The sequence below is a fragment of the Pseudomonas salicis genome, from assembly GCF_057128705.1.
On record NZ_JBSKHU010000002.1, the window covers coordinates 561,581 to 676,923 of the forward strand.

Genomic DNA, 115,343 nt, shown 5'->3' on the forward strand with positions numbered 1-115,343 from the left:
CTCGACTCATAGGGCTGGCTGCCACCCTGTCCCGGCCTCATTACTCCTCAGGACTTCGCCATGTCAGACGAGATTCACTTCTACGAACCCGCGAACGGCCACGGCCTGCGCCACGACCCGTTCAATGCCATTGTCGGTCCGCGCCCTATCGGCTGGATCTCGTCGCAAGACGCAGCAGGCAAACTCAACCTCGCCCCCTACAGTTTTTTCAACGCGTTCAATTACGTGCCGCCGATCGTTGGTTTCTGCAGCATCGGTCGCAAGGACAGCCTGAACAACATCGAACAGACCGGCGAATTCGTCTGGAACCTGGCGACTCGCCCGCTCGCCGAGCAGATGAATCAGAGCTGCGCGCCGGTGCCGTCAGACGTCAACGAATTCGAATTGGCAAACCTGACCGCCGAGCCTTCGCGCATTGTTTCGGTGCCTCGCGTGAAAGAGACGCCGGTGGCGTTCGAATGCAAAGTGACGCAGATCATCCAGCTGCAGCGGGCCGACAAGGAAGTGGTGCCGAGCTGGTTGATTCTGGGAGAGGTGGTGGCGATTCACATCGCCAAGCGACTGCTGAAAGACGGTGTGTACGACACGCTGGCCGGGGAGCCGATCTTGCGTGGGGGTGGCCCTGCGGATTATTTCCAGCTGGGCCCGGAGTCGCTGTTCAAGATGTACCGGCCAAAAGCCTGATCAATCCTGCGCGAACATCAGTTCGCCTTCGGACGTCACGTCGATCAGCCGCTCCAGTTCTTCGACAGCGGCTTGATCGGCAGCCAGTGCGGTCTTGAATTTCTGCTCGTCCAACACGCGATGAAACGTCGGTGCACCGCCCGCGCCCAATCCCTTCACCGCAATCGCGGCGCTATAGCCACCCTCGCCCGGAACGGCGGCTGAAACGGCTTCGTGATGCTGAAATTCTTTGCGTGCCATGGGAGGAAAGTCCTGCCTTGAAAAGGGAAAGGCGAGGATTTTAAACGTTTGGATTGGAATCTGCGCAGGGCAAATGGGGAGCGGTGATCACCCCGCCATCCTCACGCTCGGCGACACATAGGCCGCCTGGGCCTGGGCCGCAGTCACGCTGGCGAAGGTCTGAAAATCGAGACTACGGACCAACCGTTCAACCATGAGATCAGAGAAGATTTTCAGCTCCGGCGCCGAAAACCAGTCATTCATCGCCGACCTGTCCACCCAAGTGCCACTGAGCACCCAGATGTCAGGTTCGGTCATGGAATGTTGCAGGGTGAAACTCAGGCAGCCTGCGGTGCGGGAGGTGGGGCCGATCAATGCGCTCAGACGTGCGCCCAGTTGCGCACTGTTTCCGGCACTGGCGCGCAGGGATACAAGATGGCTCACGACGGAAGTGCTGTGCATGGTCTGTGCTCCTTTGGAACAGCCGCGATCGGAATAGACGTAGCGGCTGGAAGTGAAGATTAGTGGGCACAGCGCAGTAGCCGTTAGCCAATTACTGCCCGGTTATTGCCTGATTCTGCGCGGATGTACGTATAAGGAGGCGCCGGGAGGCCACAATCACACGCGCCTGAGAACGGACTTTCAAGCAATTCGCCCCGATGAACAGGGCCCTTCGTCGCACAACGGATGAAGCCACGGCAGAATCAGGCAATCATCCGACAGAATCCGCCTAACGCTCGCGCTTGCACAAAAATAAGCTGTGCTGCATCGACGCTTCGCCAGAGGACTTTCCCATGCTGCCCACTGCCGCCATTCCTGGATTGCCGGACCGCCTGCCTGAAGCCCGACCTGCGCCTGAATTGAGCACGCAGATGGAGCAACAGCGTGCCGAGTTGGCGGAACTGATCCGTCGTCACGCGCCCCGTGATGGCAGCTTTCAGACGGTGATCAAATCGCTGTTCATGGTGCGTCACGACCAGCCCACGCAGTCGGTACCGGGGCTGGTGCAGCCCGCGTTGTGCATCATGGCTCAAGGCCGGAAAGACGTGACCCTCGGTGGCGAACTGTTCACCTACGACCCTTTGAACTATCTGGTGCTTTCCGTTGCGCTGCCGATCAGTGGCAAGGTCATTTATGCCACGCCGGAAGAGCCGCACCTGGCGATGCGTCTGGACATCGACCCGGCCGACATCAACGCCTTGATCGCCGAGGCCGGTCCGATGAGCGTGCCGACCCGTCCCAGCGGTCGTGGGATGTACGTGGAGCGCATCGATTCATCGTTGCTGGACGCCGTGATTCGCCTGATTCGCCTGCTGGACACCCCAAAGGACATCCCGATGCTGGCGCCGCTGATCACGCGGGAGATTCTTTACCGCTTGCTGCGTGGGAGCGAAGGCTATCGGCTGTACGAAATCGCGATTTCCAACTGTCAGACCCATCGCGTCTCTCAGGCCATCACCTGGTTGAATGCTCATTTTCATCAGCCGTTGCGCATTGAAGAACTGGCGCGAGAGGTCAACCTCAGCGTTTCAACCTTGCACCACCGCTTCAAGGCCGTGACCGCCATGAGCCCGTTGCAGTATCAAAAGCAATTGAGGTTGCAGGAAGCCCGCCGCCTGATGCTGGCGGACGGGCTGGAAGCGTCGGCGGCGGGTTATCGGGTGGGCTATGAAAGCCCGTCCCAATTCAGCCGCGAGTACAGCCGTCTGTTTGGCGCGCCCCCGTTGCGGGATTTGGCGCGCCTGCGCAAAACGGTGTGATCAAACCGCCCGCACAACGTGTTTGATCTCCTGAAACGCCTGCATGCCCCACGGCCCCAATTCGCGCCCCAGACTGCTCTGCTTGTAGCCGCCCCACGACGTCTGCGGGAAGATCACCTGCGGCGCGTTGATCCAGACCATACCGGCGTGCAATGCGTTAGCCACGCGGTCGGCGGTTTCGCTGTTGCCACTGACCACGCTGGCGACCAGTCCGAATTCGCTGTCGTTTGCCAGGGCGATGGCTTCAGCTTCCGAGCTGAAACCTCGTACGCACAACACAGGGCCGAATATCTCGTCGCGCCACAGCGCGCTGTCCAGCGGCACGTCCGTGAACACCGCAGGCTCCAGGAAATAACCGCGCGTCAGGTCGGCGGGACGCTGGCCGCCGCACAGCAGACGAGCCCCTGACACTTTGCCCGCCTCGATGTGATTGAGCACCCGCCGGTATTGCGCCTGATTCACCAGTGGCCCCATCTCCGTGCCGTCGTCCTGCGGACCGCCGACTTTGATCGACCGTGCCTTGGCGACGATGCGTTCCAGAAACGGCGTCAGAAGTTCTTGCGCCACCAACACCCGACTGGTGGCCGAACACATCTGACCGGCATTGAAATAACCGCCTCCGCTGGCCAGTTCGACAGCCAGGTCCAGATCCGCGTCCGCCATGACCAGCAACGAAGATTTGCCGCCCAACTCCAGGCTGACGCCCTTGATGGTCTCTGCCGCCCGCTGCATCACCTGAACGCCCACTGCATTGCTCCCTGTGAACGAGACTTTGGCGATGCCGGGATGCACGGACATTGGCGCGCCGACGGACAGCCCGGTGCCGCAGACCACGTTGAACACGCCCATTGGCAGGCCGCCGTCAGCGATGATTTGCGCCAGCTCCAGCTCGGCAAGTGGGGTGACTTCCGACGGTTTCAGCACGACGCAGCAGCCAGCGGCGAGCGCCGGGGCGAGTTTCCACGCGGTGGTGACCATCGGGAAATTCCACGGCACGATCAAGCCCACCACGCCGCACGGCTCACGGCGCAAACGTGCTGTGAAATCGTCGGAGGGCAGCTCGACCGAACGGTTTTGCTGACCGTCAGAGGCCTCGGCCAGATCGGCGTAATAGCTGAAGGTGGCGATCACGTCGTCCACATCAATGGCGGCTTCGAAGCCCGGTTTGCCGTTGTTGCTCGATTGCAATTGCATCAATCGTTCGCGACGAGCCGTCACCCCGTTGGCGATCTTGCGCAGAATCATCGCCCGCGCCGCGCCGGTGGTTTTCGACCAGGCTCCGAACGCTGCCCGAGCGGCCTGCACCGCTTGGTTCACGGCATCGGCGTCGCCGCCCGTGACGATTGCCAACCGCTCTTCATTCGACGGATTGATCACCGTCAGTTGTTCGCCACCCGAACGCCATGTGCCATCGATGTACAGACCTGCCAAAACCGGATTCAACACAGTCGCCTCACTCATGATGCTTTCAACCCATTCATCCAGCCGCGCTGGTCGATTTCGATGACGGTCGGCCCCTGACGGTCGTTCGCCGCGAGCAATGCCGCTTTCAAGGATTCCACGTCGTTCACCGCTTCGGCCGCGCAGCCCAAAGCCTTGGCGACCCCAATGAAATCGGGGGTGTAGATGTCCACGCCGACCGGCTCGATGGCCCGGTTGACCATGTATTTCTTGATCTCTTCGTAGCCCTGGTTATTCCACAGCAGGACGATGATCGGCGTGCGCGCTTCGACCGCGCTGGCCAGTTCCGACAGGGTGAACTGCAAACCGCCGTCGCCAATCAGACAGGCCACCGGGTTGCGCTCGCCAGCGTCCTGACTGCCCAGCCAGGCGCCCACCGCTGCGGGCAGGGCGTAGCCGAGGGTGCCGTAGCCCGTGGACGAGTTGAACCAGCGGCGCGGTTTGTCCAGGTCCAGGGTCAGGTTGCCGGTGTAGACCGGTTGAGTGGAGTCGCCGACGATGACGACCTCAGGCAGCACCTCAAGCACCGTATTCAGGAACAGCGTCTGCCCCCGGGTCGCCTCGTCCCACGACGCATCGAGCGTGGCCTTCAAGGCTGCGGCGCGTTTATGGCCCCAATCGCTGGCGCGTTCGGTCAACGGTTCTTGGGCGATTGCGGCCACCAAGGCTTCTGCGGCGGTCTGCGCGTCGGACACCAGCGCGACCTTCGGCGGAAAATTGCGCACGGTCTGGTCAGGGTCGATGTCGATGCGCAGCAACGTGCCAGGGATCTTGAAGTGCCCTTGAAAGGTGATGTCGTAGTCGGTTTCAGCCAGCTCAGTGCCGATGGCCAGCACGACCTCGGCGCCTTCGATGATTTCGCGGGTCGGGTCGAGGGATTGCGTCGAGCCGATCAGCAGCGGGTGGTTCGACGGCAGCATGCCTTTGGCATTGATGGTCAAGGCCACCGGCGCGTCGAGGGTTTCCGCCAGTTGAATCAGCGCAGCGGCCCCGTCGATGGCACCGCCACCGGCCAGAATCAATGGGCGCCTGGCATTGGCCAGCAGAGTCGCCATCTGCTTGATCGCGGCGGGCGCCGGACCCGCGCGGGTGATCGACACTGGCTGGCTGTCAAGCAGGTGATCGGCGTTCTCCACCAGCACGTCCAGTGGGATTTCGATGTGCACCGGACGCGGTCGTCCCGCCTGAAACAGCGCAAAGGCGCGCGCCAGCACCGACGGCAGCTCGGACGCTGACATCAGGGTGTGCGAGAACGCGGCAACGCCTGCGACCAACGCGCCCTGGGCTGGCAACTCATGCAGCTTGCCACGGCCGCCGCCCAACTGGCTGCGGGACTGAACGCTGGAAATGACCAGCATCGGGATCGAATCGGCGTAGGCCTGCCCCATCGCCGTGGTGATGTTGGTCATGCCGGGGCCCGTGATAATGAAGCACACGCCCGGTTTGCCGCTCGTGCGTGCATAACCGTCAGCCATGAACCCGGCGCCCTGCTCGTGGCGCGGCGTGACGTGGTTGATCGAAGAGCTGGCCAGACCGCGATACAACTCCACGGTATGAACGCCGGGAATGCCGAACACCTGCTCGACCCCGTAGCCCTCCAGTAACTTGACCAATACCTCGCCGCACGTCGCCATGTGTCAGGACCTTTTTTCGTTGTTGGACATCGTCGTGAAGCGGCCCACAAGGCTTACGCCGAGGGCCGCACAGAAGCGCCATTGGACCGTGAGGCCATATCGGTGACAACGCAAAAAATGTCATGCTTAGCCATGTTCTCAGATCATGGCTGCACTGACTCATGAAACGTTTGCCGCCCCTGCCCGCGCTTCACACCTTTCTCATCACGGCGCGTTGCTGCAATTTCACGCGGGCCGCTGAAGCGCTGCACATCACTCAAGGTGCCGTCAGTCGGCAAATTTCCGGGCTGGAGAGCCATTTGGGGCATCGCCTGTTTCATCGCGAGGCGCGAGGGTTGAGTCTGACGACGGAGGGCCGAGCTTTCTTGCCCCGTATCGAGCAGGTGTTCGGGTTGATCGAAGCGGCAGTGGACGAACTTGGGACCGAACAACGCCCCCTGCAATTGAAAGCTCCGACCTGTATCACCCGCTGGCTGCTGCCCCGACTGATGCAATGGCAAAAGGAACGGCCCGATGCCCCTGTGGAACTGACCACGACGATTGCCCACGGCGTGGATTTTCGCCGGGAACGCTTTGATGCGGCGGTCGTTTACGGTGGGCATCCCGACGATTCGATGCACATTCATCCGCTGTTCGACGAACAACTCACGCCGGTCTGCGCGCCGTCGCTTTTGAAAGGGTCCTATCCCTTGAAGCAGTTCACCGATCTGGAACAGCACATGCTGCTGCACCCGACACTGGATGAGCAGGACTGGGGGCAATGGCTGAAAGCAGCGGGCACGCGCCTGAGCAACGTGAGCAAGGGGCAGCATTTCGATACGATGGACCTGGCGATGACGGTCGCGTCTCAAGGCTCGGGCGTGGCGATGGGCGACTGGTCACTTATCGGCGAGGACCTGAGTGCCGGGCGGCTCGTGACACCGTTCGATCTCAAGGTTAAAACCGGGGCGTCGTACTTTTTCGTCTACCCGAAACGCACCGAGCCCACGCCGCCGATGCGCGAACTGCTGGATTGGCTTCAGGCCCAGGCCTTGGCGCGATAGAAAGTTCCATAATCATATGGCCACTACGGAAGTGCGCCCGATAAAAACATACAATCCCCGTTGAGTGCACCGCACGGCTCAGAGCGGCCTACACTCACCTTGTCCGACAAAAATAATTTTTATCCGGATCGAGGTACGCGTCATGAAAACCACGCTGAAGAGACAATGCGTTTATGTCGTCGCTGTCGCCACCGTTCTGAGCATTTATGCCGCAGGCGCGTACCGAATCGAACAACTGAGGCAATCCCCGCGCATGGCGGTGGTTTGCACCTTCGGTCATTGCGTACCGACGGATGCGAGCTTCAGCGCCCTTCGCTGAATCCCCAAATCTCAGGCTTGAGTGAATCGATTAAGCCAACTATCGATTAGCAAGCTAACGGATTAGACTGGACGCACTTTTCCCGCCGAGCCTTCGGCGGGTCAACCTGCCAGTTCGAGTCTCTTTCCGTGACCAGCCTCAATCAGACCCGCCCGGACATTCGCAGCATTCTCTTCGCGCTGATGATGGCTGTGTTTCTCAGCGCCCTCGATCAGACCATCGTGGCGGTCTCGATGCCCGCCATCTCTGCCCAATTCAAGGATTTTGACCTGCTCGCCTGGGTCATTTCGGCCTACATGGTCGCGTTGACCGTTGCGGTGCCCATCTACGGCAAGCTCGGTGACCTCTACGGCCGTCGTCGCCTGATGCTGTTCGGGTTGGGGTTGTTTACGCTGGCCTCGCTGTTCTGCGCGATGGCACAAAGCATGGAGCAACTGGTGTTGGCGCGGGTGCTTCAGGGTATTGGTGCCGGCGGGATGGTGTCGGTAAGTCAGGCGATCATCGGCGACATCGTGCCCCCACGCGAGCGGGGTCGCTATCAAGGTTACTTCAGCGGCATGTACGCCGCCGCCAGCGTCGCCGGTCCTGTGCTGGGCGGGTTCATGACCGAGTACCTGTCATGGCGCTGGGTGTTCATCATCAACCTGCCGCTGGGTTTTCTCGCCTGGTGGGTCGCACGCCAGACACTGGTGGGGCTGCCGGTCCCGCAACGCAAACCCGTCATTGATTATCTGGGCACGATCCTGATGATCGTCGGCCTGACCGCGCTGTTGCTCGGCATCACGGAAATCGGCCCAGGTCACAGTTGGCGCGATCAGCAGGTGCTGGCGCAATTGGGCGTGGCGTTGCTGGCGCTGGTGATTTTCGTGACGTACGAACGCCGCACCCGTGAGCCGCTGCTGCCGATGCACCTGTTCGCCAACCGCAGCGCGGTGCTCTGCTGGTGCACGATTTTCTTCACCAGTTTTCAGGCGATTTCGCTGATCGTGCTGCTGCCACTGCGCTTTCAGACCGTCACGGGAGGCGGTGCGGACAGCGCGGCCCTTCACTTGATGCCGCTGGCCATCGGCATGCCCATGGGCGCTTATTTCGGCGGGCGTCGCACCTCGCTGACCGGGCGCTACAAGCCAATGATTCTGGCGGGAGCCTTGCTGATGCCGCTGGCCATTCTCGGCATCGCGTTCACGCCACCGCAATCGGCGATCTTGACCGGCCTGTTCATGGTGCTGACCGGGATCGCCAGCGGTCTGCAATTCCCGACGTCATTGGTCGGCACGCAGAACTCAGTGGAGATGAAAGACATGGGCGTCGCGACCAGCACCACTAACCTGTTCCGCTCTCTCGGCGGTGCCGTGGGCGTGGCCAGCATGTCGGCGCTGCTGCTGGCCATGTTGACGGGCTCGGGGCTGGGCGGGATCGACGGCGGTTCACTGGCCTCAGAAGGTGGCTCGGGCAACCTGTTGATGGACAGCCTGCACGCGGTCAGCGGCCCGGCACTGGAGCTGTTGCGTGGGCAACTGTCGATGACCTTCCAGCATCTGTTGATGGCCAGCGCAGGAGTGTCGGTCCTGGGACTCGCTGCCGCGCTGGCGATGCCGAACAACCTGCTGCGCGGGCGCGAAGATAAGGATCGGTGAGGCGCGATCGCCAACACGCCACAAACCCTGTGGGTTTCGCGACTCACTCAACCGCTGTAATACCCCACCGCCACCAGAAAATCCCCCACTTTGCGCGTGTACGCGTGCTTGTGCTCGATCTTCCCGGTCACCGGGTTGCGCCAGCGGTATTCGTACTCGCCCTCGGGCTGCTTCTTGAGCATCTCCAGCATCGGCCGCCCGACGGGTTTACCTTCTGGATCTTTGATCTTGCTGAAATCGGTATTGACCAGCCGCAGGTTGGTGCCATGGGCGACGTAGCGCTTGGTGTCTACATTCACCACGAAGACGTAAAGATCATCCTGCAAGAACCCGCCCTTGAGGCTGTTGATGGCCTGAACAGTCCCGTCCTGGTCCTGCTCCAACGCCTTGGAGGCCTTGTCCAGTAACGCCCTGGCTTGTTCCGGCGCGGCGCGGGGCAGGTAATAACCCACCGCCAGAATGCGATTGCCGACCCGCTGGAAATACACGCGCTTGCGCTCGACCTTGCCGTCGCGCCAGTTCTGCCAGCGGTATTCGGCTTGCTGGATGCCCGCGCTCTCAGGCGTCTGCAGCACCTCCTTGAAGCCTTTTTGCAGGTCAGGGTCCAGCATTGAAGAAATGTCACGACCGATCAACACCACGGAAGGACCGCCGCTGGCGAGCATCACCCCGTTGGTGTCCGTCACGAAGACGTACCGCTCACCGTCGACGAATTCGCCCTGTCGGCTGAATTCGGCCAAGGCCTTGTCGCCGACTTGCCGATAGTGCGTCACGGCCTTCTCCAGCAAAGCTTTGGCAGACGCCGCTTCCTGCTCATCATTCGCCGCCATGGCCTGACTCATCCCGATGCAGGCAAACGCCGCGAAAAGGAGTGTTTTCCACGTTCTACGTTTAGAAACGACTGGCATCGTGCGCATCCCGTTCTTGTTGGTTTGCGAGCAAGCTTAGTCGGGAGATGGCAATAGGAAAGCATTCGTCCGCTGGATCGGATCAGGCTGTCGTTAAGCTGAATGCGCACAGGGATTTACGTAAAGGCTGGGTAAACCACCTGTTCAACCTTCATGAAGAAATGTATAGATGCAGGCTAAGCGCCACACGGTTATAGTCACTGGCCGGAGCCCACGGCCAGCGTGCCCTGCACGAATTCCGGCGTTTGCGTCTTTCAGTCCTGCCCTGAGGCAAGCGCGGGAACGGCGTCCCGCAAGGCAGGGCTGTAGCGGAGCATGTCCAGAACGGTATCGACCAGACGCTCGGCGTCCTGAAACAGCGGAAAGCTGTCCGGCACCAGTAACCACTGGCCCAGAATGCCGTGGATATAAGCATGCAGACAGATGGCCCCTCGGCGGGGGTTGAGATCGGCGGGCAATTGCCCCTTGCGGGAGGCGTTGCTCAGCGCGAGCGCGATACGTTCGTTGGCATCGAGCCAGACGAATTGGCGCTGACGCCGCATGTCACACATTTCATCGGTGAATTCGAATTTATGAAACAGAATTTCATTGATGCGGCGGGTTTTCGGGTCTTTGGCAACTTGCTGAAACAAATGAACCAGAAGCTTTCGCGTCCAGCCCAATGGGTCCATTTCGTCAGCGCTTTCGCTGGCGCGGGCCATTTCCTCCAGCGGTTCATGCAGGCTGTCGAGCATCGCCTGCACCAGATCCGCCTTGTTGCTGAAGTGCCAGTAAATTGCCCCGCGAGTCACGCCAGCCAGCGCTGCAATGTCCGCCAAGGTCGTGCGCGCAACGCCTCGCTCGAAAAACGCCTGCTCGGCCGCTTCCAGAATCTGCCTGCGCGTTTCCTGAGCTTCTTCTTTCGTGCGACGAACCATGGCAGTAAAACCTCAATGAAAATGCTTCAGCCTCTTCGATGGAGCGCCTTGATCAGCACGCCGAGCGGCCTTTGTATTGTTTTTCAATCCGGCAACAAAGCGACCGATTCGCAAGAAACCGGCAATCTTCGGGCAAAAAAGCCTTGGCAGCATCGCCAGCACTTCCGGTCGTCCCGGACCTACAATCGATCCCCTTGGTGCGTTTATCAGTCGCAGCCACGGGTGTTTACAAACAACCGTGAACGTAAGTATATTCATTAGCTTGCTACTTATCCAGCCGGAAACTTTCTATACGCCCTTTCCACTTCTCATGAGCCCAGGCTCCTGACCCGAGGATCTTCATGCAATTCAAGCCAGCTGTTACCGTACTGGTCACTGCCGCCGCCCTGGCATCGCTGCTCAGCGGATGTAGTAAAAAGGAAGAAGCGGCTGCGGCTGCACCACCGCCTCCTCAGGTCGGCGTAGTGACCATTCAAGCCCAGCCTTACACGCTGGTTTCCGACTTGCCCGGACGCACCACCGCCTATCGCGTGGCTGAAGTCCGTCCTCAGGTCAACGGCATCATTCTCAAGCGGCAGTTCACTGAAGGCACAGACGTCAAAGCCGGTCAGCAGCTGTATCAAATCGACCCTGCGGTGTACGAAGCCAACCTGAACAGCGCGAAGGCGACCTATGACGCCACCAGCTCTCTGGCAGGCCGCTATAAACAGTTGATCAACGAGCAAGCCGTCAGCCGTCAGGAATACGACACTGCCGTGGGCAATGCGCGCGAAGCGCAAGCCGCTGTGCAGACCGCCGAAATCAACCTGCGCTACACGAAAGTGTACGCGCCGATTTCTGGCCGTATCGGCCGTTCGCTGGTGACGGAAGGCGCACTGGTCAGCAACGGCCAGGCCGACGCGATGGCGACCATTCAACAGCTCGATCCGATCTACGTAGACGTCATTCAGTCTTCGTCCGAGATGCTGCGCCTGCGTCGCGAACTGGAAAGCGGCAAGCTGCAGAAAGCCGGTGACAACGCCGCCAAGGTCAAGCTGACCCTGGAAGACAACAGCCAGTATCCGGCTGACGGCAAGCTGGAATTCTCCGAAGTGTCGGTCGACCAGACCACGGGTTCCGTGACCCTGCGCGCCGTGTTCCCGAACCCGAATCACACCCTGCTGCCTGGTATGTTCGTGCATGCACGTCTGCAATCCGGTGTGAATGAGCAGGCGATTCTGGTGCCGCAACAAGGCATCACTCGCGACCTGAAAGGCACGCCGACCGCACTGATCGTGAATCAGGACAACAAGGTCGAACTGCGCACCCTTGTGGCCAGCCGCACCAGCGGCGCCGACTGGGTGGTCGACAAGGGCCTGAGCCCTGGCGATCGCGTCATCACCGAAGGCCTGCAGTACGTCAAGCCGGGCGCCCAAGTCACCGTAGCGGACGCGACCAACGTCAAGCCAGCTGCCGCCCCGGCTCCCGCTCAAGGGAGTAAATGATTCATGTCGAAGTTTTTCATCGACCGACCGATTTTCGCGTGGGTAATTGCCCTCGTGATCATGCTGGTCGGGGCTTTATCGATCCTCAACTTGCCGATCAACCAGTACCCGGCCATTGCGCCACCGGCCATTGCGATTCAGGTGACCTACCCAGGCGCGTCCGCACAAACCGTGCAGGACACCGTGGTTCAGGTTATCGAACAGCAGATGAACGGCATCGACAACCTGCGCTATATCTCGTCGGAAAGTAACTCAGATGGCAGCATGACCATCACGGTGACCTTCAACCAGGGCACCAACCCCGACATCGCGCAGGTTCAGGTTCAGAACAAGCTCAACCTCGCCACCCCGCTGTTGCCGCAAGAAGTGCAACAACAGGGTCTGCGTGTGACCAAGGCTGTGAAGAACTTCCTGTTGGTGATCGGTCTGGTGTCGGAAGACGGCAGCATGGGCAAGGAAGACTTGTCCAACTACATTGTTTCCAACATTCAGGACCAGATTGCCCGTACACCGGGCGTGGGTGACTTCCAGGTCTTCGGTGCCCAGTACGCGATGCGCATCTGGCTCGACCCGGACAAGCTGAACAATTACCAGCTGACCCCGGTTGACGTGAAAACCGCCATCACGGCGCAAAACGTTCAGGTGTCTTCCGGTCAGATCGGTGGTTTGCCAGCCGTCAAAGGCCAACAACTCAACGCCACCATCATCGGCAAAACGCGCCTGCAGACCGCTGAGCAATTCGGCAACATTTTGCTCAAGGTCAATCAGGACGGTTCGCAAGTTCGCCTGAAAGACGTTGCCAGCATCGGTCTGGGCGGCGAGAACTACAGCGTCGACGCACAGTTCAACGGTAAACCTGCATCGGGTCTGGCGATCAAGCTCGCCACCGGCGCCAACGCGCTGGACACGTCCAAGGCGATCCGCGACACCATCGGCCGTCTGGAGCCGTTCTTCCCGCCAGGCATGAAAGCGGTTTACCCGTACGACACGACGCCAGTGGTCAAGGAATCCATTACCGGTGTGGTCCACACGCTGGGTGAAGCGATCATCCTTGTGTTCCTGGTGATGTACCTGTTCCTGCAAAACTTCCGCGCCACCATCATCACCACGTTGACGGTGCCGGTCGTATTGCTCGGAACCTTCGGCATTCTTGCGGCAGCCGGTTTCACCATCAACACCCTGACCATGTTCGGCATGGTGTTGGCCATCGGCTTGCTCGTGGACGACGCCATCGTTGTGGTGGAAAACGTCGAGCGGGTAATGGCCGAGGAGCATATGTCGCCTCGGGACGCCACGCGCAAATCGATGGAGCAGATCCAGGGCGCCCTGGTGGGTATTGCGATGGTGCTGTCGGCGGTTCTGCTGCCAATGGCGTTCTTTGGCGGTTCCACTGGTGTGATCTATCGGCAGTTCTCGATTACCGTCGTGTCTGCGATGGCGCTCTCGGTATTGGTGGCGCTGGTCTTCACCCCTGCCCTCTGCGCCACCCTGCTCAAGCCGATCGACGCCGACAAACACGGTCAGCCGCGCAAAGGCTTCTTCGGCTGGTTCAACCGTACGTTCGACCGTGGCGTTCTCAGCTACGAGCGCGGTGTCGGTAACATCATTCGCCACAAAATCCCGGCGTTCCTGGTCTACCTGGCGATCTTCGCGGGCATGATCTGGATGTTCACCCGCATCCCGACCGCGTTCCTGCCGGAAGAAGACCAGGGTGTGATCTTCGCTCAGGTGCAGACGCCTCCGGGCTCGACAGCCGAGCGGACACAGAACACGCTGGACAAGATGCGCGAGTTCTTGCTGACCGACCCGGGCGTGAAATCCGTGTTCTCCGTCAACGGCTTCAACTTCGCAGGCCGTGGTCAGAGTTCGGGTCTGGCGTTCGTGTTGCTCAAGCCGTGGGAAGAGCGTGACTCGTCCAACAGCGTGTTCGAGGTGGCCAAGCGCGCTCAAGGACACTTCTTCGGCTTCCGCGATGCAATGTCCTTTGCCGTCGTTCCACCTGCGGTACTGGAGCTGGGTAACGCCACCGGTTTCGACCTCTATTTGCAGGATCAGGCAGGTCTGGGCCATGACAAGCTCATGCAAGCGCGTAACCAGCTGCTGGGGCTGGCTTCGCAAAGCAAGATTCTCGCAGGCGTACGCCCCAACGGCCTGACTGACGAACCGCAGTACCAACTGGTCATCGATGACGAGAAAGCTCGCGCCCTGGGCGTGACGCAAACCGACATCAACACCACCCTGTCGGTGGCGATGGGCGGTAACTACGTCAACGACTTCATCGACCGTGGTCGGGTCAAAAAGGTGTACATCATGGGTAATCCGAAATCCCGGATGAGCCCTGAAGACTTGAAGAAGTGGTACGTGCGTAACGCCAGCGGCACCATGGTTCCGTTCGACGCCTTTGCCGGTGGCGAGTGGGTCTTCGGTTCGCCAAAACTGTCGCGTTACAACGGTGTTCCCGCCGAAGAGATTCTGGGTACACCGGCGCCTGGCTACAGTACTGGTCAGGCGATGGCGGAAATCGAGAAACTCGCGCAGCAACTGCCACAAGGCATCGGGTATTCCTGGACCGGTCTGTCGTTCGAAGAACGGCTCTCCGGTTCGCAGGCCCCGGCGCTGTATGCGATCTCGGTCCTCGTGGTCTTCCTGTGTCTGGCAGCGCTGTACGAGAGCTGGTCGATTCCAATCGCTGTTCTGCTCGTCGTTCCGCTGGGTGTCATCGGTGCGCTGATGGCCACCAGTCTGCGCGGTCTGTCGAACGACGTGTTCTTCCAGGTCGGTCTCTTGGTCACGGTGGGTCTGGCGGCGAAGAACGCCATCCTCATCGTGGAATTCGCCAAGGAACTGCATGAGCAAGGCAAATCCCTTGCGGATGCAGCGATCGAAGCCTGCCGGATGCGTCTGCGTCCGATCGTGATGACGTCCATGGCGTTCATCCTCGGCGTCGTGCCGCTGACGATCTCTACCGGCGCGGGCTCGGGCAGCCAGCACTCGATCGGTACAGGCGTGATTGGCGGTATGATTACCGCCACCATTCTGGCGATCTTCTGGGTACCGCTGTTCTTCGTATCGGTATCCGGTTTGTTCAAGAGTAAACAGAAACACATCCCACACGATGAGGCTGGCCAATGAGCAAGTCCCTGATCTCTCTGGCAGTCACCGCGTTCGTGCTGAGCGGCTGCTCGTTGATCCCCGATTACAAGCAGCCTGCAGCACCGGTGGCCGCCCAGTATCCGCAAGGCCCGGCGTATTCGCCGGCCGACGCGGCCAACCAGGCGGCCGCCGAACAGGGCTGGCGCCAGTTCTTCCACGATCCGGCACTGCAACAGCTGATCCAGACGTCGCTGAGCAACAACCGCGACCTGCGTGTCGCGGCGTTGAACATCGACGCCTACCGGGCGCAGTACCGCATCCAGCGTGCGGATCTGTTCCCGGCCGTAGCCGCCGACGCCTCTGGCACCCGCCAGCGTGTGCCCGGCGACCTGTCGCAAAGTGGTCAGGCAGGGATCACCAGCCAGTATTCGGTGGGCCTGGGCGTCAGTGCCTATGAACTCGATCTGTTCGGCCGTGTTCGCAGCCTGAGCGAGCAAGCGCTGGAAACCTACTTCGCCAGCGAAGAGGCCCGTCGCAGCACACAAATCAGTCTGGTGGCCAACGTCGCCAACGCGTATCTGACCTGGCAGGCCGACAAGGAGCTGCTGAAGCTGACCCAGGACACCCTCGGTGCCTTCGAAGAAAGCTTCCGCCTGACCTCGCGCAGCAACGAAGTCGGTGTCGCATCGGCGCTGGACCTGGCGCAGTCGCGGACCTCGGTGGAAAGCGCTCGCGTGAAATTGGCGCAGTATCAGCGTCTGGTCGCGCAGGACGAGAACAACCTCGTTCTGCTGCTGGGCACCGGTCTGCCAGCCAACCTGCCTGCATCGCAACCGTTGAGCGCTGACATGCTCAACGAGATGCCAGCCGGTCTGCCTTCTGAGCTGCTGCAACGCCGCCCGGACATTCTCCAGGCAGAACACCAACTGAAAGCGGCCAACGCCAACATCGGTGCCGCACGCGCGGCGTTCTTCCCGAGCATCAGCCTGACGGCCAGTGCCGGGACTGCGAGTGGTGATCTGAGCGGCCTATTCAAGGGCGGCTCAGGCACTTGGCTGTTCCAGCCGCAGATCAACCTGCCGATCTTCAACGCCGGCAGCCTGCGGGCAAGCCTGGACTACTCGAAGATTCAGAAGGACATCGGCGTCGCCAACTACGAGAAGGCGATTCAGACAGGCTTTCAGGAAGTCTCCGATGGTTTGGCGGCACGCAAGACCTTCACCGATCAGCTGAAGGCGCAGAACGATTTCGTCAACGCCAACCAGGACTACTACCGTCTGGCAGAGCGTCGTTATCGCATCGGGATCGACAGCAACCTGACCTTCCTCGACGCTCAGCGTCAGTTGTTCAGCGCGCAGCAATCGTTGATCACCGACCGTCTGTCCCAGCTCAGCAGCGAGGTCAACCTGTACCGCGCGTTGGGTGGCGGCTGGTACGAACAGACCCCGACCGGTCAGAAACAGCCGACCTCGGGCGACGTGCCGGAAATGCGGATGTTCTGATTCAACGCTCAATAAAAAACCCACCGTACGGCTATCGTCCGGTGGGTTTTTTTATGCCTGTCAGGCGACTGATGGGTCGCCGATTCACCGCCTTCGCCAGCAAACCGGCTCCTACAGGAATCGTATCAGGCATCGGGGTGTCAAACGCCGCTCTCGGTCAGCTCAGCAAAAACTCGGTCACTCGTAACGTAAACGTCTGGCCCAGCTCAACGCTGGAAAGATGCGCCGCGTAGTAATCCGACAGTTGCGAACCGGGAATATGGTTCTGCAGAAAATGCCCGTCAGCGACCGTTGTCACCGGGTCATGGCTGCCGCAGATGATCAGCGTACTGACCGTGATCGATCCCAACTGCTTGCGAAAATCCGCATCACGCACTGCTGCACAGCAGGCTGCATACCCGACTGGCGACGTCGCCGCCAGCACGTTTGTCACTGCCGTCACCTTATCCGCGTGATCACGGGCGAAATCCGGGGTAAACCAACGCTCTACCGCGCCAGCGCCCAGCTCTTTCATCGCCGCTTCACCGCCCTTCTCGACCGTTTCGATACGGGGCCCCCACGTCTCGGGTCCACCAATCTTTGCCGCCGTGTTGCACAGCACCAGCTTAAGCAACCGCTCACTGGCGTGAATGCCCAGCCACTGACCGATCAGCCCGCCCATCGACAGGCCACAGAAATGCGCACGCTCGATCTTCAAGGCATCGAGCAGGTCGAGCACATCACGGCCCAATTGCTCGATCGAGTAAGGCCCGTGGCTCACCACGGACTGACCATGGCCTCGCGTGTCGTAACGCAGAACCCGAAACGATTTGCTGAAGGAAGCGACCTGCGCATCCCACATATGCAGGTCAGTTCCCAGCGAATTGGACAGGACAAGGACCGGCGCACCTGCGGGTCCCTCGATCTCGTAATGCACCTGACCGCTTTGAAGTTGTACCACTGCCATGACAGCTCCTTAATCGAGCACTTCGCGAGAAAGTCGTTGAAAGAGTATGGACAACGCGCGCCCGCTGAGAGGCGCGCGCAATCCGATCAATGGTCTTCGTGCAAATAATCAGGCTTCTTAGGTAGACGCAGGCTGAACAGGAACGCGATGGCCATCATCCCTGTCACGTACCAGTAGAAGATGTTTTCCGAGCCCATGTTCTTGAAGCTCAGCGCCACGAACTCGGCCGAACCACCGAAGATGGCGTTGGCCACCGCGTAGGCCAGACCCACGCCCAAGGCGCGAACGTGGACCGGGAACATCTCGGCTTTCACCAGGCCGCTGATCGAGGTGTAGAAGCTAACGATGGCCAGCGCGAGGGTGATCAGCACGAAGGCCACGACCGGGCTGGTGGTTGTCTTCAGGGTCATCAGAATCGGTACGGTGCAGATCGTGCCGAGTGCACCGAACCACATCATCGATGCGCGACGACCGATCTTATCGGCCAGCATGCCGAACAGCGGTTGCATGCACATGTAGAAGAACAGCGCGCACGTCATGATGTAACTGGCCGTCTTGGCGTCCATGTGCATCGTGTTCACCAGGTATTTCTGCATGTACGTGGTGAAGGTGTAGAAAATCAGCGAGCCGCCAGCGGTGTAGCCCAGCACGGTAATGAAAGCGCGGGTGTGGTTGCGGAACAGCGCGCTCATGCTGCCAGCGTCCTTGTCCTGACGCACTTCAGCGGTCGTGGTTTCTTTCAACGAACGACGCAGCAGCAGCGAGATCACGGCAGCGATGGCGCCGACCACGAACGGAATCCGCCAGCCGTAGGCTTTCAGCTCATCGGCATTGAGGAATTGCTGCAGGATGACCACAGTCAGCACCGCCAGCAGTTGACCGCCAATCAGGGTCACGTACTGGAACGAGCCGAAGAAACCCCGTTGCCCCCGCAACGCGACTTCACTCATGTAGGTCGCCGTGGTGCCGTATTCGCCACCCACCGACAGGCCCTGAAACAGGCGTGCGACCAGCAGCAGGAACGGCGCCCAGGCACCAATGGCGGCATACGTCGGCAGGCAGGCGATGACCAGCGAGCCACCGCACATCATCAGTACGGAAATCATCATCGAGTTTTTGCGGCCGTGTTTATCGGCGACTCGGCCAAACAGCCAGCCCCCGATAGGACGCATCAGGAAGCCTGCGGCAAATACGCCAGCAGTGTTCAACAGTTGCACGGTGGGATCGTCGGACGGGAAGAAAGCCGGTGCGAAGTAGATCGCGCAGAAGGCGTAGACGTAGAAGTCGAACCATTCAACGAGGTTGCCCGAAGAGGCACCCACGATCGCGAAAATCCGCTTGCTCCTTTCTTCTCCGGTGTAGTGAGTCGTTGTCATTATTGTTTCCCCAATTTTTATAAAGACCAGCCACAAAGCAGGATTCTACGACATAACCTGAAACACTAAGACTTAAGCAGTAACACTTAGACATCACAAGGACAACCGCCCAAGCCGTCGTTTGCCTTTAGTAAAGGCAAACAACGGCTCGGGCGATGGGTTTCAGGCGTGTGTCGCTTATCGTTCTATTGCCAGGGCGAGGCCCTGTCCTACGCCGACGCACATCGTTGCCAGTCCTTTGCTGCCGCCGGTTTTTTCCAATTGATGCAACGCTGTCAGCACCAGACGCGCCCCGCTCATGCCCAACGGATGGCCAAGGGAGATGGCGCCGCCGTTCGGGTTGACCTTGGGTGAGTCGTCTGCAATGCCCAACTCACGCATGACCGCCAAGCCTTGGCTGGCGAACGCCTCGTTGAGTTCGATCACATCGAAATCCGACACCGCCAGCCCCAGACGCTCGACCAGCTTACGCACCGCTGGCACCGGGCCAATGCCCATCACGCGAGGTTCCACGCCCGCGCTGGCCATGCCCAGGACACGCGCCCGCGGTGTCAGGCCGTGCTTCTTGACCGCATCGGCCGAGGCGAGAATCAGTGCCACCGCGCCGTCGTTCAGCCCTGCCGCATTACCCGCTGTGACGGTTTTGCCAGCGCCATTGACGGGCTTGAGTTTGCTCAACGCGTCGAGATTGGTGTCGGCGCGAGGATGTTCGTCTTTGTCGACGACGGTTTCGCCCTTTTTGTGAGCAATGCGTACCGGCACGATTTCTTCGGCAAAAAAACCGCTGGCCTGCGCGGCTGCGGCACGTTGCTGACTGCGCAGCGCAAAGGCGTCCTGATCTTCGCGAGAGACGTTGAAGTCCTCCGCGACGTTGTCACCGGTCTGCGGCATCGTCTCAACGCCGTACTGATCTTTCATTTGCGGGTTGACGAAGCGCCAGCCGAGGGTCGTGTCTTCAAGCTTCTGCCCGCGACCGAATGCTGTTTCAGCCTTGCCCATCACGAACGGCGCGCGCGACATGGACTCAACGCCGCCTGCAATGGCCAGCTCCATTTCGCCGCACGCGATAGCCCGAAACGCCGAACCCACTGCATCCAGCCCCGACGCACACAGACGATTCAACGTGACGCCAGGCACCGAAACCGGCAGGCCCGCCAGTAACGCCGCCATGCGGGCCACATTGCGGTTGTCTTCACCGGCCTGGTTGGCGCAACCGAGGAAAACCTCGTCCAGCGCGTTCCAGTCCACAGAGGGGTTGCGTTCCATCAAGGCTTTGATCGGCAATGCTGCCAGATCGTCGGCGCGGACCGTCGCCAACGCGCCGCCGAAACGGCCAATCGGGGTACGTATCGCGTCGCAGATAAATACGTCACGCATCAGGTTTCTCCACATGCGTCATGATCGGCGCGCAGAGAGGCGCGCAAGTGACGGTCAGGTTATGCCTGAGCATGGAGAAGGGGCAATTCGGTAATCGACTAACCGTTCGATAATCGAACAGTTAAAAGCGGTGCCGAGATCAGGTAAACAGCTGTGTACTCAAATTCCGGCTGGCGTCGAGCATGATGGGGAGGAATTTCTGCTCAAGTTCGTTACGGGTGACCCGCCCGGCGCTGGTACTGACGTTGAGCGCTGCCAGCACTTGACCCGAAGCGTCATAGACAGGCACCGCAATCGAGCGCAAACCCTGCTCCAGCTCTTGATCGACAATGCACCAGCCTTGCTGACGCACTTGTTGAAGACATTCAAGCAACGCTTCAGGGGTGTGCAGCGTGCGGCTGGTCTTGGGCTGAAGGTCCGCGTGATCGAGGTATTCCTGCAGCGAAACGTCGTCCAGCGCGGCCAACAGAATCCTGCCCATTGAGGTGCAATAGGCAGGCAGACGCCCTCCCACGGCCAAGTCCACGGAGATGAGACGCTGGGTCGTCGCCGAACGCGCGATATAGAGAATGTCATCACCTTCAAGGGTCGCCATGTTGCAGGCCTCATGCAACTGGCTGCTCATCTTGTCGAGATACGGCTGCGAAGAGACAGCCAGCGGCGTAGAGGATAGATAGGCATGACCCAGGGTCAACACCTTTGGCAGCAGCGAATAGGTTCGGCCATCGGTGGTTGCGTATCCCAACTTGATCAGCGTGTGCAAACAGCGCCTGACGGCAGCACGGGGAATCTCGGTGCGATGACTGATCTGGGCTATCGTCAGGTGGCGTTTGCGCTCTTGAAAGGCATGAATCACAGCCAGCCCACGGGCCAGCGAGGTCATGAAATCCGGATCACCTGTGAAGGCCTGAATGCGCTTGGCCGGTGACGCCACGATTGGCGGGGCCAGCGAAGCAAAGGAATTGCGCAGTTGATCGTTCATCTTCACACCGTTCGTCGTGGCCTTGCAGGCCTTCTATAGCGCCACTCTCGCCTCTTTTGTGTGCAACGGCAAGGGCGGTTTGGGCGATTATCGAACGACTGACCGATAATCGCAATTGACCACTGGCCCCGTTGCTTATACCTTTCACACGCCACCATGTGGCTTCTTGGAAATACTGGTCAGGTACCCACTGAGAAGTCCCAGGCACGGCCTTGCTACCCGCAAGGCCGTTTTTATCTTCGCCCTGTCCCTCTCGCGTTCAATTGTAAGCATCCGAATACAATTGCTTTTATCGGCGCCTGCGCATTGTCATGGAATTACGTCGTCAGAATTCTGTCTCAAGCGTTCGCTTTTATGCTTAGCAAAGTTACCCATACATTTGCTGGCAAGAACTTCGGAACCTTCGTACGCAAAAACAGTATTTATCCTCTCTTATTGAATTACAGCGCCCTCCACCGTTGACTCTTGTGATCTTCTTGGAGATAGTAACGGCAATTGACGTGCTATAACGCCAAGGCGTGGGTGACGTCCGCAGCCCCATCGGGCGTGGATCCAATCAACACGCCGCTCGCACTACCCGAGTGCAGCGCCGGCGATAGACAGGCCAGAAGCCTGGTCAATTCGCCAGCCGACTGGCACCACCCAAAAATGAATGTCGCTACGACAGTTTTTCGTTCTGGTGTGCGTAGCCGCAGGTGGCGGAAGTGCTTAATACTTTCGTTGAAAGCTGATCGCGACCGTTTGCCCGTCACCGATCGGCCCATGACGTTCAACACTTCCGGACACTGCGTTAACGCCAGAATCAAACTTGACACCCTCAGGTAATAACGTGACCAAAGATGAACTGCGCGCAGAACTAGAGCGCCAGGAACAACGTTACAAGGAAGTATACGGTGGTGAAGTGACCACTTACGCCGCCCAACCCGAGCCGGAACGCAAGCCATGGCGCAAGCGCGCCAGCTTGCTTGATCAGGCGTTCAAGCAAGAACTTCAGAAGATGGAAAGCGAGCTCAAGGAAGAACCTTGAACCGTTCCTTTGGGCACGCTTCTTGACGAGGTGATGCCTGATCACCCAGTTGATGGTTCCCCGTTTGGGCTTAGGTTGTAGCGAGTGCCGTGCATCTCGCTTCCTGACAGGAAGTCAACGGGGGTGGCTGGACAGAATTTTCGTTGCAGGTTGCTACCAGTTGGCAGCGCGCCTATCGATATGTTTTTTTTCTGTCATAATCCCGCCCCCTTAATACCGGGTCAGAAAACCTTCCATGATCGATTTATTCAGCGGACTGGATGCCTGGGTGATTGTGAGCCTGCTGCTCGCTCTGGCGTTTGTCCTCACCTTCGAGTTCATCAATGGCTTTCACGACACCGCCAACGCGGTGGCGACAGTCATTTACACGAAGGCCATGCCGCCTCATCTGGCCGTGTTCTTCTCGGGTGTATTCAACTTTCTCGGAGTCCTTCTGGGCGGCGTCGGCGTGGCTTATGCCATCGTCCACCTGCTCCCGGTTGAGTTGCTGATCAACGTCAACACCGGCCATGGCCTGGCCATGGTGTTTTCGCTGCTGGCAGCGGCGATTACCTGGAACCTCGGAACCTGGTATTTCGGTATTCCTGCATCCAGCTCCCACACGCTGATCGGCTCGATTCTCGGCGTGGGTCTGGCCAACGCGCTGATCAACCACATCCCGCTGGGCGAAGGCGTTAACTGGCAGAAGGCGATCGACATTGGCGCCTCGCTGGTGTTCTCGCCGCTGATGGGTTTCATCGTCGCAGCCTTGGTGCTGATCGGTCTGAAAGCGTGGCGTCCGTTGTCGAAAATGCACAAGACGCCAGAACAGCGCCGCACCGTCGATGACAAAAAGCATCCGCCGTTCTGGAACCGTCTGGTATTGGTGATTTCGGCCATGGCTGTGAGCTTCGTGCACGGCTCCAACGACGGCCAGAAAGGCATCGGCCTGATCATGCTAGTGCTGATCGGTATCGTCCCTGCCCAATTCGTCCTGGACCTGAGCACGACCACTTACCAGATCGAACGCACTCGCGACGCCACCTTGCACCTGAGCCAGTTCTATCAGCGCAACAATGCGACCCTGGGCGAGTACCTCGCACTGGGCAAGTCGACCTCGGGCGATCTGCCGGAGCGCTTCAGCTGCAATCCGGAGCAAACCGAGCCGACCATCGACGCGCTGCTGAACACCCTTAAAGGCGTGACCGACTATCACAGCCTGGCCCCTGAGCACCGCATCGAAGTCCGCCGTTATCTGCTGTGCCTTGACGACACCGCGCGCAAGGTCGGCAAACTTCCAGCGCTCGACGCCCGTGAAAAATCCGATCTGGAAAAACTGCGCAAGGACCTGACCACCACCACGGAATACGCCCCGTTCTGGGTGATTCTGGCCGTGGCACTGGCGTTGGGTATCGGCACCATGGTCGGCTGGAAACGCGTGGTACTGACCATAGGTGAGAAGATCGGCAAACAGGGCATGACTTACGCCCAAGGCATGTCAGCTCAGATCACCACCGCCAGCGCCATTGCCCTGGCCAACGTGTTCAGTCTGCCCGTCTCGACTACACACATTCTGTCGTCCGGTGTGGCCGGGACCATGGTGGCGAACAAGAGCGGCCTGCAAGGTGGCACCGTTCGCAACATTCTGCTGGCTTGGGTGCTGACCCTGCCCGCCACCGTCGCGCTGTCGGCGGGCCTGTTCTGGCTAGCGTCCAAGGCGCTGGCGTGACCAGGACTTGATAGAAATGAAAATGCCCACTCCCACAGTGGGCATTTCGTTTTCTGCAGTGACCTAAATGCTTAACGCCGTTTCTTGCTTCCACCCAGCAACGACCCCATCAAGCCGCGCACCAACTCCCGGCCGATCTGATTCGCAGCCTGTCGCATCGCGCTCTTGACCGCCTGCCCCGCCAATCCCCCCAGAAACCCGCCCGCCATGTCCGCAAATCCGCCTTCCGACTTTTCCTCGGTCGCAGCGGGATGCGCCGGATCGACCGCAGGCCCCTTGCGGGCCAGTAACATCTCATAGGCAGACTCACGATCCACTGGCTTGTCATAGCGTCCGGCCAGCGGCGACTGAGCGATCAGCCCTGCCCGCTCCGACTCGGTCAACGGGCCGATTCTCGATTGCGGTGGCGCCACCAGCACCCGTCTGACGATCTCCGGCGTGCCTTTTTCCTGCAACGTCCCGACCAACGCTTCGCCAATGCCCAGTTCAGTGAGCACCGTCAACGCGTCGAACTCGGGATTGGGTCGAAACCCGTCAGCCACCGCCTTGAGGGATTTCTGCTCCTTGCTGGTGAATGCTCGAAGGCCGTGCTGAATGCGCAAACCGAGCTGCGCCAGGATGGTGTCCGGCAGATCCCCCGGCGACTGTGTGACGAAATACACGCCCACCCCTTTGGAGCGAATTAACCGCACCACCTGCTCAAGTCGGTCTTGCAAGGCTTTGGGCGTGTCCGCGAACAACAAGTGCGCCTCGTCGAAAAACAGGGCCAGCAAAGGCTTATCGGCATCGCCACGTTCCGGAAGTTGCTCGAACAATTCGGCCAGCAGCCATAACAGAAACGTCGCGTACACCTTTGGCGCCTCGTGCACCAAACGGCTGGCGTCCAGCAAATGAATGCGCCCTCGCCCATCACTTGCTGGCTGCAGGATGTCTTCCAATTGCAAAGCGGGCTCGCCGAACAAAGCTTCGGCACCCTGTTGTTCCAGCACGGCCAACCGACGCAACAGCGCCTGGCTGGAGCCGGTGGTCATCAACGCACTGTCTTCGCCCAGCGCTGCCGGTTGTTCACGCAGGTAATTGAGCAGCGCCTTGAGGTCTTTGATATCCAGGAGCAACAAGCCCTCTCTGTCAGCCACCTTGAACGCTGCGTACAGGGCCGATTGCTGGCTGTCAGTCAGCTCAAGCAGACTTCCGAGCAGCAGCGGGCCCATTTCAGACAGCGTCGTGCGCAGAGGATGACCCGACTGCCCCTGTACATCCCACAGCGTGACGGGGTATGCCCGAGGTGAGTGGTTCAACCACGGCATACCGGCGATGCGTTCGGCGATCTTGCCCTGAGGATTGCCCGCCGCCCCCAGGCCGCACAGGTCGCCTTTGATATCGGCCGCGAACACGGCCACGCCTGCATCACTGAACGCTTCTGCCAAGCGCTGCAACGTCACGGTCTTCCCGGTGCCCGTCGCGCCCGCCACCAGCCCATGACGATTGGCCAGACGCAACGCCTGCCCAATGGGCTGACCGTCCAGCCCGGCGCCGATAAGAATGTCTTGAGAATCCGGCATGTCTTCACCCAGAGATCGCATTGTTTATGTGCAGAGAAACCGAGGCGACGCACTCGACTCTTCTGCATCGAAGATTGCCAACCCGAGTCGGCCCCTTCACTCTAGTTCACCCAACGAGGCCATCGGTGCTCACCGAACACCCGCCTGTGCGAGCGGTCAATCCAGGACGAAAAATGGAGGATACGCCCAAGATGCTCAATGCAGCCCGACCCGACGCCAAGGCGCGCGCTCTTAGGCTATCCCTTTTGCGCAGCCATTTTGTGCGACGCTCCGGCAGGTTCTGCGCGTGAAGCGACTCTTTTGGCTGGCAGCCGTGCTGGTCCTCGCCCTGCTGATTCCGCTGTTCATGGGCGGCATGGACATGTTCCATCGCTTGCGCAACTTCCCGCTCCCTCTGTTTCTGGCGATGTTCGGCATGGTGCTGGTGGGTTGGTGCGCGAACACCATGCGCTTACGTTTGTTGCTCGGCGAGAGCGCCAACGGGTTGGGGATGCGCAAGAGTCTGGGCGTGGTCATGGCCACCGAATTCGCCTACAGCGCCACGCCGGGTGGCAGCGGCGCACCGCTCACCCTCGTAGCGTTGCTGTCACGCTGCGGCATTGGCCCGGCCAAAAGTACGGCAGCCTTTGCCACCGACCAGCTCAATGACCTGGTGTTTTTTCTGCTCGCCCTGATCGGCATCCTCATCTATGCGGTGTTCCACAAACTCAGTGAAAATCTGGAATGGATGCTCATCGCCAGCGCCCTGCTGATCGGGGCCGGGCTGTGTGTCTGTGCAGGATTCGCTCGATATCACCGCCGGATCATTTTGTTCAACGGCAGATTGCTCAAGCGCCTCAAACGCAAGAACGCTTCGCGCATCCGTTGGGCCCGCAAGCTCCTGCATTTTCGCGACGCGCTGGCCGAAACCTGGAAGATGCCTCATCGCGTGCTGTTCAAGGTATTCCTGCTGACGTGCGTGCATTGGGGATTGCGCTATAGCGTGCTGTACCTGGCGTTGCTCGGGCTCGGCGTGGACATCGACTGGGCCTGGACGTTTCTGGTCCAGATGCTGTCGTTGAGCGCGGGGCAATTCAGCCTCTCGCCGGGTGGCGCCGGGGCGGCGGAATTAACGTCAGCGGCGTTGTTAGCGCCCATGGTGGGAAAATCGACCGCAGCAGCGGCGATTCTGATCTGGCGAATCGTGACCTATTACTTTTATCTCGTCGCAGGCGGTCCGGTTTTCTTGCTGATGGTCGGCAAGCCGTTGCTCATGAAACTATTGCGGATCAAGACGCCTTGATTCGTCTTCGGCGTCGGGCTTGACCTGCTCCCAGAGTTGCTCAGCGCCCTCGAACTCGGTGCCGTCATCAGGCGACAAGGCGTCGGGGTCATAGCGACTGAGGCAGCCTTCGCCAAGCGTCGGTGGGGCTTTGGAGGTGGCTTTGTCGAGTGGATTGACCATTGCAGCAACCCCTCAGGGTTCGGGGGATGGATTCTGTGGGGGCGAATTCATCGCGAAAAATCTTCCAGACGATAGAGATGTATCGCCCTGGCAGACTCCTCGCGAATGATTTCGCTCCCTCACAGAGTAGCGCCGTTCGAGTTTAGTCAAACACCACAGTCTTGTTGTCGTGCACCAGCACGCGGTCTTCCAGGTGAGCGCGCAAGCCGCGGGCCAACACCATCTTTTCCACGTCACGGCCGAAACGCACCATGTTCTCGATGCTGTCGCGGTGGGTGACACGCACGACGTCCTGCTCGATGATCGGGCCCGCGTCCAGCTCTTCGGTCACATAGTGGCACGTCGCACCAATCAGCTTCACACCGCGCAGCGATGCCTGGTGATAAGGCTTGGCGCCCACGAACGATGGCAGGAAGCTGTGATGAATGTTAATCACCTGATGCGCATACTCGCGGCACAGTTGCGGCGGCAGAATCTGCATGTAGCGCGCCAGGACCACGACATCGGCGTCGTGCTGTTTGACCAGACGCGAAACTTCGGCGAACGCTGGCTCCTTGTCTTTTGGGTCCACTGGCACGTGGTAATAAGGGATGTCGTGCCACTCGACCATGCTGCGCAGGTCCTGATGGTTGGAGATCACGCAGGCGATCTCGCAGTCCAGTTCGTCGCTGTGCCAACGGTGCAGCAGGTCGGCCAGGCAATGGGATTCACGGCTCGCCATGAGTACGACGCGCTTCTTTTGGTCCGAATCGGTGATGCGCCAGTCCATGCCAAATTCTTCGGCGATAGGCGTGAACGCTTCACGGAAACCTTCCAGATCGAACGGCAAGGTATCGGCACGGATTTCATGGCGCATGAAAAACCAGCCGCTGAGGTTGTCAGAGTGATGACTTGCTTCGGTAATCCAGCCGTTGTAGGTCGCCAGAAAGTTACTGACTTTGGCAACGATACCGACACGGTCCGGGCAAGCAATCACCAGACGAAAAGTGCGCATGAGGGGAAACTCCAGAACTTCGCAAAGGCGGCTATTCTAGCGATTACCCGCCCGCTGTGCAGCAGCCTCCTTGCACTGATTTCACAGCCCCCGAAACCCATGCCGATCAGCGGTAATGGGTAGCTGTTCCTGCGCTGCACAGCCCGACACGAAACTCGGCGTCAATAAACCTACTAAATAGCCCCGGTATTTTACGCTACCTCTCCACGACACTTGTTTGATGGTCGCCTGCATGTGAGTGGGCTATTTCAAAATGCGACAGATAAAACATTTCTTAAATGTTTACTTGCGCAAATACTGTGACTATTATTGCGTCATTACACCCTGCCCATCACCACACAGGTAGCCCTCATGTCCCTGATCAACGAATACCGCGCAACAGAAGAAGCCATCAAAGAACTGCAAGCTCGTCTGCAAAATCTGCAACAGGACGACAAACTGCAAAAGGAACTTGAGTTCGAAGGCAAACTGCGCACCCTGATGGGCGAATATCAAAAATCCCTGCGCGACATCATCGCGTTGCTGGATCCAGATTCCAAGTTGAAAGCCCCACGTGGCGGCGCCGCAGTCAAAACTACCGGCACCAAGCGTGCGCGCAAGGTCAAGCAATACAAGAACCCGCATAACGGCGAAATCATCGAAACCAAAGGTGGCAACCACAAGACGCTGAAAGAGTGGAAAGCCAAGTGGGGCGGTGACGAGGTTGAAAGCTGGGCAACTCTGCTGGGCTAATAGCTCGCGTATTGCAACAGCCGTTGTGCAGTGATGTGCGACCCAAAAACGCCAGCGAAAGCTGGCGTTTTTTATGGCAGGTTTTTTATCTCAACCGCGCACTCAGATTCCCAGGCGGTGCTTGAGTTGTATCGAATAATCCTGCCACTCGGACAGTACCTTGAGCTGCTCCGGCGATGCTTTCAACGACAGCTCTATCAACGCCTTGGTAAAGGCTTTCAGGGTATTGGGCGCCCCTGCCTGGGGATTGATGAGACGCTCCTGGCAAAACCCCAGCCAGCGCTGCTGTTCGGTGACCGTCAGGGTTTCAGCAAAGTTGCGAGCCCGGTAGCGAAATAACAACTCGGGAAGTCGCGGATCATCGAAGGGCCACGGGTCGCTCGCTAGTTGTTGTGGCTCTGCCATGCGAACCTGTTCACAAAGACGGCGATCCCTGTCGTTAATAAATCCATCATATAACTGTTGTTCCGGGTCTTCGCTGACAGCGAAATCATCACTGGCATAAACCTCTTTCAACTTTTCCAGCCAGATCGCCTGACCTTCGTTCAGCTGATGAACGCGCTCTTTGTAGACGCTCAGATCGATGTGCAGGCGCTGACGGTCTTCCTCACGCAAGACACTCAATGGCGCGACTACCGGGCATTTGTTTATATGCAGTAGTTTAAGAGGAACCGGAAATTGCCCCTCCAGTAAATCCTCGCGACGGGTATATAAACGCTGACGCAGGGTCTGTGCGTCTTCGTCCAGTAATGGGCGGTGATCGTGAAACAGGTCACAGACAATCAGCGCGTTGCGGTTGATGGGGTGCCACGCCAACGGGAGCACTACACCCAGGTAACTACGCGCCGCCGAAAAACGTCCCGATATATGCACCAGCGGTTGCAGCAAACGAACCTGCTCCTGGACCTTGTGTTTACTGCGCAACTGAAAAAGATAGTCGTAAAGCTTGGGTTGCTTGTCACGGATGAGCCGCGCCAGTGCAAGGGTGGCACGAACATCGGAAAGCGCGTCGTGAGCCTGCCCGTGGTCGATACCATTTGCAGCGGTCAGCCGCTCAAGTTTGAGCGTGACGCGTCCTTCCTCTTCCGGCCAGACAATGCCCTCCGGACGCAACGCATAGGCCGTGCGCACGACATCGATCAGATCCCAACGGCTATTGCCCCCCTGCCACTCCCGACCATAGGGGTCGAAAAAGTTACGGTACAGGCTGTAGCGCGTCATTTCGTCGTCGAACCGCAAGGTGTTATAGCCAGCACCGCACGTACCCGGCAGCGACAGTTCGGCATGCACGCGGGTCATGAAGTCGGCCTCACACAAACCCTTTTCCGCCAGACGCGCCGGTGTGATGCCCGTGACCAGACATGCAGCCGGGTGCGGAAGGATGTCATCGCTGGGCTGACAGTAAAGATTGACCGGCTCGGATATCTCGTTGAGTTGATCGTCCGTGCGAATCCCCGCCACCTGGAGCGGCCGGTCGTTGCGCGGATTGATGCCGGTGGTTTCGTAGTCGTACCAGAAAATGCTGGAAGTCACGGGCTGATCCTGAGCAGAAGACCGGCGAAGTCTACCAGATCGACTTCCACGCCCTGCCCACCCTAAGGCCGGCCAGAAGTGTTTAAAGACATTTCCCACACGATGCTTCCGAATCATCCGGTTGCTTAGGACTGCCGTGCTGGCTAGCATCAGGCTTTATTTTCTGGCGTACCCCCACCGACAATGTCCTCTTCGCACGCTTGGCCAAGGAATGCTGCGCAGCCTGCTCCACTGGACACCCGCATCCGCCTCGAAACCCCGGAAGGCATCGACCTGGTGTTGAGACCGGCTGGGCTGCTGTCGCGGTCACTTGCGTTCGCGTTTGACCTGCTGATTCGCGGCGTCCTGCTGGTGGGGCTGTTTTTCTTGCTCGACGCCTTCGGGGAGTTCGGCACCGGGCTGTTCGTGCTGGCGCTGTTTCTCATCAATTGGTGGTACATGGTGCTGTTCGAAGTCCTGCACCAAGGCCGCACGCCTGGCAAACAGCTCATGGGGCTGCGCGTGGTCCACGATGACGGCACGCCGGTCGGTTGGTCTGCTTCGCTGCTGCGCAATCTGTTGCGATTCGTCGACATGCTGCCCTTCGGCTACAGCGTAGGCGCGTTCGCCTGCCTTCAGCACCCCCTCTTCAAACGGCTCGGTGATCTGGCGGCAGGTACGCTGGTGATTTACCGCGACGCGTCGATTTCCCGTCCCTCACTGCCCGACGTTCCCGCCGTCGCCGCGCCCTTGATCCTGACACTTGAAGAACAGCGGGCGGTGCTGTCCTTTGCTGAACGACAGCATGACCTCTCCGCTGCTCGCGGCCAGGAACTGGCGGCGATACTCGTTCCCGTCCTGCAGATGCCCACGCACCTCCCGCCCGAACACGCCGTGACCCAGGTGAACGGCATCGCTCGCGGCCTGGCGGGTTCGGCATGAAACAGAGCCAGTTCGAACAACGCCATCAGGGTGACTGGCAACGTTTCGCGGAACGCCTGGATGCGCTGGAACGCAGTCGGCGCAAGAACGAAGCGGGCGACGGTTTCGCCGAAGCGTACCGGCAAATCTGTCAGCAACTGGCGCTGGCTCAGGAGCGTGGCTACAGCAGCTACCTGATCGACCCTTTGCAACAATTGGCGATGCGCGGGCACCAACAGCTGTACCGCCATCGCAGCCAGTTCGCTGCGCAACTGCTGAGCTTCGTGCTGGCGGACTTCCCTCGTCTGGTGCGTTCGGAGTGGCGGCTGGTCGCACTGGCGGGCGCTCTGTTCTTTGGCAGCCTGATCCTCATGGGCGTGCTGGTCTACGCCTGGCCGGACCTGATCTACAGCGTGGTCAGCCCCGCTCAAGTCGGGGAAATGGAAGGCATGTACGACCCGGCAGCGCGGCGTATCGGCCAAGCGGCGGAACGTGCATCGAGCACCGACTGGCTGATGTTCGGCTACTACATCATGCACAACATCGGCATCGCGTTTCAGACCTTCGCCAGCGGTTTGCTGTTCGGACTGGGCAGCCTGTTTTTCCTGTTCTTCAACGGCCTGATGATCGGCGCGGTCGCGGGACACCTCACCGATGTGGGCTTTGGCGAGACCTTCTGGCCGTTCGTCGTGGGTCACGGCGCCTTCGAGCTGACCGCCATCGCGCTGGCAGGTGCCGCCGGGTTGAAGCTCGGCTGGGCGTTGCTGGCGCCCGGGCCGCTGCGTCGAGGCGAAGCATTGCGAGTGGCGGCCAAAACCAGCGTGCGCCTGATCGGGGGGGTCATGCTGTTCTTGCTCATTGCCGCCTTTATAGAGGCGTACTGGTCGTCCATGACATGGCCTCAGCCCACGACCAAATACCTGGTGGGCGCTGTGCTGTGGGCGCTGGTTTCCGCTTACCTGATCTTCGCCGGACGCTCCGCCCATGCGCCTGACTGAAGCCCGCGTCGCCATACGCCCGCGCAACCCCTGGGAAGCCGTCGACCTCGGCGTGCTGTTGGCACGTGAGCATCGGCGTTTGCTGATGACGAGTTGGGCGATCGTCACGCTGCCACTCTTCGCGCTGCTGACAGCCCTGCTCTGGGATTACCCTTCCATCGCTGTCCTGCTGTTCTGGTGGTTGAAACCCGCGTACGAACGACTGCCGCTGCTGATCCTGTCACAAGCGCTGTTCGGCACGCCGCCCACCCTTAAAGAAGCGCTGAAAGCCTGGCCGCGCGCGCTTAAACCCCAACTGCTTGCCAGCCTCACCTGGCGGCGATTCAGCCTCAGTCGCAGCTTCTATCTACCGGTGCAGCAACTGGAAGGACTGGACGGTCTTCAGCGAGCACAACGCATCGCCGTGCTAGGCGAGAAAAATCTGCGTGTCGTCCGCTGCCTGACCTCCTTGGGCAGCACACTCGAAATGTGCTTCTGGATAGGTCTGATGCTGCTGTTCTATGCGCTCATCCCTCAGCAGGTCGAACTGGACTGGTCGTGGCGCAGCCTGCTGGACATTGAGGGCAACTGGAACTGGCTGGAACATTTGACCAATGGTTTCTATGCCTTGGTCTTGGTGCTGTGGGGCCCCATTTACGTGTCATGCGGTTTTACTCTCTACCTCAACCGTCGGACGACACTGGAATCCTGGGACATCGAACTGGCCTTCCGCCGCTTGCGGCAACGGGTGATCGGCAGCGCCTACGTGCTGTTGGTGGGCGTTTCTCTGGTCTTCGGTTTTTCACCCTCCCCCGCGATGGCGACCGAGCCCGTTGACGAATCGGGTTACAGCTGTCCTTTGCCGCCATTGGATCTGCCCCAGACCGAAGAACAGGTCGCAGCACCTGGCACGCCGCGACTGCTGAATCAACCACTGACCAGCGAAGCGTCGCAAGCCGCGATCAAAGCGGTGCTGGACAATCCGCCCTTCAAGAATCCAAAGGCGGTGTCGGGCTGGCGTCTGGCCGATCAAAAGCACGGCGCGAAAGCCGGCAAGAACAGCGACACCCCGCAATGGCTGGTGAAGCTGGTAATGAATCTGCTCAACATCGGCAAAACCCTGTCGACAGTGTTTCAGGTGCTGTTGTGGACATTGGTCGCGCTGATCGTCGCGTGGGTCGTCTGGCGCTATCGGGCATGGTTCGGCACCTTTGTCAGCAAGGGCAAACCCGCCCTGCGCCCTCGACGTGACGCGCCCCGGCAACTGTTTGGCCTGCAAGTGAACGTAGAAAGTCTGCCGAACGATGTTGCAGCGGCAGCGGAAAAACTCTGGGCGCAATCCCCCCGCGAAGCCCTGAGCCTGTTGTATCGCGCGCTGCTGAGCCGATTGATCAACGACTATCAATTGCCGCTGAAAAACGCCGACACGGAAAGTCAGGTGCTGGAGCGCGTGACGGCACTGAATCAGCCGCCGCTGCACGCCTTTAGCCATGAACTGACACGCCACTGGCAGAACCTCGCCTACGGCCATCAACTTCCTCCGGGCGATGTGCAGAAGACGCTCTGTGAAGACTGGCGGCGACTGTTCGCGCACGGGGTCCCATCATGAGCCGTGGCACGTGGCTGCTTGTCATCGCCGTGGTGGTGCTTGGCCTCGTCGGCGCCGCCGTGCCGCTGTTCAAGCAACTTGAACACTACGAAGAAGTCGTCGACCAAGGGCCATCGCCTGAAGTGCGTGCCAACCCTTATCTCGCCGCCGAAACGTTTCTGCGTCAGCGCGGGCTCACCGTCAGCGTCACCCAGGCGCTCACCACGCTTCCCGACATCAAGGAGAAGCCACAGACCCTGATGCTGCTGGACACCCGCGAAAAGATGACACCTGCTGAAGTGACGCGCCTGCTGACCTGGGTGCAGGCGGGAGGGCGGCTGCTGTTCGTCGCCGAACAGTTATGGGATGAGAAGAAGGGCCGAAGCGGCGACCTGCTGCTCGACCAGCTGCAGATCCGCCAGTTCATGACCCGCGATGTGCGCGAGCAGGATCGACGGCGCGAACGTGAGCAGATCAAGCCGATCATTCCGCTGACCACGCCTGACATCAAGGCGCCGGACACGCCGTGGCCAGAACTGACCCGGCTTTACGTACAAAACGAAAACGAACCGGCCTACATGAGCTTCGACCCGGCCTTCCATCTGGACGATCCTCAGGATCATGCACAGTCATGGGCCAACAGCGCCGATGCCACGCACATGCTGCAGATGGTCTACGGCAGTGGCCTGATCACGGTCCTCACCGACGCCGACCTGTGGAAAACCCGCGCCATTGGTAAATACGACAACGCCTGGCTGATGTGGTATTTGAGCCAGGACAGCGCCGTGACCCTGCTGCTGCGGACCGATCATGAAGACGTGTTCGGCCTTCTGTGGAAATACTTCCCCCAGGCGCTCTTCGCGCTGGCCCTGTGCATCGGTGCCGGGCTGTGGCACAGCGGCATGCGGCAAGGTCCATTGCTGCCGGAGCCTTCTCGTGCCCGACGTCAACTCGGCGAGCATTTACGCGCCAGCGTCGACTTCATTCTGCGGCGCAAGGGACAACATGCGTTGCTACGTGCCTTGCAGCAGGACATCCTGCGCCGCGCCCGACAACGTCATCCCGGCTTCGAAGCGCTGCCGGTGACCGAACAATGGCAATGGCTGGCACGCATCACCCGACAGCCCACCAGTGCCATCGGTCAAGCCCTGCGTCCGCGCCTTGAAGAGCGTCTGTCGAGCCCCGAATTCACCCGTCAGGTTGCCTACCTGCAAACCCTCAGGAATGCCTTATGAGCGATCATCCGACACCGCCGTCGAGCAGCGTAGACACCGTTCCGGAACATCCCGAACCCGCCGCCACTCTGGAACACGGGGAGGCGAAAACCACCGACGCGCAATTACCTCCCGCCAGCCATCCGGCGCAGCAGCGACAGCGTGCCATCCATCTTGCCCAGGCAGTCCGGCATGAACTGCAGAAAGCCGTGATCGGCCAGAATGCGGTCATCGATGACGTCCTCACGGCGTTGATCGGCGGCGGCCACGTGTTGCTCGAAGGCGTTCCCGGTCTTGGGAAGACCTTACTCGTTCGCGCCCTTGCCCGCTGCTTCGGTGGCGAGTTCGCCCGCATTCAGTTCACCCCCGACCTGATGCCCAGCGATGTCACCGGCCATGCCGTTTACGATATGCAGACCGAGCAGTTCAAGCTCCGCAAAGGGCCGCTCTTCACTAACCTGCTGCTGGCGGACGAGATCAACCGCGCCCCCGCCAAAACCCAGGCCGCGTTGCTGGAAGCCATGCAGGAGCGGCAGGTGACCCTCGAAGGTCGCGCCCTGCCTGTGCCGCAGCCGTTCATGGTGCTGGCGACACAAAACCCTATCGAACAGGAAGGCACCTACCCGCTGCCCGAAGCCGAGCTTGACCGGTTCATGCTCAAGCTGCGCATGGACTACCCCCAGGCCGAGCAGGAGCTGGACATGGTGCGCCAGGTCACGCGTTCCACCCGCTCGGACATGCTCGACGTTCAGCCCCTTCGAACCTTGATGCAGGCCAAGGACGTTCAGGCGCTGCAACGCATTGCCAGCGACTTGCCCGTTGACGAACAAGTGCTGGATTACGCCGTACGCCTGGCACGAGCCACCCGTACGTGGCCGGGTTTGACCTTGGGCGCAGGCCCGCGAGCGTCGATTGCACTGGTCCGCGGCGGTCGGGCCCGGGCCTTGCTGCGCGGCGGTGAATTCGTGATTCCCGATGACATCAAAGGCTGCGCACTGGCTGTCTTGCGCCATCGGGTCAGGCTGTCGCCGGAACTGGACATCGAAGGCCTGTCGGTGGATCAAGTGCTCAAACAGTTGCTGGATCAGGTGGCGGCGCCGCGCCAATGAAACAACTGCTCAAGCCCTCGACACGCCTGTTGTGGTGGCTGGCCGCCCTGGCCGCCGTCGCGTTGCTGCTGGGCGTGTTTCAGGCGTTGGGGCGCGGACCAGCCGCCAAGCTCGACGGGCTGTTCTGGGCAGTGTTTTGCGTGATGGGTGTGTTGATCGCGCTGGACGCCTTCTGGCTCTGGCGGCTCCCCTCGCCTCGCCTGCAACGCCACGTACCGGGCAGTCTGGCGCTGGGGCGTTGGAGCGACGTGCGCGTGGAACTCGAACACGACTTTCTGCGCAGCGTGCCACTGACCCTGTTCGACCACGGCCCTCAAGGGCCCGGCAATCAGTACGAAACCGAATATCTGCCTCAAGACATCGTTCTGCGCCCGCAGCGCAAAGCGCAATTGACCTACCGCCTTCGTCCCACCAGCCGCGGGCACTTCGCCTTCGAACGCATCGAAGTTCAGCTACGTAGCCCGCTGCGCCTTTGGCTGTCGCGACGCTATGTGCCTGTCTGCAATGCCGCCAGGGTCTACCCGGATTTTGCCCGGCTGCACAACGGCCAGTTGCTGGCAGTGGACAACTGGCTCAGTCAGATCGGTATTCGTCAGCGCCAGCGTCGGGGGTTGGGGCTGGAATTCAATCAACTGCGCGAGTTTCGAGAGGGCGACAGCCTGAGGCAGATCGACTGGAAAGCGACGGCGCGCCAACGCACGCCGATCGCCAGGGAGTACCAGGACGAGCGCGATCAGCAGATTGTCTTCCTGCTCGATTGCGGACGCCGAATGCGCAGCCAGGACGGCGAGTTGACGCATTTCGACCATGCCCTCAACGCCTGCCTGTTGCTGGGTTACGTCGCGCTTCGACAAGGTGATGCCGTCGGCGTCTCGACCTTCGCCGCTGACGCGAATCGGCATCTGTCACCGGTCAAGGGCGCGGCGCAGCTCAATGTGTTACTGAACCACGTTTACGATCTCAACAGCACCCAGCGACCTGCCGACTACAGCGCCGCCGTCCGACAGTTACTGATCCGGCAAAAGCGTCGGGCCCTGGTCGTGTTGGTGACCAACTTGCGGGATGAGGACGACGAAGAGTTGCTCGGCGCCGTCAAACAGCTGAGCCGCCATCACCGGGTGCTGATCGCCAGCCTTCGGGAAAACGTGCTGGACGAACAACGACACGCCCCCGTACAAACCTGGCAACAGGCCCTCGATTACTGCGGCACGGTGGAGTTTCTCAACGCACGCGCGAGCTTGCATGAGCGTTTGACCGCCCATGGTATTCCCGTGCTGGATGTGCGGCCCGGCGAATTGGGGCCGCAATTGGTGAGTCGCTATTTAAGCTGGAAGAAGGCAGGTACGTTATAAGCGCGCCCTGGTCAGGCCGACGCCTCCAGAGGATAAAAGCTGAAATAACGCTGCAACGCCTGAATCAAGTCGTAATACTCGGGAGGCGCAGCCTGAAGCTTGAAGCCCGAGTCGTAGACACCCGGCGTTTCATCTTCCTGACACCACAAGCAACTGGCGTTGATGTCGATGTTGTACAGCCCGTTCTTCCCGTCCGGCACTTTCAGGCGCAACTGGAAATCCGCGCCCACCAGAATGGGAAGATCGCTGATCAACATCAGGCCTTGTTCTGAAACGTTTCCCAGGCAACCCAGCGGCTTATCGGTATACCGATTGAATACCTGAAGGTAATACGGGAGCTGGTGACGCTCGATTCGTCTTTCGTTGAGCATTGGACAAAGGTCCTCGAATGACCATTGAGCATGGCCTTGCTAATGCAAAGGGGTCCGGTCGCACGTGAACGGCACAGACGACGAAACGCTCGAACCCACCTGTTCATTACAACAGGGACGTCATCTGACTCACCAGCCATAACCGAAGTCACTGATCTGATTATTCGATTTCGCGCTAACCACCGGGTTCAAGTGATCAACGCGTTCGAATATCAGAGTGCCCTTCGCCACTCCTGTGATGAAATCTTTAGGTCCCTACCGATTGCAGACTAGCTGAAGCTTTGGCAAAGGCCACCCAAAAAGAAGACCGTCTATCCAAGCGGGTGTAATTACAGTGAAGCAGGTCTCGGAATGGCGGCAGGCGCCATGTTGTCATGACCCAACTGGTGCAACGTATCAATCCGCGCTTTGGCCCGGAACGCGTATTCGCTATAGGGATACTGGGTCAGGATGAACTGATACGTTTGAATGGCATCGACGTACATTTTCTGGCGTTCAAGGCACTGTCCGCGCAGCATGGACACTTCCGGCTGCACGTACCGACGGGCGCGGCTTTCGCGGTCTACTTTCGACAGGTTGTACATCACCGCATCGCAATCGCCCTGGGCGTACGCACGGTTGGCATTGTTCAAATGGCTGTTCATCGCCCAGCGCGTACAACCGCTCAAGGCCGCCAGCGCCACTAATATCATCACGATTCGCATGAGAGTCTCCTGTGCTCAGCATTGTATCGGCGCCTCACAGAATTTCTTCAAGTGCGATTTGCTCGCCGACGGCCTGTAGAGACTGGGCCAATCGCACATTGAAGAGACAACACGTAGTGCAAAGGAACAATGACTACAGCGCAATACAGTAGTAGCCTTCCGCTGCGCTTCATTTAAGGAGTTTGTGCATGTCCGTTCGCCGCACCAAAATCGTAGCCACACTAGGCCCAGCCAGTAATTCGCCAGAAGTCATCGAGAAGCTGATTCTTGCGGGCCTGGACGTTGCCCGCCTCAACTTCTCCCACGGCACGCCCGACGAGCACAAGGCTCGCGCGAAGCTGATTCGTGACATCGCCGCCAAGAACGGCCGCTTCGTCGCGTTGCTGGGGGATTTGCAAGGCCCGAAAATTCGTATCGCCAAATTCGCCAACAAGAAGATCGAGCTGAAAGTCGGTGACAAATTCACCTTCTCCACCAGCCATCCTCTGACGGACGGCAACCAGGAAGTCGTGGGTATCGACTACCCCGATCTGGTCAAGGACTGCGGCGTAGGTGACGAACTGCTGCTCGACGACGGACGCGTGGTCATGCGTGTCGACACGCAAACCGCTGACGCCCTGCACTGCACCGTGACCATCGGTGGCCCGCTGTCGGACCACAAAGGCATCAACCGTCGCGGTGGTGGCCTGACCGCACCGGCGCTGACCGAAAAAGACAAGCAAGACATCAAGCTCGCCGCTGAAATGGACCTGGACTACCTGGCCGTTTCCTTCCCGCGCGACGCCGCTGACATGGAATACGCCCGCAAGCTGCGTGACGAGTCGGGCGGTACCGCCTGGCTGGTGGCGAAGATCGAACGCGCCGAAGCCGTTGCCAACGATGAAACCCTCGACGCCTTGATCCGCGCCAGTGACGCCGTCATGGTGGCCCGTGGTGACCTTGGCGTGGAAATCGGCGACGCCGAACTGGTGGGCATCCAGAAGAAAATCATCCTGCACGCACGTCGCCACAACAAAGCGGTGATCGTGGCCACGCAGATGATGGAATCGATGATTTCCAGCCCCATGCCGACTCGCGCCGAAGTGTCCGACGTGGCCAACGCCGTGCTCGACTACACCGACGCCGTGATGCTGTCCGCCGAAAGTGCTGCCGGTTCCTACCCTGTCGAAGCCGTCGAGGCCATGGCGCGCATCTGCGTCGGTGCCGAACGTCATCCGACCGGCAAGACCTCCAGCCACCGCATCGGTCACTCGTTCACCCGTTGCGACGAGAGCATCGCGCTGGCGGCCATGTACACCGCCAACCACTTTCCGGGCGTGAAAGCGATCATCGCGTTGACCGAAAGCGGCTACACCCCGCTGATCATGTCGCGCATCCGCTCGTCGGTGCCGATCTACGCGTTCTCCCCGCACCGTGGCACCCAGGCGCGCGCCGCCATGTTCCGTGGCGTTTATACCATTCCGTTCGACCCGGCTTCTTTGCCAGCGGGTCAGGTCAGCCAATCGGCTGTGGACGAACTGGTCAAGCGCGGTCTGGTCGAGCAAGGCGACTGGGTCATCCTGACCAAGGGTGACAGCTACCACACCATCGGTGGCACCAATGGCATGAAGATCCTGCACGTTGGTGACCCGATCGTGTAAGACGCCGCTGCCATGAAAAAGCCCTACCTGTGTGATGCAGGTGGGGCTTTTTTATGCCGCAGATTCTGTAGCTACACGACTTGCCGGCGTCAACGATCTTGCGGAGGCCACGGCCAGCGAGCTGTGCTCGCAGCGTTACGACTCAAGCCTTTTCGAGAAACACATCCGCCAGCAACTGCCCGCGTGGCAAACCGGCGATGAACAGGCGTTTGGAGAACAGCTCGACGCTGGCGGGCGATCCGCAAACCAGGGCAACGGTTTGTCGTGAGCCGAGGCGCATGCCTGCAAGCGTGGTTTGAGCCTGCTCGGCATTGACCAGCTCAACCTGTATCTGGCTATGTTCCTGCGCAAGAGCCTCAAGCGCGTCAGCAAAATAATGCTCACGCGCCACGTGCATGACCCGAATCGGCCCTTGATGCCCGGCGTTCAACGCTTCGCGCAAAATCCCCCACAAAGGCCCCAACCCGGTCCCGGCAGCAAATAGCCAGAGCGGCCGTGCTTGCCAGTCAGGGTCGTAGTGCAAGGCCCCACCCCGCAGTTCGCCCAGTCGGATGACGTCGCCCGGCATCAGGGTGCGAGCAACGTCAGCGAAAGCGCCGGGTTTGCTGCAATCGATATGAAACTCCAGCGCAGCGTCGTCTCCCGGCACACTCGCCAGCGAATAAGGGCGCGCAATGCCGCTCGCGGTCCACAGCACCAGATGCTGCCCGGCGCGATAGCGCAAAGGCCGCTCGGGTTCAAGGCGAAGGCGCAGGATCGAGGGGCTTAACCAGTCCGCCCCGCTGACCCGAGCCGGTGAACCGTCGCGTTTCGGGTCGAAGATTTCAACGTCCAGATCGTCCACGACCCGACACTGACACGCCAGACGCCAGCCCTGCTCGCGCTTGCGGGCGTCCAGCGCCTCAGGCAAAGCATCCTGCGGCTCACCGCGAAGACAACGCACGAGACAGGCGTGACAACTGCCCGCCCGACAGCTGTAAGGAACGGACAGCCCTGCCTGATTCAGCGAGTCGAGCAAATTGCTCCCCGAGGCGACCGACCACTGTCGATCTCCCGCACGCAGATCAGGCATCAACAGATTCCCATGCGCCATGGCAACGGTTTCGACCCTGATGCTTGGCGCGATAGAGCGCCTGATCGGCACGCTGCAAGGCGCTGTCCATATCATCATCGCGCTCGACGAGGGTCATGCCGACCGAGAGGCTCAGTTCCAGTCCTGGCAACTCGGGAATGACCACCTGTTCGAACGCCAAACGTACGCGCTCACAGCATTCGACCAACTGGGCCCGAGTGCAGCGGGGAATCAACAACACGAACTCTTCGCCACCGTAGCGGGCCAGAATGTCATCTGCGCGCAGGCATTCCGTCGCGGTAGCCGCGAACACCTGCAACACCCGGTCGCCTGCGGCATGGCCCAACACGTCGTTGACCCGCTTGAAATGATCCATGTCGATCAAGGCCAACCCTTCCGTGTACGAACCGTCCATCGTTTCCAGCTCTCGGGTGGCCAGACGCAGAAAGTGACGCCGATTGAACAAATTGGTCAGTTCATCGGTGGATGCCAGCTCTTCCAGCTGAAACATCATCCCGCGCAAGGTCTCCTGGTGGGCCTGCAAGGTGATGCGGTGTTGATGCATGCGTTGCCGCGAACTCTGCACGAAACGCGCATACAGGCACAGCCACGCCAGCACGATGAACAACGCACAGGCTTGCAAGGCCGCCAGGCCTGGATCGGCCAGGTCATCCTGAAAGGCGTCCCACAGGTTGAGCCCGATGAAGCCCGTCAAGGCGAGGACGGCGCAACGAGTGAAGACCTTCGGCGGCAGATGAAACAGGCCGAACAGCAGCACCAGTACGTAGAGCACCAGAAACGTGCCCCGGGCCGGGCCGAGATGCGCCAACAGAAAGGTTTGCCAGCCCAACCCCATCAGCACTTGGAACTCGGTCAGGCTGGGGTCTTTGAAGCGTTTGTTGTACTCGCCGAAAAATACCAGGCTCATGACGCCCTGTGACAGCAGCACCAGGACCGTGGCAAGCCAAAGGCTGAAGAAATTGGCCTCGTAGTAACCCGCGCAATACGCCACCCAGACCAGCGCGATCAGCAACACATACGTGCCTGCGGCCAATGCAAAACGCTTGAACCGCAGGCGCTGGATAGATCCGTCTATATGAGGTTGGTTCATCATGGGGTGAAGGTCGTCCTGTCCGGCAAGGTCAATCTGCGGCGCACCGCTGGCCGGTCGTGCCTACCATGGAAAACGGCAGGCATCTCAATCGTCTGGCAAGGCTTCCAATGTAGAGGAAACGGGAACGTTCGCCAATGTGTCCGGTGTGGATGTTGATGGCGTTCAGCAGTCAGGGCAATGCGCGGCGTGCGCCGGAGCACAAAAAAGGGTCGCAGCCTGCGCAGGGCGCATATGAAATATCCGGTGATAATGCCTGCACCCCGATATAAATATGTATATCACTGAGCAGGCGCCTCCCTGCCTATTCTGTAGTCACCTCAACAACCATGGATGGTTAACGGCATGACTCCAGCAAACGACACAAACTGGCTCACTGGTTTCAAAGTTCGTATTACCAACAGCTCGAACAAAGTATTCAACAATGGCTTTCAGCAACTGCAGATCTCGGTCAGCGTCACGCCCAAAGCGGGGCAGAAAGTCACTGAGGAGCAACTGAACAGTATCCGGCTGGTCATTTTGGACGATGACGGTCACTACAAGGAACTCGAAGGCGATTTGAGCGCTTCCAATGAACGTGACGAGCGATTCGAATACTTTCCAGGCGGTAGGTCTTTCAGGAAGCTGGAGCTTGAGTCGGGCACGTTTCGCAGGAAAATCTACGTGTCATCGACTCGCCCCGCTGGCACACATGACACCCTTTATGCGCGCATCAGCAAGGACGACGAGACTCACTACGTCACGGGCACCAGCCGGTTCAACTCCGAAGTGCTCATTGAAACGGTCGCGCGTCCACGGCTGACACGCGAGGATTTCACGTTCTGGGGCGACGACACGCTCAATGTGACCCTGGATGGCGTTGCCGCCGACTTCGATATTTACCATCTGAGATTCAAGGATCAGCAGTACAGAATCGTCGACTCCATCGCCCACGGCGTCGCCAGTGGCCAGGCTTATTACAGTAAAAGTATCGATGTCACACCGCCCCCCTCTTTCTCCGGGCCCATTCATGCGCACCGGCGCCGCTACAAAACCTACTACCACGTTGCTTTTGAAGTGGGGCCTGAAGCCAGCCTGATCTATAGAGGCACCCGTATTGCCGTCAACAAAACTGCAGGCACCATGAATTTTGTACGGCTTAAGTTGATCGGTGAAGACCGCCCGACCTCCTTGAGGAATAGCGGCAGCCGTTGGGGCTTGCTCGATCAATACGGCAATCACTATCAAATCGATATGACTCAAAAAGGCGACGGCAACCTGCTTGACTTTACAGTCGCGAGTTAAGCCCGACTTCATCGCATTCAGGACGTGTCATCTCTCACAAGCATGGCGCGCGCTGGGCGCAAGAACTCCATGAGCGCCTGTGTCATTTCTCACTGTTCACACTGACTGCTCAGCAGTCGTCTTCAATAACCAAGGAAGGTTAAAAATGAACCCTGCAAACGATACCCATTGGATTACCCGATTCGACGTCAAAGTCAGCTCGAACTCGAACAAGGTCTTTGGCAATGGACGCCATCAACTTGAAGTGTCCGTGAGCCTCACCCCCAAAGCTGGCGTGATCATCTCTGAAGAGCAACTGGACAGCATTCGCCTGGTCACACTCGATGACGATGGCCAGTATCAGGAACTGAGCGGCGAACTGCAGATGTCCACCGAGCGTGACAAACGCTTTGAATATTATGCAGACACCGGCCTGGCCCCAAGTGCATTGCTTGAAGCCAACTCACGACGTCGCAGATTCTACGTTTCATCGACCCGATCCGGTGGTTCTCTGGACGTGGTCTATGCCGCGATCAGTAAGGATGACGAAACGCAATACGTCAGCCATACCAGCAAGTTCAACTCGTCCGTCACCCTGGAGACCCTGACGCCTCTGCGGCTGAACCGCGATGATTTTGCATTTGAGGTTGAAGACAATTACGAACACACCGTCAATGCCACCGACTGGGACTATGACGTCTATCAGCTGTATCTAAAAGGCCGCAATCTGCGACTGGTCGCGTCAATCCCTTATGGCCCTGGATCAGGCAACCCTTACTATCAGGAAACGATAGAAGATAACGGCTGGTTCGCCGACGGTGAACCCAGAAGTTATACCCACCTGGCTTTCGAGGTCAGTGACCGCAGAAAATTCAAGGCCCCCACCACCAACCTCTCCGTACACCGGCGCCCCGGCAGCATGGTCTTTATCCGAATCAAGACCTTTGGCCCCGTGACACTAGGTGGCGTGCAAAACGCGACTTCCCGGTGGGGCCTTCTTGATCAGTATGGCAATGAACACACCATTGAAATGACCCAGGCAAGCAATGGAAATCTTATTGACTTCATTGTGATCTGATCATTTTAAGTTCAGGAACGCGTGCGTGCCTCTCCTGTTGCGGAGCACGCACGCCCCCAACTTTCAAGCCGACTTCAAAGTGACCAGAATATGTCTCTAGATACATTGCACACCCAAGCCACGAATTTCATGGACTTTATCAAAACCGGTGTCGATGCTCGCACCGGCCAATTCACATTGGCGTTTAAACTGCCGTTGATCCCCGCCAATCATCTCGCCGGCCCTGCCTTGTCGCCCACCCTGTCCTTCGGTGTGCTGGGTTCCACCCGCAATCGGGGCTATGGATTTGGCTGGTCTCTGGACCTGAGCGAAATCAACCTCCATCAGGATGCGCCCACGTTGAGCCTTTCATCAGGCGAGCGTTTCGCCATTGACATGGAAAGATCCGACCTCTCTGCCGGCAGCGAGCTGGTGCTGCTCGATGCCAAGATCAAGTCCATGGTCGTGACCTGTGAGAGCGAGAGCGTTTTTCGGATCGATCATAAAACCGGTCAAACCGAATTCCTGACACAGCAACAGGACAGCTCGCGCTTTCTGGTCAGCGAAATCCGCAGCCCCGAAGGTCGCCGCCTGTTCGTGGAGTGGTCGGCGTTCGCCAACGAAGACTTCATCCTCGACCGCATCCGCGACGAGTCCCGCACCTTGCTGCAGGTCGAAAGTGACGAGGGTGAGGTGCGCTTCATCGTGCCGGAGTCCGAAGCCCGGACCCTGCGTCTGCAACTGGCCAACGACACGCTGAGCGATGTGTATTTGCCAGGCATCGAGGTGCCGTTTGGCATCGAATACGAGCATCACGCCCTGGACGATCAGAACCACCTGCTGCTCCCTACAGCACTCACCAGCCCGTTGGGCGCCTCGGACGCCGTGACCTGGGCCACGGGAGAGTTCGGTCATCAGCTTCCAGAGGGCGCGCCTTTTGCCGTTCTGCCTCGTGTCGCCGAGTGGAAACACTCAGCCGGGAACCCCGATACCGAGCTGACCCGCAGTTATGAGTGGTCCAGCGCGCATAACTATCTGGGTTATGGCAGCGATCAGGCATTCGACTGGCAACAGGGCCGGGACAACCTCTACGAGGTCGAACAGGATTACGATTACGAGGTGGTGGAAACCCAGACCGATCCCGACGGCAATACCCTCTCGACCATCACCCGCACCTGGAACCGTTTCCACCTGCTGACCTCGGAGGTCGTCAAACGGGGACAGTGCGAAGTCCACACGCAAACCACCTTCGGCATCGAGCCCGACACACACTGGGCCGACCAACCGGCGTGGTGCCAACTGCCTCACGCACAGACCGTCACGCATACCGATGAACACGGCGCGCAACGCAGCGCAACGACTGAGTACCGCTACGATGAATCCGGCAATCTGGTGTTTACCCGCTCACCCGCAGGCGTCGAAGAGCACAGCGAATATTATCCGGCCGAAGGCGCTGAGGGTTGCCCAGCCAATGCATTGGGCATGGTCCGGTACCTCAAGAAGAAAACCGTAAAACCCGCACCACTCGAAGATGGAGGTCATGGCGGCGCGAGCGAAGTCTCCACGGCCTACACATACACCTCGCTGAATTCGCTGATCGAAGGCGAACCGGCTCTCGTGCTGGTGGAAAGCGAGCACACCCGTGACGAGACCCTTGCGCGACTGATGGAAACCACCGTGCAGACCTACGTCTCGGAAGGCGATGGTTACGCGCGACTGAAACGCACCGTAACGACACTCAACGACAAAGCCACCACAACCCACTATCGCTACGAAATGACCGGCGATGAACTGAGCACACATGTCAGCATCACAGGCTTCGAAGAGACAGAAACCGTGCGCCAGAGCCAGGACAGCGCACGCTCCCTGACGACTGGGCAAATGACCCGGGACCGCTCTCTGGCGGGCGTGCTGAGCCGTTATGAGTACGACGAACTGGGGCGCGTCACACTGGCGGTTACCGCCGACGACAGCCGCTATAAAGCCACGCGTACCACCACCTATCACGTCGGTGACAAGGTCGCGTTGGCCGCACGAACCGGTGACGAAAAACCGGTCATGATCGAACACACCCATGCCACCGGACAACGCCGCCGCCAGTGGCTCGATGGAGAAGGCCGCACCGTTCGGGTCGAACTGGAAGACCTCGACCATGCGCCGGGTGAATTTCGGGAGATCGTACGCACGGTGTTTGATGTCGAGGGCCGAGTGATCAGCGAAACCCAGACCGACTGGCTACGCGATGAAAACGATCCCGCCTCGGTGACCGCGCTGTCTCTCACCACGACCACCGAGTACGACGACTGGTGCCAGACCTGCTGCGTTACGACACCCGATGGTGTGCAAACGCGCACCGAACATAATCCGGCGAAACTGACCATCAAACAGTGGCAGGCGAATGGCGACACAAAGGGGCCAAGCAAGGTCAGCCTCTTCAACGCCGCGGGCAGCGTGATTCAGGAACAGCTCTATGACACGGGCGATACGCTGATCCGCACCACACGGTGGGCTCGGGACGGACTGGACAGAGTGTTCGAGACTCGCCTTCAGATCGAAGGTGAAGACGACCGTGTCACCCTCCAACGCCTCGACTTCTACGGTCGTCTCCTTGAGCAGACGCTGCCAGATGGCACGGTCGTCAACTGGACCTACGCGCAGCATAGCGATGATAACCATCCAGAGTCCGTTGCCGTGACCGCGCCGGAGGCGTGAGCGGAATCGACATCCCTTTACGTTCAGTCGGGGAGGTGCCACCGGCATCGACCCCGTCCTTCCAAGGATCGGAAACCATGAACACACCCATCATCATAGGTCGGCAGACCTTCGACGGCCTGGGCCGTCAGCTCACCGTAGAGGTCGGGGGGCATACCACACGTTTTCATTACATCAATGAACAGCTTGCCCCGTCGGGCAACTCTCTGGCCGACGGCCGGGAAATCGCCTTCACCTACGAAAAAAACCTCAATCATCAACTGCTGAGCGTTCTGGGGCAGGATGAAACGCCCGTGCAGATGGCGTATCAGGCAGACATCGGCCAACTCGCCAGCGCCAGCGGAGAACGGGGCATTCAGTCGTTCGCTTACACCCCGTCAGGGCAAGCCTTGAGCGATGAGTGGGTCGTCGACGACACCACCCACACCACCCACTGGAAATATTCAGTCGCGGGCCTGCTGCAAGGTTTTGACGACGCGCAGGGCATCACTCATCGACGCGAATTCGATGAGGCTGGTCGTGTGAAGCTGACCCGCGTGGGCAGCATCGAAACGCGCTACGCCTACGACGGACTCTCTCGTCTGATCAGTGTCGAGGTTTCGGACCCTGACAGCGCGCGCACCCTGACCACTTCCATCACTTACGACACGCTCGGACGGGAACGCACCCGGACGTTCGCCATCACCCCCGACCCTGACGCTGAAGACGGTGCACCTCGTGCCGTGACTCAGACGCTGGGCTATTCGGCACGGGACCAAGTCATCTCGCGCACGTGGAACGACGGCGAGCACGTCGGGGAGGAAACGTTCGAATACGATAACCGTGACCGGCTGGTGCATTACACCGCCAATGCGCAAGCGGCCCCCCAAGATCCCTATGGCAACCGGATTGTCGAGCAGGTCTTCACCTTCAATGCGCTGAATGGCTACGAAACGGTGCTCAACACGTTTGCCGACGACACCCAGGATGAAGCCGTCTTCAGCTACGCCGAAGGTGATCCGACGAAAGTGGTGAGCGTCACACACACTCATGAATCCTGGCCATCCTCGGTCACGCTGACGTATGACGATTGTGGCCGGGTCATTGGCGACAGCCTGGGTCGCAGCATGAAATGGCACACCCAGGGCCGCCTGACTGAAGTGAGCCACGAAGGCCGCGCCTGTGCCTATCGTTACGATCCCCGAGGGCGACTGGTTGACCGGCAGATTGACGATACGTTGACCCGCAGCTTCTTCAGCGCCGACCAGCTCACGCATGAACAGACGGGTGAAGACAGCCTGCAGCTCATTGGCGACGACCACTCGTTGTTCGCGGTGAACAAGGTCACCGAAGGAATGCGCAAGACCACCCTTCTCGGCACCGACGGTCAGGGCACCGTGCGCATGGAAGCCGACAGTGCCATTCGAACCCTGGGGTACACCGCGCACGGTGCTCAAGCCCTGGATGCAGCGCAAGTGCCGTTCGGTTTTGCGGGAGAACGACGCGAGCCGCTGACCGGCTGGTACATCCCCGGCGGGCACCGCCCGTACGATCCAGTGCTGATGTGTTTCCTGGCGCCGGACAGCGAAAGCCCCTTCGGTGCGGGTGGGATCAACCCCTATGCCTACTGTGCCGGCGATCCGGTCAATCGTGTCGATCCCGACGGACACAGCTGGGTGAGTTATGCGCTGGCGGGGGCGGGTCTTGCCCTCTCGGCGATAGCACTCATTCCCGGTCTTCAGGCAGCGCTGCCGATTGCGGGTGCGTTATTCAGCGCGACCTCGACGCTGTCGACTGCGCAGATCGCCTGCCTTGCCGCTGCGACACTGGATGTCGTGTCCCTCACCACCGGCGTCGCGAGCCTCGCGCTGGAAATCAGTGGGCATGGGGGATCGGCGGCAGGGATTCTGGGGGGCATCTCGCTGGTCACCGGTCTGGCTGGCGCAGGGATAGGCCTGAAGATGCACAGTTTGCGAAATGCGGGCGCGCAGCAACGGGCGATGGACCTTAAAACCAACTGGTCCCCCAAACCCGGTCGGCTCGGCAACAGCGAAGTGATCTATCAGGGCACATCCCGGGCCGTGGACGTGGGATTCATCGAAACCTACCGAGGAACGAACCAAGCGGCATTGCTTACCCATGGGGACCCACTCCGCGCGCTGTTGATGGGGCCTGATGGCAAGGTCGCAAGGGCAGCGGACATTGCCAGGGATTTCATCGCGCCAAGGCTGAAAGCGCTGAATTATCCAGCGGACGAAACCTTCGTACTGCTGTCGTGCTGGGGCGGCAAGAACGGAGCAGCACTGGAGATTGCCAAGGAGCTGGGGCGCCCCGTTAAAGGGTTCACTGAAAAGACGTTCGTCAAAGGTTTCGCCAACCTTCAGCTCGGAGGCAATGTGGCCAATACTCCGCTGGAAGCAGTGCCCTACCTCGAACGTTTGCGAGCGACGGGCAATCCTTTCAAGGCCTGGAAGACTTCATTCAGAGAAGCGGGAGCAAAGATTTTTCACCCTGACGGAACGATAACCGCTGCTTTGTAGGACGAGTTGATGCTGCGGCTGCCTTCCGTCCCACTCACCCGACGGCAGCTGCAGCTCGTCGAGCGGCGCCATGAAACCCTTTTCCACGGATTGGAAACCATGAATACACCCATGATGATAGGTCGGCAGACCTTCGACGGCCTGGGCAGGCATCTCTCAGTCGATGTCGGCGGGCACATCACGAACTTTCACTATCGCGCAGGGCAGCTCCCTCCTTCGGCCAACACCCTGGCCGACGGCAAGCGCATCGAATTCACCTACGAGTCTGCATTGAACAATCAGTTGCTCAGCGTCAGCGCCGAAGGCGAACCTGTTCAGCTTCTCGGCTATCACCCGTTGGGGATGCCCCAATCAGCCAGCGGGGGGCTGGGCGATGAGTCCTTCGAATTCAAAGCATCGGGCCAACCCAGTCAGGACATATGGGCGGTCGAAGATGAAGAACACGTCACCACTTGGCATTACTCGCTGAACCGACTGTTGCAGGGTTTTGACGATGTTCAAGGCACTCGGCACCGACGTCGTCTGGACGCCCAAGGTCGGGTTGAAGAAGTTCACGTCGGCCATCTGATGAGCCGTTATCGTTATGACCCGCTGTCGCGCATGACTCACATTGATGTGGAAGACCAGGACGGGGGAAGCACGCTGAGCACGGTGCTCACCTACGACAGCATAGGTCGCGAGCACACCCGCACCTTCATCGCCACGACGCAGGACGCTGACGGTGATCCTGCCACTCGAATCCTGAAGCAAACGCTTGGGTATTCAGCGCTCGATCAGATCACCTCGCGGCACTGGAGCGATGGCGAGCAAGCGGGCGAGGAAACCTTCGCGTACGATTTTCGCAGGCGCTTGGTGCTGTACACCGCCGACGCCGACATCGCTCCTGACGACCCGTTCGGCAACCCCATTGTCGAACAGCGCTTCACCTATAACGCGCTCAACGGACATGAGCGTGTGCTCACTACCTTCGTCGACGGCAGTACCAACGAGACGCTGTTCAGCTATGCCAGCGACGACCCGGTTCGCGTGACGAAAGTCACCCACAGCCATCCCACATGGCCGAGCGAAGTGGTGCTGACCTACGACGAGTGTGGCCGGGTGATCGGCGACAGTCTGGGCCGCAGCATGCGCTGGAATGCCCAAGGTCGCTTGACGAGGGTCGACCACGAAAGCCATCACTGCGAGTACGGCTACACCGCCAGCGGTCACCTCACGGATCGTCGTATAGACGACACGCTGAGTCGCAGCTTCTTCAGTGGGGAAGAGGTGACGCATGAACGAACAGGAACCGACAGCCTGCAATTTTATTCGGGTGAGCAAGGCGTGTTTGCCATCCACACCATGACCGATAAGGTCCGTCAAACGACATTGCTGGGGGCCGATGCACAAGGCAGCGTCCGCCTTGAAGCCGATACGACGACCCGCACGCGTCAGTACAGCGCCTACGGAACAGAACGTGAAAACGCCGAGCACCTGCCGATCGGTTTTGCCGGCCAGCGCGTCGAACCGGTCACTCATTGGCAGATCCTGGGGTACTACCGACCTTACGACCCGGTACTGATGTGCTTTCTCAGCCCTGACAGCGAGAGCCCGTTTGGCCGAGGCGGCATCAACCCTTATGTCTATTGCGCAGGCGATCCGGTCAACCGCATCGACCCGGACGGGCACAGCTGGGTGAACTATGCGCTCGCAGGGGTGGGGCTGGCGGTTGGAATCGCAGGCACCATTGCCAGCCTGGGCGCGGCTTCGGCGCTCATCACACCTATCGCAATGTTTGGCTTGAAAGCGCTGACGCCAAGCGCGGTGATGATCATCAGCGCGGGCATTCTGAACGTGGCCTCGGTGGGCACCGGCGCCGCTGCCCTGGGAATTGAAATGACCGGAGGTGACAAGCGTACGGCCAACATACTGGGCTGGGTGTCGCTGGGCACTGGCATCGCCGCCAGCGCACTGACCGCCATTGGGCACGCCAGTGCGAGGATCGCCGCGAAACAAGTGCTGCAGCGGCGCGACAGTTCTATCCTCTTCGAGCGCAGGCTTGGAAGCCACGATGTCGTATTTCACAAGAAACTGTGGGGAGACAAGTTTATGGGGTTCGAAACCCACGGAACCCCCGAAGGCTATCTGATGAACTCAAAAGGTCTGTATGACACCGCCGCCAATGTCGCAAAAACGGACATCGCCCCACTCTTGGTCAACATGGACCCGAACAGGCCATTCGTACTGCTCGCCTGTCAGGGAGGCTCCAGCGGTGCGGCACAAGAAGTCGCCAACGTCCTGCGCAGGCCCGTGTTGGGGTTTCATGAAAACATTTTCGTCGGTACCGCTAAGTGGATGAAACAGTCGGCGAACTTTGTGACGAAAGAAGGCGTCAGAACGCCATTCGCACTTCAACAGATTCCCCATTTGAAAGGACTGACAGGGGTGCACGGACCACACTACTTCGCTCATGGCGTCGAGTATGAACTCGCCTCTTTTCAGCTCTATAAGCCGGTTTAGTCATCGTCTTCGCAATGACGCAGCGAGCCGAGGGTAGCGATCTCAGGGTCGCAGCCCTCCATGACCGTTCGGCGCCCCCCTACCCTTCACGACTAACGTTTACCCTGCGGCAGGGTGTCGCGCCGGTTGCCACGCGGTATACTGCGCCGCCTTTTTCCTGCCGCTGCGCCTGAGCGGTAGCCGAGCCGATGGCCGTTTGCACGCAAGTCCGTGCCTGTTTGCGCAAACCGCCCTATAAATGTTCCCGCCTGATTCGAGGAGAACACCCATGACCGTGATCAAGCAGGATGACCTGATTCAGAGCGTCGCCGACGCGCTGCAGTTCATCTCCTATTACCACCCCGTCGATTTCATCCAGGCCATGCACGAGGCCTACCTGCGCGAAGAATCGCCCGCCGCGCGCGACTCCATGGCTCAGATCCTCATCAACTCGCGCATGTGCGCCACAGGCCACCGTCCGATCTGCCAGGACACCGGCATCGTGACCGTATTCGTTCGTGTGGGCATGGACGTGCGCTGGGATGGAGCCACCATGAGCCTGGACGACATGATCAACCAGGGCGTGCGTCAGGCCTATAACCTGCCGGAAAACGTCCTGCGTGCCTCGATCCTCGCCGACCCGGCAGGCGCTCGCAAGAACACCAAGGACAACACCCCGGCGGTCATCCATTACTCCATCGTCCCGGGCAACACCGTGGAAGTGGACGTGGCGGCCAAAGGCGGCGGCTCGGAAAACAAATCGAAGATGGCGATGCTCAACCCGTCCGATTCGATCGTCGACTGGGTGCTGAAAACCGTTCCGACCATGGGCGCTGGCTGGTGCCCGCCTGGCATGCTCGGCATCGGCATCGGCGGTACCGCCGAGAAAGCGGCGGTCATGGCCAAGGAAGTCCTGATGGACTCCATCGACATCCACGAGCTGAAGGCTCGCGGCCCGTCGAACCGCCTGGAAGAAATGCGTCTGGAGCTGTTCGAGAAGGTCAACCAACTGGGCATCGGTGCCCAGGGCCTCGGCGGTCTGACCACCGTGCTCGACGTCAAGATAATGGATTATCCGACCCACGCAGCGTCGCTGCCGGTCTGCATGATCCCCAACTGCGCCGCCACCCGTCATGCCCACTTCGTGCTCGACGGCTCCGGCCCTGCTTCGCTGGAAGCGCCACCGTTGGACGCCTACCCGGAAATCGTCTGGGAAGCCGGCCCGTCGGCCCGTCGCGTCAACCTCGACACCCTGACCCCGGAAGACGTGCAAAGCTGGAAGCCGGGCGAAACCGTCCTGCTCAACGGCAAGATGCTCACCGGTCGCGACGCGGCGCACAAGCGCATGGTCGAGATGCTGAACAAGGGCGAAACCCTGCCGGTGGACCTGAAAGGTCGCTTCATCTACTACGTCGGCCCGGTCGATCCGGTCGGCGACGAAGTGGTCGGCCCCGCCGGTCCTACCACTGCCACCCGCATGGACAAGTTCACCCGTCAGATCCTTGAGCAAACCGGCCTGTTGGGCATGATCGGCAAATCCGAGCGCGGCCCGACCGCGATCGACGCGATCAAGGACAACAAAGCTGTTTACCTGATGGCCGTCGGCGGTGCTGCTTACCTCGTCGCCCAGGCGATCAAGAAGTCCCAAGTGCTGGCCTTCCCGGAACTGGGCATGGAAGCGATCTACGAGTTCGACGTCAAAGACATGCCGGTCACTGTCGCGGTTGACAGCAAAGGCGAGTCGGTTCACATCACAGGTCCCGCCATCTGGCAGAAAAAGATCAGTGAGAGCCTGGCAGTCGAAGTGCAGTAAGCGCTTCGCTGGCAGTCACGAAAAGCCCGGCCTTTGTGCCGGGCTTTTTCGTTTCCGGACGGCTCACCGCTGAAACGGATTCTTCCGCTTGCGAGGCGAGCCGTCGTCCAGCAGCGGTAGCCCTTGCTCTGCCCTGCGCAGGTTGACCTCTTCCGCCGTGTCGTTCTCATCCTCGTTGATGGTGTACCAGCCTTCATAGGTGATCCGCCGCATCCATCCCTTGGCGGTCATGGTGACAGTCGGGCGTCCCAACGGATCGTAGAACTGCTCGTCGTGATACCAGTGCTCCCGGGCAGAGCTGTCATCCACGTAGCCTTCGGTATTGGTGAAATAAGGTCGGTAGACCCGCACCGCCAGTCCCTTGTTGTTGTATTCGACGCGCTCGCTGACGCGCCAGCGAGGGTCGGCTTCGACTTCGGTCAATTTGCCGTCTTCACCCACGTTCAATCGCCCGTCGATGACCTCGTACGCCTTGCCCGGCTCGACCAATTGGCGGGTTTGCAACGTTCTGCCGAATCCATCGACAGAGGCCAGGCTCTTGCGCAATTGACGCTCAGGGTCATCGGGATAGCGGTCCCACTGCATGGCCAGGCTATGGACAGGCGCCTTGTGATCGACCCAACTGAACGCGTCGTAGTAATGAACGGTGGCGAAGTCGATTGTTGATGGAGAGACGATCGCGTCCACCGGTTTTTCTTCCTCCATCACAGCATCGACCAGCGGCTGGAAACCGACCTCCTTGCCCAGCTCCGTGCCATAGAAACTGGTCATGCGCAGGACTCCAAAACCGTCATACAGCGCTTCCTGAGAATTGCGATTGGGGTCGACGATTTTGACCGGTTGCATGTTGCGATAACTGTAAGTTGCCGACGTGGTGCAACCATCGGGTGCAGTCACCGACTTCACCATCAGGTTGTAGTCATCGTATTCAACGGTGCTCCATCCATGGCTCGCCGTCGGCCTGAATGTCTCCACCCGATAGAACTGTTCAGCGCCCGCATAGGTGTTGAACCCCCGCTTGACCGACCACAAGGTGCGGTCTGGCTCCTCGGGCAGCATACACGTCATGTCGTGGTAGCCGAGCTCGCTCAACTTCGCGGTCAGCTCCTCAGGCGTCATCACCCGGTCGTACGCCGTCAGCGCGTGGTCATCCAGCTCGGCGAGCTCCACGGCATCGGGCAACGCCTCAAAGGTCGCCTCGCCCTCCCCCGCATTGACGTAACGCTGCTTGCTGAGCGCCACCAGCGTGCGAGGCAGCGACGCAAACCAGCCTTGCGGCGCCTTGAAAGCCTCATAGCTAATGTCTTCAGGGCTGACCGTCGCGCGCTCAGCCACCATCGCATTGCTTCGGCTCAGATAGGGCAAACCCAGCCGCCAGCTCTGTGCTGCGTCCAGATGAATCGGCCGGGCCCGAGCTTCCGTCAGATAGAAGTTCTGCTGAGCGTCATCGTGCGCGGCCTTCCACCAGCGCTGCTGGTGCTCGTCGTCGAACGGCGGTGTATCGCCTGCCGACTTGCGCCGAGCGTAATTGACGCTGGCGCCGTGGGTCAGCACACCGTACTCGTCCCAGGTCAGGTTAATGGCGCGCTGGCACATAGGATCGTCCGCGTGGCCTTCGTACTGATAACCGATCGACTCCAGCTGCAACGACAACTGCCGCGCATAGGGCTGATGTTTGCTGACCGGCGCCAGTTGGCGCACCAGATAACGCGACGATTGCACCGAATACGGCACGCCATTGGGCGCTTCTGCCTCCAGGCCAAAGACTTCAACCCTCAGCACAGCCCCCGCCAGTGAGCGGGCCATCTCGCGCAAATCATCGTCGGTGGGTGAAACGATAAGCTGATCGTCGCCATTGGCAAAGGTGGTCAGCAGATCGTTGCCCAACACCAAGGCATCTGGGTCGCTCTCGTCACATCCACTGATTTTTTTCGCCGGATGTCGCCCGCTGTGATACCAGGTTTTGGTCAGCACGGGGGCCGTGAAGCCTTGTTCTTTCTGAGTGGCGTGTATCGCCTCGCTGTCGGTCTGATACACCAGCCCGAAGCCGCGAAACTCGCGCTCGTGACCATCGTAATAGCCCTGACGAAACTTGAAGTGCTGAGTCAACTGATTGCCCGTCACCTCATCGAGCTGCGTCTGCCGGGAGACCACGTGCAGCGCGAACGGCACGCCCGACTCCCCTGCCAGTCCCGCCTCCTGCAACTCGACTTTTTCGTCCAGCCACTCCTGCGCGGAACTGCGATAGTCAATGGAACCCGACGCGCCCATACCGTTACGAGTGCTGTACAACAGATACGGTTTGACCGGCGGATGATCGAAGCGCCAATGCGTGGTCTTCATGTGCGGGACCGTCAGCACCAGGCTCGAACAGCCCAACCCCTGCAAATCGGCCATGTTCACTTGGCAGAGGTGGTCATAGCGAACCCCGTCCGGCCAAGGGTGTGTGACCGGTTCGGCCAGGTGGTTGCCTGAGCGGTTCATGAACAACTGAAAGCCATCAGACTCCAGATACACCAGATCAACCGCTCCGGAACCGTCCATGTCCGCCAGCCGAACGCGCCCGGCGTCAAATTCATCCCACGAAAACGGCAGTGTCGCGAACAGCTGCCCTTTGCCAAATCGCCCTCTGCCCAGGTTCGCCCAGACCCGGATCTCATTGTGACGAATACGCACAAGATGTTGCTGACCGCTGCCAAAAATGTCGCAGAAAGCGACCAGCTCGGATGAACTGCTGGTGAGCATTGGCAGCGAATCACCTTCGTTGTCATGCGCGATGTCCCGCCCTTTGGCGAAGCCATCATCACGCCGACTGGCGTACAGGCGCACGCTGCGAGGACCAATCAGCGCGAGATCAGACAGCCCGTCCCCGACCAGATCCGCCAACTGCCCTTGGGCATGGAAGAACTCCCGCGGGAAGGCGGAAAACGGCGTGAATCGGGTCCAGCTTCGATCTGGATTCAAGGTAAAGAAACCCGCGATGCCTGGCTGCGCCACGATCCAGTCGAGACGGCCATCCCCGGTCATGTCAGCGAGTGACTGGCGAACGGCCGTCTGCAAATCAGCTGCAGGGTTACCTGGTAGCACCTTCCAGGGGGCGTACTTCACCGCGTCGGGATCATCGGACTGGACGTCACGTACAGGCTCGCGGTACATCCAGCCCTTGTCCGAGCGATACAGCACCCCGGACAAACCCTCACCGCACAGATCCACCATCTGGTACGGCTGACCATCGTCCAGCCCCGGCATGGCCTCGAACGGCTTGAATGCCCCCTGCGCTACGTCAAAATTCTGATAGGTAAACACCACAGGCGGCCGAAGGCTGAGCGCGGGCTGGATGCGCTCCCCCCACGCCAGGCTTTCCACCGAGCTGAGTACTTTGCCCCCCTGCTGAAGGTCCTCGTAGTTGAGTTTCAGCGCGCTGATCAGGGTCGGCTTATCGGCATCGAGCTCAGCGGGGAAGTAGTGAAACATGATGACGTGGTGCACGAAGCGCAGGTGACCCAGCTCAAAGCCGTAGCCAAACGATGAGTGAAAATCAGCGCGCCCTTCCCAGGGTTTGTCGCCGTCATAAGCCAGTTGATCATTGGCGAACGTGCGCTCGCCATAGTCAAAGATCAGCTCGAAGTGCCATTGCAGTCCGGCCAACTGCTGAGGAGCCCACAGATACAGATGGGGATGCGCCTTGAAGTTGCCATAGCGCGTCCGCCAGAGATAACGCTGAGCGCTGAAGTTGCGCCCTGGGCTGGGCGTCGTATCGGCCACAAGCCCTTGCATATCCTCGGCCTTGTACTCGTACAGCACGTGATCGCCGATGGGATTGACCGTTTCTTCGAGCAACCACTCAGCCACGCGGTTCGGGTCATCGGGGTCGCGCAGGCGGGAGGCCGGTTGACGACCAAACATTGCCAGGCTTCCATCTGCGCCGTGGATCAGCCAGAAGCCTGCGGGGTCACTCTCATGGCGCCAATGCTCGATGCGAGCAAAGGCTCCTTCGACACGGGCGAAGTAGCGAACGACCTTGTAGGGCTGATCCAGTGTGAGGCCGCCATAGTCGCTGACGGTTGTTTCGATGAGTGCGCCTTGTGCATCACGCTCAGCCAGCAGGACTCCGCCATCGGGGCCAAGCATCACATCCTCATCGGTGTACAGCGGCACGCCCTTGGTCGCCCGTCGGGCAATCGCCCCCACGTTCAGCCCCCATCCCAGACCGAACAGGCCATTGCCCACCGAACTCTGATAACTCAGGCCGAGCGCCGGTGCATAGCCGCGTCCGGGCGTGATTGGCAGCGCGATTTCCAGTGACGCCGAGCCTGTAGCCCCTACCGCGCCCCAGCCCTTGCCGATGCTCTGAATCGCCCCGCCACCCTTGGGCAGCGAGGGCGCGGAGATACCGACTTGCTGCTCCTGATCGGCCATAATCATGCTCCCTTCGATCCTTGAACGGTGGCATCGCGCGAGTGGATCGCGCGGTGCCATGACTGTTCGTAAGATTAGGGCGCATGGGGTGTACGAATTAGAACTTACCGCGATGAGGCTTATCGCGAATGACGCTCGTGAGGGTGCGTTTTACCCGCTGAGCGGCAGGGCTTCCCCTGCCGAAGCGTTGTTGCGCACCAGGCTCAAGGGTGTGACCAACGCTCGATGCTGGCTGAGGTAGCGCATGCAACTGACCCGCAGGAACGATGCGAAATTCACCACTTCACCGCGATAATCCATGACTTCTTCATACAATTTGCTTATCAGTTGATTGGTGGTGATGCCGTCATGCCCGGCAATCTCGGCGAGAATGTCCCAGAACTGATTTTCCAGCCGAAGCGTCGTTACCACGCCACAAATGCGCAGCGAGCGCGAGCGGGACTCGTATAGGATCGGATCAGCTTTAACGTAGAGTTCGCACATGGTCAAACCTCCGTCTTACAAAATGATTTGGGTGCCGAGCACCTTCAAAAACGCCGCCAGCCACGCCGGATGCGCAGGCCAGGCGGGACCGGTTACCAGATTGCCGTCTGTGTGCGCTTCGTCCATCCCAATCTCGACATACTCGCCCCCCGCCAGCCTGACCTCGGGCGCACACGCGGGATAAGCACTCAACGACTTGCCCTTCAACACCCCGGTTTCGGCCAGCAATTGCGGACCATGGCAGACCGCAGCGATGGGCTTGTTGTCGCGCCCAAACTCGCGCACCAACTCAAGCACCCTCTGGTTAAGCCGCAGGTATTCCGGGGAACGCCCGCCAGGCACCAGCAACGCGTCGTAGTCGGCGGATTTCACGCTGTCGAAGTCGAAGTTCAGCCCGAAGTTATGTCCGCGCTTTTCGCTGTAGGTCTGATCGCCTTCGAAGTCATGAATCGCCGTGCGGATCACGTCACCCTTCTTCTTGCCGGGACAGACGGCGTGGACGGTGTGACCGACCATCTGCAGCGCCTGAAACGGCACCATCACTTCGTAGTCTTCGACGTAATCGCCGACCAGCATCAGGATTTTTTTCGCAGCCATCATCAATCCCCTTCTGTTTTTGTGACGTCGAGTATTCGCGCAGTCCTTCAGTTCTGGGTAACAGCCTAGTACTACAGCGCAAGCGCGGCACATCCGGCAGATGTATGACCGGCGCGCCGTTGGTCGCGAGTCCCGCTCGCCCGGTCAAACGGCTTCTAACCTTGAATGATCAGCCGACAAGGACGTCATGAGCATGGGTCTCCATTCCTTTAGTCCCCATTTGCACGTCATCGAGCCTCGCGGATTGTTGGCTCGTGAAGTGGCTTGGCATCGAATCGATCAGATTGATGAGGCCCAGGCTCGTGTGACGCGTCATGCGTGGGATGAGGCCGGACGCTCGGTGGCCGATTGGGACCCTCGCTTGTGGGAAATGGCTGCAACCGCGAATAGCAGAAAAACGCCTTCCTTATCGGGTCGGGCCCTGCTCGATGAGAGCGTTGACGCGGGCTGGCGGTTGGAGCTGTCTGGCGCTGACGGGCAATCGGTCGAGCGTTGGAATGGCCGGGGAAGCTACAGCCGCACCGATTACGACGAATGTCTGCGGCCCGTTTCGGTGACTGAGAGAGCGATCAATGCGCAGCCGAACGTGGTCGAGCGGTACACCTACGGAGATCCTTCTGCGTTGTCCGCTGAACATAATCAATGCGGCCGACTGATTCGTCATGACGACCCGGCTGGCACCCTGTGCGCGCAAGCATTCGGGTTGGCAGGCGGTGTACTGATCGAGAACCGAAGGTTTCTGCAGACAGACGAGCAGCCCGACTGGCCCCTTGATTCAGGCCAACGCGATGCGTTGCTGGAGCCTGGCATTGGGCACACCACCACGGCCGTTTTCGACGCCACCGCAGCGCTCGTCTTTCAGACCGATGCGGTCGGCAATCGCACTGAGCACCGCAAAACCGTCGGCGGGTTCCTACGGGAGACACGCCTGAAACTGGCCAGCGCGCAGAATGCTCAGACGCTCATCGGCGACCTTCGCTACAACCCGAATGGCCAACTGGAAAGCGAGCGTCTGGGTAACGGCGTCATCAGCGAAAAAACCTACGAGGCGAAAAGCGGGCGGCTGACCCGCATCTTCTCTTCACGAGCCGACGGCACAGTATTGCAAGACCTGAACTACCGCTACGACCCGGTGGGCAACGTCGTCGAAATCGAGGACGCCGCTCAGGCCACTCGTTTTTTCGCCAACCAACGCATTGATCCCGTCAGCCTCTATCGATACGACACGCTGTACCAACTGATCGAAGCTACTGGCCGCGAAGTTACTACAGGTGCCAGCCATGGGCCTACCCTGCCAGCGCTTCAATCCGTGCCTCAAGACCCCAACCAATTGAGCAACTACACCCAGCGTTACGACTACGACGCAGGGGGTAATCTGCGGGAAATGCGCCATGTCGGCGCGCAGTCATTTACTCGAACAATGCTTGTAGCCCCAGACAGCAATCGAAGCCTGCCTGAAGGCGATGTCGATCCGGATTTTGACAAGGGCTTCGATGCCAACGGCAATCTGCAACAGCTCATTCGGGGGCAGGATTTGTACTGGGACGTGCGCAATCAACTCAGCCAGATCAACACCGTCAAGCGCAACGACCGCAAGAACGATGACGAACATTACGTGTACGACGGCAACAGGCAGCGTTGTCGCAAGACTCATAACGCCCAGGCTGCCACGAGAACGCTGCTGTACGAGGTGCGCTATCTGCCGGCGCTTGAGATCCGCACGGCGTCGACTAGCGAAACACTGAACGTATGCACGGTTCAGGCAGGCAGTCACAGCCTGCGGGTTTTGCACTGGCAAGCTCAAAAACCCGAGGAGATTGAGAACGATCAAGTGCGCTACTCGCTGACCGATCACTTGGGTTCTAGCACACTGGAACTGGATGACACTGGCGACTTGATCAGCCAGGAAAGCTACTACCCATTCGGCGGCACATCATGGTGGGCGGCGAGAAATGCGGTGGACGCTAAATACAAAACCATTCGCTACTCAGGCAAAGAGCGCGATGCAACCGGGCTGTATTACTACGGATTCAGGTACTACGCGCCGTGGTTGATGCGATGGCTAAACACCGATCCGGCAGGCAGTGTCGATCACTTGAACCGATACTGCTTCGTCAGCAACACACCGGTTCGCAAGCTCGACGCACAGGGAATGAACGGAGTGGACCCCAATCAGGCCGCCACTCTCATCCAGAGCCACGTCAGAAGGTTTCTGTCTCCTGTCAAAGTCCAAACCCCCACCCAAGGCGTCATCAGTGTTTCGATCAAAGGCGACAGCTCAGTCTTTGACCGTGTGGGCATTGCTCTCGACCGTCAAGCGAAAGCCGCCCGACAACTTTTTTATCTTGCTCTGGACAGTAGTCTGCAGGGCAAGGTTTCTGGCGGTGATGAATCAATACGCCTGAGCTCAGCCTCAAGTGCGGACATTGCCAATGCCAGCGGCTCCATGCCGACAGCCTATATAAATGGCAGCTACTTCAACATGGGAAGCCCCGCGCCCAATCAAGGTATTGCTGACTACGCCTCGGTAGGCGAGAACCTCATTGATGGCAGGCACAAGGCATCCATACCGATTCCCGCGAGCTATGTCGGCAGTTATACGAAGGTGACGCTGCAAGATGGGTCGTTTATTCATGTAGCCCCCAAATTGACAATGAACAGGAAACCTAGCTTCACAAGGCAGGACAGTGATCTTGAGCGAAACCAATACAGCGCCGAGACATCACATGTTGGCGCGTTGGGTCATGCCAGCGATCCCAATGCCCGCTCAGGAATCAGCCTGGCGGCAGCGGACACGGCAAAAACACGGCTGGCAATGGCTCTGAATCCCGGTCGAGGTTCCTACGCACGTAAAACTGACGAACCGGGCTTTACCATGCTCGAATGGACCACTGTCATGACTCGCCTTGACGCATTGAATGACAGTCCAGTTAACGGTGGACCAGGGCTTGCGGCAGCGTCATCCTGGAATCTGGACGGCGGAGACTCATCAACGCTCGGGGTCATTGATGACAGCGGCGCGCACGTGATGCGAGTTAATACACTGAAGATCAACTCAAGAGCCTCCAGACCCGCCAGGCCCATCGGGAACTTCCTGTCTTTTCATCGCAGGTGAATGTTTAGCCCGTGTGAGAACCCATTAACCCCGACGATCCAGCGCATTCACCACCAGCCGATCGACCCAACCCCACAGCCGCTGCTGAACCCGGCGCCACAGCGGTCGGCGCTGCCAGTCCTCAAGGCTCACTTCACTGCTCAACAGAAAGTCCCGCTCGAAGCTCTCCTCCACGGCCCGCGTCAGCGCCGGGTCCATCGCCTCAAGGTTCGCTTCCAGATTGAAGCGCAAATTCCAGTGATCGAAATTGCAGGAGCCGATGCTGACCCAGTCATCCACCAGCACCATTTTCAAGTGCAGGAAGCACGGCTGGTATTCGAAGATTTTTACCCCGGCCTTGAGCAGACGGGGGTAGTAGCGGTGCCCCGCGTAACGCACCGACGGGTGATCCGTGCGCGGGCCGGTGAGCAGCAGGCGCACGTCAACACCCCGAGAAGCTGCGCGGCGCAAGGCGCGGCGGACTTTCCAGGTGGGCAGAAAATACGGGGTCGCCAGCCATATACGCTTTCTGCTGGTGTTCAGCGAACGGATCAGCGATTGCAAAATGTCGCGGTGTTGCCGTGAATCAGCGTACGCCACACGGCCAAGCCCCTCTCCGCTGACCGGGGCTTTAGGCAAGCGCGGCAGGCCGAAGCTTTCAGCCGGTCGCCACGCGCGGCGGCGAGGATTCGCGTGGAACTGACGGTCGAACAGCGCTTGCCAATCCAGCACCATCGGGCCGCGAATTTCCACCATGACTTCGTGCCATTCGCTGGCGTCTTGATCGGGGCGCCAGAACTCGTCAGTGACCCCGGTGCCGCCGACCACCGCGAGTGCCTTGTCTATCAGCAGCAGTTTGCGGTGGTCGCGGTAAAAATTGCGAATGCCGCGCCGCCAATGCACGCGGTTGTAGAAACGCAGGATCACGCCCGCTTCGGTCAGGCGCGTGCGCAGACTGAGGGTAAACGCCAGCGACCCGAAGTCATCGAACAGGCAGCGCACAATGACGCCACGTTTCGCGGCATTCACCAGCGCCTGCACCACCGCTTCGGCGCAGGCGCCTGCTTCCACCAGATACAGCTCCAGCTCGACTTGCTGCTGAGCGTTTTCGATGGCCGTGATCATGCGGGGGAAGAACGCGGGGCCGTCGATCATCAAGTTGAATTGGTTGTCTTCACGCCACGGAAAGATCGCGCCTCTCATGCTCAGCGCGCCGTGAAGATCAGCACGGCGCCGACGGGCACCGAGAAGCTGATGGCGGAAAGATTCGCGACGCTGCGCAATGCGTCGAGGCCCGGCAGGAGGCCGAAGTCCTCGGCGTGCAACACCAGAGGCTCAAGCGTCACCACCTGAAAGCGTCGCTCATCCAGCCGGGTCGCCAGCAATTGAGCGCTGTAGCGTTGCGATTGGCCGTGCAACTGCACCCTCAACGGCAGGCGAAGTTCGAGCTGCGCGCCGGGCGCAAGGGCGTTGATGGGTCGCATGTCCAGTTGCGCCGTGATAGTCGCCTCGGGAAATTGCTTGATGTCGAAGAGCTGCTTGCGCAGTCGCTCATCGCGCAGAGGAATGCCGGTGCTGACAGAATCCAGCTCGACCTCAAGCTCGGCCACACCCTTGGTGTCCACCTTCCCGTGCAGGTTGAGGAAACGGTGAACTTCGGAGATATCAGCATTTTTGGTGGAAATGAACGACAGTCGCGACGACTCGTTATCCAGGTACCAATTCGCCTGCGCAGGCAGCGCCAGAACGGCGAGCGAGGCCAGCAGCAGACGAGGGAAAGTGGGCATGAGAACTCCAGCGGCGCGATTGAGGCAACCTTATCCGGCTGTCTGACCGCAGGCAAACGGGGATGTTCGCCCTCATGACCCGGCAGGCAGCAATCGACAGCCCTGATGCGCTCCTTGCCACTGCGCACTGCTCTCACGCCCCATGCCGGTGGCGGTGATGCGCTTGTCGCTCAGGCTTTCGGTCAGCGTGCTCGGCAGCCACTGTTTCACGTAGCCCTGACAATAGTCCGCGGGGTTGTTCATCACATACCGACACGAACAATATTCCTTGGCGGTGTAGGCGCTGATGATGGTGGGAAACGCCTCTAACTGAACGCGCCAGAGCCAGATCATGGCCAGCAAAAACAGCAGGATCAGGATGGCGGCACTGCTGAACGGGCGACGCCGAAGTAAGCCTTTGCGCGCGCTCATTGGGCGCCCTCCCCGGTGACGGCTTTCAGGGCCCGTTTGAGCAGCTCATCGTGGTCGTAACTGCCGTCGCGGTCGTCGGCGTAACGCACGATCACGAGGCCAGCGCTAGGGATCACGTACAGCGCCTGTCCCCAATGTCCGAGCCCGGCGAAGGTGTCGGGCGGCGCGTCGGGCCAGGGGCCAGGTTGGCCGCCTGCTGTTTTGTTCAACCACCAATGGCCGCCGGGGGCTTCGTGAGTGGCCGTCTGTGAAGCGAACGGCGTGAGGTTGAAATCGACCCATGCCTTGGGCAGCAACTGACGATTTTGCCAACGCCCCCCGCGCTGCATCAGCAGGCCGATGCGCGCCAGATCGCGGGCCGTCATGTAAGCGTATGACGAGCCGACGAAGGTGCCAGTGGCGTCGGTTTCCCAGACGGCACTTTTAATGCCCAAGGGATCGAACAGCGCGGTCCAGGGATAATCCGGGTAAGCGGCGTCGCCGACCATGCCTTTCAGCGCGGCGGCCAGAACGGTGCTGTCGCCGCTTGAATAGCGATAAGACGTGCCGGGGGCGCTGGCGACATCATGCTCGGCGGTGAAACGCGCCATATCGCCGCGCCCACGGGTGTAGAGCATCGCGACCACTGACGAGTTGAGCGGCGCGTATTCGTAATCCTCCTGCCAGTCCAGGCCTGAAGCCCAGTGCAGCAGGTCCTGGATCTTGATGTCCGGGTGAGTGTTGAACGGCGGGTAAAACCTGGCGACTGGATCGCTGAGCGTGAAGCGGTTTTCACCGAACGCCACACCGAGCAGCGTCGCAAGAATGCTCTTGCTGATCGACCAGGTCAGGTGCGGCGTCTCGGCCTTGGTCACGCCCGCATAGCGCTCGTAGACCACATCGCCGTTGCGAATGATCAACAACGCGTCGGTGCGAATGCCCTTGCGCGTTTGCTCGTCGCGGGGCGGGAAGGCATACGCCTCAAGATCATTGAGCGCCGCGCTTGGGGCCAAGGGGTGCGCGGGCCATTGCTCATCAGGCCACGTTTCGGCAGCGGTCTGGCAGGCGATCAGAAAAAGGAAAAGCGTGAACAGCAGACGGCGCATGAACGGGTCTCGAATGCAGGATGCCCGAAACCCTAGCAGGCAATGATGACAGCGCATGGTGTTCCCGCTGCGACGCGACCGCCGCGGCATCATCGGCGGCACGCGATCTTCCTGTGGGAGCGAATTCATTCGCGAGACGCTAGCGCAGGCGACACATTTGCATCGGCTGTGAAATCTTTCGCGAATGAATTCGCTCCCACAGATGATCGTGCGTGCAGCCAGCCCCTTTTTACGCGCCCCGAACCCTGTCACGCAACCATCACCAAAGCTTAATAGTCATGACATCGGCCCTCCCTAGCCTGCATTCGTACAGCAATGCTTCGAATAATCAGTCGACCGGCCTGGACCAAGGCTGGCCCACGGAGACGCCACATGACTCAGATTGCCAGCATTCGAGACACCTCCTCCGACCGTCGCCTGCAGGCCGAACGCCTGATCGGGCCACACGCCATGCAGGAAGCACAGGCGTTGCGCTTCAGTGTGTTCAGCGGCGAATTCAACGCCAAACTCAAGGGCGCTGAACTGGGCCTCGACATCGACGATTACGACGTACATTGCATGCACATCGGCGTGCGCGACCTCAACAGCGGTCGCCTTGTCGCCACCACCCGCCTGCTGGACCACAAGGCTGCCAACACCTTGGGCCGGTTCTACAGCGAAGAAGAATTCAGCCTCCACGGCCTCGGCCATCTGCAAGGCCCGATCCTCGAACTGGGTCGCACCTGCGTTGATCCGGCCTACCGCAACGGCGGCACCATCGCCGTGTTGTGGAGCGAACTGGCCGAAGTCCTTAACGAAGGCGGCTACAGCTACCTGATGGGCTGCGCGAGCATCCCGATGCAAGACGGCGGCATTCAGGCCCACGCCATCATGCAACGTCTGCGCGAGCGTTATCTGAGCACCGAGCACCTGCGTGCCGAGCCAAAAAATCCGCTGCCGACCCTCGACCTGCCGAACAACGTGATCTGCGAAATGCCGCCGCTGCTCAAGGCCTACATGCGCCTGGGTGCGAAGATCTGCGGCGAGCCGTGCTGGGACGAGGATTTCCAGGTCGCCGACGTGTTCATCCTGCTCAAGCGCGACGAGCTGTGCCCGCGCTACGCTCGCCACTTCAAGGCAGCCGTGTGATGAGCACGCTGCGCAGTCATGCGCGAGTCATCCGCGTGCTGGGGGTCATCGCGCTGGGCCTGACTATCGCGGGCACCTTCGCCCTGATGGAACGCCTGCGCATCGGCAACTCCATGGCGCGTCGTCAGCGCTGGACCAGTTGGTTCATGGCGCGCCTGACCGGTGCCCTGCCGTTCCGCGTCAAGGTCAGCGGCCATTTGCCGGGCCAGCCGATGCTGTGGGTCTGCAACCATGTGTCGTGGACCGACATTGCCCTGCTGGGCCAACTCGCCCCGCTGTCGTTTTTGTCCAAGGCTGAAGTGCGCACCTGGCCCGTGGCGGGTTGGCTGGCGCTGAAAGCGGGCACGCTGTTCATTCGTCGCGGGTCGGGCGACAGCAAGTTGATCCAGAAGCAAATGGGCCAACACCTGCAGGGCAATCATTCGCTGGTGATCTTCCCCGAGGGCACCACCACCGATGGCCGCAGCCTGCGCACCTTCCACGGTCGCTTGCTGTCGAGTGCAATCGAGACTGGCGTGGCGATTCAACCGGTCGCGATTCAGTACCTGCGTGATGGCAAGCCGGATCAAATCGCGCCATTCATTGGCGATGACGACCTGCTGTCGCACCTGCGTCGCCTGTTCGCCAACGAAGTCAGCGACGTCCACATCCAGTTGCTGACGCCGATTGAGTCTCAAGGCAAGGAACGCGCAGCGCTGGCGTTTGAAGCTCAGCAAGCGGTGCAGACGGCACTGTTTGGTGAAGCCACTCAGTCCGGCGATGTCGCCAAGCCCGCCGAAGCACGCCCTGCCGCCAGAGCGGCCTGAGCGAACGCTTGCAGCTCGGGGTAGAAAGCACAGAAATCGTCGCTCAACGGCCGATAAAGCGCCTGCAGTTCCTGCATGGCGCCGGCCAGTCCCTCGGGGCGTGACAGGCGTCGGGCAATCCCGGCCAGCGCATCGCCCACCACCTCGAAGTCCACGTACGAACCGAGCCAGTCCTGCGCCGCCATGCGCGGAGCGATGTAGGCGAGGCGCTCCGGCAAGTTCGGCTCATCGGCCAGCACCCGGTACACCTTGTCAGTGAAGACGGGCAGCGGCACGTCCGAATACTGCGCCCAATCCCGCGCCAGGCAGTGATCGAAAAACACGTCCAGCACAATCCCCGCGTAACGCCTGCGCTCCGCCGGGAATCGCCCCATCGCCTGTTTGATCACGGGATGGCCGTCGGTGAACACATCGATGCGTCGATGCAGTCGGATGGCGTCTTCGATGTCCGCAGGAAACCGTCCCGGCAACAGTCCTTTGACGAAATCGCCATACAGGCTGCCGAGCAGTTGCGCAGGCGTCTGACCGCCGAGGTGGAGGTGTGCGAGGTAATTCATCGGAAGAATGTAACAGACATCAACACGATCCCTATAGCAGCTGCACGCCCCCAGCTATAACAGCGATCTCTATGTGGGAGCGAATTTATTCGCGAAAGGGTCGGTGCGGACAAGTAATCTCAGCGACTGAACGATTTTCGCGAATGAATTCGCTCCCACAGATGCACTGCGGTGCGCCTGCTTTTGCCAGGACCGTAACCCCTTAGAGCAGTCGCGAGATAAAGCATAAGCCCCATATCGTTATAACTCGATATACCGATTCACAAGCTCCTTAGCACCCTTTCATATTTGTATATCGCGATGCACAGATATAAAGTTCGCCCCATCGCGATATACCGCTACATGCGGATTGAGAACGACATGCCTATCGACCTCGACGACATCATAAAAGCCCTGTCGCACCCGGTGCGGCGTCAGATTCTTTCCTGGCTGAAAGACCCTGAAACCTGCTTTCCGGACCAGCAACACACCTTCGACGGCGGCGTCTGTGCCGGTCAGATCGACCAGCGCGCAGGCCTTTCGCAATCGACCGTTTCTGCCCATTTGGCGACGCTGCAACGTGCCGGGCTGATCACCAGCAAAAAGCACGGTCAGTGGCATTTTTTCAAACGCAACGAAGACGCCATTCAGGCGTTTTTGCAGGAGCTGACGCGTCAGCTCTGAACACTTTCAGGAGACGCCCCGTGCCTCTTTCGCTACTTATTCTGGCCCTGAGCGCCTTCGCCATCGGGACGACCGAGTTCGTCATCATGGGCCTGTTGCCCGACGTCGCCACTGACTTGGGCGTGAGCATTCCCGGTGCGGGCTGGCTCGTCACGGGTTACGCATTGGGTGTCGCCATCGGCGCGCCGTTCATGGCGATGGCCACTTCGCGGTTACCACGCAAAGCGGCGCTGGTGATCCTCATGGGCATCTTCATCATCGGCAACCTGCTCTGCGCCGTCGCCACTGATTACAACGTGCTGATGTTCGCCCGCGTCGTGACTGCTTTGTGTCACGGTGCGTTCTTCGGCATCGGTTCGGTCGTCGCGGCAGGCCTGGTGCCCGCCAACCGCCGCGCTTCCGCTGTCGCCTTGATGTTCACCGGCCTGACCCTGGCCAACGTGCTGGGTGTGCCGCTCGGTACGGCACTGGGTCAACAGGCGGGTTGGCGCTCGACGTTCTACGCGGTGACCGTGATCGGCGTGATTGCGTTCATCGGCCTGATCCGCTTCCTGCCCGCCAAACGTGACGAAGAAAAACTCGACATGCGTGCCGAATTGGCAGTGCTCAAGGGCGCCGGTATCTGGCTTTCGCTGAGCATGACCGCTTTGTTCGCTGCGTCCGTATTTGCCCTGTTTACTTATGTCGCACCGTTGCTGGGTGAAATCACCGGGGTATCGCCACATGGCGTGACCTGGACACTCATGCTGATCGGCCTGGGCCTGACCCTCGGTAACATCATCGGCGGCAAGCTGGCGGATCGTCGTTTGGCCGCCACGCTGATCGGCGTGTTCATCACCATGGCCGTGGTCTCGACTGTCCTGAGCTGGACCAGCGTCGCGCTGATTCCGGCCGAAATCACATTGTTCCTGTGGGCCGTCGCCTGTTTTGCCGCCGTGCCTGCGTTGCAGATCAACGTCGTGACCTTCGGTAAAGATGCCCCGAATCTGGTGTCCACCCTGAACATCGGCGCCTTCAACGTCGGCAACGCCTTGGGCGCCTGGGTCGGCGGCAGTGTCATCGCCCACGGTTTTGGCCTCACCAGCGTGCCGTTGGCCGCTGGCGCCCTGGCGGTGCTGGCCCTGATGGTGACTCTGATCAATTTCCGTCAGCGCGGCGATGCCGAGCTGGCTGCTGTGGCGAACTGAGCCTCTAGAGTCAGCGCTTCAGCGACATGCGTTAAAAGACTGCGGATTCAACCTTTACAGATTTCACTGAGGATACCTTCCGATGACCACGATTTTTGACCCGATCAAGATCGGCGAACTCGATCTGAACAACCGCATCGTCATGGCACCGCTGACCCGCTGCCGCGCCGACGAAGGCCGCGTGCCCAACGCGATGATGGCCGAGTATTACGTGCAGCGCGCCTCGGCTGGTCTGATCATCACCGAAGCCACCTCGGTCACCGCAATGGGCGTCGGTTACCCCGACACACCGGGCATCTGGTCCAACGATCAGGTCCGTGGCTGGAGCAACATCACCAAGGCCGTTCACGCGGCGGGCGGCAAGATCGTGTTGCAACTGTGGCACGTGGGCCGTGTTTCCCACCCGATCTACCTGAACGGTGAAGCGCCGGTCGCACCGAGCGCCGTTCAACAGAAAGGCCACGTCAGCCTGGTTCGCCCACTGGCCGACTACCCGACGCCGCGTGCGCTGGAGCTGGCTGAAATCGAAGACGTGGTCGAGGCCTACCGCGTGGGTGCCGAGAACGCCAAGGCTGCCGGTTTTGACGGCGTGGAGATCCACGGCGCCAACGGTTACCTGCTCGACCAGTTCCTGCAGACCAGCACCAACCAGCGCACCGACATTTATGGCGGTTCCGTAGAAAATCGTGCACGCCTGATGCTGGAAGTGACCGACGCCGTCGTAGAAGTCTGGGGCGCTGGCCGCGTAGGCATGCACCTCTCGCCACGCGCCGACCTGCACGACATGGGCGACGACAACCTGGCCGAGACCTTCACCTACGTCGCGACAGAGCTCGGCAAGCGCGGGATCGCCTTCCTGTGTGCCCGCGAACGCGAACTCGACGACAGCTTGTCGCCGCGCCTGAAACAAGCGTTTGGTGGGGTGTTCATCGCCAACGAGAAATTCACCAAAGACAGCGCCAACGAATGGCTGGAAAGTGGCAAGGCCGACGCCGTCGCATTCGGCGTGCCGTTCATCGCCAACCCTGACCTGCCTGCGCGCCTGGAGAAGGATGCGCCGCTGAACGAGCCGCATCCAGAGACGTTCTACGCCAAAGGGCCGGTGGGTTATATCGACTATCCGGCGTTGTAAGGCCCGATAATCTGACGCGCCCCTGTGGGAGCGAGTTCATCCGCGAGAGGGCGGTACATTTGATCGAAATCTGTCGAATGTACCCCTGCATCACGAATGAATTCGCTCCCACAGGTCGATTGGCGCCATCGTCAGAGCCCTACTGCGCCCGCGAATTGATCTGCTGCGACAACGTCTGAATCTGGCTCTGCAACGTGTTCAGGTTGCGGGTCATCTGCCCACGGAACGCATCGAATTCCTGGGTGCTCGCCCCTGAAGACGCCGCCTGCGCCGAACGGTTGTCCTGCTCGCTCTTGAGCACAATCATGTCCTGCTCCAGACGCTCGATGGTCTGACTGTTGTTGCTCTTCTTCAGATTTGCCACGTCCGCGCTCAAGCTCTTGAGCTGCGAATCCAGACGATCCTGATCGGCCTGCGCCGACTTGCCATCCGGCATCGCGGCTTTTAGTGCCGCCAACTCCGTGGTCACGGCCTTGAGCTGATCCTGCAATTGCTGGTTCGTGGCCTGTTGCTGTGTCGCTTGCGTGGCGATGGTTTCCAGACGTTTGTCCAGACCGCCCTGCACCCCGGCCGCGCCCTGCTGCTGTTTGCTCTGCTCGGCGAGTTGATCCTGCAGCGCCTTGATTTCAGCTTTCAGCGCTTCACCGCCGCTGTTGGCGACCGATTCAGTGGCTACAACCTTGCCGGAAATGTCCTGCAGACGCCCCGCCGCTTCCTCACTGATCCGCGCGAAGCTTTCTTGCGTGGCGACCAGTTGCTGTTCCATCAACGAGACCTGCTGAAAACTCCACCAGCCCAGGCCACAAAACGCGATGAACAGCGCGCCAATCAACGCCCACAACGCGCCTGTACCCGGCGCTTTCACCTTCACCACCGGCGTGGTGCGCGAGTACACCGTGGTGCGCTCGCGAGCGCCCGCCGTGGTCGGAATAAAATCGTCGTCATCATCTTTGGCGCTGAGGCTCGGGACGTCATCGACGTCGTCATACGGATCTTTGCGCATGCGTTTCCCTTTGAAATCCGTTGAATCTTGAAGGGCGGATTCACTCCGCCGAACGTTAGGACCACCCGAATCGTCGGGTGTTTTACAGCTCGGCGCCGTGTTGGGCTTTCCACCAGCCACAGAACTCGTCCAGCGCGGTCCAGACGCTGACCTTGGGCTGGTAATCCAGATAATACTGGGCGCGGCTGATATCAAGCGTGAAATCTCGACTCATCACCTGCATTCCGATTCTCGACAGCGTCGGTTCAGGTCGGCCGGGCCAGAGCAGGCACGCGGCCTCGTTGATCGCCGCGGCGCTGTACGCCAGGCCGTACGAGCGATAACGGGTGACAGGCGGCAATTCCATCTGGCGCATCACGTAATTGACCACATCCCAGATCGGAATCGGCGTGCCATTACTGATGTTGTAGGCCTTGCCCAGCGCCGACCCCGTCGCCAGCAGACTGCTGAGCAGGGCTTCGTTGAGGTTCTGGATGCTGGTGAAGTCGACCTTGTTCAGCCCGTTGCCGATGATCGACAGGCGCTTCTTGCGCTGCATCTGCATCAGGCGCGGGAAGATGCTGGTGTCGCCCGCCCCCGTGACGAAACGGGGCCGCAGTGCGATCACTTCGAGGCCGAACTCTTCGGCGCCGAATACTTTCTGCTCGGCCAGGTATTTGGTGGCCGCGTAGTGATTGTGGAACCGTTTCGGCACCTGCTCCTCGCGGATGTTCAGGTGCGCGTGGCCGTCGAAATAAATAGAAGGCGATGACAGGTGGACCAGCCGCCGCACCTGCTGCTTGAGGCAGGCCTCGACCACGTTTTCAGTGACTTGCACGTTGCCCTGATGGAAGTCCTGACGACGCCCCCAGTTGCCCACCGCTCCGGCGCAATGCACCACGGCTTCGACGTCGTCACACAAAGCCTGCACCAGTTCCGGGTCGTTCAGGTCGCCCTGAATGAACTCGGCACCCCGACGTACCAGGTGCTCGACGCCTTGCGCACGACGGCCGTTGACCCGAACGCTCAACCCCTGCTCCAGCGCAAAACGCGCGAAGCGTCCGCCGATGAAGCCGCTCGCGCCGGTGACCAGAATCTTCATTTACCGCTCCATCTCATCTGTACATTTCGCACCGAGCGCCGCCGTGATGGCGTCGGACGGTCAATTGTAGGTCCCGTTTATTCAATACCGGCAGTGACGCTCAATCCGCTGCCAGCGGCACTAACCATTGCCCGGCTTTTTTTGCGAGGTGATCGGTCAGCTGCGTCAGCAATTGCCCGCCATTGCGCCAATGATGCCAGTACAACGGCACATCGATGCAGCGATCCCTCAACAATTCCACCAGTTTTCCGCTGGCCAGTTGCTCACGCACCTGCAATTCCGGCACCAGCCCCCAGCCCATGCCGGCTTCGGTCATGCGCATGAAACCCTCTGACGACGGGCAAAGGTGGTGCTGAAAACCGCCCTCGACGCCCAGCGATTCCAGATACCGGTGCTGGAGGAAATCATCCGGGCCGAACACCAGCGCCGGGGTCTGCGCCAACCCCTGCGGGGTCACGCCGTTCGGAAAATGCCGGGCGATGAACGCAGGGCTGGCCAACGCACGATAGCGCATGGCGCCCAACAGCAAACTGCGTGCCCCGGCCACGGGCCGCTCGCTGCCGCACAGACACGCCGCCACTTCCCCGGCGCGCATGCGTTTGAGGCCCACTTCCTGATCTTCGACCACCAGTTCAGTCAGCAGGTGATGCTCGCTGCAAAAATCCCCCACCGCCTGCGCCCACCAGGTTGCCAGGCTGTCGGCGTTGAGCGCGATGCGCAGACGTTCGGGGGCGCCGCCCTCATCCAGCGCCGGGACCAAGGTCTGCAAGTCGCGTTCGAGCAAGCGCACCTGCTGCACATGGTTGAGCAAGCGCCGACCGATTTCGGTGGGCGTCGGCGGCGTGGCCCGCACCAACACCGGCTGACCGACCCGGGCCTCCAGCAGTTTGATCCGCTGGGACACCGCCGATTGCGACAACCCCAATACCTGTGCTGCGCGTTCGAACCCGGCCTGTTCGACGACAGCCGCCAACGCGGAAAGCAATTTGTAATCGAACATCACTTTTCCTAATGAGCGATCAGGATTATTGGTTTTTCTTATACAGCCTCAGCCGCGACAATCGCCACATCTTCTTAGCAACACCGTCATTTCGGAGCACTTCATCATGTGGCAAAGCTACCTCAACGGACTGCTGGTCGCGTTCGGCCTGATCATGGCCATCGGCACCCAGAATGCGTACGTGCTGGCGCAAAGTCTGCGTCGCGAGCATCACCTGTCCGTGGCCGTGCTGTGCATCGTGTGCGATGTGGTGCTGGTGGCGGCCGGGGTCTTCGGGCTTGCGAACGTGCTGGCTCATAACCCGACGTTGCTGGCCGTGGCGCGCTGGGGCGGCGTGGTGTTTCTGCTGTGGTATGGCGCCAAGGCGTTGCGTCGTGCGCTGTCGCCCCAGAGCTTGCAGGAAGGCGACGCCAATGGTCAGCGCTCACGTCGCGCCGTATTGCTGACAGCGATCGCGGTGACGCTGCTCAACCCTCATGTGTACCTCGACACCGTGTTGCTGATTGGTTCGCTCGGCGCTCAACAGACCGAACCGAGCGCTTACGTGGCCGGTGCCGCCAGCGCGTCGCTGCTGTGGTTCTCGACCCTCGCCATCGGCGCCGCCTGGCTCGCCCCCTGGCTGGCGCGCCCCGCCACCTGGCGCCTGCTGGACTTGATGGTTGCGGTGATGATGTTCAGCGTGGCGGTGCAACTGATTCGCTCGGCATAAGCCAGGCACACCGACAAACACCTGTAGGAGCGAATTCATTCGCGAGAGGGCGGCACATCCGATAGATATCCGTCGAATGTCCCCATGCATCGCGAATGAATTCACTCCTGCAGATTTCGCGTTTACGGCAAGCCGTCGGGCAATAGCGAACTTCATCAATGACCGCCCCGCCGCTCATCAAATCTTTCCATCACCTCCAAAGCAAAGCTCTGGAACCTCTATCCCACACAGTTGTTGCGTGGTTATGGGCCGGGGCCGGTGCTATGATCCAGCCCCTACGCCGCAAAGAGTAAAAACTCGCCGGCGTATTTTGTCTGGCCGTCCGTGATCGGCCTTGCGCTAACCGCAACCTGACCTGATTAGGAGAATTACCATGGCTTTCGAATTGCCGCCGCTGCCGTACGCACACGATGCTCTGGCACCGCACATCTCCAAGGAAACGCTGGAATATCACCACGACAAACACCACAACACCTATGTCGTGAACCTGAACAACCTGGTCCCAGGCACCGAGTTCGAAGGCAAGACGCTGGAAGAAATCGTCAAATCTTCTTCGGGCGGCATCTTCAACAACGCAGCCCAGGTCTGGAACCACACCTTCTACTGGAACTGCCTGGCGCCTAACGCTGGCGGCCAACCGACCGGCGCTCTGGCTGATGCCATCAACGCTGCGTTCGGCTCGTTCGACAAGTTCAAAGAAGAATTCAGCAAGACCTCCATTGGCACCTTCGGCTCCGGCTGGGGCTGGCTGGTGAAGAAGGCTGACGGTTCCCTGGCACTGGCCAGCACCATCGGCGCCGGTAACCCGCTGACCAGCGGTGACACCCCGCTGCTGACCTGCGACGTCTGGGAACACGCTTACTACATCGACTACCGTAACCTGCGTCCAAAATACGTTGAGGCGTTCTGGAACCTGGTGAACTGGAAGTTCGTCGCTGAGCAGTTCGAAGGCAAGGCTTTCACTGCCTGATTACGGCATCGAACGCTGTTTTGAAGAAAAACCCGGCCTGTCCGGGTTTTTTTTCGCCTTCTGTTCGTCCTTTATGTATTGTCAGAAAACGATAGCGGACTAATATCAGTTTCCGCCGGATATCGACGAAGCGAGGCTCAAGTTCCGCCTCCTGTTTACCGACACAGTGTTGATAGCCTTACTTGCCTGCATGTGAATCGTTATCCAAATGAAACAGGTCAGAGGTGTATCAAGACCTTGACCCGAAGGTCTGCATTGCCAATGCTTGCAAGCAGTCGCCCAGCATGGATGAAGGAATGCCCATTTGAAGCTGGAACTCAAAAACAGCTTGTCGGTGAAGCTGCTGCGTGTGGTGTTGTTGTCGGCGCTGGTCGTGGGCGTTGTGCTCAGCTGCGCGCAGATCGTGTACGACGCCTACAAAACGCGCCAGGCGGTTGCCACTGACGCCGAGCGGATTCTCGACATGTTCCGGGACCCGTCGACTCAGGCTGTCTATAGCCTGGACCGGGAAATGGGCATGCAGGTCATTGAAGGCCTGTTCCAGGACAAGGCCGTGCGCATGGCGTCCATTGGTCATCCCAACGAGACGCTGCTTGCGGAAAAAACCCGTGACCTCAAACCTTCTCCCACGCGCTGGCTGACCGACCCGATTCTCGGCCAGGAGCGCAGCTTCACCACCCAATTGGTCGGCCGCAGCCCGTACAGCGAATACTACGGCGACCTGCGTATCACGCTGGACACCGCGACTTACGGCGAAGGCTTTCTGATCAATTCGATGATCATTTTCATCTCTGGCGTGCTGCGAGCGCTGGCCATGGGCCTCGTGCTGTATCTCGTCTATCACTGGCTGCTGACCAAGCCGCTGTCGCGCATCATCGAACACCTGACCAGCATCAATCCCGACCGCCCCAGTGAGCACCAGTTGCCGCTGCTCAAGGGCCACGAGAAAAACGAGCTGGGCATCTGGGTCAACACCGCCAACGAGTTGCTGGCGTCTATCGAACGCAATACCCATCTGCGTCACGAAGCGGAATCCAGCCTGCTGCGCATGGCGCAATACGACTTTCTGACCGGCCTCCCCAATCGCCAGCAATTGCAGCAGCAACTGGACAAGATTCTGATCGACGCCGGTAAGGTGCAGCATCGCGTCGCCGTGTTGTGCGTCGGTCTGGACGATTTCAAAGGCATCAACGAACAATTCAGCTATCAGGCCGGCGACCAATTGCTGCTGGCACTGGCCGACCGTCTGCGCAGCCACAGTGGCCGTCTCGGCGCGCTGGCACGGCTGGGGGGCGACCAGTTCGCGCTGGTTCAGGCCGACATCGAGCAGCCTTACGAAGCCGCCGAACTGGCACAGAATATCCTCGATGACCTGGAGGCGCCGTTTTCCGTGGACGGGGAAGAAATCCGCCTGCGCGCCACCATCGGCATCACCCTGTTCCCGGAAGATGGCGACAGCACCGAGAAGCTGCTGCAGAAAGCCGAACAGACCATGACCCTGGCCAAGGCCCGTTCGCGCAACCGTTACCAGTTCTACATCGCCAGCGTCGACAGCGAAATGCGCCGCCGCCGCGAGTTGGAAAAAGACCTGCGCGAAGCCTTGGTGCGCAATCAGTTTCACCTTGTCTACCAGCCGCAGATCAGCTACCGCGATCAACGGGTGGTGGGCGTGGAAGCACTGATTCGCTGGACGCATCCCGAGCATGGCTTCGTGCCGCCCGACCAGTTCATTCCGCTGGCCGAACAGAACGGCACCATCATTGCCATCGGCGAATGGGTGCTGGATCAAGCCTGTAAACAGCTGCGTGAATGGCACGATCAGGGCTTCACCGACCTGCGCATGGCGGTCAACCTGTCCACTGTTCAACTGCACCACTCCGAACTGCCGCGCGTGGTCAACAACCTGCTACAGATATACCGCCTGCCGCCGCGCAGTCTTGAGCTGGAAGTCACCGAAACCGGCCTGATGGAAGACATCAGCACCGCTGCCCAACACCTGCTCAGCCTGCGCCGCTCTGGCGCGCTGATCGCCATTGATGACTTCGGCACCGGCTATTCGTCCCTGAGTTACCTCAAGAGCTTGCCGCTGGACAAAATCAAAATCGACAAGAGCTTCGTTCAGGACCTGATCGACGACGATGACGACGCCACCATCGTGCGCGCCATTATCCAGCTCGGCAAAAGCCTCGGCATGCAGGTCATCGCCGAAGGCGTGGAAACCACCGAGCAAGAGGCTTACATCATTTCCGAGGGCTGCCACGAAGGTCAGGGCTATTTCTACAGCAAGCCACTGCCTGCCCGTGAGTTGCTGTCGTATCTGAAGCAAGCGCATCGCACCCACATGGGCGTGCTCTAACCACCCACACGCTGTCTGAGTTAGGCTTGCCGGCGGTGAGCCCCTCAAGATCGTCGCCGCTGGCAAGCCATGCGGCTACAGCGTTGGGCTCAAATTCTGTAACAGCTTGAAATATCTCCTCCGTCGGCTCTGGGCATTTTGCCTTTACACCGAATGCAAATCTTTCGCATCATTGCGCGGATTTACTGGCGCTCGCCACCGTTCACACACCTCTCGACGCAGGATTCCGTCATGATTCGTACGCCCCTGGCAACCGCCAGTCTGCTGGCCATCGCTATCGCTTTGGCCGGTTGTGACCAAGGCAAGGACAAGCCCGCTGCCGCCGCTCCGACTCCCGCACCCGCCGCTGCCGCCCCAGCAGCACCTGCTGCCCAACCGGCCGCAACGCCAGCGCAGACCAGCGATGCCGCAGCCAAGGCCGTGGTGGCCAACTACGCGAACATCGTATTTGCCGCGTTCAGCGACGCCGAATCCACTGCGAAGAAACTGAGCACTGCCGTCGACGCCTTCCTTGCCTCCCCGAACGACCAGACCCTGAAAGCCGCTCGCGACGCGTGGCTTGCAGCGCGTGTGCCTTACATGCAGACCGAAGTGTTCCGCTTCGGCAACACCATCATCGACGACTGGGAGGGTCAGGTGAACGCCTGGCCGTTGGACGAAGGCCTGATCGACTACGTCGCCAAGGATTACCAGCATGCCTTGGGCAACCCTGGCGCTACGGCGAATATCATCGCCAATACCTCGATTCAGGTCGGCGAGGACAAAGTCGATGTCACTGAAATCACCCCTGAAAAACTGGCCAGCCTGAACGAACTGGGCGGCGCCGAGGCCAACGTTGCCACGGGTTATCACGCCATTGAATTCCTGCTCTGGGGCCAGGACCTTCACGGCAACGGCCCTGGCGCCGGTGAGCGTCCCGCCAGCGATTACATCGAAGGCAACGGCGGCACGGGCGGTCATAACGACCGTCGTCGCGCCTACCTGAAGGCCGCCACCGACCTGCTGGTGAGCGATCTGGAAGAGATGGTCGGCAACTGGAAGCCAGGCGTCGCCGACAACTACCGCGCCACGCTGGAAGCCGAATCGGGCGAAAGCGGGCTGCGCAAGATGCTGTTCGGCATGGGCAGCCTGTCCCTGGGCGAACTGGCGGGCGAGCGCATGAAGGTCGCACTGGAAGCCAACTCCAGCGAAGACGAGCACGACTGCTTCAGCGACAACACCCACCACTCGCACTTCTACAACGGGCTGGGTATTCGCAATGTTTATCTGGGCGAATACACCCGCGTAGACGGCAGCAAGGTCAGCGGCCCTAGTCTGTCTTCGCTGGTCGGAAAAGCCGATGCTGCAACCGACACCACGCTGCGCGCCGATCTGGACGACACCCAGGCCAAGCTGCAAGTGATCGTCGATCACGCCAACAAGGGCGAGCATTTCGATCAGTTGATCGCCGCAGGCAATACTGCGGGCAATCAGGTCGTGCGTGATGCCATCGCGGCATTGGTCAAGCAGACCGGCGCCATCGAACAGGCCGCAGGCAAGCTGGGCATCACCGATCTGAACCCTGACAACGCCGATCACGAGTTCTGATCGACGCAAAAGAAGCGCTCTTCGGAGCGCGTCTGAATGAACGTCAAATGAAGGCCAATCCACCCTCGGATTGGCCTTTTTTTGTGCGTCATAAAAAGCGTAAAACCCCAGCAAATAAAGGGCTTCTGAGGACCGATCTGTAAGTTTTGTAGGTCTTTTCCTGTTCATTATTTGTCGGATTGAACACCCCGAATTCGCCACCGATCATGCGCACTTCCTTGACCCCATCCCATCCAGGAGGAGACAGACAGTGCCCAAGAGAAATAATAAAAGGCGCCGCGTCAGCAAGCTCAAAACCAACAACTACGGAATCCATTTGCTGGTCGGCATCAAAGGGCCCCGTGCCTGGAAAGTGACGATCTATCGCGATGGCAAGACCCTCAACCGACTTTTCTCATTCTCACGCTATGGCGGCCGTGAAGAGGCCCGCAAGGCGGCTGACGCCTGTCGGGACGAATTGCTGCTCACGTACCTGCCCAAGCTCAGCCGCGACATCCGCCAACGCATCATCGCCACCAACACCAGCGGCTATCCCGGTGTGCATTACCGCTGCTACACCGGCATCGCCTATTGGGTCGCCCGCACCACCTTGCGCAACGGCAGCAGCGTGACCAAGTCGTTCAGGGTCGAACACTACGGGTATGAACGTGCCAAGGAGCTGGCGATTCGCGAACGAGAACGCCAACTCGACAGCATCGGCGACTACCGATGTTTCAAAGTGATCGAAGGTGAAAAACGCATGATGCAGCTTCTGGTGGAGAACCCTTCACTGGATATTTCAGGCTTCTGACGAGGCCGTCTGGTCAGACACCCGCTCTGCCAGCAAATTGGTTACAACACGTTTCGAGAGGCGCTTACAAACGCTAATCCCTCTTATTCCTCACAGACGGGGCTGGTAAGCTTGCTCGCCCCGATTTCCACCCCTTTTGCAGGATCTGTATGACTGCGCGGTTCCGTTTTTCGTTTTACCTGCTGATGGCCTGGGCCCTTGGCGGGTGCGATGACGCCCCGCGTTTCACGTCTGCGGAACCCGGTGAAGCGTTGTCCGGTGGCGCGACCACAGTCAACAAGAGCGACCGCAACGCGTTTTCGCTGCCGTCCGCCAATCTCTCCCCCAGCCGACGCCTGGATTTCAGCGTCGGTAACAGTTTCTTTCGCAACCCGTGGGTCATCGCGCCATCGACAACCACCGCGCGGGACGGCCTCGGGCCGCTGTTCAACACCAACGCCTGCCAGAACTGCCACATCAAGGACGGCCGCGGTCATCCGCCCGAGCCGGGCGCTGATAACGCCGTGTCGATGCTGGTGCGCCTGTCGATTCCCGATGCGCCCGCCTATGCCGAACACATCAAACGGCTGGGCCTGACGCCCGAGCCGGTCTACGGCACACAACTGCAAGACATGGCGATACCCGGCGTCCCCCCCGAGGCCAAGGTGCGCGTCGAGTACGACTCGATGACCGTGCATTTTCGCGACGGCACCCCCGCTCACCTGCGTCGCCCGACGCTGCGAATCACCCAACTCGGTTACGGGCCGATGCACCCTCAAACCCGCGCGTCCGCACGCATCGCGCCGCCGATGATCGGATTGGGTCTGCTCGAAGCCATTCCCGACGCGGCGATCCTGGCCAACGCCAACCCCGATGACAAGAACGGCACCGGCATCACCGGCACGCCCAACTGGGTGTGGGACGACGCGCAGCAAAAGCCCGTATTGGGGCGTTTCGGCTGGAAGGCCGCACAGCCCACCGTCAATCAACAGAACGCCCACGCGCTGGCCGGGGACATGGGGCTGACGTCCCACCTGAAACCTGCTGACGATTGCACCCCTTCGCAAACCGCCTGCAAGGAAGCACCGAGTGGTGAAGGCCCGAATGGCGAACCGGAAGTCAGCGACAACATCTTGCGGCTGATCACTTTCTACGCACGCAACCTGGGGGTCCCGGCCCGTCGCGACGTCGGCGATGCGCAGGTGCTGCAAGGCAAGAATCTGTTCTTCAAGGCCGGGTGTCAGCAATGCCACACGCCGCAGTTCACCACCGCTGCCGATGCGGCCGAACCCGAGCTGGCCAATCAAGTGATCCGCCCCTACACCGACCTCTTGCTGCACGACATGGGCGAAGGGCTGGCCGACAACCTCAGTGAATTTCAGGCCACCGGCCAGCAGTGGCGAACCCCGCCCTTGTGGGGCATCGGGCTGACGCAGACCGTCAGCGGCCACACGCAATTTCTCCACGACGGGCGCGCCCGCGATCTGATGGAAGCAGTGCTGTGGCATGGCGGCGAAGCGTTGCCGGCGCAGCGCCACGTGCTGGCCTTCGACGCAGAACAGCGCGCTGCGCTGCTGGCGTTCCTGAATTCTTTATAAACGCAATTTTCAAACGATAAGGAGCCGGACATGTTCCGTCCCAAGCTGTTGTTCACCAGCCTCGCCGCGCTCGCGCTGGGTGCCTGCACGCCATCGGACCCACAGGCCGTGACGTCCGCCGCCATCGCCAAGCAAGTGATCCTGCCGACCTACAGCCGCTGGGTCGATGCCGACCGGCAACTGGCCGTGAGCGCGCTGACGTTCTGCGAAGGCAAATCCGACCTGGACACCGCCCGCGCCGACTTCCTTCACGCGCAAAAAGCCTGGGCTGAATTGCAGCCACTGCTGATCGGGCCGCTCGCCGAAGGTAACCGTTCGTGGCAAGTCCAGTTCTGGCCAGACAAGAAAAACCTGGTCGGGCGTCAGGTCGAGCAACTGGTCAGCGCGCAGCCGCCGATCAGTGCCGACGCCCTGTCCAAATCCAGCGTCGTGGTTCAAGGCCTTTCGGCCTACGAATACATTTTGTTCGACGCTGAGATCGACATGGCGACCGCCGAACAGAAAGCCCGTTACTGCCCGCTGCTCACTGCCATTGGCGAACGCCAGAAGTCGCTGGCCGAAGACATCCTCAACAGCTGGAACAGCACCGACGGCATGCTCGCGCAGTTGAGCAAGTTTCCGAATCAGCGCTACGCCGATTCTCACGAAGCCATTGCCGAATTGCTGCGCGTGCAGGTCACAGCCCTCGACACCTTGAAGAAAAAACTCGGCACGCCGCTGGGCCGTCAATCCAAGGGTGTGCCACAGCCGTTCCAGGCCGAGGCATGGCGCAGCAAGGCGTCGTTGAGCAGCCTGCAAGCGAGCCTGGCGAGCGCCGAAACCGTGTGGGCGGGCGTGGACAACAAGGGCCTGCGTGGCCTGCTGACTGCCGAACAAAAGCCATTGGCCGACAAGATCGATGCAGCGTATGCCGAGAGCCGCAAACAGCTGGCCGCCCTGAAACCGCCGCTGGCTGATCTGCTGGCGAGCGAACAAGGCCGTCAGCAGTTGAACGCGTTCTACGACAGCCTCAACGCGGTTCATCGCCTGCACGAAGGCGAGCTGGCCAAGGCGTTGGGCATTCAACTGGGTTTCAATGCCAACGATGGTGACTGATATGTTGCGACGTCAGGCCCTTGCCCTCGGCAGCCTTGTGCTCAGCGCCTGCACGCTGGGGGGCTGGACGCTGTTCAAGAAAAAGGGCGAAAGCCCGCTGCTGCTTTCTGCCCGTGACGGTGCAAACGGCCAGCACTATGCCGTGGGCTATCGCGTGGACGGCACGCAGGTGTTTGCCACCCACGTCGCCCAGCGTTGCCACGACATCATCAATCACCCTGAGCTGCCCATCGCGCTGTTCGTTGCCCGACGTCCCGGCACCGAAAGTTATTTGATCGACCTGCGCGACGGACGTCTGTTGCAGACCCTCACGTCCCGACCGAACCGACACTTCTATGGCCACGCCGTCGTCCACAAAAGCGGCGACTGGCTGTACGCCACCGAAAACGACACCACCGATCCGGGGCGCGGTGTGTTGGGGGTCTATCGGTTCGTTGGCGAGCGTCTGGAACACGCGGGCGAAATCTCCACCCACGGCATCGGGCCGCATCAGGTCTCATGGATGCCCGACGGCGAAACACTGGCGGTGGCCAACGGCGGGATTCGCACCGAAGCGGAAAGCCGTGTCGAGATGAACCTCAATGCCATGGAGCCGAGCCTTGTGCTGATGAAACGGGACGGCACGCTCTTGAGCAAGGAAACCTTGTCGCAGCAGATGAACAGCGTGCGGCACATGGCGATTGCCACCGACGGCACGATTGTGGCGGGTCAACAGTTCATGGGGCCCTCTCACGAATCCGCAGAACTGCTGGCAATCAAACGACCGGGGCAGCCGTTTCAGGCGTTTCCGGTGGCTGATCAACAGCTGCAAGCCATGGCGCATTACACGGCCAGCGTGGCAATCCACAACGATTTGCGTCTCGTAGCCTTAACGGCGCCGCGTGGCAATCGTTTCTTCATATGGGATCTGGACAGCGGCACCGTCAAGCTCGATGCACCGCTTCCCGATTGCGCTGGGGTCGGGGCGGTGAAGGACGGGTTTGTCGTCACGTCCGGCCAAGGGCGTTGCCGGTTCTATGATTGCCGTCAAAGCACACTGGTGCCCCAGCCGTTGGAGCTGCCAGCGGGGCTGTGGGACAACCATCTGCATTTGGTGTGATGCAGCCCCTTGAAGGGGCGCGGCGCAGGGCGATACTGGTAACAACACCGAGACACGACTAACGTGCTCGCCTGTTTCATCTGTTTTTCCAAGGAAGTGGAATATGTTGCGTCGCCGCATGTTGATCATGCTGGGAATGGTGTTGATCGTGGTCTTGGCCCTGGGCGGGTACAAGGCGTTTTCGGTCTACAAACAGATCCAGCAATTCACCGCCCCAAAACCCCCGATCAACGTGGCGGTCGCCGTCGTGACCGAGCAGGCATGGCAGAATCGCCTGCCCGCCATCGGCAGCCTCAAAGCCTTGCAGGGCGTGAACCTGAGCCTCGAAGTGGCGGGCACGGTCAAGGCGTTGCAGTTCGAATCCGGGCAAAAGGTCAAGGCCGGTCAACCGTTGCTGCAACTCGACAGCGACGTGGAAAAAGCCCTGCTGGGCACCGCCGAAGCCGACCTCGGGCTGGCCCAGGTGGATTACGGGCGCGGCAGCAAGCTGGTGGGCGATGCGGCGATCTCCAAAGGCGATTTCGACAAGCTCGCCGCCACCCAGAAAAAAGCCGCCGCGACGGTCGCACAACTCAATGCCTCGTTGGCCAAGAAACGTATTCTCGCGCCCTTCAGCGGCACCATCGGCATTCGTCAGGTGGACGTCGGCGACTACCTCGCCAGCGGCACCGTCATTGCCACGCTGCAAGACTTGAGCAGCCTTTACGTCGATTTCTTCGTGCCCGAACAGGTCCTGCCGAAACTGGCCCTCGGACAGCAGGTGCAGGTCAGCGTCGGGGCCTATCCCGGCAGCACGTTCAACGCCAGCCTCAGTGCTATCAATCCCAAGGTCGAAGACGCCACGCGCAACGTGCTGGTCCGCGCCACCCTGCCCAACCCCGACAGCAAGCTGCTGCCCGGCATGTTCGCCAATCTGCAAGTGATGCTCGGCCAGGACACCCGGGAGTTGGTCGTGCCGGAAAGCACCATCACCTACACGCTGTACGGCAACTCGGTGTTCGTCATCGTCCCGAAAAAGAACGCCGACGGGCAACCCGAGAAGACCACCAAAGGCGAGCAGCAACTGGCCGTGGAGCGGCGCTTCGTCGAAACCGGCGAGCGGCGCGGTGGCCTGGTAATCATCCGCAAGGGTTTGAAAACGGGCGAGCAAGTGGTGACCGGTGGCCAGCTGAAACTGGACAACGGCGCGAGCGTCGCCATCAGTGCCGATCCGGCAGCCCCCGTCGAACAGAGCGGCCAACCCAAGGTTGACTGACCCTGGTTGATCGTCGAAGGAGCTTGCATGGCATTTACAGACCCGTTCATCCGTCGCCCCGTCCTCGCCAGCGTGATCAGCCTGCTGATCGTGCTGCTGGGGTTCCAGGCGTTCAGCAAACTGACCATCCGCCAGTACCCGCAGATGGAAAACGCCTTGATCACCGTGACCACGGCGTACCCCGGTGCCAACGCCGAAACCATTCAGGGCTACATCACACAACCGCTGCAGCAAAGTCTGGCGAGCGCCGAAGGCATCGACTACATGACCTCGGTCAGTCGTCAGAACTTCTCGGTGATTTCCATCTACGCGCGCATCGGCTCCAACAGCGACCGCCTCTACACCGAGCTGCTGGCCAAGGCCAACGAGGTGAAGAACAAGCTGCCCCAGGACGCCGAAGACCCGGTGCTGACCAAAGAGGCGGCCGACGCCTCGGCGCTGATGTACATCAGTTTCTACAGCGCGGAGCTGAACAACCCGCAGATCACCGATTACCTGTCGCGGGTCATTCAGCCAAAGCTGGCGACCCTGCCGGGCATGGCGCAGGCGGAGATCCTCGGCAATCAGGTGTTCGCCATGCGCTTGTGGCTGGACCCCGTGAAACTCGCGGGCTTCGGCCTCACAGCCAACGACGTCACCGACGCCGTGCGCAAGTACAACTTTCTCTCGGCGGCGGGCGAAGTGAAAGGCGAATACGTGGTCACCAGCGTCAACGCCACCACCGACCTGAAATCCCCGGAAACCTTCGCGGCCATCCCGCTCAAGACCGTGGGCGACAGCCGCGTGCTGCTGGGTGACGTGGCGCGGGTGGAAATGGGTGCGGAAAACTACGACACCGTCAGCTCGTTCGACGGCACACCGTCGGTCTATATCGGCATCAAGGGCACGCCCAGCTCCAACCCGCTGGACGTGATCAAGGAAGTCCGGCGGATCATGCCAGAGCTGGAAAGCCAGTTGCCGCCGAGCCTGAAAGCCTCCATTGCCTACGACGCCACGCTGTTCATTCAGGCGTCGATCCATGAGGTGGTGAAAACCCTGATCGAAGCGGTCTTGATCGTCATCGTCGTGGTGTTCCTGTTCCTCGGGGCTTTGCGTTCGGTGCTGATCCCAGTGGTGACCATTCCACTGTCAATGATCGGCGTGCTGTTCTTCATGCAGATGATGGGCTATTCGATCAACCTGCTGACGCTGCTGGCCATGGTGCTGGCGATTGGCTTGGTGGTGGACGACGCCATCGTCGTGGTGGAAAACATCCATCGCCACATCGAAGAAGGCAAGACGCCGCTCAACGCTGCGCTCGAAGGCGCTAGAGAAATCGCCATGCCGGTGGTCTCGATGACCATCACGTTGGCGGCGGTATACGCACCGATTGGTTTTCTGGAGGGGCTGACCGGGGCGTTGTTCAAGGAGTTCGCGCTGACCCTCGCGGGCGCGGTGGTGATTTCCGGCGTGGTGGCGCTGACCCTCTCGCCGATGATGTGCGCCGTGCTGTTGCGCCACGACGAAAACCCCAGCGGGCTCGCCCACAAGCTCGATCAGATTTTCGACGGCCTGAAAGTGCGTTATCAGCGGGTGCTGCACGGCACGCTGAACACCCGGCCAGTGGTGATCGTCTTCGCGGTGCTGGTGCTGTGCCTGATTCCGGTCTTCCTCAAGTTCAGCCAGTCGCAACTGGCGCCGGACGAAGATCAGGGCATCATTTTCATGATGGCGACGTCGCCCCAGCCGACCAACCTTGACTATATGAACAAGTACACCGACCAGTTCATCAGCATCTTCAAGGCGTTTCCGGAGTATTACTCGTCGTTCCAGATCAACGGTTTCAACGGCGTGCAGACCGGCGTCGGCGGGTTTCTGCTCAAGCCGTGGGACGAACGCAGCCGCACGCAAATGCAGCTGTTGCCCGAAGTGCAGGCGAAGCTTGAAGGCATCACCGGTTTGCAGATTTTCGGCTTCAACCTGCCATCGCTGCCGGGCACCGGTGAGGGGCTGCCGTTTCAGTTCGTGATCAACACGCCCAACGATTACGCCGCCCTGCTAGAGGTCGTGAACCGGATCAAGAAACGGGCGACCGAGTCCGGCAAGTTCGCGTTTCTCGATCTTGATCTGGCCTTCGACAAGCCGGAAGTGGTGGTCGACATTGACCGCGCCAAGGCCGCGCAGATGGGCGTATCGATGCAGGATTTGGGCGGCAGCCTGGCGACGTTGCTAGGCGAGGCGGAAATCAACCGTTTCACGATCGATGGTCGCAGTTACAAGGTCATCGCTCAGGTGGAGCGCGCCTATCGCGACAACCCGCAATGGCTGTCCAACTACTACGTGAAAAACGCCGAAGGCGCTATGTTGCCGCTGTCGACGTTGATCACCGTCAGCGACCGCGCACGACCGCGTCAGCTCAACCAGTTCCAGCAGCTGAACTCAGCGATCATCTCGGGTTTCCCGCTGGTGAGCATGGGGGAAGCCATCGAGACGGTCCGGCAGATCGCCAGCGAAGAAGCCCCGGCCGGTTTTGCCTATGACTACGCAGGGGCATCGCGGCAGTTCGTGCAGGAAGGCAACGCGCTGTGGGTGACGTTCGGGCTGGCACTGGCGATCATCTTCCTGGTGCTGGCGGCGCAGTTCGAGAGCTTCCGCGACCCGCTGGTGATTCTGGTGACGGTGCCGCTGTCGATCTGTGGCGCGCTGATTCCGTTGTTCCTCGGGATATCGACACTGAACATCTATACGCAGGTCGGGCTGGTGACGCTGATCGGTTTGATCAGCAAACACGGAATTCTGATCGTGGAATTCGCCAACCAATTGCGGCGTGACAAGGGGTCAAGCGCGCGCGAGGCCGTGGAGGAAGCGGCGGCGATTCGTTTGCGTCCGGTGTTGATGACAACCGCGGCGATGGTGTTCGGCATGGTGCCGCTGATCCTCGCAACCGGTGCCGGTGCGGTGAGCCGTTTTGACATCGGCCTGGTGATCGCGACGGGGATGTCGGTAGGAACGTTGTTCACCCTGTTTGTGCTGCCGTGTGTCTATACGGTGCTGGCGGGGAAGGATGACGCGAAGGCACCCGCGTAAATAGCCACAGCAGAAAAAAGCCCCGAATCATCGGGGCTTTTCAGTCAGAGGGTGATTTCAATGCTGCGGCCCCGTCCCTTGTGCCAAACCGAACATCAGCAACAGCAGATCGTGATCCGGGCGTACGGGCAAAGCGGCCTTCGCCACCCGCGGCAAAGGGCAGCGCCCCTCACCGTGTACCGCGCTCAGAATCTGGGCCTTGGGTTGCTCCCAGGCAGCCATGGCGATGGACGTGATGCCCAACGCCCCGACCAAAAACAAACCTCGCGCCAGTTCTAACTTCATCGATCTAAACCTTTGATGGGGCTGCCAAACGCCGTCTCGTAAAAGTAGACGAGCTTGCTCCAATCCGCTGATGCAAACGACGAATGGCGACGCAGTTGTTTCATGTCGTGTTGTGCGGCGCCGTAGGCGGTCAGACGCTGACGGCACTTCTCCAGATCGATCAGTGCAACTTCGGGTCTGGCATTGGCGCCCTCGCCCACCACACGCACGAAAACGTGCTTGATATAGATGCAGCTGTGTTGCCAGCGCCCTTTATGCATGCGCGCCAGATTGACGGCCAGTTCCTTGAGCATCTGCTCGTAAACAGCCTCGCCGTACTGCTCGCGCCCACCGGCCTTGAGCCAGTTCTCGAACTCGTCGAACCCGTCCAGCGACGCCGTCACCAACAGCGCACGCCATTCGTTGTTCTCGTCACGTTCGGCGCCACAGAACACCATGCGCGGAACACTGACGTTCAGTTGTCGCAGCCCTTCCAGCGCGTCCCGCTCGCGCAACACCGTCGGACGACCGAACGGATGCAGCCAACTGCGGTAGATGTGACCGACTTGCCGTTTGACGTACAGCAGCCGACCGTTCTCCGAAACGACGCGTTGCACGCCACTCTCACCACCACGGCGAACGTTGGGTTCTTCCACCCAGTCACCTTTGGTATTCCAGAAATAGGCGAAACGGTCCTTGGCGGGAAGGGTCAACTCTGCTGCAAAATCCACGGCCATCCTGTTACCTCTTACGTAATAGATACACACGCCACATGGCGTACAACGGCAGGAAATCCAAGCGTTCCTGAACGCGAAATCCTGCCTTCTCGAATTCGGCTTCCACTGTGGCTGCCGGTAACACGAAGCGGTTCTGGTAGCCCTCCTGCTGGCGGGTACTTTCTGCACGCTTGCGCTTCCAGGCTTTGAAATTGCCGTCCACCCAGAGTGAAATGATCACGCTGTCGCGGGTCACGCGGTGAAACTCATTCAACAACACCGCTCTGTCTTCGGCCTTGCCGATGTGGTGCATCAGGCGCATGCAAAAAATGCTGTCGACGGCGTTATCTGGCATGTCGATGGCGAATGCAGATGTCTGCAAGGGTCGTACCCGTTTCACCACGTCGGCCGGTTGCGACTCGCATGCCGTCTTCACCATCGAGGCCGAATTGTCGGCGCCGATGATGACCCGGTTGGCTTTTTCAGCCAGCACGGGCCAGAAACGACCCGCGCCACAGGGAAGGTCCAGCACAAGACCAGGTTCCCCCGCGAGGGCCAGCGCATGCCTTGCCAGCTGTTTGTCGCGACGATCTGACAACCGCCGCGCTAATCCGTCCCGATGTTTGTGCAAATATTTTCTGGCGTGTGCATCGTCGTATTTGCGCGAAAAATCTAACTCGATCCGCTTGCTCATGGCTGTATCTCCGTAAGGTGATGCAGCCAAAATTAAGTGGATTTACGTCATCGTCAGGTCACGATGATGTGAAAAAAACGTGCCTTTATGTGCGCAAATGTTACGAGGTTTTTCCAGAAGATGGGCTAGCATAGGGCCATAACTCGCCAAATCGCAGCAACATTTACATTGTCTATACATTGCTGCGCAATGATTCATCTGACGGGATCAACCTTTCGCCTTGCCAAAATCGACGCTGAAACGACAGCCGTTCGGCTCCATCGTGTCGAGGCTGACGGTCCAGCCCTGGTTCTCGCAGATACGCTGCACCAGTGACAAACCGAGTCCCAGCCCTTCACCGCGTTTTTCGCTTCCGCGCACGAACGGCTGGAACATGGCCTCGCGTTTTTCCTCGGGAATACCGACGCCGGAATCCTCCACCGTGAAGCCGTTGGGCAACAACGTCAGACGAATGAACCCATGGTCGGTGTAATGCAGCGCGTTGCGAAGGAGGTTACCCATGACCGCATACAGAAACGTCGCGTTATGAGGCGTCTGCGAGGCGGCCTCGGGGTGATACTCCAGCAGCAACCCCTTCGCCTCGATCGGCTCACGCCACAGCGTCAGCAGCTGTTGTGCGGCACCCTGCAGTGACAGCTGGGGATTCATGCCAGCGTCGTCACGTTGTGTGCGGGCCAGCATGAGGAAGGTCTGGACCAGGTCGCGCATCTCTTCGCACGCGCGCCCTACCCGCTCGACCTGCGCACGGGCGCGTTGATCGAGGGCCGGGTTTTCAAGCAGCAATTCGCAGGAACTGGCGAGCACCATCAGCGGCGTGCGCAATTCATGGCTGACGTCGCTGGTGAACATCCGCTCGCGGGTCAAGGCATCGCGCAGACGCCCCAATGTCGCGTCGAAGGCCACGGCCAGTTCACCGACTTCGTCGGCGGCGTAATCGGGGGCCAGCGGCGGGGCAAGGCCCAGCAGTTGATCGCGATGACGCACCTGACGCGCCAACCTCACGACCGGCGCCATCACCCGACGCGCCAATACCCAGCCGAGGAAAATCGCCAACGCCAGTGCCAGTACGAAGCCCACCAGCACCACGGCGAACAGCACGCGCTCGCGCTCTTCGAAGTCGCTTTGGTCTTGCAGCAGTACGTAATGGCGGCCGTCGACCACTTCGACCATCGCGTGATACGACAGCGGACCTCGGAACACCTCGTGAAAACCGGGCTCCAGGTGGCGCAGGTCTTTGGGCAGCTCAAAATCTCCCGGACCGCCGCTGAAATAGAACAACTGATCGGGCTCGGGCCGGTGGCTCCAGTCCTCGACGCTGTCCATCAACAACAGGCGCGTCAGGTCACCGCCCAAGCCTGCCGAAATCAGCTTTTCTTCAACCAGGTGCACCGTCGCGACAATGCCCATGGCGAACGAGCCGGCCACCAGCGCGCTCATCAGCGCAAAGGCGATGATGATCCGCTGGGCAAGGCTCTGCTTAAACTCCATCGCGGCCCTCGGCCAGGCGATAACCGACGCCATGCACCGTTTGCAGCAGCGGCTTGTCGAACGGTTTGTCGATCACCTGGCGCAATTGGTGAACGTGGCTGCGCAGGCTGTCGCTGTCCGGGCAATCATCGCCCCACAACGCTTCTTCAAGGACTTCGCGGCGCAGCACGTGAGGGCTTTTTTGCATCAGCACGGCCAACAGCTTCAGCCCGACCGGGTTGAGTTTGAGCATCCGGCCTTCGCGGGTCACTTCGAGGGTGTCGAGGTCGTAGATCAGGTCAGCGACCTGCAAGGTGCGGCGACCACCGCCTTGGGCTCGACGCAGCACGGCTTCAATGCGCGCGGCCAGCTCCGACAATGCGAACGGCTTGAGCAGGTAATCGTCGGCGCCGGAGCGGAAGCCCTGAAGACGGTCATCGAGCTGATCGCGGGCCGTGAGCATGATCACCGGCGTGTCGCGGCGGGCGTCTTCGCGCAGGCGTTTGCACAGGGTATAGCCGTCGATGCCCGGCAGCATGATGTCCAGAACAATCAGGTCGTAGTGTTCGGTTGCAGCGAGGTGCAGCCCGGACAACCCGTCTTGCGCGCAATCGACGGTGTAGCCCTTCAGGCCCAGATAGTCCGCCAGGTTGGCGAGGATGTCGCGGTTGTCTTCAACCAGCAGAATTCTCATGGGTGCATGTCTCCATATGCGGTTGTCGGCATGACCCGGAGGGTATCGAAATACTTGAGTAATGGGTCAGAGTTGGCGGCAGCTTAAGGCCAAGTTCGCTCAAGGGCCAGCGCCACTGCACATAACGTTTTTTTCACTCCTGATTCACAGCCCCGCGACAGACCCGCGCACAGACTGCCGAACGCTCTCGGTCCACCCTCGTTTTTTCCTTGCCATCACACGGGATTCACCATGTCTGAAGTCTTCGAACGGCCCGCCTCGCGCCCGATCAACCTGTGGGTTTATCTCGGCATTCCGGCGGTGACCGCCATTGCCTTGCTGTTGCTGGAGCTGACATCCCTGGACATGGACATTGCCAAGCTGGCGTACGACCCGGCCACGGGCGGGTTCATTGGCAAGCACAGCTATTTTCTGGAAAACGTCCTGCATGACCGCGCCAAGCAAGTGGTGATCGCGCTGGGGGTGCTGTCGTTCGTGGGGTTTATCGCGTCGTTCTTCGTGGGACGGCTGAAGCCCTGGAAACGGGAGCTGGGCTGCATGGTGCTGTCGATGGCGTTGTCGACCAGCTTCGTCACCCCCGTCAAGGTGGTGACCTCAGTGCAATGCCCATGGAGCCTGACGGAGTTCGGTGGTCAGGAAACTTACAGCGAGCTGCTCAGCCCTCGCCCTCCTACCGATAAACCAGGCCGTTGCTGGCCCGGTGGTCACGCTGCGACAGGCTTCACGCTGTTCGCGCTGTTCTTCGTTTTCCGTGATCGCAAGCCGCGTCTGGCCAAGGCGGGTTTGATCTTCGCCTTTGGATTGGGAACGGTGTTCTCAGTGGGGCGGATGCTGCAGGGCGCCCACTTCTTTTCCCATAACATCTGGACGGCGGTGTTCTGCTGGCTGATTTGCCTGGGGGCCTATTACGCGGTGTTGTACCGACCGATGGGCAAGAAAGAGAAAGTGGTCGAAGGGGCGACGGTTTCTGGGTAAATGTCGGGTTGGCTGAGCCAACTCCCAATCCCCGAAACCCGCTCATAAAAAACCCCGCCGAAGCGGGGTTTTTGTGCATCCGGGTAAGGCTGGCTTACATCATGCCGCCCATGCCACCCATGCCGCCCATGTCTGGCATGCCGCCGCCAGCTGGTTTGTCTTCTGCCACGTCAGCGATCATCGCTTCGGTGGTGATCATCAGACTGGCAATCGAGGACGCCGCTTGCAGAGCAGAGCGAGTCACTTTGGCCGGGTCCAGGATACCCATTTCGATCATGTCGCCGTATTCGCCGGAAGCAGCGTTGTAACCGAAGTTACCCGAACCCTGCTTGACCTTGTCGACCACAACGCTTGGCTCGTCGCCGGAGTTGGCAACGATCTGACGCAGTGGCGCTTCAACAGCGCGACGCAGCAGCGCGATACCGACGTTCTGATCAGCGTTGTCGCCGCGCAGCTCGGAGATCGCTTGCAGCGAACGAACCAGCGCAACACCACCGCCAGGCACCACGCCTTCTTCGACGGCTGCGCGGGTTGCGTGCAGGGCGTCTTCAACGCGGGCTTTCTTCTCTTTCATTTCAACTTCGGAACCAGCACCGACCTTGATCACTGCAACGCCGCCCGACAGCTTGGCCAGACGCTCTTGCAGTTTCTCTTTGTCGTAGTCCGAAGACGTGTCGCCGATTTGCTGACGGATCTGAGCAATACGGCCGTCGATGTCGGTACGAACGCCAGCACCGTCGATGATGGTGGTGTTTTCTTTGTTCAACACGACGCGCTTGGCATTACCCAGGTGTTCCAGGGTAGTGGTTTCCAGGCTCAGGCCGATTTCTTCGGAAATCACGGTGCCGCCAGTCAGGACAGCGATGTCCTGCAGCATGGCCTTGCGACGGTCGCCGAAGCCTGGTGCCTTGACGGCAGCGACTTTGACGATGCCACGCATGTTGTTCACAACCAGCGTCGCCAGGGCTTCGCCTTCAACGTCTTCGGCAACGATCAGCAGTGGACGGCCAGCTTTTGCAACGGCTTCCAGGACTGGCAGCATTTCGCGGATGTTGGAGATCTTTTTGTCGACCAGCAGCAACAGCGGGCTGTCCAACTCGGCCACCATGGTGTCCGGCTTGTTGATGAAGTACGGGGACAGGTAGCCGCGGTCGAACTGCATACCTTCGACGACGGACAGCTCGTTTTCCAGACCTGTGCCTTCTTCAACGGTGATAACGCCGTCTTTGGTCACTTTTTCCATGGCTTCGGCAATGATGTCGCCGATGGAGTTGTCGGAGTTGGCCGAGATAGTGCCGACCTGAGCGATGGCTTTGGTGTCGGTGCAAGGCTTGGACAGTTTCTTCAGCTCAGCAACGATGGCGATGGTCGCCTTGTCGATGCCGCGCTTCAGGTCCATCGGGTTCATGCCGGCAGCGACAGCTTTCAGGCCTTCGTTGACGATGGCTTGAGCCAGAACGGTCGCGGTGGTGGTGCCGTCGCCAGCGTCGTCGTTCGCACGGGAGGCAACGTCTTTAACCAGCTGCGCGCCCATGTTTTCGAAACGGTCTTTCAGTTCGATTTCTTTGGCGACCGATACACCGTCTTTGGTGATCAGCGGAGCGCCGAAGCTTTTCTCGATAATGACGTTACGGCCTTTCGGGCCCAAGGTCGCTTTGACGGCGTCGGCCAGGACGTTTACACCAGCCAGCATCTTTTTACGGCCAGCGTCGCCGAATTTAACTTCTTTAGCAGCCATGATCGTTATTCCTTAAATACTTTGTAGTAACGGGAAATGCGGGGTATCAACTCAGCCTTCGACGACCGCGAGAATTTCGTTCTCGCTCATCACCAGCAGGTCTTCGCCGTCTACTTTCACAGTGTTGCTGCCGGAGTAAGGGCCGAACACCACTTTGTCACCCACTTTCACGGCCAGCGCACGTACTTCACCATTGTCCAGGACGCGGCCGGTACCAACGGCGATGATTTCGCCACGGTTTGGTTTCTCGGCAGCCGAACCCGGCAGAACGATACCGCCAGCAGTCTTGGTTTCTTCTTCGCTGCGACGGATTACGACGCGGTCATGCAGAGGACGAAGCTTCATTGTCGATCTCCTAATTATGGTTTTTGAACGCCCGATGTTGGCACCGGGTGGTTAAAGCATCCGGGCTTGCCGGTTGCGGTTCGCAGGCGAACCGCAGAATACGGTCTGACGAAATGCGCCAGAAACCTTGCGGTGACCCATACATAAGGGCGAGCAAGCTGATTACAAGGCTCACCCGAGAAATTTTTTAAGCGGAACGCGGTCACGAAAACGCACACGGCACCCGAAGGTGCCGTGGCGATGGAGGACGAAATCACTTTTTGTCGACAGGCTCGTACTCGCCCTCGATGACCTCTCCTTCGATCACCTCAGGTTGTCGGGCGCCCGGACGGCCAGCACCCGGGTGCGTCGAACCCGCTGAACGCAAATCGTCGGCGAACGCACGCTGACGGCTGGCCGACGCTTCGGCACGCTGGCGCACCTTGCTCACCAGCAGCCGACGGGTAAACGGCATCAGGCAGATCAGCCCCAGCACGTCACTGATAAAACCGGGCAGAACCAGCAGGCCGCCGCCGACCGTCATCATCAGACCGTCCATCATCTGCTGCGCGGGCAATTCGCCCCGCGCCAGACTTTCACGAGCCCTCATGGCCGTCGCGAAGCCCGCGACCCGTACCACGAAAATCCCGAGCATGGACCCGGCAACGACCAGCAGGAAGGTCGGCAAAAAGCCGATCGACATCCCGACTTTCACCAGCACGAACAGCTCAAGCACCGGAAAAAGCAATAAAAGCAGTAGAAAAGCGCGCATCAAATAGTTTCCTCAACGGAAGTAGGCTTCCAGTAGACACTAGGTGAAGTCGCAAAGTCGTTAATTCAAGCTTCTACGGCTTCAACGGTCGGCCATTTTTCAGCGTGAGCCAACTGAACCAAGGCTTGGCGGACTTGTGTCGGCGTATTACAAGGCTCGGCAAAGGCCAGCCAGTAGAGGCCCTGCCCGATGCGCAGGTGCATGCCTTCGCTGTCGATGCCCACCAGAACAGCCGGTTCGGTTTGGGGCAACCCGGCCAGCTCGACGTAATGGGCGATGGCCTTGGTGTGGTCATCGTTCATGTGCTCGACCATGCCGGTTTCCGCCGAGCCCGCGAACGGGTTGGCCAGCGCCACATCGTCCAGCCAGTGAATCGCGCCAAAGCCGCCGATGTAGCGATAGCGCACAGGGTTCAGCACCCAGAAATCGAAATCGTGGGCGCGGTGGTAGCTTTCCGACTCGGGAAAATAGCGGTAATAGCGCTGGGCGGCGGCGTCGATGGCGGCTTCGTCGGTGAGTTTCTGCCCTTCGGCCATGACTGTCACGCGGCCCACGGACTGCACGTCTTCGGCTTCGCGCTCGCCCACGATCATCGAGCACTTGGGATCGAGTTGCAGGTTGTGGGTGTGCTGAGCGATGCGACTGATCAGGATCAGCGGGCGACCCTGGTCGTCCAAGCAGTACGGCACCACGGAGCCAAACGGGTAACCGGGCATCGACTTGGAATGTGTCGAGAGCACGCCGCGATATTCCTTCAGCAACAATGCTCGGGCTTGCCGGTTGGCTTTGGTGCTCATGGTGGGGCTCCTGAAATCAAAACACAGAGGGCGCGCAAGGATGCGCAGCGGATGAGCCACACGATAATCGTTATCGCTGAAGGGTGCCAGATTGAGGAGACGTGACGATTTTGCGGGGGTTTTGCGTAATTTTTTTCAGGAGCGCTCAGGACCTGTAGGAGCGAATTCATTCGCGAGACGGCGGCCCAGCCGACACATTTGCATCGCCTGCACACTCTTTCGCGAATGAATTCGCTCCTACAGGGTTCGCACCCCGATACACGGAGCCTGTCAGGTATATATAGAAACCGTTACCAGGCCACACCGAAACCGGCGGTATACCGGGTCTTGTCCAGGTCGCCATCGTCGGAGCCGCTGATGATGTTCTTCTCGGCCTTGACGTTGAGCGACGCCCACTCGGTGACCTTGTAGCGCAGGCCCACTTCGGTATCGAGGCTGTAGTCCGCGACGCCACTGATGGGTTTGCCGACTTCGCCGTTGGTGAAGAACTCGACTTTCTTGCCGATCAGGAAGCGGTTGTAATCCCACGTGCCGGAGATCGAGTAGAAATTGTCTTTCTCGCCGTTTGAATATTCGTAATCCGTGCGGTTAAGCAGGGTGCCGACCTTGAACGCACCCAGTTCGTCATCCCAGAACTGGTAACCCGGACCCGTACCCACTGTGCGCTGACTGCGCAAATCCTCGATGCCGTCGTGTTTGTAAGTCACACGACCGTCCCAGAACCACTTGTCCGTAATAAAGCGGTCGAGGGAGTACTCGGCGCTCCAGTTGTTGGTCGTGGTGAGTTCGTCCTGGGTTTCGCGGTTGTACTCGCCTTTGGCGTTATGACGCCAGCGGCCATGACTCGCGGTGGTCTTGAAGTCGATGTTGTAGTCGTCGGTGTCCTTGTCCGCGCGCTGGAAGTCGAGGGCCGCATCAATGTTGCCCTTCCACACCAGATCCGTCACCACAGGCTTGGGCTTCATGATCTGCTGGATGCTCGCGAGGTCCACGGTCTTCGGCGCATCGCCGTTGGCCAACGTGACCTTGCCATCGTCGGCGGCATGCAGCGACTTCGAAATCTCGCCGGTATACGCGTCCTGCTTCACCAGCAGATGCTGATCGCTTTCCAGCGTCTTGACTTCTTTCCAGTCCAGCGGAATATCGCCTGCATATTTGGTATTGAGCAGCAGCTTCCCGCCGTCGAAGACCTTGATGGTCCCGGTCAGCTTGTCACCGTTCTTCAACCAGACGGTATCGGCGAGCAAAGGGGTGGAAGCGCTGGTAATGGCTAGGCACAACAGGGTTCTGGACAACATAAGCAACGACTGGGCTCTGGTTGGCGGGAAATCGGGCATTATCCCTCGGGACAACATCGAGGCAATCCGTGGACCGCCGGCACAGGTATCACTGACCGTAGGAAATTTCCTGAGTTCCTTTACGAAAATTCCCACTGGTCCTTTAAACAGGAACGAATACGTGAACGAACACACCTCCCTCTCGGCAGACCCCACCGGCATGACTTCTTTAGAGGCCCGGCGGACGGCGCTCTACCTCACCTTGCATCAAGTACCGGAAGGCAAGGTCGTGAGTTACGGCCAATTGGGCGATCTGGCGGGTTTAGGACGAGCGGCACGTTTCGTGGGGCGAACCTTGAGCCAGCTACCAGACGGCAGCACCCTGCCCTGGCATCGCGTTGTCGGCGCAGGCGGAAAGCTCAGTTTGATGGCGGGAACGGTGTCCGGCGAAGAGCAGCGGGCGCGTTTGCGGGCGGAAGGCGTGACCATCCGTAACAATCGTGTGGATATGGAGCGTCATGGCTGGCGTCCGACAGAGCACAACGGTTAGAGTGCGCGCTTTGTTTACGTAAACTGAGGCAGATTCCAGCCCATGCCCCGCAAAACCTGGCGCGCCGCGCTCGCCGTCTATGCCAGTCCCTCGACATTCGTGCTGTTGTTGCTCGGCTTCGCAGCGGGCATGCCCTACATGCTGGTGTTCTCCACCCTCTCGGTCTGGCTGCGTGAAGCCGGTGTCGCCCGCGAAACCATTGGCTACGCGAGCCTGATTGGCCTGGCGTATGCCTTTAAATGGGTGTGGTCGCCGCTGCTCGATCAATGGCGCCTGCCGTTACTGGGCAAACTGGGCCGCCGACGCTCCTGGCTGGTGCTCTCTCAGACGCTGGTGACCCTGGGCCTGATCGGCATGGGTTTCTGTGACCCGCAGCAGCATCTCTCCTGGCTGATCGCGATTGCTGTGCTCGTGGCGTTTTCGTCCGCGACCCAAGACATCGCCATTGACGCCTATCGTCTCGAGATCGCCTCCGAAAGCCAGCAAGCCACGCTGGCCGCCAGTTACATGGCGGGCTATCGCGTCGCTGCTCTGCTGGCGACTGCGGGTGCGCTGTATTTCGCGGAGGGTTTCGGCTCCACCGGCTTTGCGTACAAACATTCGGCCTGGACCGGCACCTATGTGCTGTTTGGCCTGCTGATGCTGCCTGCGCTCATCACCTCGCTGATCATGCGCGAACCCGCCGTTCCGCTGCGCACGCAGCTGTCAGCGGCTCGCTACGGCTTTGCGCATCAACTGGCCTCAGTGTTCGTGCTGATCATCCTCCTGGTGTCCGTCCCGGCGATGTTCACCCAGCTGTACAACACCGATTTCGCCAGCGTGCTGTTCAAGGACGCCACGTGGAAGAGCCTGTTGATGGAAGACCGCGCGTTCCTGCGCGCCATCCTCTACACCTTGCTCACTGTCGCGTGCCTGTCGTCGATGGGCCGTCGCGGCCTGGCGCCGGTGCTCACGCCGATCAACGACTTCATCCTGCGTTATCGCTGGCAGGCGTTCCTGCTACTTGGCCTGATCGCCACCTATCGCATGTCCGACACGGTGATGGGCGTCATGGCCAACGTGTTCTACATCGACCAAGGCTTCACCAAGGACCAGATTGCCAGCGTCAGCAAGATTTTCGGTCTGGTGATGACGCTGGTGGGCGCGGCGTTTGGCGGTCTGGCCATCGTGCGCTTCGGCATCTTGCCAATCCTGTTCATCGGCGGTGCAACGTCAGCGGCGACCAACCTGCTGTTCCTGATGCTGGCCGACATGGGGCCGAACCTGAAGATGCTGATCGTCACGATCTCGCTGGACAACTTCAGCTCGGGACTGGCGACGTCGGCGTTCGTGGCGTACCTGTCGAGCCTGACCAACCTCAAGTTCTCGGCCACCCAATACGCCCTGCTCAGCTCGATCATGCTGCTGTTGCCGCGTTTGATTGGCGGCTATTCCGGGGTGATGGTCGAGAAGCTGGGCTATCACAATTTCTTCCTCGCCACCGCGGTGATGGGCGTCCCGACCCTGTTCATGATTGCCCTGCATTGGGCGCAGGAGCTGCGCAAGGAAAAGTCGGCGGAAGAAGACAAGCCTACCGAAGTGCCAGCGCCCGAAAGGCCATAGGCCGCGCCGAAAGATGCCCCCGGTTGTAGCTAGCACCTTGGGCCCTGTGGGAGCGAATTCATTCGCGAAAGAGGGCACAGATGACAAAAATGCATCGGCTGTACAGCCGCATCGCGAATGAACTCGCTCCCACACGTTTGTACCCCCCAATCCCATGCCCAGCGCGCATGACAGACACCAAAAAGCCCCGATCGCTCACGCGTCGGGGCTTTTGTCTTTCAGCGCTGGGTATCAACGCTGAACGGTCGCTTCCTGCTGCTGGTCTTGCACCACACGAATCACCCGCTGCGGGAACGGGATGTCGATGTTGGCCGCACGCAGGCGATCGCGGATTTCGGCGTTGAAGCGGTTGGACACTTCACCGAAGTCGCCGGTCTTGGTCCAGACCCGCAGCGACACCGTGATCGAGCTGTCACCCAATGCGGCGACGACAGCTTGGGGGGCCGGATCATGCAACACGCGAGGGTCGTCGGCCATTTCCATCAACACACCCAGCGCCTGCTTGAGGTCGGCTTCGTAGTCGATGCCCACGTCGAAAGTGATCTTGCGGGTCGGCTGACGGTTGGTGTTGGTGATGATGCCGTTGGACAGGTTGCCGTTAGGCAGGATCACCGTCTTGTTATCGCCGGTGCGAATGATCGTGTGGAAGATTTGAATGCTGTCCACAGTACCCGCGACACCCTGCGCTTCGATCCAGTCGCCGATACGGAACGGACGGAACAGCAGGATCAGCACCCCGCCTGCGAAATTCGCCAGGCTGCCCTGTAGCGCCAGGCCGATGGCCAGACCAGCGGCACCAATAGCGGCCACGAACGAGGTGGTTTCGACCCCGATCATCGAGGCGACGCTGACGATCAGCAGGACCTTCAGAATGATGTTGCCCAGGCTGCTGATGAAGCCCTGCAACGCCAGGTCCACATGACGCAGCGCCAGCAGCGCGCCGACCTTGGAGGTGAGCCTGTTGATCAGCCACCACCCCACCAGCAACACGACGACGGCCAGCAGCACACGGCTGCCGTACTGCATGACCATGGGAATCCAGGCTTGGGAAGCCTTGACCAGATGATCCACCTGGCCGTTCAAATCCAGATCCATTGATTGCTCCTTGTGGGCATGAAACGAAAGACTGAGGCGACGGCACTTTCGGGCGGCGTCGCCTCACGTGACCTGCATTCGGACGCGCACAAACCTTTCAGGTTCCTGCGCGGCCGTAAAATGCACAGCCGGAGCTGAGGAAGGATCAGTCGCGGAAGTTGTTGAATTGCAGCGGCATGCCGAATTCGTGACCGCGCAGGGCCGCAATGGCTTCCTGCAGATCGTCACGTTTCTTGCCGGTCACACGCACCTGCTCGCCCTGAATGGAGGCTTGCACCTTGAGTTTGGCGTCCTTGATGTGAGCGACGATTTTCTTCGCCAACTCTTTGTCGATGCCTTCCTTGAGGGTGGCTTCCTGTTTCATCAGCTTGCCAGACGCGTAGGCATCCTTCACTTCCAGGCACTGCACGTCGATCTTGCGCTTGACGAGGGACAGTTTGAGGATCTGGATCATCGCCTCCAGTTGAAACTCGGCCTCGGCGGTCAGGTTCACGGTGAGTTCCTTTTCCTTGAACTCGAAACTGCCTTTGCCTTTGAGGTCGAAACGACGATCCAATTCCTTGATCGCGCCATCGACGGCATTCGTGACTTCGTGCTTATCCAGTTCGGACACTACGTCGAACGAGGGCATGTAGATTCTCCAATTGATACGGCGCGGCTCGACATGTTGAAGGAGCACGCCTGACTTGACGGTATGAAAGCCCGGTCATTATAACGAGACTTTTCCCACCTTCATGCGAGCTTGCGATGTCGTTTTGGTTTTTCCCCCTTCGACATTGCTCGTCCTGTGATGTGGAGGGTCTTCAAGGGACGCTCATCCCAAGTGCGCCACGCCTTTCCAGACCCGACAATATCTTCCTGTGGGAGTGAATTCATTCGCGAAAGAGGGCACAGACGACCAACATGCATCGGCTGTACACCCGCATCGCGAATGAATTCGCGCCCACAGGGTTCCGTTCAACGTTCACCCCAAGCGTTCGCTTATGCCCAGTGAGAGTGCTGTGAATTCGATCCCCTGGCACATCCTCGGCGCAGGCAGCCTCGGCAGCCTGTGGGCAACCCGACTGTTTCGCGCTGGCCAGCCGGTGCGCGTGATCCTTCGGGATGCAGCGCGTCTGGAGGCCTATCACGCCAAAGGTGGCCTGACACTGAGCGAACACGGCCAGCGCCAGCGGTTCGAGGTGCCTGCGCAAACACTGAGCGACCCGGAGCCCATCCACCGTCTGTTGGTGGCGTGCAAGGCCTACGACGCCAAACGCGCAGTGGCCAGTATTGCCGCCCGACTCGCGCCTGGCGCCGAAGTGCTCTTGCTGCAAAACGGTCTGGGCAGTCAGCAAGCAGTGGCCGATCTGCTGCCGAATGCGCGCTGCATCTTCATCTCCAGCACCGAAGGTGCCTTTCGTGATGAAGACTTCAGCGTGGTATTCGCCGGGCAAGGTTTCAACTGGCTCGGCGATGGTCGCTCAAGTGACGCGCCTGACTGGCTGGCAACGCTCGCGCACGCCGGGATTCAGGGCGAATGGACCCCGGATATCCTCCCGCGGCTGTGGCGCAAGTTGGCGCTCAATTGCGCCATCAATCCGTTGACCGTTTTGTATGACTGCCGGAACGGTGAGTTGCAGCATCACGCCAACGAGGTGAAGGGGCTGTGCGACGAGATGGTCGCGGTGTTGCAGCGCTGCGGTCAGTCGCAAGCGGCTGTGGGACTGCATGACGAAGTGAATCGCGTGATTACCGCCACCGCGGCCAATTATTCGTCGATGTATCAGGATGTCGCGCAGGGTCGGCGGACTGAGATCAGTTATTTGCTGGGATACGCGTGCAACGCTGCGATGCAGCACGGCATAGACGCTCCCCGGTTGAACGCCCTTCGCCAGCGACTGGTACGGCATTTGGCGTCCAGAGGTCTGCCGGGCGAGTGAGCCCCCATCTGTAGGAGCGAATTCATTCGCGAAAATCTGTCAGGCACCTGAGAGGTATCGCCTGAACCTCCCCTCCGCGAATGAATTCGCTCCCACAGGTTCGTCCATAGTTTGCGCTGCGGGTTTGCTCCTGCCCTGAACAGCGCTAACCTGCCTGTTCCTCATCTGTCAGTGACCCTGCCCCATGCCATTGCGCCAGCGCCTCGAAAACCTGCCGGTCGGCCAGAAGCTCCTGGCGGCCCTGCTGGTCTTGCTGACCACCGTTCTGCTGGTCGCCAACCTGACGTTCATCAGCGCGGCCTATTACATCTCTCAAGAGGCGATGGCACCCCAGGCCCTTCAGACGATTGGCCGATTGATCAGCAACCCCAGCCTGTCGGAACAGGCGCTCTCCTCGCCCTACAACGCCCAGGCGTTGCTCAAGGAGCTGAAAAACTACGGCCCGTTGCGCGCTGCAGCGGTGTACGACAGCTCGGGCACCCGCCTCTCGCAAGTGCAACAGGGCGACAAACTGCGTCTACCTGACCACTACCGCAACCTTGAAAGCTGGCGCATCACCGAGTTTCGCAACACACAGGTGATCCCGATCCCCAAACAGGGCCAGTCGCCGGGTCATTTGCTGCTGGTGGCGAGCAGTGAGCTGCCGACTGCGTTCTACACCGGCACCTTGACGGCCAGTCTCGGGATTTTGATCTTCAGTATTTTGCTGTGGGCGGGCGTGGCGCGGCAGATTCGCCGTTTCATCACCGAACCGATCTATCAACTCGAAGAGCTTTCGCGCCGCGTGACCCGCGAAGAGAACTACGCCTTGCGCGCCGGGCCCGGCAATCAGGATGAAATTGGCTCGCTGGCTGAAGCGTTCAACACCATGCTGTCGCGCATGGAGGCTCGGGAACAGCAGCTCAAGCGCGCCCGCGATGACTCTCAGGAAGCCTACGATCAAGCGCAAGGGCTGGCCGAAGAAACCCGCCACACCAACCGCAAGCTGGAACTGGAGGTCCAGGTTCGCAGCAAGATCGAGAAAAAACTCACCGGTTTTCAGAATTACCTGAACAGCATTATCGACTCCATGCCGTCGGCGCTCATTGCCCTGGACGAGCAGCTCTACGTCACGCAGTGGAACCAGGAAGCGGGCGCCCTCTCCGGCACGCCATTGGATGAGGCCCTCAACCAGCCGATTTTTCTGGCGTTCCCGCCAATGAAAGCGTTTTTGCCGCAGATCAAACAGACCGTCGAGCGCCACACCGTGACCAAGATCGAGCGCGTCACGTGGGTGAAAGGCGATCTCACCCGGCACTTCGCACTGACGTTCTACCCGCTGACCGGTGGGGCCGGGCGTGGCGCGGTGATCCGGATCGACGACATCACCCAGCGTCTGTCGCTGGAAGACATGATGGTGCAGTCAGAAAAAATGCTCTCGGTGGGCGGTCTGGCGGCGGGCATGGCCCACGAGATCAACAACCCCCTCGGCGCGATCATGCACAACGTGCAGAACATTCGTCGGCGACTGTCGCCGGAGTTGCCGAAGAACCTGGAGCAGGCCGAGCAGGAAGGCATCGAGCTGTCGGCGGTGAATCAGTACCTCGGCGCGCGGGAAGTGCCGCAGTTGCTCGACGGCATCCAGCAGGCTGGCGCGCGGGCGGCGAAGATTGTCAGCCACATGCTCAGTTTCAGCCGTCGCAGCAACCGGCAGATGGCGCCGTGCGACCTGCCCGCGCTGATCGATCAGGCCGTGGAAATCGCCAGCAACGACTTCGACCTGACCATCGGTTTCGACTTCAAGGGCCAGAACATTCTGCGTCAGTTCGACCCCAACCTCGGCCCCGTTCCGGGCACTGCCAACGAGCTGGAACAGGTGCTGCTTAATCTGCTGAAGAACGCCGCGCAGGCCATCCATCAGCGTGAACACGAAACCGAGCCCGGCCGCATCATTTTGCGCACTCGTCTGAATCCGCCATGGGCAGAGATTCAGGTGGAAGACAATGGCGTCGGCATGCCGGAGAGTGTGCGCAAGCGTATCTTCGAGCCGTTCTTCACCACGAAGGAAGTCGGCCAGGGCACAGGGCTGGGCCTCTCGGTGTCGTACTTCATCATCACCAACAATCACAAGGGCCAGATGGAGGTGCACTCCACCCTCGGCCAGGGCACCTGTTTCACGCTGCGCCTGCCGCTGGTGGGCAACCCGATGAACGTGCCCGCCCCACAGATCATTGGTCAGAACGACCGGGAGTAAGACCATGGGATTTCGCTTGTCGAAGATTTACACACGCACCGGCGACAAGGGCGAAACCGGCCTGGGTGACGGCCGTCGGGTGCCAAAGGATCACCCGCGCATCGAGGCCATTGGCGAGGTTGACACGCTGAACAGCCAACTCGGCCTGTTGCTGGCGGGCCTTGAAGGTGTGGTCCCTGCGGTACCTGAGATGCAGGGCATCGTCGACGTATTGGCGCCGTGTCAGCACCGTTTGTTTGACCTTGGGGGCGAGCTGGCGATGCCGGAATACCAAGCCTTGAATGCGGCGGAGGTCGAGCGGCTGGAAACAGCGATCGATCAGTGGAACGAGGAAGTGGGGCCGCTGGAAAATTTCATTCTGCCGGGTGGGTCCGCGTTGATCGCTCAGGCCCATGTGTGCAGAAGCCTGGCCCGCAGTGCCGAGCGCCGTTGTCAGCACTTGAACGCTGTCGAACCGCTGGCCGGGGTGGGATTGGCGTACATCAATCGGTTGTCGGATTTACTCTTCGTCGCGGCGCGGATCATTGCGAAACGTCAGGGGGTGGCAGAGATTTTGTGGCAGGCGGCGAAGAAACCGGAGTGATCACAGAATCCGTAGGAGCGTGGCTTGTCCCGCGATCGGCGGGGAACCCGCCGCAAACACTGCCAATTTGATTCATTTGACGCACCGCATTTACCGAATGGCTGCCGGTTCCCGGCAGATCGCGGGACAAGCCACGCTCCTACAGGGGATTGTGTTCAGACTGTAGGCCAGAATGCCCGAATCCCTGCCACACCCTGCGCACCGTGTTCCCACGCCTGTTGACGCTCTGCCGGACCGACACCACCCAGCAGATAAACCGGTTTGCTGAACCCCTCAATCAAGGCCCGCGCCTGTTCCCAACCCAAAGGCTGGGCGTCGGGGTGGGTTTGCGTGGGCTGCACGGGCGACAGGGTGACGAAATCCACGCCCATCTGTTCGGCCAGGGACAGCTCTTCAGCGTTGTGGCACGACGCCGCCAACCAGCGCTCTTCCGGGAACGGGCGGCCCTTGCTGGCGTATTTACGCAGTTGTTCGCTGGTCAGATGCCAACCTGCGGCGGGAAAGTCGCCCAGCCACTCCAGCGGGCCTTTGAGCATCAATTGCGCCTTGCCCGCGCACAGCCCGACCGCGTCCACCGCGACATCGCGGTATTTGGGGTCGTAACCGTTCGGAGCGCGCAGTTGAATCAGCTTGATGCCGTCTGCAATCGCCTTTTGCATGCCTTTCAGCAGTTGGGGCGTTTCCAGTGCGTCCGGCGTGATCAGGTATTCGCCTGGCAACCGGGCGGCAGCGACGATCGGCTGATTCGCGGCAGGGAATTCGTAACTGGCCAGCTCCCGATTCGACACCCAGGCCAATGGCTGGCCTTCGGCGCCGTGGGGCTCGCCCGTGAACGACGAGACTTCCCAGACGTCCAGCAACACCTGTTTGTCCGGGTAGTCGTGTTTGATCTTGATCAGTGGCCGCGCCTTGGCGACCACGATGCCTAGTTCTTCTTTCAACTCACGAGACAAAGCCGCTTCGACGGTTTCGTCAGGCTCGACCTTGCCACCGGGAAACTCCCACAAGCCGCCCTGGTGCTGCTTGTCAGCGCGCCGGGCAATGAGAATCTTGCCGTCGGTGCCGCGAATGACCGCGGCGGCTACATGGATGCGTTTCACGTTAAAGCTTCCTCTAAAACCTGACGGTGCGGACGTGAGCCGGGCACTTCTGCCAAATACGCACACGAATCACTGTGGGAGCGAATTCATTCGCGAAACGACTTAACAACCGATACATCTCTGGCGCCTGATACATCATTCGCGAATGAATTCGCTCCCACAGACTGAGAACAGCGTCGTACAGAAAAACTGCGTACGACGCGATTCTCTCAATCAGGTGCGGTATTCCGCGTTGATCTTCACGTATTCGTGGGACAGGTCGGTGGTCCAGATGGTTTCGCTGCAATCACCACGGCCCAGCTCGATGCGGATGGTGATTTCCTCCTCGGCCATCACCGCCGAGCCTTGCTCTTCGGTGTAGGTCGTGGCACGAGCGCCCTGGCTGGCGATGCACACGCCGCTGAGGAACACGTCAATCTTGCTCACGTCCAGATTCGGCACACCCGCACGGCCCACGGCGGCCAGGATGCGGCCCCAGTTCGGGTCGGAAGCGAACAGCGCGGTCTTGATCAGCGGCGAGTGGGCGACGGTATAGCCGACGTCCAGGCACTCTTGTTGGTTGCCGCCGCCGTTGACTTCGACGGTCACGAACTTGGTCGCGCCTTCACCGTCACGCACGATGGCCTGAGCGACGTCCATGCAGACTTCGAACACGGCTTTTTTCAACGCGTCGAACAGCGGGCCTTTGGCTTCGGTGACTTCGGGCAGGTTGGCCTGACCGGTGGCGATCAGCATGCAGCAGTCGTTAGTCGAGGTGTCGCCGTCGATGGTGATGCGGTTGAACGACTTGTTCGCGCCGTCACGGACCAGGTCCTGCAGCACGCTTTGCGACACTTTGGCGTCGGTGGCGATGTAGCCCAGCATCGTCGCCATGTTCGGACGAATCATGCCCGCGCCCTTGCTGATGCCGGTCACGGTGACGGTCACGCCGTCGATCTGGAACTGGCGGCTGGCGCCTTTTGGCAGGGTGTCGGTGGTCATGATGCCGGTGGCCGCAGCCGCCCAGTTATCCACAGACAGGTCGTCCAGCGCGGCTTGCAGTGCGCCTTCGATTTTCTCAACAGGCAGCGGCTCGCCGATCACGCCGGTCGAGAACGGCAGCACAGCACTGGCATCGACGCCTGTGATCTCGGCCAGCTTGGCGGTGGTGCGTTCCGAAGCGCGCAGACCCGGCTCACCGGTGCCCGCGTTGGCGTTGCCGGTGTTGGTCAGCAGGTAGCGCACGGCGCCGCCCACACGTTGTTTGGACAGGATCACCGGCGCGGCGCAAAACGCGTTCAGGGTGAAGACGCCTGCCACGCTGGAGCCTTCGGCGCAGCGCATGACCACGATGTCTTTGCGCCCCGGGCGCTTGATGCCGGCAGAGGAAATGCCCAGTTCGAAACCGGGCACCGGGTGCAGCGTCGGCAGAGGACCAAGACCAACAGCCATGAAATGCGCTCCTTGAAAAAAAAGTAGTCATGCCGCCCCCGGTGTTCCGGCGCGGCGCAATCGATTGAAAAACGCCGCGACGGCTGAGCCGGTCGCGGCGTGGTATTACGTGAAAGCTACAGCCAGGCCGTTACTTAGTTAATCTGGCCGTGGCAATGCTTGAACTTCTTGCCTGAACCGCACCAGCACAGCTCGTTGCGACCGAGTTTCTGATCATTGCGAACCGGCGACAGCGCGGCAGCGGCGACAGCAACGTCGTCACCCTCTTCGCCCACCAGTGCGATTGGCTGATCCAGACCCGGTGCTTCGGCGTGCTGGAATTGCATGCGCTGGGCCAGTTCTTCGGCTTCGCGACGCAGGCGCGCCTCTTCCTCGGCCGGGTCTTCGCGGCGAACCTGGACGTGAGACAGCACACGAATGGTGTCGCGCTTGATCGAATCCAGCAGTTCCTGGAACAGGGTGAAGGACTCGCGCTTGTACTCCTGTTTCGGGTTCTTCTGAGCGTAGCCGCGCAGGTGGATACCGTGACGCAGGTGATCCATGGTCGACAGGTGGTCTTTCCACAGGTCGTCCAGTACGCGCAGCAGAATCTGCTTCTCGAAGGTGCGCAGGGCTTCGGCGCTCGCCTGGTCTTCCTTCTCGGTGTAAGCCGACATGATGGCTTCCAGCAGTTTCGGACGCAGGTTTTCTTCGTGCAGGTGATCGTCTTCGTCCAGCCACTGCTGAATCGGCAGTTTCACGCCGAAATCGCTGTTCAGCGCGGCTTCCAGACCGGCGACGTCCCACTGCTCTGGCAGGGATTGCGGCGGAATGTGCGCGCTGATGGTGGCGTCGAGGACTTCTTCGCGGAACTCGGCAATGGTGTCACCAATGTTCACCGCAGCCAGCAGGCTGTTGCGCATGTGGTAGATCACTTTCCGCTGTTCGTTGGAAACGTCGTCGAATTCAAGCAGTTGCTTACGAATGTCGAAGTTGCGGCCTTCGACCTTGCGTTGTGCTTTCTCGATGGCGTTGGTCACCATGCGGTGCTCGATCGCCTCGCCGGACTGCATGCCCAGCGCCTTCATGAAGTTCTTCACCCGGTCAGAGGCGAAGATGCGCATCAGGCTGTCTTCCAGCGACAGGTAGAAACGGCTCGAACCGGTGTCGCCCTGACGACCGGCGCGACCGCGCAGCTGGTTGTCGATACGGCGGGACTCGTGACGCTCGGACGCGATCACGTGCAGACCGCCCGCCTGAATCACTTGTTGATGGCGCTTCTGCCAGTCGGCCTTGATCTGCGCGACTTGCTCAGGGGTCGGGTCTTCCAGGCTGGCGACTTCAACTTCCCAGTTACCGCCCAACAGGATGTCGGTACCACGGCCGGCCATGTTGGTGGCGATGGTCAGGGCCCCCGGACGACCGGCCTGCGCGATGATTTCTGCTTCTTTTTCGTGGAACTTGGCGTTCAGGACCTTGTGATCGATGCCTTCTTTCTTGAGCAGGTTGGACATGTGCTCAGAAGTTTCGATGGTCGCTGTACCTACCAGCACCGGACGCTGTTCGGCCAGACAGGCCTTGATGTCGGTGATGATCGCCTGGTATTTCTCCTCGGCGGTCAGGTACACCAGGTCGTTGAAGTCTTTACGCGCCAACGGCTTGTTCGGCGGAATGACCATCACGGCCAGGGCGTAGATCTGGTGGAATTCGAACGCTTCGGTGTCGGCTGTACCGGTCATGCCGGACAGTTTGTTGTACAGACGGAAGTAGTTCTGGAACGTGGTCGAGGCCAGGGTCTGGCTTTCGGCCTGAATGTTCAGGTGCTCTTTGGCTTCGATGGCCTGGTGCAGACCTTCCGACAGACGACGACCCGGCATGGTACGACCGGTGTGTTCATCGACCAGCAGAATGCCGCCGTCCTGAACGATGTATTCGACGTTGCGATGGAACAGTTTGTGCGCACGCAGACCGGCGTAAACGTGGGTCAGCAGGCCCAGGTTGTGCGCCGAGTACAGGCTCTCGCCTTCAGCCAGCAGGCCGACTTCGGTGAGCATTTCTTCGATGAACTGGTGACCGGACTCGTTCAACTCCACCTGACGGGATTTCTCGTCGATGGTGTAGTGGCCCTGCTTGGTCACCACGCCTTCCACTTCCTCGATGTGTTGTTCGAGTTTAGGGATCAGCTTGTTGATTTCGGTGTAGAGCTTGGAGCTGTCTTCGGCCTGGCCGGAGATGATCAGCGGGGTACGGGCTTCGTCGATGAGGATCGAGTCCACTTCGTCGATCACGGCGAAATTCAGCTCGCGCTGGAATTTGTCTTCCAGGCTGAACGCCATGTTGTCGCGCAGGTAGTCGAAGCCGAATTCGTTGTTGGTGCCGTAGGTGATGTCGGAACCATACGCAGCACGCTTCTCTTCAGGCGGCTGGAAAGGCGTCACGACACCTACGGTCAGACCGAGGAATTCGTACAACGGACGCATCCAGTTGGCGTCCCGACGGGCCAGGTAGTCGTTGACGGTGACAACGTGCACGCCCTTGCTGGACAGCGCATTGAGGTACACCGCCAGTGTCGCCACCAGGGTTTTACCTTCACCGGTACGCATCTCGGCGATCATGCCTTCGTGCAGCGTCATGCCGCCGAGCAATTGAACGTCGAAGTGACGCATCCCCATGACGCGTTTACCGGCTTCGCGGCAGACCGCAAAGGCTTCAGGCAGGAGCTTATCGAGGGTCTCACCTTTGGCGAAGCGGGCCTTGAATTCTTCGGTCTTGGCGCGCAGTTGCTCGTCCGAAAGGGCCACCATTTGCTCTTCGAAGCTGTTAACGGACTGGACCGTCTTGAGCAGGCGCTTCACTTCGCGCTCGTTTTTGCTTCCGAAAAGTTTTTTTAACAAAGGTGCAAACATATCGACAGGATCTTCCACACATAGGGATGGAGGGCGGCCCCGTGAGTCGCCCGTGCAGCCCTCATGGCCGCATGCGAACGAGCATTCTACCCGGAAATGGTGGTGAGGAAAGTGGCGTTATTCCACGATGCTGGCACAGCAATGTTACGGGGCAGAAGTACAATAGGGGCATTTCTTCGGACTTCAACCCGTGCCGGGCAGAAGTTTGATTAATGTTTCTTCACGAATCGGCCAATAGAATAAGGGTGTGATCGGCACTTACAGGGCCTGCGACTGCTTTCTGATAACATCACGGACTTGTAACCACAGGCGACTTTCATGGCCTTTCGTCCCTTGCAGGCTCGCGCTCCGGCTGTGCTTTTGCGCGAAGCCAGACCGCTCAAAGCCATTTTTAATCATGCCCAGCGATTGGCCCATTTGCAGCGTTTGCTGGAAAGCCAGTTGCAACCCGCTGCGCGCGAGCATTGCCACGTGGCGTCGTGGCGAGAAGGGACATTGCTGCTGGTGGTCACGGACGGTCACTGGGCGACGCGGTTGCGGTATCAACAGAAGCGGCTGCAACGGCAATTGGTGGTCTTCAAGGAATTCGCCAACCTCACGCGATTGCAGTTGAAAGTGCAGCCCGCGACGATCCATCGGGCACCGGTCGGGCCTTCACGGGATTTGTCGGTGGCCGCCGCAGATGCGATCAATGAAACGGCTGAGGGAATCAGCGATCCGAAACTGAAAGCGGCGCTCGAACGATTGGCGGCGCATGCCCGGCCTAAGGATTCGGTTTAATCGCCCCGGACCTGACGGTCCCCAAAAAGCCATAAAAAAAGGCCACCTGATCAGGTGGCCTTAAATATTAAAACTGAGAAGAAGAGACTGTTACACCGCCGCTACAGGGCGCATGTACGAGATCGGTGCGGTACTGGCATCAGCAAAGGTCACCACTTCCCACGCGTCTTCCTGCGCGATCAACGCACGCAGCAGACGATTGTTCAGACCGTGGCCAGATTTGAAGCCCTGGTACTCGCCGATCAAACTGTTGCCCAGCAGATACAGGTCACCGATGGCATCCAGGATCTTGTGTTTGACGAACTCGTCCTCATACCGCAGGCCGTCTTCGTTCAACACGCCGTCCTTGTCCACGACGATCGCGTTTTCAACGCTCCCGCCCAGCGCAAGGTTGTGTTTGCGCAGGTACTCGATGTCTTTCATGAAACCGAAAGTACGCGCACGGCTCACTTCTTTTACGAACGAAGTGCTGGAAAAGTCGACGCTCGCCGTCTGTGTCCGGTTCTTCAGGTACGGGTGATCGAAATCGATTTCGAAGCTCACCTTGAAACCTTCGAACGGCACGAACTTGGCGGATTTGCCGTCTTCCTCTACGCAGACTTCTTTCAGAATGCGTATGAATTTCTTCGGTGCGTCCTGTTCTTCCAGGCCAGCTGACTGGATCAGGAATACGAAGGGACCTGCGCTGCCGTCCATGATTGGAACTTCGGAGGCAGAGAGTTCAACGTAGGCGTTATCGATGCCGAGGCCGGCCATGGCCGACAGCAAGTGCTCGACCGTATCGACCTTCACGTCGCCATTGAACAGCGTTGTGGAAAGCGTGGTGTCGCCCACATTCAGCGCGTGTGCGTTGATCTGGACAACCGGCTCGAGGTCGGTACGGAAAAACACAATGCCAGCGTTCACAGGTGCAGGTTTGAGGGTCAGGTAAACCTTTTCCCCCGAGTGCAGGCCGATACCTGTGGCACGGATAATATTCTTCAGGGTGCGTTGTTTAATCATGGCATTGGCCGCTTCAGCGCATATCGCGAATTAGTATCAACAAAGGCTGGCGATGATAGCAGACCTCGCCTTTGCTGAACACCAATCACCCTTATACCCCTGATAGAACTCATCAATCAGCCTGACGACGCAGGAACGCTGGAATGTCCAGGTAATCCAGATCGTCTTGCGGATTCATTTTTGCCGCAGCGGTGGCGCCCGCGTGAGCCTGATTGCGCATCACGGTAGGACGGTCCAGATCGCGGTAATTCACCGAAGGCTGCTCCTGGCGGACGGCTTGTTGCTGCACAGGTGCGGCTTGAGCGGTCTGCATGGTGTTGTCGATGACCTTCACAGGCTTCTCGATTTTTGCACCCAGGCCAGTGGCAACCACGGTCACGTGCAGCTCGTCGCGCATGTCCGGATCGATAACGGTACCGACCTTGACCATGGCGTGCTCGGAGGCGAACGCTTCGATGATGCTACCCACGTCGGAGTACTCACCCAGAGACAGGTCAGGACCGGCGGTGATGTTGACCAGAATGCCGCGGGCACCCTGTAGGTTCACGTCTTCGAGCAGCGGGTTGCGAATGGCTGCTTCGGTGGCTTCACGTGCACGGTTCGGACCGCTGGCAGCGCCGGTGCCCATCATCGCCATGCCCATCTCGGACATCACGGTGCGTACGTCGGCGAAATCGACGTTGATCATGCCTGGACGCTTGATGATGTCGGAGATACCGCGAACGGCACCGGCCAGTACATCGTCTGCCTTGGCGAAAGCCGACAAGAGGCTGGCGTCTTTACCCAGGATGGTCAGCAGCTTCTCGTTGGGAATGGTGATCAACGAGTCGACGCTTTCGGACAGCGCGCGTATGCCTTCATCGGCGATCTGCATGCGCTTGCGGCCTTCGAACGGGAACGGACGGGTCACGACCGCAACGGTCAGGATGCCCATTTCCTTGGCCACTTCGGCGATGATCGGGGCTGCACCGGTACCGGTACCGCCACCCATGCCGGTGGTGATGAAGACCATGTTGGTGCCCTGCAGAACTTCCGCAATGCGCTCACGATCTTCCAGTGCCGCCTGACGACCGACTTCAGGATTGGCACCTGCACCCAGGCCCTTGGTCACACCGGTACCCAGTTGCAGAATGGTACGTGCGCCAATGTTCTTCAGTGCTTGAGCATCGGTGTTGGCGCAGATGAACTCGACGCCTTCGATGTTGCTCTTGACCATGTGATTGACCGCGTTGCCGCCGCCGCCACCAACGCCGATAACTTTAATTACCGGGCTTTGTGGGATG

At 59.9% G+C, this 115,343-nt stretch carries 94 protein-coding genes (1 of these 94 cut by a window edge); 48 read left to right on the plus strand and 46 right to left on the minus strand.

What is annotated here, in order from left to right; translation table 11 throughout:
- Window positions 1-60 precede the first annotated feature (60 nt).
- Complete coding sequence (locus ACWKWE_RS08815; protein WP_483850292.1) at window positions 61-684, plus strand: flavin reductase family protein; 624 nt, start codon at window positions 61-63, stop codon at window positions 682-684.
- On the opposite strand, the gene ACWKWE_RS08820 is transcribed toward ACWKWE_RS08815, so the two are convergent.
- Together ACWKWE_RS08820 and ACWKWE_RS08825 are read right to left on the minus strand one after the other, a co-directional pair.
- On the minus strand, window positions 685-924 hold the full coding sequence (locus ACWKWE_RS08820; protein WP_166596572.1) for a hypothetical protein: 240 nt from the start codon (window positions 922-924) through the stop codon (window positions 685-687).
- Window positions 925-1,011: 87 nt separating this feature from the next.
- Window positions 1,012-1,365: an antibiotic biosynthesis monooxygenase family protein gene (locus ACWKWE_RS08825; RefSeq protein ID WP_166596571.1), complete on the minus strand. Its 354-nt coding sequence runs from the start codon at window positions 1,363-1,365 to the stop codon at window positions 1,012-1,014.
- A gap of 410 nt (window positions 1,366-1,775) precedes the next feature.
- On the opposite strand from ACWKWE_RS08825, the gene ACWKWE_RS08830 reads away from it, so the two are divergent.
- A complete protein-coding gene (locus ACWKWE_RS08830; protein WP_341964480.1) occupies window positions 1,776-2,663 on the plus strand; it encodes an AraC family transcriptional regulator in 888 nt (295 codons plus the stop codon).
- Here the strand turns inward: ACWKWE_RS08830 and ACWKWE_RS08835 are convergent, their stop codons facing one another.
- Together ACWKWE_RS08835 and ACWKWE_RS08840 are read right to left on the minus strand one after the other, a co-directional pair.
- On the minus strand, window positions 2,664-4,124 hold the full coding sequence (locus ACWKWE_RS08835) for an aldehyde dehydrogenase family protein (RefSeq protein ID WP_483850293.1): 1,461 nt from the start codon (window positions 4,122-4,124) through the stop codon (window positions 2,664-2,666). It lies immediately after the preceding gene.
- Window positions 4,121-5,758 (minus strand): 5-guanidino-2-oxopentanoate decarboxylase, encoded by a 1,638-nt coding sequence (locus tag ACWKWE_RS08840; protein ID WP_483850294.1) that lies wholly within the window; start codon window positions 5,756-5,758, stop codon window positions 4,121-4,123. Before ACWKWE_RS08840 ends, ACWKWE_RS08835 begins: the two co-directional genes overlap by 4 nt.
- 161 nt (window positions 5,759-5,919) lie before the next feature.
- On the opposite strand from ACWKWE_RS08840, the gene ACWKWE_RS08845 reads away from it, so the two are divergent.
- From ACWKWE_RS08845 to ACWKWE_RS08855, 3 genes are all read left to right on the plus strand, one after another.
- Window positions 5,920-6,801 carry a LysR substrate-binding domain-containing protein gene (locus ACWKWE_RS08845; protein WP_483850295.1) on the plus strand — a complete coding sequence of 294 codons (882 nt, stop codon included), beginning with the start codon at window positions 5,920-5,922 and terminating at the stop codon, window positions 6,799-6,801.
- A 142-nt stretch (window positions 6,802-6,943) separates the two neighbouring features.
- A complete protein-coding gene (locus tag ACWKWE_RS08850) occupies window positions 6,944-7,120 on the plus strand; it encodes a hypothetical protein (RefSeq protein WP_166596567.1) in 177 nt (58 codons plus the stop codon).
- Window positions 7,121-7,248: 128 nt separating this feature from the next.
- Window positions 7,249-8,757: an MDR family MFS transporter gene (locus tag ACWKWE_RS08855; protein WP_483850296.1), complete on the plus strand. Its 1,509-nt coding sequence runs from the start codon at window positions 7,249-7,251 to the stop codon at window positions 8,755-8,757.
- Between the two features lie 47 nt (window positions 8,758-8,804).
- Here the strand turns inward: ACWKWE_RS08855 and ACWKWE_RS08860 are convergent, their stop codons facing one another.
- Together ACWKWE_RS08860 and ACWKWE_RS08865 are read right to left on the minus strand one after the other, a co-directional pair.
- The gene (locus ACWKWE_RS08860; protein WP_483850297.1) at window positions 8,805-9,587 is read right to left on the minus strand and encodes a cache domain-containing protein; all 783 of its coding nucleotides are present in this window, start codon (window positions 9,585-9,587) and stop codon (window positions 8,805-8,807) included.
- 332 nt (window positions 9,588-9,919) lie between these two features.
- The gene (locus ACWKWE_RS08865) at window positions 9,920-10,582 is read right to left on the minus strand and encodes a TetR family transcriptional regulator (RefSeq protein WP_166596564.1); all 663 of its coding nucleotides are present in this window, start codon (window positions 10,580-10,582) and stop codon (window positions 9,920-9,922) included.
- A gap of 341 nt (window positions 10,583-10,923) precedes the next feature.
- Between ACWKWE_RS08865 and ACWKWE_RS08870 the strand changes: the two genes are divergently transcribed.
- Genes ACWKWE_RS08870 through ACWKWE_RS08880 form a run of 3 tightly spaced genes read left to right on the plus strand, consistent with a single transcriptional unit; the run spans window position 10,924 to window position 16,661 of the window.
- The gene (locus ACWKWE_RS08870; RefSeq protein WP_166596563.1) at window positions 10,924-12,066 is read left to right on the plus strand and encodes an efflux RND transporter periplasmic adaptor subunit; all 1,143 of its coding nucleotides are present in this window, start codon (window positions 10,924-10,926) and stop codon (window positions 12,064-12,066) included.
- Between the two features lie 3 nt (window positions 12,067-12,069).
- Window positions 12,070-15,198, plus strand: coding sequence for an efflux RND transporter permease subunit (locus tag ACWKWE_RS08875; protein WP_166596562.1), 3,129 nt, complete (start codon window positions 12,070-12,072; stop codon window positions 15,196-15,198).
- Window positions 15,195-16,661, plus strand: a complete 1,467-nt coding sequence (locus ACWKWE_RS08880) for an AdeC/AdeK/OprM family multidrug efflux complex outer membrane factor (protein ID WP_166596561.1) — start codon at window positions 15,195-15,197, stop codon at window positions 16,659-16,661. Before ACWKWE_RS08875 ends, ACWKWE_RS08880 begins: the two co-directional genes overlap by 4 nt.
- 157 nt (window positions 16,662-16,818) lie before the next feature.
- On the opposite strand, the gene pcaD is transcribed toward ACWKWE_RS08880, so the two are convergent.
- The 4 genes from pcaD to pcaR form a co-directional block, all read right to left on the minus strand.
- Complete coding sequence (pcaD, locus tag ACWKWE_RS08885) at window positions 16,819-17,607, minus strand: 3-oxoadipate enol-lactonase (protein ID WP_483850298.1); 789 nt, start codon at window positions 17,605-17,607, stop codon at window positions 16,819-16,821.
- Between the two features lie 86 nt (window positions 17,608-17,693).
- A complete protein-coding gene (locus ACWKWE_RS08890; RefSeq protein ID WP_166596559.1) occupies window positions 17,694-18,983 on the minus strand; it encodes an MFS family transporter in 1,290 nt (429 codons plus the stop codon).
- A 177-nt stretch (window positions 18,984-19,160) separates the two neighbouring features.
- The gene (gene pcaF, locus ACWKWE_RS08895) at window positions 19,161-20,363 is read right to left on the minus strand and encodes a 3-oxoadipyl-CoA thiolase (RefSeq protein ID WP_178115743.1); all 1,203 of its coding nucleotides are present in this window, start codon (window positions 20,361-20,363) and stop codon (window positions 19,161-19,163) included.
- Between the two features lie 136 nt (window positions 20,364-20,499).
- Window positions 20,500-21,342, minus strand: a complete 843-nt coding sequence (gene pcaR, locus ACWKWE_RS08900) for a pca regulon transcriptional regulator PcaR (protein ID WP_166596557.1) — start codon at window positions 21,340-21,342, stop codon at window positions 20,500-20,502.
- A gap of 829 nt (window positions 21,343-22,171) precedes the next feature.
- On the opposite strand from pcaR, the gene ACWKWE_RS08905 reads away from it, so the two are divergent.
- Both ACWKWE_RS08905 and ACWKWE_RS08910 read left to right on the plus strand, forming a co-directional pair.
- A complete protein-coding gene (locus tag ACWKWE_RS08905) occupies window positions 22,172-22,369 on the plus strand; it encodes a hypothetical protein (protein WP_081567915.1) in 198 nt (65 codons plus the stop codon).
- Window positions 22,370-22,604: 235 nt separating this feature from the next.
- A complete protein-coding gene (locus ACWKWE_RS08910; RefSeq protein ID WP_341962399.1) occupies window positions 22,605-24,077 on the plus strand; it encodes an inorganic phosphate transporter in 1,473 nt (490 codons plus the stop codon).
- A gap of 71 nt (window positions 24,078-24,148) precedes the next feature.
- On the opposite strand, the gene ACWKWE_RS08915 is transcribed toward ACWKWE_RS08910, so the two are convergent.
- On the minus strand, window positions 24,149-25,639 hold the full coding sequence (locus ACWKWE_RS08915; RefSeq protein ID WP_166596555.1) for a helicase HerA-like domain-containing protein: 1,491 nt from the start codon (window positions 25,637-25,639) through the stop codon (window positions 24,149-24,151).
- Between the two features lie 286 nt (window positions 25,640-25,925).
- On the opposite strand from ACWKWE_RS08915, the gene gpgF reads away from it, so the two are divergent.
- Complete coding sequence (gene gpgF, locus ACWKWE_RS08920) at window positions 25,926-26,921, plus strand: glucosaminyl phosphatidylglycerol flippase (protein ID WP_166596554.1); 996 nt, start codon at window positions 25,926-25,928, stop codon at window positions 26,919-26,921.
- Here gpgF and ACWKWE_RS08925 read toward each other — a convergent pair.
- Window positions 26,898-27,083, minus strand: a complete 186-nt coding sequence (locus ACWKWE_RS08925; protein ID WP_166596553.1) for a hypothetical protein — start codon at window positions 27,081-27,083, stop codon at window positions 26,898-26,900. The two genes, gpgF and ACWKWE_RS08925, sit on opposite strands and share 24 nt — an antisense overlap.
- Before the next feature lie 142 nt (window positions 27,084-27,225).
- Complete coding sequence (purU, locus tag ACWKWE_RS08930) at window positions 27,226-28,077, minus strand: formyltetrahydrofolate deformylase (RefSeq protein ID WP_166596552.1); 852 nt, start codon at window positions 28,075-28,077, stop codon at window positions 27,226-27,228.
- A gap of 351 nt (window positions 28,078-28,428) precedes the next feature.
- Between purU and mvaT the strand changes: the two genes are divergently transcribed.
- Window positions 28,429-28,809 (plus strand): histone-like nucleoid-structuring protein MvaT, encoded by a 381-nt coding sequence (mvaT, locus tag ACWKWE_RS08935; protein ID WP_296180015.1) that lies wholly within the window; start codon window positions 28,429-28,431, stop codon window positions 28,807-28,809.
- A gap of 102 nt (window positions 28,810-28,911) precedes the next feature.
- Here the strand turns inward: mvaT and sbcB are convergent, their stop codons facing one another.
- A complete protein-coding gene (gene sbcB, locus ACWKWE_RS08940; RefSeq protein ID WP_483850299.1) occupies window positions 28,912-30,342 on the minus strand; it encodes an exodeoxyribonuclease I in 1,431 nt (476 codons plus the stop codon).
- 183 nt (window positions 30,343-30,525) lie between these two features.
- Between sbcB and ACWKWE_RS08945 the strand changes: the two genes are divergently transcribed.
- The 6 genes from ACWKWE_RS08945 to ACWKWE_RS08970 are packed head-to-tail and all read left to right on the plus strand — an operon-like array spanning window position 30,526 to window position 37,482.
- Entirely contained in the window at window positions 30,526-31,263 is a 738-nt protein-coding gene (locus ACWKWE_RS08945) for an RDD family protein (RefSeq protein WP_483850300.1), read from the plus strand.
- Window positions 31,260-32,240: a stage II sporulation protein M gene (locus ACWKWE_RS08950; protein ID WP_483850301.1), complete on the plus strand. Its 981-nt coding sequence runs from the start codon at window positions 31,260-31,262 to the stop codon at window positions 32,238-32,240. Before ACWKWE_RS08945 ends, ACWKWE_RS08950 begins: the two co-directional genes overlap by 4 nt.
- Complete coding sequence (locus tag ACWKWE_RS08955) at window positions 32,227-33,828, plus strand: DUF4129 domain-containing protein (RefSeq protein ID WP_483850302.1); 1,602 nt, start codon at window positions 32,227-32,229, stop codon at window positions 33,826-33,828. Before ACWKWE_RS08950 ends, ACWKWE_RS08955 begins: the two co-directional genes overlap by 14 nt.
- Window positions 33,825-35,042 (plus strand): DUF4350 domain-containing protein, encoded by a 1,218-nt coding sequence (locus tag ACWKWE_RS08960; protein WP_483850303.1) that lies wholly within the window; start codon window positions 33,825-33,827, stop codon window positions 35,040-35,042. The genes ACWKWE_RS08955 and ACWKWE_RS08960 overlap by 4 nt, the downstream gene beginning before the upstream one ends.
- The gene (locus ACWKWE_RS08965; protein WP_483850304.1) at window positions 35,039-36,130 is read left to right on the plus strand and encodes an AAA family ATPase; all 1,092 of its coding nucleotides are present in this window, start codon (window positions 35,039-35,041) and stop codon (window positions 36,128-36,130) included. Before ACWKWE_RS08960 ends, ACWKWE_RS08965 begins: the two co-directional genes overlap by 4 nt.
- Complete coding sequence (locus tag ACWKWE_RS08970) at window positions 36,127-37,482, plus strand: DUF58 domain-containing protein (RefSeq protein ID WP_166596545.1); 1,356 nt, start codon at window positions 36,127-36,129, stop codon at window positions 37,480-37,482. The genes ACWKWE_RS08965 and ACWKWE_RS08970 overlap by 4 nt, the downstream gene beginning before the upstream one ends.
- An 11-nt stretch (window positions 37,483-37,493) precedes the next feature.
- Here ACWKWE_RS08970 and ACWKWE_RS08975 read toward each other — a convergent pair whose 3' ends face one another.
- Together ACWKWE_RS08975 and ACWKWE_RS08980 are read right to left on the minus strand one after the other, a co-directional pair.
- Window positions 37,494-37,853: a PilZ domain-containing protein gene (locus tag ACWKWE_RS08975; RefSeq protein ID WP_166596544.1), complete on the minus strand. Its 360-nt coding sequence runs from the start codon at window positions 37,851-37,853 to the stop codon at window positions 37,494-37,496.
- A 329-nt stretch (window positions 37,854-38,182) separates the two neighbouring features.
- The gene (locus ACWKWE_RS08980; protein WP_166596543.1) at window positions 38,183-38,557 is read right to left on the minus strand and encodes a tetratricopeptide repeat protein; all 375 of its coding nucleotides are present in this window, start codon (window positions 38,555-38,557) and stop codon (window positions 38,183-38,185) included.
- Between the two features lie 188 nt (window positions 38,558-38,745).
- Between ACWKWE_RS08980 and pyk the strand changes: the two genes are divergently transcribed.
- Complete coding sequence (pyk, locus tag ACWKWE_RS08985) at window positions 38,746-40,197, plus strand: pyruvate kinase (protein WP_166596542.1); 1,452 nt, start codon at window positions 38,746-38,748, stop codon at window positions 40,195-40,197.
- Between the two features lie 142 nt (window positions 40,198-40,339).
- Here pyk and ACWKWE_RS08990 read toward each other — a convergent pair whose 3' ends face one another.
- Both ACWKWE_RS08990 and ACWKWE_RS08995 read right to left on the minus strand, forming a co-directional pair.
- Window positions 40,340-41,269: an iron-sulfur-binding ferredoxin reductase gene (locus tag ACWKWE_RS08990; protein WP_483850305.1), complete on the minus strand. Its 930-nt coding sequence runs from the start codon at window positions 41,267-41,269 to the stop codon at window positions 40,340-40,342.
- Complete coding sequence (locus ACWKWE_RS08995; RefSeq protein WP_483850306.1) at window positions 41,262-42,383, minus strand: GGDEF domain-containing protein; 1,122 nt, start codon at window positions 42,381-42,383, stop codon at window positions 41,262-41,264. Before ACWKWE_RS08995 ends, ACWKWE_RS08990 begins: the two co-directional genes overlap by 8 nt.
- A 342-nt stretch (window positions 42,384-42,725) precedes the next feature.
- Between ACWKWE_RS08995 and ACWKWE_RS09000 the strand changes: the two genes are divergently transcribed.
- The 6 genes from ACWKWE_RS09000 (at window position 42,726) to ACWKWE_RS09025 (ending at window position 54,222) form a co-directional block, all read left to right on the plus strand.
- Window positions 42,726-43,664, plus strand: a complete 939-nt coding sequence (locus ACWKWE_RS09000; protein WP_483850307.1) for a hypothetical protein — start codon at window positions 42,726-42,728, stop codon at window positions 43,662-43,664.
- A 145-nt stretch (window positions 43,665-43,809) separates the two neighbouring features.
- Window positions 43,810-44,721: a hypothetical protein gene (locus ACWKWE_RS09005; protein ID WP_483850308.1), complete on the plus strand. Its 912-nt coding sequence runs from the start codon at window positions 43,810-43,812 to the stop codon at window positions 44,719-44,721.
- 129 nt (window positions 44,722-44,850) lie between these two features.
- A complete protein-coding gene (locus ACWKWE_RS09010; protein ID WP_483850309.1) occupies window positions 44,851-47,412 on the plus strand; it encodes an RHS repeat domain-containing protein in 2,562 nt (853 codons plus the stop codon).
- A 77-nt stretch (window positions 47,413-47,489) separates the two neighbouring features.
- Entirely contained in the window at window positions 47,490-49,931 is a 2,442-nt protein-coding gene (locus tag ACWKWE_RS09015; RefSeq protein ID WP_483850310.1) for an RHS repeat-associated core domain-containing protein, read from the plus strand.
- 9 nt (window positions 49,932-49,940) lie between these two features.
- Complete coding sequence (locus ACWKWE_RS09020) at window positions 49,941-52,430, plus strand: RHS repeat domain-containing protein (protein WP_483850474.1); 2,490 nt, start codon at window positions 49,941-49,943, stop codon at window positions 52,428-52,430.
- 268 nt (window positions 52,431-52,698) lie between these two features.
- Window positions 52,699-54,222, plus strand: coding sequence for a fumarate hydratase (locus tag ACWKWE_RS09025; protein WP_166596534.1), 1,524 nt, complete (start codon window positions 52,699-52,701; stop codon window positions 54,220-54,222).
- Between the two features lie 63 nt (window positions 54,223-54,285).
- On the opposite strand, the gene ACWKWE_RS09030 is transcribed toward ACWKWE_RS09025, so the two are convergent.
- From ACWKWE_RS09030 to ACWKWE_RS09040, 3 genes are all read right to left on the minus strand, one after another.
- Window positions 54,286-58,647 carry a SpvB/TcaC N-terminal domain-containing protein gene (locus ACWKWE_RS09030; protein ID WP_483850311.1) on the minus strand — a complete coding sequence of 1,454 codons (4,362 nt, stop codon included), beginning with the start codon at window positions 58,645-58,647 and terminating at the stop codon, window positions 54,286-54,288.
- A 144-nt stretch (window positions 58,648-58,791) separates the two neighbouring features.
- Complete coding sequence (locus ACWKWE_RS09035) at window positions 58,792-59,124, minus strand: ribbon-helix-helix domain-containing protein (protein WP_166596532.1); 333 nt, start codon at window positions 59,122-59,124, stop codon at window positions 58,792-58,794.
- A gap of 15 nt (window positions 59,125-59,139) precedes the next feature.
- Window positions 59,140-59,724 carry a DJ-1/PfpI family protein gene (locus ACWKWE_RS09040; protein ID WP_341964478.1) on the minus strand — a complete coding sequence of 195 codons (585 nt, stop codon included), beginning with the start codon at window positions 59,722-59,724 and terminating at the stop codon, window positions 59,140-59,142.
- Between the two features lie 190 nt (window positions 59,725-59,914).
- Here ACWKWE_RS09040 and ACWKWE_RS09045 point away from each other — a divergent pair, with 190 nt between their 5' ends.
- Window positions 59,915-62,836 carry an RHS repeat-associated core domain-containing protein gene (locus tag ACWKWE_RS09045; RefSeq protein ID WP_483850312.1) on the plus strand — a complete coding sequence of 974 codons (2,922 nt, stop codon included), beginning with the start codon at window positions 59,915-59,917 and terminating at the stop codon, window positions 62,834-62,836.
- A 24-nt stretch (window positions 62,837-62,860) separates the two neighbouring features.
- On the opposite strand, the gene ACWKWE_RS09050 is transcribed toward ACWKWE_RS09045, so the two are convergent.
- The 4 genes from ACWKWE_RS09050 to ACWKWE_RS09065 all read right to left on the minus strand — a co-directional run bounded on the left by ACWKWE_RS09050 (window position 62,861) and on the right by ACWKWE_RS09065 (window position 66,098).
- Window positions 62,861-64,018 (minus strand): phospholipase D-like domain-containing protein, encoded by a 1,158-nt coding sequence (locus tag ACWKWE_RS09050; RefSeq protein WP_483850313.1) that lies wholly within the window; start codon window positions 64,016-64,018, stop codon window positions 62,861-62,863.
- Between the two features lie 2 nt (window positions 64,019-64,020).
- A complete protein-coding gene (locus ACWKWE_RS09055) occupies window positions 64,021-64,602 on the minus strand; it encodes a YceI family protein (protein ID WP_166596528.1) in 582 nt (193 codons plus the stop codon).
- A 72-nt stretch (window positions 64,603-64,674) separates the two neighbouring features.
- Window positions 64,675-65,013, minus strand: coding sequence for an amidase (locus ACWKWE_RS09060; protein ID WP_166596527.1), 339 nt, complete (start codon window positions 65,011-65,013; stop codon window positions 64,675-64,677).
- A complete protein-coding gene (locus ACWKWE_RS09065; RefSeq protein WP_483850314.1) occupies window positions 65,010-66,098 on the minus strand; it encodes a serine hydrolase domain-containing protein in 1,089 nt (362 codons plus the stop codon). The genes ACWKWE_RS09060 and ACWKWE_RS09065 overlap by 4 nt, the downstream gene beginning before the upstream one ends.
- A gap of 372 nt (window positions 66,099-66,470) precedes the next feature.
- Between ACWKWE_RS09065 and olsB the strand changes: the two genes are divergently transcribed.
- Together olsB and ACWKWE_RS09075 are read left to right on the plus strand one after the other, a co-directional pair.
- Complete coding sequence (gene olsB / locus ACWKWE_RS09070; protein ID WP_166596525.1) at window positions 66,471-67,226, plus strand: L-ornithine N(alpha)-acyltransferase; 756 nt, start codon at window positions 66,471-66,473, stop codon at window positions 67,224-67,226.
- Complete coding sequence (locus tag ACWKWE_RS09075; RefSeq protein ID WP_166596524.1) at window positions 67,226-68,032, plus strand: lysophospholipid acyltransferase family protein; 807 nt, start codon at window positions 67,226-67,228, stop codon at window positions 68,030-68,032. The genes olsB and ACWKWE_RS09075 overlap by 1 nt, the downstream gene beginning before the upstream one ends.
- Here ACWKWE_RS09075 and ACWKWE_RS09080 read toward each other — a convergent pair.
- Complete coding sequence (locus ACWKWE_RS09080) at window positions 67,975-68,589, minus strand: acyl carrier protein phosphodiesterase (protein ID WP_166596523.1); 615 nt, start codon at window positions 68,587-68,589, stop codon at window positions 67,975-67,977. The two genes, ACWKWE_RS09075 and ACWKWE_RS09080, sit on opposite strands and share 58 nt — an antisense overlap.
- A 360-nt stretch (window positions 68,590-68,949) precedes the next feature.
- Between ACWKWE_RS09080 and ACWKWE_RS09085 the strand changes: the two genes are divergently transcribed.
- The 3 genes from ACWKWE_RS09085 (at window position 68,950) to ACWKWE_RS09095 (ending at window position 71,571) form a co-directional block, all read left to right on the plus strand.
- Complete coding sequence (locus tag ACWKWE_RS09085; RefSeq protein ID WP_166596522.1) at window positions 68,950-69,252, plus strand: ArsR/SmtB family transcription factor; 303 nt, start codon at window positions 68,950-68,952, stop codon at window positions 69,250-69,252.
- Window positions 69,253-69,272: 20 nt separating this feature from the next.
- Window positions 69,273-70,439, plus strand: a complete 1,167-nt coding sequence (locus ACWKWE_RS09090; protein WP_483850315.1) for an MFS transporter — start codon at window positions 69,273-69,275, stop codon at window positions 70,437-70,439.
- An 82-nt stretch (window positions 70,440-70,521) separates the two neighbouring features.
- On the plus strand, window positions 70,522-71,571 hold the full coding sequence (locus tag ACWKWE_RS09095) for an alkene reductase (protein ID WP_483850316.1): 1,050 nt from the start codon (window positions 70,522-70,524) through the stop codon (window positions 71,569-71,571).
- A 139-nt stretch (window positions 71,572-71,710) separates the two neighbouring features.
- Here ACWKWE_RS09095 and ACWKWE_RS09100 read toward each other — a convergent pair whose 3' ends face one another.
- The 3 genes from ACWKWE_RS09100 to ACWKWE_RS09110 form a co-directional block, all read right to left on the minus strand.
- Window positions 71,711-72,574, minus strand: a complete 864-nt coding sequence (locus tag ACWKWE_RS09100; RefSeq protein ID WP_166596519.1) for an ATPase — start codon at window positions 72,572-72,574, stop codon at window positions 71,711-71,713.
- Between the two features lie 82 nt (window positions 72,575-72,656).
- Window positions 72,657-73,655, minus strand: coding sequence for an NAD-dependent epimerase/dehydratase family protein (locus tag ACWKWE_RS09105; protein WP_483850317.1), 999 nt, complete (start codon window positions 73,653-73,655; stop codon window positions 72,657-72,659).
- Between the two features lie 100 nt (window positions 73,656-73,755).
- Window positions 73,756-74,655, minus strand: coding sequence for a LysR family transcriptional regulator ArgP (locus ACWKWE_RS09110; RefSeq protein ID WP_483850318.1), 900 nt, complete (start codon window positions 74,653-74,655; stop codon window positions 73,756-73,758).
- Between the two features lie 106 nt (window positions 74,656-74,761).
- Here ACWKWE_RS09110 and ACWKWE_RS09115 point away from each other — a divergent pair, with 106 nt between their 5' ends.
- The 10 genes from ACWKWE_RS09115 (at window position 74,762) to ACWKWE_RS09160 (ending at window position 89,159) form a co-directional block, all read left to right on the plus strand.
- Entirely contained in the window at window positions 74,762-75,364 is a 603-nt protein-coding gene (locus ACWKWE_RS09115) for a LysE/ArgO family amino acid transporter (RefSeq protein WP_483850319.1), read from the plus strand.
- Between the two features lie 373 nt (window positions 75,365-75,737).
- Complete coding sequence (locus tag ACWKWE_RS09120; RefSeq protein WP_062384041.1) at window positions 75,738-76,334, plus strand: superoxide dismutase; 597 nt, start codon at window positions 75,738-75,740, stop codon at window positions 76,332-76,334.
- A gap of 304 nt (window positions 76,335-76,638) precedes the next feature.
- Complete coding sequence (locus ACWKWE_RS09125) at window positions 76,639-78,690, plus strand: putative bifunctional diguanylate cyclase/phosphodiesterase (RefSeq protein ID WP_166596514.1); 2,052 nt, start codon at window positions 76,639-76,641, stop codon at window positions 78,688-78,690.
- A 231-nt stretch (window positions 78,691-78,921) separates the two neighbouring features.
- Window positions 78,922-80,277 carry an imelysin family protein gene (locus ACWKWE_RS09130; protein WP_483850320.1) on the plus strand — a complete coding sequence of 452 codons (1,356 nt, stop codon included), beginning with the start codon at window positions 78,922-78,924 and terminating at the stop codon, window positions 80,275-80,277.
- Between the two features lie 250 nt (window positions 80,278-80,527).
- Window positions 80,528-81,067, plus strand: a complete 540-nt coding sequence (locus tag ACWKWE_RS09135; RefSeq protein ID WP_166596512.1) for an AP2/ERF family transcription factor — start codon at window positions 80,528-80,530, stop codon at window positions 81,065-81,067.
- Between the two features lie 149 nt (window positions 81,068-81,216).
- Entirely contained in the window at window positions 81,217-82,644 is a 1,428-nt protein-coding gene (locus tag ACWKWE_RS09140; RefSeq protein WP_483850321.1) for a di-heme oxidoreductase family protein, read from the plus strand.
- Window positions 82,645-82,674: 30 nt separating this feature from the next.
- Entirely contained in the window at window positions 82,675-83,739 is a 1,065-nt protein-coding gene (locus ACWKWE_RS09145; RefSeq protein WP_483850322.1) for an imelysin family protein, read from the plus strand.
- A 1-nt stretch (window position 83,740) separates the two neighbouring features.
- Entirely contained in the window at window positions 83,741-84,838 is a 1,098-nt protein-coding gene (locus ACWKWE_RS09150; RefSeq protein WP_483850323.1) for a DUF1513 domain-containing protein, read from the plus strand.
- A 103-nt stretch (window positions 84,839-84,941) separates the two neighbouring features.
- Window positions 84,942-86,093: an efflux RND transporter periplasmic adaptor subunit gene (locus ACWKWE_RS09155; protein WP_483850324.1), complete on the plus strand. Its 1,152-nt coding sequence runs from the start codon at window positions 84,942-84,944 to the stop codon at window positions 86,091-86,093.
- A 27-nt stretch (window positions 86,094-86,120) separates the two neighbouring features.
- Entirely contained in the window at window positions 86,121-89,159 is a 3,039-nt protein-coding gene (locus tag ACWKWE_RS09160) for a multidrug efflux RND transporter permease subunit (protein WP_483850325.1), read from the plus strand.
- A 57-nt stretch (window positions 89,160-89,216) separates the two neighbouring features.
- Here the strand turns inward: ACWKWE_RS09160 and ACWKWE_RS09165 are convergent, their stop codons facing one another.
- From ACWKWE_RS09165 to colR, 5 genes are all read right to left on the minus strand, one after another.
- On the minus strand, window positions 89,217-89,444 hold the full coding sequence (locus tag ACWKWE_RS09165) for a hypothetical protein (RefSeq protein ID WP_341962341.1): 228 nt from the start codon (window positions 89,442-89,444) through the stop codon (window positions 89,217-89,219).
- Window positions 89,441-90,160, minus strand: coding sequence for a lipopolysaccharide kinase InaA family protein (locus ACWKWE_RS09170; RefSeq protein ID WP_166596505.1), 720 nt, complete (start codon window positions 90,158-90,160; stop codon window positions 89,441-89,443). The genes ACWKWE_RS09165 and ACWKWE_RS09170 overlap by 4 nt, the downstream gene beginning before the upstream one ends.
- 4 nt (window positions 90,161-90,164) lie before the next feature.
- Window positions 90,165-90,833: a class I SAM-dependent methyltransferase gene (locus tag ACWKWE_RS09175; protein WP_166596504.1), complete on the minus strand. Its 669-nt coding sequence runs from the start codon at window positions 90,831-90,833 to the stop codon at window positions 90,165-90,167.
- A 207-nt stretch (window positions 90,834-91,040) separates the two neighbouring features.
- Entirely contained in the window at window positions 91,041-92,321 is a 1,281-nt protein-coding gene (locus ACWKWE_RS09180; RefSeq protein ID WP_166596503.1) for a sensor histidine kinase, read from the minus strand.
- Window positions 92,311-92,994 carry a two-component system response regulator ColR gene (colR, locus tag ACWKWE_RS09185; RefSeq protein WP_166596502.1) on the minus strand — a complete coding sequence of 228 codons (684 nt, stop codon included), beginning with the start codon at window positions 92,992-92,994 and terminating at the stop codon, window positions 92,311-92,313. The genes ACWKWE_RS09180 and colR overlap by 11 nt, the downstream gene beginning before the upstream one ends.
- 231 nt (window positions 92,995-93,225) lie before the next feature.
- Here colR and ACWKWE_RS09190 point away from each other — a divergent pair, with 231 nt between their 5' ends.
- Window positions 93,226-93,969 carry a phosphatase PAP2 family protein gene (locus ACWKWE_RS09190; RefSeq protein WP_166596501.1) on the plus strand — a complete coding sequence of 248 codons (744 nt, stop codon included), beginning with the start codon at window positions 93,226-93,228 and terminating at the stop codon, window positions 93,967-93,969.
- Between the two features lie 94 nt (window positions 93,970-94,063).
- Here ACWKWE_RS09190 and groL read toward each other — a convergent pair whose 3' ends face one another.
- From groL to ACWKWE_RS09215, 5 genes are all read right to left on the minus strand, one after another.
- Window positions 94,064-95,707 carry a chaperonin GroEL gene (gene groL, locus ACWKWE_RS09195; protein ID WP_166596500.1) on the minus strand — a complete coding sequence of 548 codons (1,644 nt, stop codon included), beginning with the start codon at window positions 95,705-95,707 and terminating at the stop codon, window positions 94,064-94,066.
- 51 nt (window positions 95,708-95,758) lie between these two features.
- Window positions 95,759-96,052, minus strand: a complete 294-nt coding sequence (locus ACWKWE_RS09200) for a co-chaperone GroES (protein WP_133749662.1) — start codon at window positions 96,050-96,052, stop codon at window positions 95,759-95,761.
- 253 nt (window positions 96,053-96,305) lie between these two features.
- Window positions 96,306-96,803, minus strand: a complete 498-nt coding sequence (locus ACWKWE_RS09205) for an FxsA family protein (protein ID WP_166596499.1) — start codon at window positions 96,801-96,803, stop codon at window positions 96,306-96,308.
- A gap of 65 nt (window positions 96,804-96,868) precedes the next feature.
- Entirely contained in the window at window positions 96,869-97,600 is a 732-nt protein-coding gene (locus tag ACWKWE_RS09210) for a HugZ family pyridoxamine 5'-phosphate oxidase (protein WP_483850326.1), read from the minus strand.
- 290 nt (window positions 97,601-97,890) lie between these two features.
- Window positions 97,891-98,898, minus strand: coding sequence for a DUF481 domain-containing protein (locus ACWKWE_RS09215; protein WP_483850327.1), 1,008 nt, complete (start codon window positions 98,896-98,898; stop codon window positions 97,891-97,893).
- Between the two features lie 199 nt (window positions 98,899-99,097).
- Between ACWKWE_RS09215 and ACWKWE_RS09220 the strand changes: the two genes are divergently transcribed.
- Together ACWKWE_RS09220 and ACWKWE_RS09225 are read left to right on the plus strand one after the other, a co-directional pair.
- Window positions 99,098-99,427: an MGMT family protein gene (locus ACWKWE_RS09220; protein ID WP_166596594.1), complete on the plus strand. Its 330-nt coding sequence runs from the start codon at window positions 99,098-99,100 to the stop codon at window positions 99,425-99,427.
- A gap of 42 nt (window positions 99,428-99,469) precedes the next feature.
- Window positions 99,470-101,029: an AmpG family muropeptide MFS transporter gene (locus ACWKWE_RS09225; RefSeq protein ID WP_483850328.1), complete on the plus strand. Its 1,560-nt coding sequence runs from the start codon at window positions 99,470-99,472 to the stop codon at window positions 101,027-101,029.
- Window positions 101,030-101,260: 231 nt separating this feature from the next.
- On the opposite strand, the gene ACWKWE_RS09230 is transcribed toward ACWKWE_RS09225, so the two are convergent.
- Together ACWKWE_RS09230 and ACWKWE_RS09235 are read right to left on the minus strand one after the other, a co-directional pair.
- Window positions 101,261-102,118 (minus strand): mechanosensitive ion channel family protein, encoded by an 858-nt coding sequence (locus ACWKWE_RS09230; protein ID WP_483850475.1) that lies wholly within the window; start codon window positions 102,116-102,118, stop codon window positions 101,261-101,263.
- Between the two features lie 151 nt (window positions 102,119-102,269).
- Entirely contained in the window at window positions 102,270-102,755 is a 486-nt protein-coding gene (locus ACWKWE_RS09235; protein WP_483850329.1) for a YajQ family cyclic di-GMP-binding protein, read from the minus strand.
- A 379-nt stretch (window positions 102,756-103,134) separates the two neighbouring features.
- Here ACWKWE_RS09235 and ACWKWE_RS09240 point away from each other — a divergent pair, with 379 nt between their 5' ends.
- From ACWKWE_RS09240 to ACWKWE_RS09250, 3 genes are all read left to right on the plus strand, one after another.
- Window positions 103,135-104,046, plus strand: coding sequence for a putative 2-dehydropantoate 2-reductase (locus tag ACWKWE_RS09240; RefSeq protein ID WP_483850476.1), 912 nt, complete (start codon window positions 103,135-103,137; stop codon window positions 104,044-104,046).
- Between the two features lie 184 nt (window positions 104,047-104,230).
- Window positions 104,231-106,279 carry a sensor histidine kinase gene (locus tag ACWKWE_RS09245; RefSeq protein WP_166596493.1) on the plus strand — a complete coding sequence of 683 codons (2,049 nt, stop codon included), beginning with the start codon at window positions 104,231-104,233 and terminating at the stop codon, window positions 106,277-106,279.
- A gap of 4 nt (window positions 106,280-106,283) precedes the next feature.
- Window positions 106,284-106,862, plus strand: coding sequence for a cob(I)yrinic acid a,c-diamide adenosyltransferase (locus ACWKWE_RS09250; protein ID WP_483850330.1), 579 nt, complete (start codon window positions 106,284-106,286; stop codon window positions 106,860-106,862).
- Between the two features lie 155 nt (window positions 106,863-107,017).
- Here ACWKWE_RS09250 and ACWKWE_RS09255 read toward each other — a convergent pair whose 3' ends face one another.
- The 3 genes from ACWKWE_RS09255 to secA form a co-directional block, all read right to left on the minus strand.
- Window positions 107,018-107,962, minus strand: coding sequence for a Nudix family hydrolase (locus tag ACWKWE_RS09255; protein ID WP_483850331.1), 945 nt, complete (start codon window positions 107,960-107,962; stop codon window positions 107,018-107,020).
- Window positions 107,963-108,175: 213 nt separating this feature from the next.
- Window positions 108,176-109,393, minus strand: coding sequence for a bifunctional glutamate N-acetyltransferase/amino-acid acetyltransferase ArgJ (gene argJ / locus ACWKWE_RS09260; RefSeq protein ID WP_483850332.1), 1,218 nt, complete (start codon window positions 109,391-109,393; stop codon window positions 108,176-108,178).
- Window positions 109,394-109,527: 134 nt separating this feature from the next.
- Window positions 109,528-112,278 (minus strand): preprotein translocase subunit SecA, encoded by a 2,751-nt coding sequence (gene secA / locus ACWKWE_RS09265; protein WP_341962323.1) that lies wholly within the window; start codon window positions 112,276-112,278, stop codon window positions 109,528-109,530.
- Window positions 112,279-112,596: 318 nt separating this feature from the next.
- Here secA and ACWKWE_RS09270 point away from each other — a divergent pair, with 318 nt between their 5' ends.
- Entirely contained in the window at window positions 112,597-113,058 is a 462-nt protein-coding gene (locus ACWKWE_RS09270) for a DUF721 domain-containing protein (RefSeq protein ID WP_166596488.1), read from the plus strand.
- A 90-nt stretch (window positions 113,059-113,148) separates the two neighbouring features.
- Here ACWKWE_RS09270 and lpxC read toward each other — a convergent pair whose 3' ends face one another.
- Complete coding sequence (lpxC, locus tag ACWKWE_RS09275; protein WP_483850333.1) at window positions 113,149-114,060, minus strand: UDP-3-O-acyl-N-acetylglucosamine deacetylase; 912 nt, start codon at window positions 114,058-114,060, stop codon at window positions 113,149-113,151.
- Between the two features lie 112 nt (window positions 114,061-114,172).
- Window positions 114,173-115,343 carry the 3' portion of a cell division protein FtsZ gene (gene ftsZ / locus ACWKWE_RS09280; protein WP_062384185.1) on the minus strand. 20 nt of this gene lie beyond the right edge of the window, so 1,171 of the gene's 1,191 nt are visible here — the last part of the coding sequence; its start codon lies beyond the right edge, outside the window; the stop codon is at window positions 114,173-114,175.

Bases quoted from the DNA above. Each gene is read 5' to 3' on its own strand.
- ACWKWE_RS09160 (WP_483850325.1), top strand. From the start codon at position 86,121: ATGGCATTTACAGACCCGTTCATCCGTCGCCCCGTCCTCGCCAGCGTG.
- ACWKWE_RS08910 (WP_341962399.1), top strand. From the start codon at position 22,605: ATGATCGATTTATTCAGCGGACTGGATGCCTGGGTGATTGTGAGCCTG.
- ACWKWE_RS09245 (WP_166596493.1), top strand. From the start codon at position 104,231: ATGCCATTGCGCCAGCGCCTCGAAAACCTGCCGGTCGGCCAGAAGCTC.
- ACWKWE_RS08975 (WP_166596544.1), bottom strand. From the start codon at position 37,853: ATGCTCAACGAAAGACGAATCGAGCGTCACCAGCTCCCGTATTACCTT.
- ACWKWE_RS08870 (WP_166596563.1), top strand. From the start codon at position 10,924: ATGCAATTCAAGCCAGCTGTTACCGTACTGGTCACTGCCGCCGCCCTG.
- ACWKWE_RS09025 (WP_166596534.1), top strand. From the start codon at position 52,699: ATGACCGTGATCAAGCAGGATGACCTGATTCAGAGCGTCGCCGACGCG.
- ACWKWE_RS09170 (WP_166596505.1), bottom strand. From the start codon at position 90,160: ATGGCCGTGGATTTTGCAGCAGAGTTGACCCTTCCCGCCAAGGACCGT.
- ACWKWE_RS09030 (WP_483850311.1), bottom strand. From the start codon at position 58,647: ATGATTATGGCCGATCAGGAGCAGCAAGTCGGTATCTCCGCGCCCTCG.
- ACWKWE_RS08820 (WP_166596572.1), bottom strand. From the start codon at position 924: ATGGCACGCAAAGAATTTCAGCATCACGAAGCCGTTTCAGCCGCCGTT.
- ACWKWE_RS09175 (WP_166596504.1), bottom strand. From the start codon at position 90,833: ATGAGCAAGCGGATCGAGTTAGATTTTTCGCGCAAATACGACGATGCA.
- ACWKWE_RS09140 (WP_483850321.1), top strand. From the start codon at position 81,217: ATGACTGCGCGGTTCCGTTTTTCGTTTTACCTGCTGATGGCCTGGGCC.
- ACWKWE_RS09120 (WP_062384041.1), top strand. From the start codon at position 75,738: ATGGCTTTCGAATTGCCGCCGCTGCCGTACGCACACGATGCTCTGGCA.
- ACWKWE_RS09075 (WP_166596524.1), top strand. From the start codon at position 67,226: ATGAGCACGCTGCGCAGTCATGCGCGAGTCATCCGCGTGCTGGGGGTC.
- ACWKWE_RS09225 (WP_483850328.1), top strand. From the start codon at position 99,470: ATGCCCCGCAAAACCTGGCGCGCCGCGCTCGCCGTCTATGCCAGTCCC.
- ACWKWE_RS08970 (WP_166596545.1), top strand. From the start codon at position 36,127: ATGAAACAACTGCTCAAGCCCTCGACACGCCTGTTGTGGTGGCTGGCC.
- pcaD (WP_483850298.1), bottom strand. From the start codon at position 17,607: ATGGCAGTGGTACAACTTCAAAGCGGTCAGGTGCATTACGAGATCGAG.
- ACWKWE_RS08830 (WP_341964480.1), top strand. From the start codon at position 1,776: ATGGAGCAACAGCGTGCCGAGTTGGCGGAACTGATCCGTCGTCACGCG.
- ACWKWE_RS09080 (WP_166596523.1), bottom strand. From the start codon at position 68,589: ATGAATTACCTCGCACACCTCCACCTCGGCGGTCAGACGCCTGCGCAA.
- ACWKWE_RS09050 (WP_483850313.1), bottom strand. From the start codon at position 64,018: ATGAGAGGCGCGATCTTTCCGTGGCGTGAAGACAACCAATTCAACTTG.
- olsB (WP_166596525.1), top strand. From the start codon at position 66,471: ATGACTCAGATTGCCAGCATTCGAGACACCTCCTCCGACCGTCGCCTG.
- ACWKWE_RS09130 (WP_483850320.1), top strand. From the start codon at position 78,922: ATGATTCGTACGCCCCTGGCAACCGCCAGTCTGCTGGCCATCGCTATC.
- ACWKWE_RS09110 (WP_483850318.1), bottom strand. From the start codon at position 74,655: ATGTTCGATTACAAATTGCTTTCCGCGTTGGCGGCTGTCGTCGAACAG.
- secA (WP_341962323.1), bottom strand. From the start codon at position 112,278: ATGTTTGCACCTTTGTTAAAAAAACTTTTCGGAAGCAAAAACGAGCGC.
- pyk (WP_166596542.1), top strand. From the start codon at position 38,746: ATGTCCGTTCGCCGCACCAAAATCGTAGCCACACTAGGCCCAGCCAGT.
- ACWKWE_RS08980 (WP_166596543.1), bottom strand. From the start codon at position 38,557: ATGCGAATCGTGATGATATTAGTGGCGCTGGCGGCCTTGAGCGGTTGT.
- ACWKWE_RS09165 (WP_341962341.1), bottom strand. From the start codon at position 89,444: ATGAAGTTAGAACTGGCGCGAGGTTTGTTTTTGGTCGGGGCGTTGGGC.
- ACWKWE_RS09150 (WP_483850323.1), top strand. From the start codon at position 83,741: ATGTTGCGACGTCAGGCCCTTGCCCTCGGCAGCCTTGTGCTCAGCGCC.
- ACWKWE_RS09180 (WP_166596503.1), bottom strand. From the start codon at position 92,321: ATGGAGTTTAAGCAGAGCCTTGCCCAGCGGATCATCATCGCCTTTGCG.
- ACWKWE_RS08965 (WP_483850304.1), top strand. From the start codon at position 35,039: ATGAGCGATCATCCGACACCGCCGTCGAGCAGCGTAGACACCGTTCCG.
- ACWKWE_RS09200 (WP_133749662.1), bottom strand. From the start codon at position 96,052: ATGAAGCTTCGTCCTCTGCATGACCGCGTCGTAATCCGTCGCAGCGAA.
- ACWKWE_RS09190 (WP_166596501.1), top strand. From the start codon at position 93,226: ATGTCTGAAGTCTTCGAACGGCCCGCCTCGCGCCCGATCAACCTGTGG.
- ACWKWE_RS08825 (WP_166596571.1), bottom strand. From the start codon at position 1,365: ATGCACAGCACTTCCGTCGTGAGCCATCTTGTATCCCTGCGCGCCAGT.
- ACWKWE_RS08925 (WP_166596553.1), bottom strand. From the start codon at position 27,083: ATGGTCAATCCACTCGACAAAGCCACCTCCAAAGCCCCACCGACGCTT.
- ACWKWE_RS09020 (WP_483850474.1), top strand. From the start codon at position 49,941: ATGCTGCGGCTGCCTTCCGTCCCACTCACCCGACGGCAGCTGCAGCTC.
- ACWKWE_RS09095 (WP_483850316.1), top strand. From the start codon at position 70,522: ATGACCACGATTTTTGACCCGATCAAGATCGGCGAACTCGATCTGAAC.
- ACWKWE_RS09060 (WP_166596527.1), bottom strand. From the start codon at position 65,013: ATGAGCGCGCGCAAAGGCTTACTTCGGCGTCGCCCGTTCAGCAGTGCC.
- ACWKWE_RS09215 (WP_483850327.1), bottom strand. From the start codon at position 98,898: ATGTTGTCCAGAACCCTGTTGTGCCTAGCCATTACCAGCGCTTCCACC.
- ACWKWE_RS09015 (WP_483850310.1), top strand. From the start codon at position 47,490: ATGAACACACCCATCATCATAGGTCGGCAGACCTTCGACGGCCTGGGC.
- ACWKWE_RS08845 (WP_483850295.1), top strand. From the start codon at position 5,920: ATGAAACGTTTGCCGCCCCTGCCCGCGCTTCACACCTTTCTCATCACG.
- ACWKWE_RS08835 (WP_483850293.1), bottom strand. From the start codon at position 4,124: ATGAGTGAGGCGACTGTGTTGAATCCGGTTTTGGCAGGTCTGTACATC.
- ACWKWE_RS08915 (WP_166596555.1), bottom strand. From the start codon at position 25,639: ATGCCGGATTCTCAAGACATTCTTATCGGCGCCGGGCTGGACGGTCAG.
- ACWKWE_RS09270 (WP_166596488.1), top strand. From the start codon at position 112,597: ATGGCCTTTCGTCCCTTGCAGGCTCGCGCTCCGGCTGTGCTTTTGCGC.
- ACWKWE_RS09105 (WP_483850317.1), bottom strand. From the start codon at position 73,655: ATGAAGATTCTGGTCACCGGCGCGAGCGGCTTCATCGGCGGACGCTTC.
- ACWKWE_RS09155 (WP_483850324.1), top strand. From the start codon at position 84,942: ATGTTGCGTCGCCGCATGTTGATCATGCTGGGAATGGTGTTGATCGTG.
- ACWKWE_RS08990 (WP_483850305.1), bottom strand. From the start codon at position 41,269: ATGCCTGATCTGCGTGCGGGAGATCGACAGTGGTCGGTCGCCTCGGGG.
- mvaT (WP_296180015.1), top strand. From the start codon at position 28,429: ATGTCCCTGATCAACGAATACCGCGCAACAGAAGAAGCCATCAAAGAA.
- ACWKWE_RS09010 (WP_483850309.1), top strand. From the start codon at position 44,851: ATGGACTTTATCAAAACCGGTGTCGATGCTCGCACCGGCCAATTCACA.
- ACWKWE_RS09235 (WP_483850329.1), bottom strand. From the start codon at position 102,755: ATGCCCTCGTTCGACGTAGTGTCCGAACTGGATAAGCACGAAGTCACG.
- ACWKWE_RS08860 (WP_483850297.1), bottom strand. From the start codon at position 9,587: ATGGCGGCGAATGATGAGCAGGAAGCGGCGTCTGCCAAAGCTTTGCTG.
- ACWKWE_RS09085 (WP_166596522.1), top strand. From the start codon at position 68,950: ATGCCTATCGACCTCGACGACATCATAAAAGCCCTGTCGCACCCGGTG.
- ACWKWE_RS09035 (WP_166596532.1), bottom strand. From the start codon at position 59,124: ATGTGCGAACTCTACGTTAAAGCTGATCCGATCCTATACGAGTCCCGC.
- ACWKWE_RS09205 (WP_166596499.1), bottom strand. From the start codon at position 96,803: ATGCGCGCTTTTCTACTGCTTTTATTGCTTTTTCCGGTGCTTGAGCTG.
- ACWKWE_RS09055 (WP_166596528.1), bottom strand. From the start codon at position 64,602: ATGCCCACTTTCCCTCGTCTGCTGCTGGCCTCGCTCGCCGTTCTGGCG.
- purU (WP_166596552.1), bottom strand. From the start codon at position 28,077: ATGCGCACTTTTCGTCTGGTGATTGCTTGCCCGGACCGTGTCGGTATC.
- ACWKWE_RS08840 (WP_483850294.1), bottom strand. From the start codon at position 5,758: ATGGCGACGTGCGGCGAGGTATTGGTCAAGTTACTGGAGGGCTACGGG.
- ACWKWE_RS08875 (WP_166596562.1), top strand. From the start codon at position 12,070: ATGTCGAAGTTTTTCATCGACCGACCGATTTTCGCGTGGGTAATTGCC.
- ACWKWE_RS09210 (WP_483850326.1), bottom strand. From the start codon at position 97,600: ATGAGCACCAAAGCCAACCGGCAAGCCCGAGCATTGTTGCTGAAGGAA.
- ACWKWE_RS09065 (WP_483850314.1), bottom strand. From the start codon at position 66,098: ATGCGCCGTCTGCTGTTCACGCTTTTCCTTTTTCTGATCGCCTGCCAG.
- ACWKWE_RS09045 (WP_483850312.1), top strand. From the start codon at position 59,915: ATGGGTCTCCATTCCTTTAGTCCCCATTTGCACGTCATCGAGCCTCGC.
- groL (WP_166596500.1), bottom strand. From the start codon at position 95,707: ATGGCTGCTAAAGAAGTTAAATTCGGCGACGCTGGCCGTAAAAAGATG.
- ACWKWE_RS09005 (WP_483850308.1), top strand. From the start codon at position 43,810: ATGAACCCTGCAAACGATACCCATTGGATTACCCGATTCGACGTCAAA.
- ACWKWE_RS09115 (WP_483850319.1), top strand. From the start codon at position 74,762: ATGTGGCAAAGCTACCTCAACGGACTGCTGGTCGCGTTCGGCCTGATC.
- ACWKWE_RS09040 (WP_341964478.1), bottom strand. From the start codon at position 59,724: ATGATGGCTGCGAAAAAAATCCTGATGCTGGTCGGCGATTACGTCGAA.
- ACWKWE_RS09145 (WP_483850322.1), top strand. From the start codon at position 82,675: ATGTTCCGTCCCAAGCTGTTGTTCACCAGCCTCGCCGCGCTCGCGCTG.
- ACWKWE_RS08880 (WP_166596561.1), top strand. From the start codon at position 15,195: ATGAGCAAGTCCCTGATCTCTCTGGCAGTCACCGCGTTCGTGCTGAGC.
- ACWKWE_RS08960 (WP_483850303.1), top strand. From the start codon at position 33,825: ATGAGCCGTGGCACGTGGCTGCTTGTCATCGCCGTGGTGGTGCTTGGC.
- ACWKWE_RS09220 (WP_166596594.1), top strand. From the start codon at position 99,098: ATGACTTCTTTAGAGGCCCGGCGGACGGCGCTCTACCTCACCTTGCAT.
- ACWKWE_RS08865 (WP_166596564.1), bottom strand. From the start codon at position 10,582: ATGGTTCGTCGCACGAAAGAAGAAGCTCAGGAAACGCGCAGGCAGATT.
- ACWKWE_RS09250 (WP_483850330.1), top strand. From the start codon at position 106,284: ATGGGATTTCGCTTGTCGAAGATTTACACACGCACCGGCGACAAGGGC.
- ACWKWE_RS08815 (WP_483850292.1), top strand. From the start codon at position 61: ATGTCAGACGAGATTCACTTCTACGAACCCGCGAACGGCCACGGCCTG.
- colR (WP_166596502.1), bottom strand. From the start codon at position 92,994: ATGAGAATTCTGCTGGTTGAAGACAACCGCGACATCCTCGCCAACCTG.
- ACWKWE_RS09100 (WP_166596519.1), bottom strand. From the start codon at position 72,574: ATGCGCAAAGATCCGTATGACGACGTCGATGACGTCCCGAGCCTCAGC.
- pcaR (WP_166596557.1), bottom strand. From the start codon at position 21,342: ATGAACGATCAACTGCGCAATTCCTTTGCTTCGCTGGCCCCGCCAATC.
- ACWKWE_RS08950 (WP_483850301.1), top strand. From the start codon at position 31,260: ATGAAACAGAGCCAGTTCGAACAACGCCATCAGGGTGACTGGCAACGT.
- ACWKWE_RS08995 (WP_483850306.1), bottom strand. From the start codon at position 42,383: ATGATGAACCAACCTCATATAGACGGATCTATCCAGCGCCTGCGGTTC.
- ACWKWE_RS08850 (WP_166596567.1), top strand. From the start codon at position 6,944: ATGAAAACCACGCTGAAGAGACAATGCGTTTATGTCGTCGCTGTCGCC.
- ACWKWE_RS08890 (WP_166596559.1), bottom strand. From the start codon at position 18,983: ATGACAACGACTCACTACACCGGAGAAGAAAGGAGCAAGCGGATTTTC.
- ACWKWE_RS08945 (WP_483850300.1), top strand. From the start codon at position 30,526: ATGTCCTCTTCGCACGCTTGGCCAAGGAATGCTGCGCAGCCTGCTCCA.
- ACWKWE_RS08955 (WP_483850302.1), top strand. From the start codon at position 32,227: ATGCGCCTGACTGAAGCCCGCGTCGCCATACGCCCGCGCAACCCCTGG.
- lpxC (WP_483850333.1), bottom strand. From the start codon at position 114,060: ATGATTAAACAACGCACCCTGAAGAATATTATCCGTGCCACAGGTATC.
- argJ (WP_483850332.1), bottom strand. From the start codon at position 109,393: ATGGCTGTTGGTCTTGGTCCTCTGCCGACGCTGCACCCGGTGCCCGGT.
- ACWKWE_RS09000 (WP_483850307.1), top strand. From the start codon at position 42,726: ATGACTCCAGCAAACGACACAAACTGGCTCACTGGTTTCAAAGTTCGT.